The sequence below is a fragment of the Cupriavidus sp. 22TCCZM04-2 genome, assembly GCF_057798895.1.
The window spans coordinates 571,378-686,131 of record NZ_JBYOJS010000001.1 but is presented as its reverse complement, the minus strand read 5'-3'; the positions used below and the strand labels follow the sequence as shown (position 1 = coordinate 686,131).

At 64.6% G+C, this 114,754-nt stretch carries 102 protein-coding genes and 1 tRNA gene (1 of these 103 cut by a window edge); 63 read left to right on the top strand and 40 right to left on the bottom strand.

What is annotated here, in order from left to right:
* Both AC3FKG_RS03150 and lpxC read left to right on the top strand, forming a co-directional pair.
* A protein-coding gene (locus AC3FKG_RS03150) for a redoxin family protein (RefSeq protein ID WP_483709418.1) crosses the window boundary here: on the top strand, positions 1-85 show its final stretch. The gene continues 422 nt to the left of window position 1, outside the view; the window shows 85 of its 507 coding nt (coding positions 423-507); its start codon lies off the left edge, out of view; its stop codon occupies positions 83-85.
* Between the two features lie 153 nt (positions 86-238).
* Complete coding sequence (gene lpxC, locus AC3FKG_RS03145) at positions 239-1,156, top strand: UDP-3-O-acyl-N-acetylglucosamine deacetylase (protein WP_488672951.1); 918 nt, start codon at positions 239-241, stop codon at positions 1,154-1,156.
* A 31-nt stretch (positions 1,157-1,187) separates the two neighbouring features.
* Here the strand turns inward: lpxC and AC3FKG_RS03140 are convergent, their stop codons facing one another.
* Positions 1,188-1,721, bottom strand: a complete 534-nt coding sequence (locus tag AC3FKG_RS03140; RefSeq protein WP_483709414.1) for a DciA family protein — start codon at positions 1,719-1,721, stop codon at positions 1,188-1,190.
* 306 nt (positions 1,722-2,027) lie between these two features.
* Here AC3FKG_RS03140 and secA point away from each other — a divergent pair, with 306 nt between their 5' ends.
* The 4 genes from secA to AC3FKG_RS03120 all read left to right on the top strand — a co-directional run bounded on the left by secA (position 2,028) and on the right by AC3FKG_RS03120 (position 7,532).
* Positions 2,028-4,805 carry a preprotein translocase subunit SecA gene (secA, locus tag AC3FKG_RS03135; RefSeq protein WP_483709413.1) on the top strand — a complete coding sequence of 926 codons (2,778 nt, stop codon included), beginning with the start codon at positions 2,028-2,030 and terminating at the stop codon, positions 4,803-4,805.
* A gap of 145 nt (positions 4,806-4,950) precedes the next feature.
* Positions 4,951-6,177, top strand: a complete 1,227-nt coding sequence (argJ, locus tag AC3FKG_RS03130; protein WP_483709412.1) for a bifunctional glutamate N-acetyltransferase/amino-acid acetyltransferase ArgJ — start codon at positions 4,951-4,953, stop codon at positions 6,175-6,177.
* A gap of 33 nt (positions 6,178-6,210) precedes the next feature.
* Complete coding sequence (locus AC3FKG_RS03125; RefSeq protein ID WP_483709411.1) at positions 6,211-7,107, top strand: ATP-binding protein; 897 nt, start codon at positions 6,211-6,213, stop codon at positions 7,105-7,107.
* Entirely contained in the window at positions 7,104-7,532 is a 429-nt protein-coding gene (locus AC3FKG_RS03120) for an NUDIX domain-containing protein (protein ID WP_483709409.1), read from the top strand. Before AC3FKG_RS03125 ends, AC3FKG_RS03120 begins: the two co-directional genes overlap by 4 nt.
* A gap of 367 nt (positions 7,533-7,899) precedes the next feature.
* Here the strand turns inward: AC3FKG_RS03120 and AC3FKG_RS03115 are convergent, their stop codons facing one another.
* The 8 genes from AC3FKG_RS03115 to ispB all read right to left on the bottom strand — a co-directional run bounded on the left by AC3FKG_RS03115 (position 7,900) and on the right by ispB (position 15,034).
* The gene (locus AC3FKG_RS03115; protein ID WP_483709408.1) at positions 7,900-8,091 is read right to left on the bottom strand and encodes a DNA gyrase inhibitor YacG; all 192 of its coding nucleotides are present in this window, start codon (positions 8,089-8,091) and stop codon (positions 7,900-7,902) included.
* A gap of 4 nt (positions 8,092-8,095) precedes the next feature.
* Positions 8,096-8,854: a cell division protein ZapD gene (gene zapD, locus AC3FKG_RS03110; protein WP_483709406.1), complete on the bottom strand. Its 759-nt coding sequence runs from the start codon at positions 8,852-8,854 to the stop codon at positions 8,096-8,098.
* Between the two features lie 214 nt (positions 8,855-9,068).
* Positions 9,069-9,695, bottom strand: a complete 627-nt coding sequence (gene coaE / locus AC3FKG_RS03105) for a dephospho-CoA kinase (protein ID WP_483709405.1) — start codon at positions 9,693-9,695, stop codon at positions 9,069-9,071.
* A 60-nt stretch (positions 9,696-9,755) separates the two neighbouring features.
* Entirely contained in the window at positions 9,756-10,640 is an 885-nt protein-coding gene (locus AC3FKG_RS03100; RefSeq protein WP_488742388.1) for a prepilin peptidase, read from the bottom strand.
* Positions 10,641-11,906, bottom strand: coding sequence for a type II secretion system F family protein (locus AC3FKG_RS03095; protein ID WP_483709402.1), 1,266 nt, complete (start codon positions 11,904-11,906; stop codon positions 10,641-10,643).
* 30 nt (positions 11,907-11,936) lie between these two features.
* The gene (pilB, locus tag AC3FKG_RS03090; protein ID WP_488742387.1) at positions 11,937-13,661 is read right to left on the bottom strand and encodes a type IV-A pilus assembly ATPase PilB; all 1,725 of its coding nucleotides are present in this window, start codon (positions 13,659-13,661) and stop codon (positions 11,937-11,939) included.
* Between the two features lie 273 nt (positions 13,662-13,934).
* Positions 13,935-14,011 (bottom strand) — tRNA-Pro (locus AC3FKG_RS03085).
* A gap of 93 nt (positions 14,012-14,104) precedes the next feature.
* Positions 14,105-15,034 carry an octaprenyl diphosphate synthase gene (gene ispB, locus AC3FKG_RS03080; RefSeq protein WP_483711544.1) on the bottom strand — a complete coding sequence of 310 codons (930 nt, stop codon included), beginning with the start codon at positions 15,032-15,034 and terminating at the stop codon, positions 14,105-14,107.
* A 49-nt stretch (positions 15,035-15,083) separates the two neighbouring features.
* On the opposite strand from ispB, the gene AC3FKG_RS03075 reads away from it, so the two are divergent.
* From AC3FKG_RS03075 to proB, 5 genes are all read left to right on the top strand, one after another.
* Positions 15,084-15,290 carry a hypothetical protein gene (locus tag AC3FKG_RS03075; protein ID WP_483709399.1) on the top strand — a complete coding sequence of 69 codons (207 nt, stop codon included), beginning with the start codon at positions 15,084-15,086 and terminating at the stop codon, positions 15,288-15,290.
* Positions 15,291-15,526: 236 nt separating this feature from the next.
* Positions 15,527-15,838 carry a 50S ribosomal protein L21 gene (gene rplU / locus AC3FKG_RS03070; protein ID WP_011299103.1) on the top strand — a complete coding sequence of 104 codons (312 nt, stop codon included), beginning with the start codon at positions 15,527-15,529 and terminating at the stop codon, positions 15,836-15,838.
* 39 nt (positions 15,839-15,877) lie between these two features.
* Complete coding sequence (gene rpmA / locus AC3FKG_RS03065; RefSeq protein ID WP_092306246.1) at positions 15,878-16,138, top strand: 50S ribosomal protein L27; 261 nt, start codon at positions 15,878-15,880, stop codon at positions 16,136-16,138.
* Positions 16,139-16,251: 113 nt separating this feature from the next.
* Positions 16,252-17,349 (top strand): GTPase ObgE, encoded by a 1,098-nt coding sequence (obgE, locus tag AC3FKG_RS03060; RefSeq protein WP_483709397.1) that lies wholly within the window; start codon positions 16,252-16,254, stop codon positions 17,347-17,349.
* Positions 17,350-17,433: 84 nt separating this feature from the next.
* The gene (proB, locus tag AC3FKG_RS03055) at positions 17,434-18,552 is read left to right on the top strand and encodes a glutamate 5-kinase (protein WP_483709396.1); all 1,119 of its coding nucleotides are present in this window, start codon (positions 17,434-17,436) and stop codon (positions 18,550-18,552) included.
* A gap of 77 nt (positions 18,553-18,629) precedes the next feature.
* Here the strand turns inward: proB and AC3FKG_RS03050 are convergent, their stop codons facing one another.
* Both AC3FKG_RS03050 and AC3FKG_RS03045 read right to left on the bottom strand, forming a co-directional pair.
* A complete protein-coding gene (locus AC3FKG_RS03050; protein WP_483709395.1) occupies positions 18,630-19,208 on the bottom strand; it encodes a CNP1-like family protein in 579 nt (192 codons plus the stop codon).
* Positions 19,208-19,855: an RNA pyrophosphohydrolase gene (locus AC3FKG_RS03045; protein WP_483709394.1), complete on the bottom strand. Its 648-nt coding sequence runs from the start codon at positions 19,853-19,855 to the stop codon at positions 19,208-19,210. Before AC3FKG_RS03045 ends, AC3FKG_RS03050 begins: the two co-directional genes overlap by 1 nt.
* A gap of 193 nt (positions 19,856-20,048) precedes the next feature.
* On the opposite strand from AC3FKG_RS03045, the gene AC3FKG_RS03040 reads away from it, so the two are divergent.
* The 4 genes from AC3FKG_RS03040 to AC3FKG_RS03025 all read left to right on the top strand — a co-directional run bounded on the left by AC3FKG_RS03040 (position 20,049) and on the right by AC3FKG_RS03025 (position 24,100).
* Positions 20,049-21,770, top strand: coding sequence for a proline--tRNA ligase (locus AC3FKG_RS03040; RefSeq protein ID WP_488742386.1), 1,722 nt, complete (start codon positions 20,049-20,051; stop codon positions 21,768-21,770).
* Between the two features lie 4 nt (positions 21,771-21,774).
* The gene (locus AC3FKG_RS03035) at positions 21,775-22,500 is read left to right on the top strand and encodes a lytic transglycosylase domain-containing protein (protein ID WP_483709392.1); all 726 of its coding nucleotides are present in this window, start codon (positions 21,775-21,777) and stop codon (positions 22,498-22,500) included.
* Positions 22,497-23,351: a 2OG-Fe(II) oxygenase gene (locus tag AC3FKG_RS03030; protein ID WP_488742385.1), complete on the top strand. Its 855-nt coding sequence runs from the start codon at positions 22,497-22,499 to the stop codon at positions 23,349-23,351. The genes AC3FKG_RS03035 and AC3FKG_RS03030 overlap by 4 nt, the downstream gene beginning before the upstream one ends.
* 122 nt (positions 23,352-23,473) lie before the next feature.
* Positions 23,474-24,100, top strand: a complete 627-nt coding sequence (locus tag AC3FKG_RS03025) for a LysE family translocator (RefSeq protein ID WP_488742384.1) — start codon at positions 23,474-23,476, stop codon at positions 24,098-24,100.
* A 103-nt stretch (positions 24,101-24,203) separates the two neighbouring features.
* On the opposite strand, the gene AC3FKG_RS03020 is transcribed toward AC3FKG_RS03025, so the two are convergent.
* On the bottom strand, positions 24,204-24,746 hold the full coding sequence (locus AC3FKG_RS03020) for a hypoxanthine-guanine phosphoribosyltransferase (protein WP_483709387.1): 543 nt from the start codon (positions 24,744-24,746) through the stop codon (positions 24,204-24,206).
* Between the two features lie 53 nt (positions 24,747-24,799).
* A complete protein-coding gene (gene ffh, locus AC3FKG_RS03015) occupies positions 24,800-26,194 on the bottom strand; it encodes a signal recognition particle protein (RefSeq protein ID WP_483709386.1) in 1,395 nt (464 codons plus the stop codon).
* 93 nt (positions 26,195-26,287) lie between these two features.
* Between ffh and AC3FKG_RS03010 the strand changes: the two genes are divergently transcribed.
* The 10 genes from AC3FKG_RS03010 to AC3FKG_RS02965 all read left to right on the top strand — a co-directional run bounded on the left by AC3FKG_RS03010 (position 26,288) and on the right by AC3FKG_RS02965 (position 41,903).
* On the top strand, positions 26,288-27,223 hold the full coding sequence (locus tag AC3FKG_RS03010; RefSeq protein ID WP_483709385.1) for a cytochrome C assembly family protein: 936 nt from the start codon (positions 26,288-26,290) through the stop codon (positions 27,221-27,223).
* 7 nt (positions 27,224-27,230) lie between these two features.
* Positions 27,231-27,500, top strand: a complete 270-nt coding sequence (locus AC3FKG_RS03005; RefSeq protein ID WP_483709383.1) for a PP0621 family protein — start codon at positions 27,231-27,233, stop codon at positions 27,498-27,500.
* Positions 27,497-29,605 (top strand): histidine kinase dimerization/phospho-acceptor domain-containing protein, encoded by a 2,109-nt coding sequence (locus AC3FKG_RS03000; RefSeq protein WP_488742383.1) that lies wholly within the window; start codon positions 27,497-27,499, stop codon positions 29,603-29,605. Before AC3FKG_RS03005 ends, AC3FKG_RS03000 begins: the two co-directional genes overlap by 4 nt.
* 25 nt (positions 29,606-29,630) lie before the next feature.
* Positions 29,631-31,232 carry a sigma-54-dependent transcriptional regulator gene (locus tag AC3FKG_RS02995; protein ID WP_483709381.1) on the top strand — a complete coding sequence of 534 codons (1,602 nt, stop codon included), beginning with the start codon at positions 29,631-29,633 and terminating at the stop codon, positions 31,230-31,232.
* On the top strand, positions 31,229-31,840 hold the full coding sequence (gene ampD / locus AC3FKG_RS02990) for a 1,6-anhydro-N-acetylmuramyl-L-alanine amidase AmpD (protein WP_483709380.1): 612 nt from the start codon (positions 31,229-31,231) through the stop codon (positions 31,838-31,840). Before AC3FKG_RS02995 ends, ampD begins: the two co-directional genes overlap by 4 nt.
* A 509-nt stretch (positions 31,841-32,349) precedes the next feature.
* The gene (locus AC3FKG_RS02985) at positions 32,350-35,289 is read left to right on the top strand and encodes a ribonucleoside-diphosphate reductase subunit alpha (RefSeq protein ID WP_483709378.1); all 2,940 of its coding nucleotides are present in this window, start codon (positions 32,350-32,352) and stop codon (positions 35,287-35,289) included.
* A gap of 139 nt (positions 35,290-35,428) precedes the next feature.
* A complete protein-coding gene (locus tag AC3FKG_RS02980; RefSeq protein WP_116318196.1) occupies positions 35,429-36,616 on the top strand; it encodes a ribonucleotide-diphosphate reductase subunit beta in 1,188 nt (395 codons plus the stop codon).
* A gap of 183 nt (positions 36,617-36,799) precedes the next feature.
* Positions 36,800-38,566 carry an AIPR family protein gene (locus tag AC3FKG_RS02975; RefSeq protein WP_488742382.1) on the top strand — a complete coding sequence of 589 codons (1,767 nt, stop codon included), beginning with the start codon at positions 36,800-36,802 and terminating at the stop codon, positions 38,564-38,566.
* Between the two features lie 185 nt (positions 38,567-38,751).
* The gene (locus AC3FKG_RS02970; RefSeq protein ID WP_488742381.1) at positions 38,752-39,618 is read left to right on the top strand and encodes a hypothetical protein; all 867 of its coding nucleotides are present in this window, start codon (positions 38,752-38,754) and stop codon (positions 39,616-39,618) included.
* Positions 39,615-41,903 carry a UvrD-helicase domain-containing protein gene (locus AC3FKG_RS02965; protein ID WP_488742380.1) on the top strand — a complete coding sequence of 763 codons (2,289 nt, stop codon included), beginning with the start codon at positions 39,615-39,617 and terminating at the stop codon, positions 41,901-41,903. The genes AC3FKG_RS02970 and AC3FKG_RS02965 overlap by 4 nt, the downstream gene beginning before the upstream one ends.
* Positions 41,904-42,236: 333 nt before the next feature.
* On the opposite strand, the gene AC3FKG_RS02960 is transcribed toward AC3FKG_RS02965, so the two are convergent.
* Entirely contained in the window at positions 42,237-42,356 is a 120-nt protein-coding gene (locus AC3FKG_RS02960; RefSeq protein ID WP_488742415.1) for a SymE family type I addiction module toxin, read from the bottom strand.
* Between the two features lie 390 nt (positions 42,357-42,746).
* Positions 42,747-43,589, bottom strand: a complete 843-nt coding sequence (locus tag AC3FKG_RS02955) for a PGN_0703 family putative restriction endonuclease (RefSeq protein ID WP_488742379.1) — start codon at positions 43,587-43,589, stop codon at positions 42,747-42,749.
* Between the two features lie 631 nt (positions 43,590-44,220).
* Here AC3FKG_RS02955 and AC3FKG_RS02950 point away from each other — a divergent pair.
* Together AC3FKG_RS02950 and AC3FKG_RS02945 are read left to right on the top strand one after the other, a co-directional pair.
* Positions 44,221-46,587: an AAA family ATPase gene (locus AC3FKG_RS02950; protein WP_488742378.1), complete on the top strand. Its 2,367-nt coding sequence runs from the start codon at positions 44,221-44,223 to the stop codon at positions 46,585-46,587.
* Positions 46,584-47,873, top strand: coding sequence for an McrC family protein (locus AC3FKG_RS02945; protein ID WP_488742377.1), 1,290 nt, complete (start codon positions 46,584-46,586; stop codon positions 47,871-47,873). Before AC3FKG_RS02950 ends, AC3FKG_RS02945 begins: the two co-directional genes overlap by 4 nt.
* A 96-nt stretch (positions 47,874-47,969) precedes the next feature.
* On the opposite strand, the gene AC3FKG_RS02940 is transcribed toward AC3FKG_RS02945, so the two are convergent.
* The 3 genes from AC3FKG_RS02940 to dsdA are packed head-to-tail and all read right to left on the bottom strand — an operon-like array spanning position 47,970 to position 52,260.
* Positions 47,970-49,523: a M81 family metallopeptidase gene (locus AC3FKG_RS02940; protein ID WP_488742376.1), complete on the bottom strand. Its 1,554-nt coding sequence runs from the start codon at positions 49,521-49,523 to the stop codon at positions 47,970-47,972.
* A 34-nt stretch (positions 49,524-49,557) separates the two neighbouring features.
* Positions 49,558-50,877 carry an MFS transporter gene (locus AC3FKG_RS02935; protein WP_488742375.1) on the bottom strand — a complete coding sequence of 440 codons (1,320 nt, stop codon included), beginning with the start codon at positions 50,875-50,877 and terminating at the stop codon, positions 49,558-49,560.
* Between the two features lie 42 nt (positions 50,878-50,919).
* Positions 50,920-52,260, bottom strand: a complete 1,341-nt coding sequence (dsdA, locus tag AC3FKG_RS02930) for a D-serine ammonia-lyase (protein ID WP_488742374.1) — start codon at positions 52,258-52,260, stop codon at positions 50,920-50,922.
* A gap of 97 nt (positions 52,261-52,357) precedes the next feature.
* Here dsdA and AC3FKG_RS02925 point away from each other — a divergent pair, with 97 nt between their 5' ends.
* Positions 52,358-53,332 carry a LysR substrate-binding domain-containing protein gene (locus AC3FKG_RS02925; RefSeq protein WP_483711542.1) on the top strand — a complete coding sequence of 325 codons (975 nt, stop codon included), beginning with the start codon at positions 52,358-52,360 and terminating at the stop codon, positions 53,330-53,332.
* A 132-nt stretch (positions 53,333-53,464) separates the two neighbouring features.
* Here AC3FKG_RS02925 and AC3FKG_RS02920 read toward each other — a convergent pair whose 3' ends face one another.
* The 4 genes from AC3FKG_RS02920 to AC3FKG_RS02905 form a co-directional block, all read right to left on the bottom strand.
* Entirely contained in the window at positions 53,465-55,171 is a 1,707-nt protein-coding gene (locus tag AC3FKG_RS02920) for an ATP-binding cassette domain-containing protein (protein WP_488742373.1), read from the bottom strand.
* A gap of 723 nt (positions 55,172-55,894) precedes the next feature.
* Entirely contained in the window at positions 55,895-56,854 is a 960-nt protein-coding gene (locus AC3FKG_RS02915) for a tripartite tricarboxylate transporter substrate-binding protein (RefSeq protein ID WP_483711541.1), read from the bottom strand.
* 515 nt (positions 56,855-57,369) lie between these two features.
* Complete coding sequence (locus AC3FKG_RS02910) at positions 57,370-57,690, bottom strand: hydroxyquinol 1,2-dioxygenase (protein ID WP_483709369.1); 321 nt, start codon at positions 57,688-57,690, stop codon at positions 57,370-57,372.
* Between the two features lie 275 nt (positions 57,691-57,965).
* Positions 57,966-59,159, bottom strand: a complete 1,194-nt coding sequence (locus tag AC3FKG_RS02905; protein WP_488742414.1) for a patatin-like phospholipase family protein — start codon at positions 59,157-59,159, stop codon at positions 57,966-57,968.
* A gap of 504 nt (positions 59,160-59,663) precedes the next feature.
* On the opposite strand from AC3FKG_RS02905, the gene dapA reads away from it, so the two are divergent.
* On the top strand, positions 59,664-60,632 hold the full coding sequence (gene dapA, locus AC3FKG_RS02900) for a 4-hydroxy-tetrahydrodipicolinate synthase (protein WP_488742372.1): 969 nt from the start codon (positions 59,664-59,666) through the stop codon (positions 60,630-60,632).
* A 177-nt stretch (positions 60,633-60,809) separates the two neighbouring features.
* Positions 60,810-61,610, top strand: coding sequence for a helix-turn-helix transcriptional regulator (locus AC3FKG_RS02895; protein WP_488742371.1), 801 nt, complete (start codon positions 60,810-60,812; stop codon positions 61,608-61,610).
* Positions 61,611-61,639: 29 nt separating this feature from the next.
* On the opposite strand, the gene AC3FKG_RS02890 is transcribed toward AC3FKG_RS02895, so the two are convergent.
* From AC3FKG_RS02890 to AC3FKG_RS02875, 4 genes are all read right to left on the bottom strand, one after another.
* Complete coding sequence (locus AC3FKG_RS02890) at positions 61,640-62,875, bottom strand: acyl-CoA dehydrogenase family protein (RefSeq protein WP_488742370.1); 1,236 nt, start codon at positions 62,873-62,875, stop codon at positions 61,640-61,642.
* 18 nt (positions 62,876-62,893) lie between these two features.
* Entirely contained in the window at positions 62,894-63,967 is a 1,074-nt protein-coding gene (locus AC3FKG_RS02885; protein ID WP_488742369.1) for a phosphotransferase, read from the bottom strand.
* A 71-nt stretch (positions 63,968-64,038) separates the two neighbouring features.
* Entirely contained in the window at positions 64,039-64,950 is a 912-nt protein-coding gene (locus AC3FKG_RS02880; RefSeq protein ID WP_488742368.1) for an SMP-30/gluconolactonase/LRE family protein, read from the bottom strand.
* Between the two features lie 40 nt (positions 64,951-64,990).
* The gene (locus tag AC3FKG_RS02875; protein WP_488742367.1) at positions 64,991-66,586 is read right to left on the bottom strand and encodes a class I adenylate-forming enzyme family protein; all 1,596 of its coding nucleotides are present in this window, start codon (positions 66,584-66,586) and stop codon (positions 64,991-64,993) included.
* A gap of 537 nt (positions 66,587-67,123) precedes the next feature.
* Between AC3FKG_RS02875 and AC3FKG_RS02870 the strand changes: the two genes are divergently transcribed.
* From AC3FKG_RS02870 to AC3FKG_RS02835, 8 genes are all read left to right on the top strand, one after another.
* A complete protein-coding gene (locus AC3FKG_RS02870) occupies positions 67,124-68,302 on the top strand; it encodes an alkaline phosphatase family protein (RefSeq protein ID WP_488742366.1) in 1,179 nt (392 codons plus the stop codon).
* A 2-nt stretch (positions 68,303-68,304) separates the two neighbouring features.
* Positions 68,305-69,573: a cytochrome-c peroxidase gene (locus AC3FKG_RS02865; RefSeq protein ID WP_488742365.1), complete on the top strand. Its 1,269-nt coding sequence runs from the start codon at positions 68,305-68,307 to the stop codon at positions 69,571-69,573.
* 276 nt (positions 69,574-69,849) lie between these two features.
* Positions 69,850-70,965 (top strand): substrate-binding domain-containing protein, encoded by a 1,116-nt coding sequence (locus AC3FKG_RS02860; protein WP_483709365.1) that lies wholly within the window; start codon positions 69,850-69,852, stop codon positions 70,963-70,965.
* 44 nt (positions 70,966-71,009) lie between these two features.
* Positions 71,010-72,032, top strand: coding sequence for an ABC transporter substrate-binding protein (locus AC3FKG_RS02855; RefSeq protein WP_488742364.1), 1,023 nt, complete (start codon positions 71,010-71,012; stop codon positions 72,030-72,032).
* 73 nt (positions 72,033-72,105) lie between these two features.
* On the top strand, positions 72,106-72,924 hold the full coding sequence (locus tag AC3FKG_RS02850; RefSeq protein ID WP_483709363.1) for an ABC transporter permease: 819 nt from the start codon (positions 72,106-72,108) through the stop codon (positions 72,922-72,924).
* A 10-nt stretch (positions 72,925-72,934) separates the two neighbouring features.
* Positions 72,935-73,801, top strand: a complete 867-nt coding sequence (locus AC3FKG_RS02845) for an ABC transporter permease (RefSeq protein ID WP_488742363.1) — start codon at positions 72,935-72,937, stop codon at positions 73,799-73,801.
* Entirely contained in the window at positions 73,794-74,855 is a 1,062-nt protein-coding gene (locus AC3FKG_RS02840; protein WP_488742362.1) for an ABC transporter ATP-binding protein, read from the top strand. The genes AC3FKG_RS02845 and AC3FKG_RS02840 overlap by 8 nt, the downstream gene beginning before the upstream one ends.
* Positions 74,852-75,694 (top strand): phosphodiesterase, encoded by an 843-nt coding sequence (locus AC3FKG_RS02835; RefSeq protein ID WP_483709359.1) that lies wholly within the window; start codon positions 74,852-74,854, stop codon positions 75,692-75,694. The genes AC3FKG_RS02840 and AC3FKG_RS02835 overlap by 4 nt, the downstream gene beginning before the upstream one ends.
* A gap of 91 nt (positions 75,695-75,785) precedes the next feature.
* On the opposite strand, the gene AC3FKG_RS02830 is transcribed toward AC3FKG_RS02835, so the two are convergent.
* Together AC3FKG_RS02830 and AC3FKG_RS02825 are read right to left on the bottom strand one after the other, a co-directional pair.
* Entirely contained in the window at positions 75,786-77,780 is a 1,995-nt protein-coding gene (locus AC3FKG_RS02830; protein WP_488742361.1) for an AI-2E family transporter, read from the bottom strand.
* Between the two features lie 168 nt (positions 77,781-77,948).
* On the bottom strand, positions 77,949-78,869 hold the full coding sequence (locus AC3FKG_RS02825) for a hypothetical protein (protein WP_483709357.1): 921 nt from the start codon (positions 78,867-78,869) through the stop codon (positions 77,949-77,951).
* 437 nt (positions 78,870-79,306) lie between these two features.
* Here AC3FKG_RS02825 and AC3FKG_RS02820 point away from each other — a divergent pair, with 437 nt between their 5' ends.
* From AC3FKG_RS02820 to AC3FKG_RS02795, 6 genes are all read left to right on the top strand, one after another.
* Positions 79,307-79,690 (top strand): lysozyme inhibitor LprI family protein, encoded by a 384-nt coding sequence (locus tag AC3FKG_RS02820; protein WP_483709356.1) that lies wholly within the window; start codon positions 79,307-79,309, stop codon positions 79,688-79,690.
* A gap of 4 nt (positions 79,691-79,694) precedes the next feature.
* Positions 79,695-80,474 carry an N-acetylmuramoyl-L-alanine amidase family protein gene (locus tag AC3FKG_RS02815; RefSeq protein WP_488742360.1) on the top strand — a complete coding sequence of 260 codons (780 nt, stop codon included), beginning with the start codon at positions 79,695-79,697 and terminating at the stop codon, positions 80,472-80,474.
* Between the two features lie 159 nt (positions 80,475-80,633).
* Complete coding sequence (locus tag AC3FKG_RS02810; RefSeq protein WP_483709354.1) at positions 80,634-81,572, top strand: LysR family transcriptional regulator; 939 nt, start codon at positions 80,634-80,636, stop codon at positions 81,570-81,572.
* A 70-nt stretch (positions 81,573-81,642) separates the two neighbouring features.
* Complete coding sequence (locus AC3FKG_RS02805) at positions 81,643-82,611, top strand: Bug family tripartite tricarboxylate transporter substrate binding protein (protein WP_488742359.1); 969 nt, start codon at positions 81,643-81,645, stop codon at positions 82,609-82,611.
* Between the two features lie 59 nt (positions 82,612-82,670).
* Positions 82,671-83,906, top strand: a complete 1,236-nt coding sequence (locus tag AC3FKG_RS02800) for a CaiB/BaiF CoA transferase family protein (protein WP_483709352.1) — start codon at positions 82,671-82,673, stop codon at positions 83,904-83,906.
* Complete coding sequence (locus AC3FKG_RS02795) at positions 83,903-84,700, top strand: enoyl-CoA hydratase/isomerase family protein (RefSeq protein WP_488742358.1); 798 nt, start codon at positions 83,903-83,905, stop codon at positions 84,698-84,700. Before AC3FKG_RS02800 ends, AC3FKG_RS02795 begins: the two co-directional genes overlap by 4 nt.
* A gap of 34 nt (positions 84,701-84,734) precedes the next feature.
* Here AC3FKG_RS02795 and AC3FKG_RS02790 read toward each other — a convergent pair whose 3' ends face one another.
* The 3 genes from AC3FKG_RS02790 to AC3FKG_RS02780 are packed head-to-tail and all read right to left on the bottom strand — an operon-like array spanning position 84,735 to position 86,099.
* Positions 84,735-84,962, bottom strand: coding sequence for a DUF2798 domain-containing protein (locus tag AC3FKG_RS02790; protein WP_483709350.1), 228 nt, complete (start codon positions 84,960-84,962; stop codon positions 84,735-84,737).
* A 37-nt stretch (positions 84,963-84,999) separates the two neighbouring features.
* Positions 85,000-85,560 (bottom strand): flavodoxin family protein, encoded by a 561-nt coding sequence (locus AC3FKG_RS02785; protein WP_488742357.1) that lies wholly within the window; start codon positions 85,558-85,560, stop codon positions 85,000-85,002.
* Positions 85,561-85,604: 44 nt separating this feature from the next.
* Complete coding sequence (locus tag AC3FKG_RS02780) at positions 85,605-86,099, bottom strand: DUF2938 domain-containing protein (protein WP_488742356.1); 495 nt, start codon at positions 86,097-86,099, stop codon at positions 85,605-85,607.
* An 80-nt stretch (positions 86,100-86,179) separates the two neighbouring features.
* On the opposite strand from AC3FKG_RS02780, the gene AC3FKG_RS02775 reads away from it, so the two are divergent.
* A complete protein-coding gene (locus AC3FKG_RS02775) occupies positions 86,180-86,599 on the top strand; it encodes a helix-turn-helix domain-containing protein (protein WP_488742355.1) in 420 nt (139 codons plus the stop codon).
* 88 nt (positions 86,600-86,687) lie between these two features.
* Here AC3FKG_RS02775 and AC3FKG_RS02770 read toward each other — a convergent pair whose 3' ends face one another.
* On the bottom strand, positions 86,688-87,401 hold the full coding sequence (locus AC3FKG_RS02770; RefSeq protein ID WP_488742354.1) for a hypothetical protein: 714 nt from the start codon (positions 87,399-87,401) through the stop codon (positions 86,688-86,690).
* A gap of 403 nt (positions 87,402-87,804) precedes the next feature.
* Complete coding sequence (locus tag AC3FKG_RS02765; protein WP_483709343.1) at positions 87,805-88,713, bottom strand: LysR family transcriptional regulator; 909 nt, start codon at positions 88,711-88,713, stop codon at positions 87,805-87,807.
* Between the two features lie 264 nt (positions 88,714-88,977).
* Here AC3FKG_RS02765 and AC3FKG_RS02760 point away from each other — a divergent pair, with 264 nt between their 5' ends.
* Positions 88,978-89,184 (top strand): hypothetical protein, encoded by a 207-nt coding sequence (locus tag AC3FKG_RS02760; protein ID WP_483709341.1) that lies wholly within the window; start codon positions 88,978-88,980, stop codon positions 89,182-89,184.
* Between the two features lie 199 nt (positions 89,185-89,383).
* The gene (locus AC3FKG_RS02755; RefSeq protein WP_483709340.1) at positions 89,384-89,935 is read left to right on the top strand and encodes a ferritin-like domain-containing protein; all 552 of its coding nucleotides are present in this window, start codon (positions 89,384-89,386) and stop codon (positions 89,933-89,935) included.
* A gap of 25 nt (positions 89,936-89,960) precedes the next feature.
* Here AC3FKG_RS02755 and AC3FKG_RS02750 read toward each other — a convergent pair whose 3' ends face one another.
* Together AC3FKG_RS02750 and AC3FKG_RS02745 are read right to left on the bottom strand one after the other, a co-directional pair.
* Positions 89,961-91,100: an AI-2E family transporter gene (locus AC3FKG_RS02750; protein ID WP_488742353.1), complete on the bottom strand. Its 1,140-nt coding sequence runs from the start codon at positions 91,098-91,100 to the stop codon at positions 89,961-89,963.
* A 154-nt stretch (positions 91,101-91,254) separates the two neighbouring features.
* Entirely contained in the window at positions 91,255-91,584 is a 330-nt protein-coding gene (locus tag AC3FKG_RS02745; RefSeq protein WP_483709337.1) for a hypothetical protein, read from the bottom strand.
* Between the two features lie 181 nt (positions 91,585-91,765).
* Between AC3FKG_RS02745 and AC3FKG_RS02740 the strand changes: the two genes are divergently transcribed.
* Positions 91,766-92,107, top strand: a complete 342-nt coding sequence (locus AC3FKG_RS02740; protein ID WP_488742352.1) for a hypothetical protein — start codon at positions 91,766-91,768, stop codon at positions 92,105-92,107.
* On the opposite strand, the gene AC3FKG_RS02735 is transcribed toward AC3FKG_RS02740, so the two are convergent.
* On the bottom strand, positions 92,085-92,474 hold the full coding sequence (locus AC3FKG_RS02735) for a nuclear transport factor 2 family protein (RefSeq protein WP_483709333.1): 390 nt from the start codon (positions 92,472-92,474) through the stop codon (positions 92,085-92,087). The two genes, AC3FKG_RS02740 and AC3FKG_RS02735, sit on opposite strands and share 23 nt — an antisense overlap.
* A 72-nt stretch (positions 92,475-92,546) precedes the next feature.
* Entirely contained in the window at positions 92,547-93,806 is a 1,260-nt protein-coding gene (locus AC3FKG_RS02730) for a CaiB/BaiF CoA transferase family protein (RefSeq protein ID WP_488742351.1), read from the bottom strand.
* A gap of 149 nt (positions 93,807-93,955) precedes the next feature.
* On the opposite strand from AC3FKG_RS02730, the gene AC3FKG_RS02725 reads away from it, so the two are divergent.
* The 14 genes from AC3FKG_RS02725 (at position 93,956) to AC3FKG_RS02660 (ending at position 111,417) form a co-directional block, all read left to right on the top strand.
* Positions 93,956-94,762 carry an IclR family transcriptional regulator gene (locus tag AC3FKG_RS02725; RefSeq protein WP_483711539.1) on the top strand — a complete coding sequence of 269 codons (807 nt, stop codon included), beginning with the start codon at positions 93,956-93,958 and terminating at the stop codon, positions 94,760-94,762.
* Positions 94,763-94,850: 88 nt separating this feature from the next.
* On the top strand, positions 94,851-95,867 hold the full coding sequence (locus AC3FKG_RS02720; protein ID WP_483709330.1) for a Bug family tripartite tricarboxylate transporter substrate binding protein: 1,017 nt from the start codon (positions 94,851-94,853) through the stop codon (positions 95,865-95,867).
* A gap of 40 nt (positions 95,868-95,907) precedes the next feature.
* On the top strand, positions 95,908-97,083 hold the full coding sequence (locus AC3FKG_RS02715) for an acyl-CoA dehydrogenase family protein (protein WP_488742350.1): 1,176 nt from the start codon (positions 95,908-95,910) through the stop codon (positions 97,081-97,083).
* A gap of 367 nt (positions 97,084-97,450) precedes the next feature.
* Positions 97,451-98,650 (top strand): formylglycine-generating enzyme family protein, encoded by a 1,200-nt coding sequence (locus tag AC3FKG_RS02710; RefSeq protein ID WP_483709326.1) that lies wholly within the window; start codon positions 97,451-97,453, stop codon positions 98,648-98,650.
* Positions 98,651-98,695: 45 nt separating this feature from the next.
* The gene (locus tag AC3FKG_RS02705; RefSeq protein WP_488742349.1) at positions 98,696-99,787 is read left to right on the top strand and encodes an HAD family hydrolase; all 1,092 of its coding nucleotides are present in this window, start codon (positions 98,696-98,698) and stop codon (positions 99,785-99,787) included.
* Positions 99,788-99,840: 53 nt separating this feature from the next.
* On the top strand, positions 99,841-101,598 hold the full coding sequence (locus AC3FKG_RS02700) for an arylsulfatase (RefSeq protein WP_483709322.1): 1,758 nt from the start codon (positions 99,841-99,843) through the stop codon (positions 101,596-101,598).
* A 58-nt stretch (positions 101,599-101,656) separates the two neighbouring features.
* Positions 101,657-104,296: a fused MFS/spermidine synthase gene (locus tag AC3FKG_RS02695; protein WP_488742348.1), complete on the top strand. Its 2,640-nt coding sequence runs from the start codon at positions 101,657-101,659 to the stop codon at positions 104,294-104,296.
* Positions 104,293-105,270 carry an AAA family ATPase gene (locus tag AC3FKG_RS02690; RefSeq protein WP_483709319.1) on the top strand — a complete coding sequence of 326 codons (978 nt, stop codon included), beginning with the start codon at positions 104,293-104,295 and terminating at the stop codon, positions 105,268-105,270. Before AC3FKG_RS02695 ends, AC3FKG_RS02690 begins: the two co-directional genes overlap by 4 nt.
* Positions 105,271-105,286: 16 nt before the next feature.
* Positions 105,287-106,315 (top strand): DUF58 domain-containing protein, encoded by a 1,029-nt coding sequence (locus AC3FKG_RS02685; RefSeq protein ID WP_483709317.1) that lies wholly within the window; start codon positions 105,287-105,289, stop codon positions 106,313-106,315.
* A complete protein-coding gene (locus AC3FKG_RS02680; protein WP_483709315.1) occupies positions 106,312-106,857 on the top strand; it encodes a DUF4381 domain-containing protein in 546 nt (181 codons plus the stop codon). The genes AC3FKG_RS02685 and AC3FKG_RS02680 overlap by 4 nt, the downstream gene beginning before the upstream one ends.
* A complete protein-coding gene (locus tag AC3FKG_RS02675; protein ID WP_488742347.1) occupies positions 106,844-107,866 on the top strand; it encodes a vWA domain-containing protein in 1,023 nt (340 codons plus the stop codon). The genes AC3FKG_RS02680 and AC3FKG_RS02675 overlap by 14 nt, the downstream gene beginning before the upstream one ends.
* On the top strand, positions 107,866-109,500 hold the full coding sequence (locus tag AC3FKG_RS02670) for a vWA domain-containing protein (RefSeq protein WP_488742413.1): 1,635 nt from the start codon (positions 107,866-107,868) through the stop codon (positions 109,498-109,500). Before AC3FKG_RS02675 ends, AC3FKG_RS02670 begins: the two co-directional genes overlap by 1 nt.
* A complete protein-coding gene (locus tag AC3FKG_RS02665; RefSeq protein ID WP_488742346.1) occupies positions 109,497-110,852 on the top strand; it encodes a BatD family protein in 1,356 nt (451 codons plus the stop codon). Before AC3FKG_RS02670 ends, AC3FKG_RS02665 begins: the two co-directional genes overlap by 4 nt.
* A 121-nt stretch (positions 110,853-110,973) precedes the next feature.
* A complete protein-coding gene (locus AC3FKG_RS02660; protein ID WP_483709310.1) occupies positions 110,974-111,417 on the top strand; it encodes a thioesterase family protein in 444 nt (147 codons plus the stop codon).
* Positions 111,418-111,481: 64 nt separating this feature from the next.
* Here AC3FKG_RS02660 and AC3FKG_RS02655 read toward each other — a convergent pair whose 3' ends face one another.
* Entirely contained in the window at positions 111,482-112,381 is a 900-nt protein-coding gene (locus AC3FKG_RS02655) for a recombination-associated protein RdgC (protein ID WP_483709308.1), read from the bottom strand.
* Between the two features lie 90 nt (positions 112,382-112,471).
* Positions 112,472-113,050, bottom strand: coding sequence for a BPSL1445 family SYLF domain-containing lipoprotein (locus AC3FKG_RS02650; RefSeq protein WP_483709306.1), 579 nt, complete (start codon positions 113,048-113,050; stop codon positions 112,472-112,474).
* 169 nt (positions 113,051-113,219) lie between these two features.
* On the opposite strand from AC3FKG_RS02650, the gene AC3FKG_RS02645 reads away from it, so the two are divergent.
* A complete protein-coding gene (locus tag AC3FKG_RS02645; RefSeq protein ID WP_483709304.1) occupies positions 113,220-113,666 on the top strand; it encodes a hypothetical protein in 447 nt (148 codons plus the stop codon).
* Between the two features lie 32 nt (positions 113,667-113,698).
* Here the strand turns inward: AC3FKG_RS02645 and AC3FKG_RS02640 are convergent, their stop codons facing one another.
* Positions 113,699-114,532: an aldo/keto reductase gene (locus tag AC3FKG_RS02640; protein WP_488742345.1), complete on the bottom strand. Its 834-nt coding sequence runs from the start codon at positions 114,530-114,532 to the stop codon at positions 113,699-113,701.
* Between the last annotated feature and the right edge of the window lie 222 nt (positions 114,533-114,754).

Below are 114,754 nucleotides of genomic sequence, written 5' to 3'. Positions count from 1 at the left end.
CGTGGTGACCCACCTGCAAGTCGAAGCGCCAGGCGAATTCAAGGTCAGCAGCGCGGAATCCATGCTGGAGACGTTGCGCGCCTGACACAAATCCTCAACCCGGTGTGCGGTATCTGCAACTTCCTGTGCATGGATTAACACACCGAAACAAAGAGGCTTAGCGGGATTTCCCTAGCAGTGGTAAAATCACTTAATCGACTAAGAAAACCTGATAGGTTTTAATAATATTGAGGCCGCCATGCTCAAACAGCGCACTATCAAGTCCCTGGTGAAGACGGTCGGTATCGGTCTGCACTCGGGTCGCAAAGTGACGCTGACCCTGCGGCCGGCCCTGGCTGGCACCGGTATCGTATTCACCCGCGTGGACCTGCCCGAAGCCGTGGAGATTCCCGTGGCCGCAAGCGCGATCGGCGACACGCGCCTGGCGTCGGTGCTGCAGAAGGATGGCGCGCGCGTTTCCACGGTCGAGCATTTGATGTCCGCTTGCGCCGGCCTCGGCATAGACAACCTTTATGTCGACGTCGACGCCGAGGAAATTCCGATCATGGACGGCAGCGCGGCATCGTTCGTGTTCCTGCTGCAATCGGCCGGCATCGAAGAGCAGAACGCCGCCAAGCGTTTCATCAAGGTGAAGAAGGCCGTGGAAGTGCGCGAGGGCGACAAGCTGGCGCGCCTGGAACCGTTCTTCGGCTTCAAGCTGTCGTTCACGATCGACTTCCGCCATCCGGCGGTCGACAAGACCGGCCAGAACTTCGCGATCGACTTTGCCGATACCAGCTACGTGCGCGAGATCGCCCGTGCCCGCACCTTCGGCTTTGCGCATGAGGTCGAGGCGCTGCGCGAAATGGGCCTGGCCCGTGGCGGCAGCCTGGACAACGCGATCGTGCTGGACGAGCACCGCATGCTCAACAACGAAGAGCTGCGCTACGGCGACGAGTTCGTGCGCCACAAGATCCTGGACGCGATCGGTGACCTGTACGTTGTCGGCCATCCGCTGATCGCTTCCTATGTCGCGCACAAGTCGGGCCACGGCCTGAACAACCAGTTGCTGCGCGCGCTGCTGGCGGACCAGGAAGCCTATGAACTGGTCACGTTCGACCGTGTCGAGGACGCGCCCGCCGCGTTCCTGCCGCAGGTCCAGCCCGCGTTTGCCTGATCGCGGCACGCGTGGAAACAAAAAAACCGGCCTAGGCCGGTTTTTTGTTTCCGTGATCCTGCCGATGGTGCGACAGCAGGGTCTTCAACGCATCCTGCAGCGGCGACGGCGGCAAGCTGCGCGCCAGATCGTCCAGGCTGGCAAGCCCGACCGCCGACATCTGTCCATTGGTCCGCGGCCGCACCACGGGGCCGGTGTCCCAGTCGCTATGGCGCGTTGCCTCGGGTTGTACCCGTACCCGGATTGCCGTCACCTGCGAGCCCCGCTCCTGCAGGCGGGTCAGCAATGTCGGCACGACCTGGCGCACCCGCGCGGCGGCCGCGCCGTGCGCGGCGAGCAACAGCAGGACCTGTTCCTGTTGCGGTCCGCGGCCATCGCGCTTGACTCCGGCGACGGCAATGCCGTTGCGCATGGTCGGCGGCAGCAGCGACAGCACCTGCGCTTCCAGCGACGCGAGCTCCCGTGCGGTCTGCATCAGCGCGGAAACCGGGCCGGCCTTGGCCAGCCAGTCGTTCAGGGGCTTGGCCGCCGGTGTCTGCAGGGCGTGGTGGGTGAACAGGCGCATGCGTGCATTCTAGCAAGCCGGCCCCTGGCGCGCCCCGGATTGCCGGCCCATGTGGAGGGCCGGCCACGCCCACGGAAGCGCACTTCCGGGGGCGCCCGATTGAACCTTGCCGGTCCGTCCCGATCTGCAGATAAATCAACGTCCCGCCGGGACCAGCGCGGCTTTGGCAAGACGGCACTTCCCGTCCCGGCCGCGACCCCGGCACATGATAAACTCGGCGTTTCGCGCCAATCTATCCATGCCTGGCACGGCTGGGGCCGCCCGTACGCGGGTCGCCGGACCGGTCCGCGCAGGTGAAAGCACTCGATGATCACGGGCCTTCTCAAGAAAGTCTTCGGCAGCCGCAACGAGCGGCTGATCAAACAATACCGCCGCACGGTGGAGCAGATCAACGCGCTGGAGCCCAAGTTCGAGCAGCTCTCCGACGACGACCTGCGCGGCATGACGGAGACCTTCCGGCAGCGCCACGCCGGCGGCGAATCGCTCGAGGCGCTGCTGCCAGAGGCGTTTGCCGTGTGCCGCGAAGCCAGCAAGCGCGTCATGAAGATGCGCCACTTCGACGTGCAGATGATCGGCGGCATGGTCCTCAATGACAACAAGATCGCCGAAATGCGCACCGGCGAGGGCAAGACGCTGACCGCGACGCTGGCCGTGTACCTCAATGCCATCACCGGCAAGGGCGTGCACGTGGTGACCGTCAACGACTACCTGGCCCAGCGCGACGCCGAGTGGATGGGCCGCCTGTACAACTTCCTGGGCCTGTCGGTGGGCGTGAACCTGTCGCAGATGGCGCACGACCAGAAGCAGGCCGCGTACAACGCGGACATCACCTACGGCACCAACAACGAGTTCGGCTTCGACTACCTGCGCGACAACATGGTCTATGACCCGTCGCAGCGCGTGCAGCGTCCGCTCAACTACGCGATCGTCGACGAGGTGGACTCGATCCTGATCGACGAGGCCCGCACGCCGCTGATCATCTCGGGCCAGGCCGAGAACCAGACCGACCTCTACCAGCGCATGAACGGCATCCCCAGGCTGCTCGAGCGCCAGATCGGCGAGGAAAAGGCCGACGGCACGGGCGTGGAGAAGCCGGGCGACTACTTCGTGGACGAGAAGGGCCACCAGGTCTACCTGACCGAGGCCGGCCACGAGAAGGCGGAAGAGATCCTGGCGCAGCAGGGCCTGATCGGCGAGGGCGAATCGCTCTACGCACCGCAGAACATCACGCTGATGCACCACCTGTACGCCGCCCTGCGCGCGCACAGCCTGTTCCACCGCGACCAGCATTACGTGGTGCAGAACGACGAAGTCGTCATCGTCGACGAATTCACCGGCCGCCTGATGACCGGGCGCCGCTGGTCCGACGGCCTGCACCAGGCCGTGGAAGCCAAGGAAGGCGTGTCCGTCCAGCAGGAAAACCAGACGCTGGCGACCATCACCTTCCAGAACTACTTCCGCATGTACACCAAGCTGGCCGGCATGACCGGCACGGCGGATACGGAAGCTTACGAATTCCAGGAAATCTATGGCCTGGAAGTGGTGGTGATCCCGACCAACCGCCAGGCCCAGCGCAAGGACCTGCAGGACCAGATCTACAAGACCTCGACGGAGCGCTACGCCGCCGTCGTGCGCGATATCCGCGACTGCTTCGAGCGCGGCCAGCCGGTGCTGGTCGGCACGACCTCGATCGAGACCTCCGAATACCTGTCGGACCTGCTCAACAAGGAAAAGCTGCCGCACCAGGTGCTCAACGCCAAGCAGCACGAGCGCGAGGCCGAGATCGTGGCCCAGGCCGGCCGCCCGAAGATGATCACCATCGCCACCAACATGGCTGGCCGCGGTACCGACATCGTGCTGGGCGGCAATGTGGAAAAGCAGGCCGGGTTCATCGAGGTGGACGCGAACCTGTCCGACGCCGACAAGGCTGCACGCATCCAGCAGCTGAAAGACGAATGGCAGTCGCTGCACGAACAGGTCAAGTCCGCGGGCGGCCTGCATATCGTCGGCACCGAGCGCCATGAATCGCGCCGTATCGACAACCAGCTGCGCGGCCGTGCCGGCCGCCAGGGCGACCCGGGTTCGTCGCGCTTCTACCTGTCGCTGGACGACCAGTTGCTGCGCATCTTCGCGGGCGACCGCGTGCGCGCCATCATGGAACGCCTGAAGATGCCCGAGGGCGAGCCGATCGAAGCCGGCATCGTCACGCGCTCGATCGAATCGGCGCAGCGCAAGGTGGAAGGCCGCAACTTCGACATCCGCAAGCAGCTGCTGCAGTACGACGACGTCGCCAACGACCAGCGCAAGGAAATCTACAAGCTGCGCAACGACGTGCTGGAAGCCAATGACGTCGGCGAAATGGTCAAGAACCTGCGCGAAAGCGTGCTGATCGAGCTGTTCCGCGAGCACGTGCCGGCCGAGACCATGGAAGAACAGTGGGACATCGCCGGCCTGGAAGCGCGCCTGCGCGACGACTGGGGCCTGGAGCTGCCGCTGGCACAGACCATCGAAGGCGCCCAGAGCATCGAGGACGAACAACTCCTCGACATGATCCTGAAGGCCGCCGAAGAGCGCTACGAAGGCAAGGTCGCCATCGTGGGCCGCGAATCGTTTGCCGGTTTCGAGCGCTCGGTCATGCTGCAGAGCATCGACACGCACTGGCGCGAGCACCTGGCCGCGCTGGACCACCTGCGCCAGGGCATCCACCTGCGCGGCTATGCGCAGAAAGACCCGAAGCAGGAGTACAAGCGCGAGTCGTTCGAACTGTTCGCGCGCCTGCTCGACGTGATCAAGAACGAAGTCACGCGCGTGACCTTCAACGTGCAGATCCAGTCGCCGGAAGAGCTGGAACAGGCTTCGGAGCAGATCGAGGAAGGCCTGTCGCACCTGGAGAACGTGCAGTACAAGCACGACGAGTTCGCCGAGGGCCGCGAGCCCGTGGAAGACGCGCCGTCGCCGCGCACCGGCGCCGCCGTGGCTGCCGCCGAAATGGCGGCGGCGGGGATGGCCAAGGTGGGCCGCAACGATCCTTGCCCGTGCGGTTCGGGCAAGAAGTTCAAGCAGTGCCACGGCAAGCTGAGCTGAGCCTGGCGCCAGCCGGACCATGCACGACAGCCCTTGCCGCCACGGCGGAAGGGGCGAAGAGGTAACGACATGCCCGCGCCAAGCGGGCATGTTCGTCTGACGACTGAACAGACAGACCAAGCAGGACTACAGGACAGGAACCGATATGCCCGTGAATCTTCCGCTGCCGCAGGCAGAAAACCTGAAACCCGTTGCCGGCGTCGAACTCGGCTGGGCCGAGGCCGGCATCCGCAAGGCCAATCGCAAGGACGTGCTGGTGGTGCGCGTGGCGGAAGGCAGCACCGTGGCCGGCGTGTTCACGCGCAACCGCTTCTGTGCGGCACCCGTGCAGGTATGCCGCGAGCATCTGGCCGGCGGCAAGGGCATACGCGCACTGGTGATCAACACCGGCAATGCCAATGCCGGCACCGGCGAGACCGGCCTGGCCAACGCCCGCGCCACCTGCGACGCGCTGGCCGGCCAGCTTGGCATCGCCGCGCAGCAGGTGCTGCCGTTCTCGACCGGCGTGATTCTCGAGCAGTTGCCGATGGACCGCCTGCTGGCCGGCCTGGCGCCTGCCGTGGCCAACGCGAAGGCCGACAACTGGCTGGCCGCCGCCGAATCGATCATGACCACCGACACGCAGCCCAAGGCGGCATCGCGCACGGTGCAGATCGACGGCAAGACGGTCACGCTCTCCGGTATCAGCAAGGGCGCCGGCATGATCCGCCCGAATATGGCGACCATGCTCGGCTTTATCGCCACCGACGCGGGCGTGGCCCAGCCGGTGCTGCAGGCGCTGGTGTCGCATGCGGCCGACCACTCGTTCAACAGCATCACGATCGACGGCGACACCTCGACCAACGATTCCTTCGTGCTGATCGCCACGGGCAAGTCGGGCGCCGCCATCGAGCGCGCCGAAGGCGCGGCCTTCGAGGCGCTGCGCGACGCTGTCACCAGCCTGGCGCAGGAACTCGCGCAGATGATCGTTCGCGACGGCGAGGGCGCCACCAAGCTCATGACCATCCGCGTGGAAGGCGGCAAGGACGTGGCCGAGTGCCGCCAGATCGCCTATGCCGTGGCCCACTCGCCGCTGGTCAAGACGGCGTTCTTTGCGTCGGACCCCAACCTTGGCCGTATCCTGGCTGCCGTCGGTTATGCCGGCGTGGACGATCTCGATGTCGACCGCGTCAACCTGTGGCTCGACGACGTCTGGGTGGCCCGCGACGGCGGCCGCAACCCCGACTACCGCGAAGAGGATGGCCAGCGCGTGATGAAGCAGGCCGAGATCACCGTGCGCATCGCGCTGGGCCGCGGCAACGCCGAAGCCACGGTGTGGACCTGCGACCTCTCGCACGACTACGTGTCGATCAACGCCGACTATCGTTCCTGATCATCGCCCCCTGTTCAACGACGCTCCGCTGCCATGTCTGACCTCGCCTCCCGCCTCGACAACTTCCTCGCCCGACTCGAACAGTGGCTGCCGCCGCAACTGACGGAAGCGGACTGGCAAGAGGCGGTAGCGTTCCGCTGGCGCAAGCGGCAGAGCCTGTTCGGCAATATCGGCTACCTGCAGCCGGTGCGCCAGCTGCCGCCGATCCACCTCGATGACCTCAAGAACATCGAGCGCCAAAAGGACGCCATCGTCGCCAATACACGCCAGTTCGTGAACCGGCTGCCGGCCAACAACGTGCTGCTGACCGGCGCGCGCGGCACCGGCAAGTCGTCGCTGATCAAGGCCTGCCTCAATGCCTTTGTGAAGGACGGCCTGCGGCTGGTGGAAGTGGACAAGAGCGACCTGGGCGATCTTGGCGATATCGTCGAGCAGGTCGCCAAGCGCCCCGAGCGCTTCGTGATCTTCTGCGACGACCTGTCGTTCGAGGATGGCGAATCCGGCTACAAGGCGCTCAAATCGGCGCTGGACGGCTCGGTGGCTGCGCAGTCGGACAATGTGCTGGTGTATGCGACGTCCAACCGCCGCCACCTGCTGCCGGAGTACATGAAGGACAACGAGTCATACCGCCATACCGAAGATGGCGAGATCCATCCCGGCGAAGTCGTCGAGGAGAAGATCTCGCTGTCGGAACGCTTTGGCCTGTGGCTGTCGTTCTATCCGCCCAAGCAGGACGAGTACCTGTCCATCGTCGGCCATTGGCTCAAGCATTTCGGCTGCACGGACGACGACATTGCCGCGGCGCGCGGCGATGCGCTGGTGTGGGCGCTGGAACGCGGTTCGCGCTCGGGCCGCGTGGCCTGGCAGTTCGCGCGCGACTGGGGCGGCAAGCATGGCAAGCCGTTCATCGCCGACGTGGAGGGCGCATGACGCAGATGCAAGACACGGCCGCGCCGCGCAAGGTCACCGAGGTGGCAGTAGGCGTGCTGGTGCAGCCGGACGGCCGCTTCTTGCTGGCACAGCGTCCGGGCGGCAAGCCCTACGAGGGCTACTGGGAATTCCCGGGCGGCAAGCTGGAACCAGGCGAGACCGTGGAGGCCGCGCTCGCGCGCGAACTTCATGAAGAACTGGGCCTCGATATCACCGAATGCGTGCGCTGGCACGTGCTCGAGCACGACTACCCTCACGCCTATGTGCGGCTGCATTTCTGCAAGGTCACGGCCTGGCGCGGCGATCCCGTCGGACGCGAGGGCCAGGCCTTTTCGTGGCAGACGGTGCCCGTGACGGTCGAACCGCTGCTGCCGGCCACCATCCCGGTGGTCGAATGGTTGGGCGAAGAATCCCGGCCCGCCTGACAAGCCAAGCTGTTCCCGCGCCCCTGCGGCCGCGGCGCCCGTGATTGCGCCCACACAATAACAGCAAGAAGGGACCAGGCCATCCATGTAGCCGCAGGCCGCGGCCACAAGGAATCCGGACACGAAGGCAAACAGCACCGCGCCGGCCACCATCTGCCAGCGCGCCCCGGCATCCACGGGTGCCGGCATCATGAAATAGCCGAACGTGGCCGCCGGGACCAGCGCCAGGACTAGTGGGCGAGGGCTTTGCCGTGACGGCCGAATGGCTCGGCCTGGCGGTGTTTGTGCTGGTGTGCGTGGGGTTCTGCCGCCGCGTGCTGGCCGCGGCGCATTGAGCGGACGGGACGGCTCCAGAAGTCGTCGCGGGTCAGTCGTCTTCGTCTTCCGGCAGGTCCGGCGATGGGGTTTCGTCGGGTTTGCTGCCGATCACGTACTTCTCGGACGCCCATGCGCCCAGGTCGATCTGCCTGCAGCGCTCGGAGCAGAACGGGCGGAACTTGTTTTCGGGAATCCATTCCACCTTGGTGCCGCAGGTGGGGCATTTGACGACGGCAGGCATGACTTCAGAAATTGCAGAGCTTGAGCAGGAACGGGATGTCGGCGTCGACCGAGCGCGGGCGCAGGTCGCCGTCCTGCTGCGTAAAGCGGACCCACAGCATGTACTTGTTGGCGCTCATCTCGGGGATAAAGGCCAGCAGCGAGTCATCGAGGTGCACCTGCATCAGCTGGTAGCTGCGGCCCGATAGCATCTGCTGGTAGCTGCCGCCCGTGGCGATCACCTTGCCGCTCTGGCCCGATTCACGCAGCAGGCGCAATACCGTCGAAGTCCCGGCGCGCAGCGCCACCAGCGGCCTGGCCCATTTCAGGATATCGGCGCGGCGTTCCTCGGCGGGACGATGCTGCCAGGCATAGTAGGCCGGCAGGTCGAACTCGCAGGTGCCGCCCGGAATGATCGCGCGGCTGCGGATGCTGGTCAGCCACTCGTTGTCGGCCAGCAGCTGGCCCGCCTTGCCCACGGTCTGGTTGAGCATGGCAATGCCCTGCTCGATCTCGCCGATGACGGCGTCCAGCGCTTCCTGGTCGATCTGGGGATTGACGCGCAACGCGGTCAGCGCCTGGCGCTGGCGTTCCAGTTCCTTGATCAGGTCGGTCTTGAGGTCGGCGCGGCCGGCCACGTCGATGATCTCGAACAGCGTGGTCAGTGCGACATGGTGCTGCAGAGCGTGTTCCTGGCCGAGGAAGTAATCCAGCCGATCGAACAGGTCCTCCAGGCGCAGCAACATCCTGATGCGTTCGTTGAAAGGATATTCGTACAGGATCAAGTGCTATGTCCGTGCAGCGCTGAGGCGGCGCTCCCGTGGGAGCGTCCCGGTGCGGGCGTGGCCCGGGGAACGTCAGGAATGTGTGGCAGCCGCGGCCGTCCACGCATTTCGCGTTAGGTTCCAGCGCATTCTATGCGAGACGGGCTGCGAGGACAATGCAATGTGCATCATGCGCCGAGCCAGTGAGCACAGCGGTGCCTGCTTGTGCCCTGGATCAGGTGCGCGTGACGCCGGCGGCTGACAACGCGCGATAGGTTCGGTCCAGCAGGTCAACCTGTGCGGTGAGTGCCTCGACCGGCCCGTCGTTGTCGACCACATCGTTGGCCACGGCCAGCCGCTGCGCACGCGTCGCCTGTTTCGCCATGATGGCCAGTACCTGTTCGCGGCTGAAGCCATTGCGCGCCATGACGCGCGCGATCTGCGTTTCCTCGGTGCAATCCACCACCAGCACGCGCCCGACGCGCTCGACCCATGCGCCGGATTCGACCAGCAGCGGCACGACGTAGATCAGGTACGGATGCTCGCCGGCATCGGCAATGCTCTTGGCGCGGGCCGTGGTCAGTGCTCGGATCAGCGGATGGGTGATGCCTTCGAGCCGGGCCTTGGCGGCAGGGTCGGCAAAGACCAGCGCGCGCATGGCATCGCGGTTCATGGCACCGTCGGCGCGCAGGCACTGCGGGCCGAAGGCATCGACCAGCGCGGGAATGGCCTGCCCGCCCGGCGCGGTGATCTCGTGCGCAAGCAGGTCAGTGTCGATGATGGCGGCGCCGCGCGCGGCGAACATGTCGGCCACGCGGGTCTTGCCGCTGCCGATGCCGCCTGTCAGTCCGATCTCCAGCATGTCAGGTTCCGTGGGTGCAATGGCCGAACGATACCAGCTTGGCGCGGCGCGGGCCGTTCCTCACGGCGTCGGCAGCGGCAGCACGCCCGGCCCGAAGAACAGCACCAGCGCGCCGGCGCCGGCAATGAACGGGCCGAACGGGAAGGGCGTGTCGCGGTGCTGGCGGCGCAGCGCGATGCTGGCTACGCCAAACACCACGCCGACCACCGAAGACAGCAACACCAGCGTCGGCAGCGCCTGCCAGCCGAACCAGGCGCCCAGCGCCGCCATCAGCTTGAAGTCGCCATAGCCCATGCCTTCCTTGCCGCGCACCAGCTTGAACACCCAGTAGGCGGACCACAGCAGCAGGTAGCCGGCCACGGCACCGATCACCGCATCGGCCAGCGGCACGAACAGCCCGCCCAGGTTGAGCAGCAGCCCCAGCCACACCAGCGGCAGCGTGATCTGGTCGGGCAGCAGCTGCGTGTCGGCATCGATCATCGTCAGCGCCAGCAGCGACCACAGCAGCACCAGCGCCGCCACGCCTTGCCAGGTCGGCCCGAAGTGCCAGGCGGCCAGCGCACTGAGCACGCCGCAAGCCAGTTCCACCAGCGGATAGCGCACGCTGATCGGCGCCTTGCACGACGCGCAGCGCCCGCGCAGGAAGAGATAGCTGATGACGGGAATGTTCTCCCAGGCGGCGATGGCATGACCGCAGTGCGGGCACGCCGAGCGCGGCACCATCAGGTTGTAGCGTTCGGGGTAGGGCAGGGGATCGCCGCGCAACTCGGCGATGTAGTTGGCTTCGTCATACTCCATCATGCGCGGCATCCGGTGGATCACCACGTTCAGGAAGCTGCCCACCAGCAGGCCGAGGAGGGCCGTTGCCGCAAGCAGGAACGACGGCGGCAGCGCGGCCAGGGTCGGCAGCACGGCGCCGCCGGCGGGGAATACCGGATTCGTCAATTACACCACCTGTCCCAGCTTGAAGATCGGCAGGTACATCGCGACCACCATGCCGCCGATGAGCACGCCCAGCACCACGATGATCAGCGGCTCGATCAGGCTCGAAATGGCCGCCACGGCATCGTCGACCTCGCGTTCGTAGAATTCGGCCACCTTGAGCAGCATGTTGTCGAGCGCGCCCGACTCCTCGCCGATCTGGGTCATCTGCAGCACCATGTTGTCGAACACGTGCGTGGCCTGCATGGCGTTGGTCAGGCTGGTGCCGATGCGCACCGCCTGTTCGATCTCGCGCGTGGCGTCGTAGTAGACCCAGTTGCCGGCGGCGCCGGCCACGGATTCCATCGATTCCACCAGCGGCGTGCCGGCGGCGAACATGGTGGCGAGCGTACGCGTCCAGCGCGCGATCACGGCCTTGCGGAACAGGCTGCCGAAGATGGGCAGTTTCAGCATGATGCGGTCGGTGCTGCGCTGGACCTTCTCCGACTTCTTCAGGGCCCGTATATAGAGAGCAACGCCGCCCACCGGTATGCCGATGACGATGTACCAGTACGCAACAAAGAAGTCCGAGATCGCGATCACCACCAGCGTGGGCGCCGGCAGGTTGGCGCCGAAGCTCGAGAACACGCCCTTGAAGGCCGGGATCACGAACAGCATCAGGATCACCGTGACGGCAAAGGCCACGGTCAGCACCGCGATCGGGTAGATCATCGCGGACTTGATCTGGCTCTTCAGCGCGATGGTCTTTTCCATGTAGAGCGACAGGCGCTCCAGCAGGGAATCGAGGATACCGCCCTGTTCACCAGCGTCGATCAGGTTGCAGTACAGCGTGTCGAAATAGCGCGGGTGACGGCGGAAGGCCTGCGCCATGCTGCTGCCTGACTCGATGTCGAAACGGATGTCGGATAGCAGTTGCGTGAAGTTAGGGTTGGCGTGGCCGCGCGCGATGATGTCGATCGACTGCAGCAGCGGAATGCCCGCCTTGAGCATGGTGGAAAGCTGGCGTGTGAAATACGCGATGTCTTTCTGGGTGATGGTCTTGCCGCGCGCTGCCTTGCGCTTTTTCATCTTGACCACGGTGAGGCCCTGCTTGCGCAGGCTCGCCGTGACCTCGGCCTGGTTCTCGGCCCGCTGTTCCCCGGTGAACGTCTTGCCCTTGCGGTCCTTGCCTTCCCACTCGAAGATGTACTGCGTAGGTGCCTTGCGTCCTGCTTTCGCGCGTGACGGCGCTGCCGCCCGTGCGCCCGCTGCTGGTGCGCGCGTTGCCATGATTGACCCCCGACATGAACGTCTGTTGTTTTACGTATTCGTTGTGGCCAGCACTTCTTCGAGTGACGTGACCCCCTGCTTGACCTTCAGCAAGCCGGCTTCCCGCAAAGATAGCACGCCGTCGCGGCGCGCCTGTTCGGCAATCTGCAGCGCCGTGCCGTGCGACAGGATGATCTGCTGCATCGCCTCGGTGATCGGCATGACCTGGTAGATGCCGCAGCGTCCCTTGTAGCCGCTGCCATTGCAGCGCTCGCAACCGACCGGATGGTAAGGCTGCCAGCTGCCGTCGATCTGGCTTTCCTTGAAGCCGGCCTCGAGCAGCGCCTCGTTCGGGATCGAACCCGCGCGCTTGCACGTGCACAGCCGCCGCGCCAGCCGCTGCGCCGTGATCAGCAGCACGCTCGAGGCGATATTGAACGGCGCCACGCCCATGTTCATCAGGCGCGTCAGCGTGGTCGGCGCATCGTTGGTGTGCAGCGTGGACAGCACCAGGTGGCCGGTCTGCGCGGCCTTGATCGAGATGTCGGCGGTTTCCAGGTCGCGGATTTCGCCGACCATGATGATGTCCGGATCCTGCCGCAGGAACGAGCGCAACGCCGCGGCGAAGGTCAGGCCGGCCTTGTCGTTGACATTGACCTGGTTGATGCCGGGCAACTGGATTTCGGCCGGGTCTTCGGCCGTCGAGATATTGATGTCGCCCTGGTTCAGCAGGTTCAGGAACGTATAGAGCGAAACGGTCTTGCCGCTGCCGGTGGGGCCGGTGACCAGGATCATGCCGTAGGGGCGCTTGATGGTGTCCATCAGCAGCGCCTTCTGCTCGGGCTCGTAGCCGAGCTGGTCGATGTCCAGCTTGTCGCTCGATGACTCCAGGATACGCATCACGATCTTCTCGCCAAAGAGCGTGGGCAGCGTCGACACGCGGAAGTCCACCGCCTTCTCGACGATTTCCTTGGCGTCCTTGCCTTGTGGCAGCGGAATCAGCAGCTTCATGCGGCCGTCCTGCGGCACGCGCTTTTCGGAGATGTCCAGGCGCGACAGCACCTTGATGCGCGTGGCGATCTTGTCGCGGATATCGAGCGGCGGGCGTGCCACCTCTTGCAGCACCCCGTCCACGCGGAAGCGCACGCGGTAGAAGGTCTCGAACGGTTCGAAGTGAAGGTCCGACGCGCCACGGTGGAAGGCCTCGGTCAGCAGCTTCTGCAGGAAGCGCACGACCGGCGCGTCGTCGATGTCGCTGGTGGCGGTGCGGTTGCGCTGCGCGGCGGCGGCCACCGGGTCGTACTCGATCAGCTTGCGCTCGTTGGACGTCCCGGGCGCGATGTCCTTGAGCGTGCCCGCGGCTTCACCGGCGGAACGCACGTGCTTCATCAGCTTGTCGTGCTCCACCACCACGGTGTCGAGCGGCAGGTTGTACTTCTGCTTGATCGCGTCGAGCCCGGCCTGGTTGGACGGGTCGGAGATGCCCACCACCAGGCGGTTCTCGCGACGGCCGAGCGGCAGCAGCCGATGGGCGTGGAATTCGCGGTTGCCCGCCAGCGCCGGCGGAACCTTGTTCAGGTTGTACTGTGCCAGGTCGAGCAGCGGCAGCTGGTACTTGTCCGCCGCGAACAGCGCAACGTCATGCGCAGTCATCGTGCCGCTGCCAACGATCTCGTCGATCAGCTGCGTCTTCTTTTCGCGCGCCGACTGTTCCAACTGGGCGAGCAGCGCGGGCGCGATGCGACGGCTCTGTGCTAGGGCGAGACCAAGTGTCATGGCAGGAACCAGATGGTGCAGGCGCCCGCGAGCGCCCGTCGGGGCCATCGGCCCCCGGATCGGCGCAGTTTGCCGCTGGGGTCACTTTTTGTAAAGGCGACAAAGGGCCATGTCGGCATTTGTGCGACACGGACGCAACCCTACTGGCGCGGGGAGTATGGAGGAGAGGGAAAGGAAGACGGATCGGCGCCGCGAGATGCCGGCGCCGAAACAAAAAAGCCGCACATTGCTGTGCGGCTTTTTGCTGGCCCCAAACTGCGTGGCCGTGAATTCTGGTCGGGGTGAGAGGATTCGAACCTCCGGCCTCTACGTCCCGAACGTAGCGCTCTACCAGGCTAAGCTACACCCCGAATTTTGTCTTTGTCGCCCACCGTTGCCGGTCAGCAGCAAAGAACGTAAGTCTAGCAGCGTTTCTCTCGAATGGGAAGAGGGCTTCAGCGGTTTCAGGACTGGCGCTGCAGCGAGAACGCGCACAGCGCAATCAGCGTGTCCTTCAGTTCCGAGGGCGGAAACTGCTGGGCGGCCTTTTCTGCGGCCTCGGCCTCGCGGCGCGCGGCTTCGAAGGTGACATCGAGCGCGCCGCTCGCATGGATGGCCGAGAACACCGCGTCGAAATGCTCGGTGCCGCCCTGCACGATGGCTTCGCGCGCCAGGGCGCGTTGCTCCGGCGTGCCATGCTCCAGCAGATGCAGCAGCGGCAGCGTGGGCTTGCCTTCGCGCAGGTCGTCGCCGGCATTCTTGCCCATCTGCTCGGCGCTGGCGGTGTAGTCCAGCATGTCGTCGATGAGCTGGAACGCGGTACCGATGCGGCGACCGTACTCGGCTGCGGCTTCCTCCATGGTGGCGTCCGCACCCGCGAGCACGGCGCCGAGCTGTGCCGCGGCCTCGAACAGCTTGGCCGTCTTGTAGCGGATCACCTGCAGGTAGCGCTCCACCGTGACGTCGGGATCGTGCATGTTCAGCAGTTGCAGCACTTCGCCCTCGGCGATCACGTTGGTCGCGTTCGACAGGATTTCCATGATGCGCATGCTGCCGGCATCGACCATCATCTGGAACGCACGCGAATAGAGGAAGTCGCCCACCAGCACGCTGGCGGCGTTGCCGAACACCGCATTGGCTGTCTCGCGGCCACGGCGCAGCTCCGACTCGTCGACCACGTCGTCATGCAGCAGCGTGGCGGTGTGAATGAACTCCACGACGGCGGCCAGCTCATGGTGGCGGTGCCCGTCATAGCCGAAGGCGCGGGCCGACAGCAACAGGATTACCGGGCGCAGGCGCTTGCCGCCGGCGCTGATGATGTATTCACCGATCTGCTCGATCAGAGGAACTTCGGAAGACAGCCGTTGACGGATGACTGCATCGACCGCGCGCATGTCTGCAGCGACCGGGGCAAGCAAGGCAGTGGCGGAAGGCTGGGTCAAGATGATCACCGTTACGCAAAACCGGACGATTATATGCGATGCCAACGTGGTTCACGCCAGTGTCCAGTCCCCGTTCGGGGGAGGCGCGGCTGCCGGGGTCTATAATTCCGGCATGAACAAGTCCACGTCCCGCGGCAGTGCCCGCCGCACGGCCTGGTGGGTGGCATTTGCCGCACTGGCGGGCTTCCTGCTGGCCGATCTGACCTGATCCACGCCTGCGCAGAAGTGCGCAAGGCGTCGCCGGACAGGCTATGTGCCTGTTTTCTTTGCGTTTTTCTCCAGCCTGGTTTATAGTTCTCGGTTTCCTCCGGTGGTTTTGCCCGTCTTGCGGGTATCGACCGGCGGGAGATAACCGGGCCGCACAGGCGTTGGCGGGCTGCTTGGCAGCATGCAAGCGCGACGTGCCGGCATTCGGCGTTTTATTCACATCCGAGAGGTTCGACAATGTACGCGGTCGTAAAAACCGGCGGCAAGCAATACAAGGTTGCTGCTGGCGAAAAACTTAAAGTAGAACAGATACCGGCAGACATTGGCGCAGAAATCACGCTCGACCAGGTGCTCGCAGTGGGCGCCGGCGACCAAATCAAGTTTGGTACGCCGCTGGTGAGCGGGGCTTCCGTCAAAGCTACCGTTATCTCCCAAGGTCGTCACGACAAGGTGAAGATCTTCAAGATGCGCCGTCGCAAGCACTACCAGAAGCGTCAAGGCCATCGTCAGAACTACACCGAGCTGCGCATCGAAGCGATCAACGCCTGATCATTCGAACGTAACCCGGTAAAGCGACAGGAGTAAGACATGGCACAGAAAAAAGGCGGCGGTTCCACGCGGAACGGCCGTGATTCAGAATCGAAGCGTCTGGGCGTGAAGGTGTTTGGTGGCCAGGCCATCAACGCCGGCGGCATCATCGTCCGCCAGCGCGGCACCCGCGTGCACGCCGGTGACAACGTGGGCGTGGGCAAGGACCACACCCTGTTTGCACTGGTCGACGGTCACGTGCAATTCGCTGTCAAGGGCCCTGCCAAGAAGCAGCAAGTCAGCGTCGTTCCGGCGGCCTGATAACAGCCTTTGCAGCACGAAGGCCCCGCAATGCTTGCGGGGCTTTTTCATTTTTGGCGACAATGCAAGTTGCCAATGCCGGTCGGTAGCCCGGTCCACCACGGAAACTCACTATGAAGTTCATCGACGAAGCCCGAATCGAAGCCATCGCCGGCAACGGCGGCAATGGCAGCGCCTCGTTCCGGCGCGAGAAGTTTGTGCCCTTCGGTGGTCCGGATGGGGGCGACGGCGGCCGGGGCGGCAGCGTGTTCGCCGTAGCGGACCGCAACATCAATACCCTGATCGACTTCCGCTACGCCAAGAAGCACGTGGCCAGGAACGGCGAAAACGGCCGTGGCTCCGATTGCTACGGCGCCGCTGGCGAGGACATCACGTTGCGCATGCCGGTCGGCACGCTGATCACCGACATGGACACCGGCGAGTTGATCGCCGACCTGACCGAGCACGGCCAGAAGGTCTGCCTGGCTGAAGGCGGCATGGGCGGCTGGGGCAACCTGCATTTCAAGTCCAGTACCAACCGCGCGCCGCGCCAGCAGGTGGATGGCAAGCCCGGCGAGCGCCGCATGCTCAAGCTGGAGCTGAAGGTGCTGGCGGACGTCGGCCTGCTGGGCATGCCCAACGCGGGCAAGTCGACATTTATTTCGCATATCTCCAACGCGCGCCCGAAGGTGGCGGACTATCCGTTTACCACGCTGCACCCGAACCTGGGCGTGGTGCGCGTCGACCACGAGCAGTCGTTCGTGGTAGCGGACATTCCGGGCCTGATCGAAGGCGCGGCCGAAGGTGCCGGCCTGGGTCACCAGTTCCTGCGCCATCTGCAGCGTACCGGACTGCTGCTGCATATCGTCGACCTGGCGCCGTTCGATGAAGCGGTGGATCCGGTGGCGGAAGCCAAGGCCATCGTCAACGAGCTGAAGAAGTACGACGAAACGCTCTACGACAAGCCGCGCTGGCTGGTGCTGAACAAGCTCGACGTGGTGCCGGAAGACGAGCGCGCCACGCGCGCCAAGGACTTCATCAAGCGCTACAAGTGGAAGGGCCCGGTGTTCCAGATCTCCGCGCTCACCGGCGAAGGCTGCCGCGAGCTGATCTACGCGATCAAGGACCACCTGGCCGCGATCAAGGCCGAAGAAGCTGCCGCACTGGCCGAGCCCGACATCCGGCTCGACGATCGCCGGCACAACGTCGACCAGGAAGGTCACGAGCAGTAAGCCAGCTTTTTTCCCTCGCCCATGCGGGGCGAGGAACCACCATTGGGGACGCAAAAAATGCCCCCGGAGACAGGATTTCTCGCCATGCAATCGGTCATTGCCCAGGCAAAACGTATCGTCGTGAAGGTTGGCTCCAGCCTGGTCACCAACGACGGCAAGGGGTTGGACTACGACGCCATTGCGCGCTGGGCGGCGCAGATCGCCAAGCTGCGCTCGATCGGCAAGGAAGTGGTGCTGGTCAGCTCCGGCGCCATTGCCGAGGGTATGCAGCGCCTGGGCTGGGTACGCCGTCCGCGTGAAATCCACGAACTGCAGGCTGCCGCCGCCGTGGGCCAGATGGGCCTGGCGCAAGTCTATGAAAGCCAGTTCGGCCGCTATGGCATCCGCACCGCGCAGGTGCTGCTTACCCACGCCGACCTGGCCGACCGCGAGCGCTACCTGAACGCGCGCTCCACGCTGCTGACGCTGCTCTCGCTGGGCGTGGTCCCCATCATCAACGAGAACGACACCGTGGTTACCGATGAAATCAAGTTCGGCGACAACGACACGCTGGGCGCGCTGGTGACCAACCTGATCGAAGGCGATGCGCTGGTCATCCTGACCGACCAGCGCGGGCTCTACACCGCCGATCCGCGCAAGGACCCGAACGCCGAGTTCGTCGACGAGGCGCTGGCCGGCACGCCCGAGCTCGAAGCGATGGCCGGCGGCGCCGGCACCTCGATCGGCCGCGGCGGCATGCTGACCAAGATCCTGGCCGCCAAGCGCGCGGCCAAGTCCGGCGCGCATACCACCATTGCTTCTGGCCGCGAGGCCAATGTGCTCGAACGCCTGGCGGCGGGCGAGGCCATCGGCACCCAACTACTGGCCCCGACCGGACGCCTGACCGCCCGCAAGCAGTGGATGGCGGATCACTTGCAACTGCGCGGCCGTGTCGTGATCGATGCCGGCGCCGTGGAAAAGCTCACCAGCGGCGGCAAGTCGCTGCTTCCGATCGGTGTGGTCGAAGTGCAGGGCGAGTTCGCGCGCGGCGAGGTGGTGGCCTGTGTCGGCGCGGATGGGCGCGAAGTGGCGCGCGGCATTACCAACTATTCGAGCGCCGAAGCGCGGCTGATCGCGCGCAAGCCGTCGTCGGAGATCGAATCGGTGCTCGGCCACCTGAACGAGCCCGAGCTGATCCACCGGGACAACCTCGTGCTGGTCTGAGTCCGCGATACGGTAACGGTGCAAATGAAAAGGGCGATGCCGTGGCATCGCCCTTTTTTCCTTCTGCCTGCAGAGGCTCAGCGCCGCGGGGCGTGGTCCTTCAGGTCGCGGACCATGGCATCCGGCGTGCCGGCCACGGTGCGGCCCTCGCAGAAGAAATCGGTCGCCAGCGTCGCCGCGTAGGCGTTGCGCGCACTGGTTTGCATGCGGATCCAATCTTCGCGTGTATCGCCGCGGTTGAGTACCCATTCCTTGGCGCCGACCGGCAGCGTCGCGTAGATCTTGCGCTCGAACGCGTCGCAGCGCAGGCCTTCGAAGTTCACGTTGCGTGCGCCGCTGGCGCTGCTGATCACCACCGTAAAGCGCACCACCTTGTCCGCGCCGACCGACACCGACTTGCTGTCCACCGCGAACGTGAGATTGCCGGTGCCATTGACCGAGAACGGGATCAGGTTCGCATCCTGCGGCGGTGCCGGCAGGATCGCCTCTTCCTCCTTGAAGGTCTTCGGCTCGAACGGGTTGATCCACTTGGATTCTTCTTCGGGCATTTGCTTGCCGGTGGTCTTGCAGCCCGCCAGCGCCAGGCAGGCGGCGGCAAGCAACAGGCCAGCAGCGGTCAGGCCGCCGCGGCGGCCCTGGCCGGTAACACGATTCATCAGGACTCCGTGTGGTTGGAAGCCGGCGCGGCCGGCAAAACTGCGGCATCTTCCGCTGCGCCCGCTTCGGCCGGCACCTCGGGCATGCCCGGCGTGACGGCTTGCGGCGGCCGGCGCTGCCCGCCGCCATGGCGGCCATGATGGACGCCATACGGGCTGAGCGGCACGCGCGAGTTTCGGTTCAGGAAGCGCGACAGCTCACCCAGCGCAAGCTGGTAGACGTCGCGCTTGAACTCGATCACCGCGTCGAGCGGCACCCAGTAGTCGCTCCACCGCCAGGCGTCGAACTCCGGATGGTCGGTGGCACGCAGGTGGATATCGCAGTCCCTGCCCGCCATGCGCAGCAGGAACCAGATCTGTTTCTGGCCTCTGTAGTGGCCGCGGATCTCGCGGCGGATGAACTTGTCCGGCACCTCATAGCGCAACCAGTCGCGCGTGCGACCGACGATCCTGACGTGCTCCGGTAGCAGGCCGATCTCCTCATGCAGTTCGCGGTACATGGCCTGTTCCGGCGTTTCGCCGTACTTGATGCCGCCTTGCGGAAACTGCCAGGAATGCTCGCCGATTCGCTTGCCCCAGAAAACCTCGTTTCGTGCGTTGATGAGGATGATGCCGACGTTCGGGCGAAAGCCTTCACGATCGAGCATGACTGCACCTCGAATCCTTTAGAATTACGTCGATTATAAAGGATGCGCGCGGCCCGGCTCAGGCGGGGCCCTGCTGGTTTTCCCCGAGCGGGAAGGGCAGTTTCAGGCAGTTGCCGGCGCGTTCCAGTCGCTTATGCGCGGCATGGCTGCCGCCAATTCACCGGGATTCCCGGTTTCCAGAGAAGACATTCGGATGAAAGCCTCGCAATTTTTCATTTCCACCCTGAAAGAAGCCCCCGCCGACGCGGAAATCGTGTCGCACAAGCTGATGATGCGCGCGGGCATGATCAAGAAGCTCGGCGCCGGTATTTACAACTACATGCCGGTGGGCCTGCGTACGATCCGCAAGGTGGAAAATATCGTTCGCGAGGAAATGAACCGCGCCGGCGCCGTGGAACTGTCCATGCCCGTGATCCAGCCGGCCGAGCTGTGGCAGGAAACCGGCCGCTGGGACAAGATGGGCCCCGAGCTGCTGCGCCTGAAGGACCGCCACGAGCGCGATTTCGCCGTGCAGCCGACGTCCGAGGAAGTCGTAACGGACATCGCCCGCTCGGAAATCCGCAGCTACAAGCAGCTGCCGGTCAATTTCTACCAGATCCAGACCAAGTTCCGCGACGAGCGCCGTCCGCGCTTCGGCATCATGCGCGGCCGCGAGTTCACGATGAAGGACGCGTACTCGTTCGACCGTGACACGGAAGGCCTGAAAAAGTCGTACCAGAACATGTACGACGCCTATGTGCGCATCTTCCAGCGCTTCGGCCTGGAGTTCCGTGCCGTGGCGGCCGACAACGGCGCCATCGGCGGTTCGGGCTCGCACGAGTTCCATGTGATCGCCGACACCGGCGAAGACGCCATCGTCTATTGCCCGACGTCCGACTACGCCGCCAACATGGAGGCCGCCGAGGCCTTGCCGCTGGTCGCGCAGCGCGCGGCGCCCACCGAAGAGCTGGTCAAGACCTTCACCCCCGAGAAGGTCAAGTGCGAGCAGGTGGCCGAATTCCTGAACGTCCCGCTCGAGCGCAACGTCAAGTCGATCGTGCTGGCCACGGACAGCGACGCCGGCGCCCAGATCTGGCTGCTGCTGATCCGCGCCGACCACGAACTGAACGAGGTCAAGGCCTCCAAGGTGCCGGGCCTGGCCGAATTCCGCTTCGCCACCGAAAACGAGATCGTCGACGCCTTCGGCTCGCCCCCGGGCTACCTGGGCCCGATCGACATGAAGAAGCCCGTCAACGTCGTGGCCGACCGCACCGTCGCCAACATGAGCGACTTCATCTGCGGCGCCAACTACCGGGACTACCACTTCACCGGCGTCAACTGGGGCCGCGACCTGCCCGAGCCCGTCGTCGCCGACCTGCGCAACGTGGTTGCCGGCGATGCCTCGCCGGACGGCAAGGGCACGCTGGAAATCTGCCGCGGCATCGAAGTCGGCCACGTGTTCATGCTCGGCACGCGCTATTCCGAGTCGATGAACGCCACCTTCCTCGACGAAAACGGCAAGACCCGGCCGATGCAGATGGGCTGCTACGGCATCGGCGTTACCCGTATCCTGGGCGCGGCGATCGAGCAGAACTTCGACGAGCGCGGCATCATCTGGCCCGCCGCCATCGCCCCGTTCGAAGTGGTGGTGTGCCCGGTCGGCTATGACCGCTCCGAGGCCGTCAAGGCCGAGGCCGACCGCATCCACGCCGAGCTGCTGGCCGCCGGTGTGGACGTCATCCTCGACGACCGCGGCGAGCGCCCGGGCGTGATGTTCGCCGACTGGGAACTGATCGGCGTGCCGCACCGCGTGGTGGTCGGCGATCGTGGCCTGAAGGAAGGCAAGGTCGAGTACCAGGGCCGCCGCGACGCCCAGGCGACCCAGGTGGCCGTGGCTGACGTGGTCGGCCATGTACGCGGCCAGGTCGGCAAGTAAGCCCATGCGCGCGGCCCGTCTGGTTCGCACGGCCGGCAGCCTGCTGCTGGCCCTGGCCGCCGCGGCCGCGCAGGCCGGCGCGCAGAAGGAAGAGGACTTGGCCGACTCGGTGCGCGGCGCACTGGCGGCAGCCATTGCGGATTCGCGCCCGATACGCCCGGTTTTTGCCTCAGGCGGCGAGCGCCTGGCCTATCTCAAGTGGCTTGGCGAGATGTCGCACCGGCTCGAAGGGCGCATCCCCGAGCCGCAGATGCGCGTGGAGCTGATCGAAACCGCGTATTACGAAGCCAAGCGTGCCGGACTGGAGCCCGCGCTGGTGCTGGGCCTGGTGCAAGTGGAGAGCAATTTCCGCAAGTACGCCATGAGTTCGGTCGGGGCGCGCGGGCTGATGCAGGTGATGCCGTTCTGGACTCGCACCATTGGCGACAACGATCCGCGCAAGCTGTTCCACCTGCAGAGCAACCTGCGCTACGGCTGCACCATCCTGCGCCATTACCTGGACCGCGAGCAGGGCGATCTGTTCCTGGCGTTGGGGCGCTATAACGGCAGCCGCGGCCGGCCTGAATATCCCAATGCGGTGTTGGCTGCGTGGAAGCGCTGGCAATACTCCGAGGCCACGGTCACCGTCGCGGGCGATCCGGAAGTCATCCCGACCCGGCCGCGCAAGCTGCTGCCCGAGGCGCCGGCGCGCAACCCGTTCTCGCCGCAGCGGGTGGCCAATCCGTCATGAGCACCGACACGCGTCCGGCCGTGGGGTCGCCGGGCTACGCCACCTCGTCGCCGGAGCTGGAACGCTGGCTGGCCAGGCATATCGCCGAGGGATTTGGCGCCGAGTCGCTGGTCCTGTCCATGCTGCGCTCCGGCTATGACACCGCCTTTGCCCGCGCCGCGGTGGCCACGGCCATGGGGCACCGGCCTGCTGCGCCGGCCATTCCTACCCCCAGTCCTGCACAGCGCCAGGGAGAGCGCGAGATTCCCGTGCTGTTCTCGCTGCAAGCACCCGCTATCCGCCTGTATCAGCAATTGCTCAGCGATGCCGAATGCGATGCGCTGGTCGATCTCGCACGCGGACGGCTGGAGCGATCGCCGGTCATCAACCCAGACACCGGCGACGAGAACCTGATCGAGGCGCGGACCAGCATGGGCGCCATGTTCCAGGTCGGCGAGCATGCGCTGCTCGACCGCATCGAGACCCGCATCGCCCGAGTGACCGGCGTGCCCGCCGATCACGGCGAGGGTTTCCAGATCCTCAACTACAAGCCCGGCGGCGAATACCAGCCGCATTTCGATTTCTTCAATCCGAAGCGTCCCGGCGAGGCGCGCCAACTCCGCGTGGGCGGCCAGCGCATCGCCACGCTGGTGATCTACCTGAACACGCCGCAGGCGGGCGGCGCCACGGCGTTCCCGCGCATCGGCCTGGAGGTGGCGCCGGTCAAGGGCAACGCTGTGTACTTCAGCTACCTGCTGCCCGAAGGCCGACTGGACGAGCGCACCCTGCACGCCGGCCTGCCGGTGGAAACCGGCGAGAAATGGATCGCCACCAAATGGCTGCGCGAGGGTCCCTACCGCGCCACTGCGTAGAAACTGTCCCGCCAAACCGCGGCATTCCGTCACGGCAGAATTCCCGCAAACTGTACCGGTACTGTACTGTTCGCTGTGACTAGACTGGCAGCATTCCCGCTGCTTCTTCTGGTGCGACTGCCATGGCTTTTTCCGACCTTGCCGCCGGTTCCGGCGTCTTTCTTGCGTTTGCGGCGTTCGCGCTCGTGTCCTCCATCACGCCCGGCCCCAACAACACCATGGTGCTGGCGTCGGGGGTGAATTTCGGCTTTGCGCGGACCATTCCGCACCTGCTCGGTATCAGCGGCGGGTTTGCGCTGATGGTGGCGCTGGTCGGGCTGGGGCTTGGGTCGATGTTCTCGCACTGGCCGTGGACCTGGCAGGTGTTGCGCGTAGTGGCCGGGGTCTACCTGGTCTGGCTGGCGTGGAAGCTTGCCACTTCAGGTGGCATGCAGGACCGCCAGGTCGCGCGCCCGATGGGTTTCCTGAAGGCGGCGGCGTTCCAGTGGGTCAACCCCAAGGCGTGGGTGATGGCGGTGGGCGCATGCAGCACCTATGTGCTGCACGGCAATGTGTGGCTGAACGTGCTGATGCTGGCCGGCATCTTCGCCGTCATCAACCTGCCGAGCGTGGCGATGTGGGCCGTATTCGGCTCGGCCCTGCGCCGCTGGCTGGCGCAGCCGCGGGTGCTGCGCGTATTCAATGTGGGGATGGCGTTGCTGCTGCTGGCGTCGTTGTGGCCGATTTTGGGGGCGCACCACGCCGGGTAGGTCGGACGCTGCAGCCCCTTGCTTGCCGACTGTTTTCTGCTCTCTCCCGCGTGCGGGAGAGAGGCGCAAGGCCCGCAGTTCGTGCCGGCCCTTCGGGTAACGCTTACATCAGCGCCCGGATCGTTCCCAAGTTCCGCCAATATCCCTTGGCATCCATCCCGCAACCGAACACATACCGGTCCGGCACCTGGAACCCGCAGAAGTCCGGGTGCATCGGCTTGAGCTTGGTCAGTGTCTTCTCGCACAGCACGGCGGCGTGGAATTCCTTCGCGCCCATGTCCATGATGCGCTGGCGGATCGCCGCCATGGTTTCGCCTTCATCCAGGATGTCGTCCAGGACCAGCACCACGCGGTCCTTGACGGATTCACGCGGCGCCACGCGCCATTGCATCTCGCCGCCCACGGTCTTGTTGTTGTAGCGGGACAGGTGGATGTAGTCGAATTCCAGCGGGAACTGCAGCTTGGGCAGCAGCATGCCGGTGAACACCACCGCGCCGCCCATTACGGACAGCACCAGCGGGAAGGCATCGCCCATCTTTTCGGTGATGTCCTTCGCCATGCGGTCCAGCGACAGCTGGACTTCCTCGGCACTGACGATTTCCTCGGATTGGGACCACAGTTCGCGGGCCTGTTCAGCGGTCATCATGGTGTCTTTCCTGTTCTTGTCTCTTGCGGGGGTAGGAGGGCGCCTGGCGCGGATCAGCGGTTGAAGAGGCCCTTCATGCCGCCTTTCATCGCGCCCATCTGGCGCATCATCTTCATCATGCCGCCGCCCTTGAGCTTCTTCATCATGCCTTGCATCTGGTCGAACTGGTTCAGCAGGCGGTTCACTTCCTGCACCGGCACGCCCGCGCCCGCGGCGATGCGGCGCTTGCGGCTGGCCTTGATCAGCTCGGGCTTGGCGCGCTCGGCGGCGGTCATGCTGTTGATGATGCCTTCCATGCGGGCCACCTGCTTTTCCGCCTGATCCATATTGGCGCCTTGCGCCTGCTGCGCGAACTGCGCCGGCAGCTTGTCGACCAGGCTGCCCAGGCCGCCCATCTTCTTCATCTGGCCGATCTGGGCCTTGAAGTCTTCGAGGTCGAAGCCGCCGGTCTTCTTGATCTTCTTGGCCAGCTTCTCGGCGGCGTCCATGTCCACGCCGCGCTGGGCTTCCTCGACCAGCGCGAGGATGTCGCCCATGCCCAGGATACGCTGGGCCATGCGGTCGGGGTAGAACGGCTCCAGGCCGTCGAGCTTTTCGCCGACGCCGACGAACTTGATCGGCCGGCCGGTGACGTGACGCACGGACAGCGCGGCACCGCCGCGCGCATCGCCGTCGAGCTTGGTCAGCACCACGCCGGTCAGCGGCAGCGTGTCATTGAACGCCTTGGCGGTGTTGACCGCGTCCTGGCCGAGCATGGCGTCGACCACGAACAACGTTTCGGCCGGCTTCAGCTCGGCGTGCAGCGCGGCGATTTCCTGCATCATCGCCTCGTCGATACCCAGGCGGCCTGCCGTATCGACGATCAGCACATCGTGGTAATGCTTGCGCGCCCAATCCACGGCCGCGCGGGCGATGTCGACCGGCTTCTGGTCCGGCTGGGACGGGAAGAACTCGGCGCCCACCTGTTCGGACACCGTCTTCAGCTGGGCGATAGCGGCCGGGCGGTACACGTCGCACGAGACCGTCAGCACTTTCTTCTTTTTGTTCTCTTTGAGCCACTTCGCCAGCTTGCCGACGGTGGTGGTCTTGCCGGCGCCCTGCAGGCCGGCCATCAGGATGATCGCGGGCGGCTGCACGGCCAGGTTCAGCTCGGCGCTCTTGGCGGCGCCGGCGACGGCTTCCTCGCCGCCGATCACCGCGGTCAGCTCGCGCTGGACCACGCCGACCAGCGCCTGGCCCGGGGTCAGGCTGGCAACGACATCCTCGCCCAATGCCTTTTCCTTGACGCGGGCGATGAACTCGCGCACGACCGGCAAGGCCACGTCGGCCTCGAGCATGGCCAGGCGCACTTCGCGCAGCATTTCGGCGGTATTGGCCTCGGTCAGGCGGGCCTCGCCGCGCATGGTCTTGACGACCCGCGCCAGGCGTTGAGTGAGATTGTCCAGCATGGCAGGAATGGGGGAAGAAAGGGCTGTGTTGCGGCCTCTGTTACCGGATCAGCCGCCCGCCACCGGCAGGGGGCACTAAGGTAAACTGCGCAAATGGTCATTGTACTGTATGCCCTGACGGCACTTCTCTATTGCGGCCTGGCTTTGCACGGCTGGGCCACGCGCAATCCACGGCTGGCCGCGGCCGGCAGCCAGGCTAACGGCGCGGCCTCGGCCGTGCTGACCGCCAACGGCGGGCCAGCGGGCGGCAGCGACGCCCAGCCGGGCTGGTGGCACCTGCTGATGGCGGCCGTGCTGGCCAGCCACGGCCTGCTGCTGCACGAAACCATCTTCCCGGCCGACCATATGATGTTCGGCTTCGCCTTTGCGCTGTCGGCCATGCTGTGGCTGGGCGTGGGCATCTACTGGATCGAGAGCTTCTTCTTCTCGCTGGCCGGGCTGGGGCTGATCGTGATTCCGGTGGCGCTCCTCGCCAGCCTGATGCCGCTGGCGTTCCCGGGCTCGCAGATCCTGGGCTATGCCGCGCGGCCGCTGTTCAAGTTGCACTTCATCATTGCCAACGTGGCCTATGGCCTGTTCACGCTGGCCGCCTTCCACGCCTTCCTGATGCTGCTGGCCGAGCGCCGCCTGCACGGCTTCAAGCATGCGCCGGCGCGTGCCGGCAACGTCAAGCCCAAGGGCCCGGCCGAGCAGTGGCTGGGCCGCTGGCTGGACCTGCTGCCGCCGCTGCTGACGCTGGAAAAGCTGCTGTTCCGCCTGATCGGCGCCGGCTTCGTGCTGCTGACGCTGACCATCGCCTCGGGCCTGCTATTTTCCGAGGAGCTGTTCGGCCGCGCCTTCCGGCTCGACCACAAGACCGTGTTCGCCTTTATTTCATGGGCGATGTTCGGCGGCATCCTGGCCGGGCGTCATTTCCGCGGCTGGCGCGGCCGCGTGGCGCTGCGCTGGGTGATTGCCTCGTTCGGCATCCTGCTGCTGGCCTATGTCGGCAGCCGCTTCGTGATCGAAGTGATCCTGCATCGTCTCTGAGACCGCCATGGCAAGAATCTTCATCCTGCTGGCCGTGGTGCTGGGGGTCTTCTGGTGGCTGCGGTCCCGCGCCGAAGCGCGCCATGACGAAGCCCTCCGCGCATCCCACCCATCCCATCCGGCCGACGCCTCCGGCAACGGCAAGAGCCACCCCGAGGCCATGGTCCAGTGCGCCCACTGCGGCGTGCACCTGCCGGGCAGCGAGGCCATTGCCTGGCGCGGCCTGCACTATTGCCGGCGCAGCCACCTGCCGGACGACAGCGGCGACCGCGCATGATCACTGCGCGGCCGACGCATACCGCCCGGCTCGCCGCATGGCCCGGCTTCGCGCAACTGTGGCGCGCGCCCGAGCCGCCTGATTTCCACTGGCGCCTGCTGCGCTATTTCTGCTGGACCCGCATCGCCGTCGGCCTGCTGCTGCTGGCGTTCACCATCATGCAGCGCGGCGCGGAGCCGCACGGCACGTCGCTCGTGCTGCCGTTCCAGCTTGCCTTGCCCGCATACAAGACGGCGGCCATGCAGCTTGCCTTGCCCTACCTCGGCATCGCTCTGGCCATGCTGGCCGGCACGCTGTGGCGGCGGCGCTTCCAGCTGCGCGTGCGGCTGCAGGTGCTGGCCGACCTGGCCATGCTCGGCCTGATCTACGAGGCGCTCGGCCGCAACGGCCATGCCGACGGGCTGGCGATGATCTTCCTGCTGCCGGCGCTCGAGGCCGGCGCGCTCACCAGCCTGCTGTTCGCGCTGTTTGCCGCCTCGGTCTCGGCCCTGGTGGTCATGGCGCACCCGTTCGCCCTGACCATCCTGCAGCGCCAGGCGGATGGCGGTCTGCTCGGCTCCGGCCTGTACGGGCTGGTGTTCATGATCGCGGCGCTGCTGATGTACATGCTGGCGTACCGCCAAGTGGCGCAGGAAAAGCTGGCGCTCGCGCGCGAGCAGGAGTTGCGGCTGCAGCAGCTCGTCAACCGATTGATGGTCAACGACATGCAGGACGGCGTGATGCTGGTGCGCGCCAACGGCATGGTGGTGGCGGCCAACCCCGCCGCCGTGGTGCTGCTGGGCGTGCAGCCGCATGAACGCGTGTATTCGCGCACCACGCGCAACAGCGTGGGCGTGGGCGTGGGCGTAGAGGGCGGCCAGACGGTGCTGTTCGACCTGCGCCGCATCCCGCGCCTGCAGCCACTCATGGAAATGCTACGCGACTGGGTGCGCAGCAAGGATGACGTGCCGCGCATCCTGCAACTGCTGCCCATCGTTTCGCGCTCCGCGCCGCCGGGCGGCGGCAACCTGCACACGCGGCTGCGCCTGCGCTTTGTGCTGCCGGGCCTGGCCGGGCTGCGCAATACCATCGCCAGCACGTCGACCCTGCCATCCAGCCTCGACACCGCCGCGTGGAACGAGCTGACGCCCGAGGTCGCGGCGCGCCTGCGCCTGGCCATCGCCCAGCAGGAAGCCATGGCCTGGTCGCCCGACGACGAGGCCCTGCTGCGCAGCGAGATGCGCGACACCGTGCTGGTCCATATCGAAAGCTGGGAGCGCATTGCCGAGCAGGTCCAGCAGGAAAAGCTCGCCGCCATGGGGCGGCTCGTGGCCAGCGTCGCGCACCAGATCCGCAACCCGCTGGCGGCCATCAGCCAGGCCAGCGAGCTGCTTGGCGACGGCGCGCGCGTGGGCGGCGATGGCGACGGCGGCGGCGTGGAATCGGATGTCGATGCGCGCCTGCTGCGCATCATCCATGACAACGTGCGGCGGCTGGACCAGGTCGTGTCCGACGTGCTGCAGCTGTCGCGCCGCCCGCGCACGGGCCGCAGCACCGCGCAGCTGGCGCAGGCGCTGCCGGAGATCGTCGAGCGCTGGCGGCTGGAAATGCGCTCGCGCGGGCCGCGTGCCGGCGACACGCGCCAGCCGGGCCGTGGCGAGATCAACCCGAACGCGGTCCGCCTCACGGTCGACGTGGCGCAGCCGGTGGTCTTCGACACCTCACAGCTCCAGCAGGTGCTCGGCAACCTGCTCGACAACGCGTGGCGCTACTGCAGCCGCCTGCCGGGCGCCATCCGCCTGCTTGCGCACGCGCTGGACCAACACCATGCCGAGCTGATCGTCTGGAACGACGGCACCGAGATCCCGCGCGAACACCAGCGCAGCCTGTTCGAGCCGTTCTTTACCAGCAACGCGCAGGGTACCGGCCTGGGCCTGTTCATGGCGCGGGAGCTGTGCGGCGCCAACGACGCGCAGGTCCGCTACGGCACCATCGCGCTGGATGACCTGCTCGCCCGCACCGGCCTTCTGGCTGCCCCGCGCGATACACTGCCCGCCAAGGCCTTCGTGCTGACGCTGCGCATCGACACCGGCGATGCGATGCAGGCAGACACGCAGATCCACTGAACTTCCGCACCTGACACGCCGCTCCATGCCACCCAGAACGCCCGGCCCTGACCCGATCCTCGTCATCGATGACGAGGCAGACCTGCGCGAGCTGCTCGATATTTCCATCCGCCGCATGGGGCATGACGTGGTGCTGGCCGGCTCGCTGGCCGAAGCGCGCGAGAAGCTCGCGCAGCGCCGCTACAGCCTGGTGCTGACCGACATGCGGTTGGGCGATGGCCTGGGCATCGAGATCGTGCGGCAGCTTTCGGCGGCGCCGGAACGCGTGCCCGTGGCTGTCATCACCGCCTACGGCAGCGCCGACAACGCCGTCGAAGCACTCAAGGCCGGCGCGTTCGACTACATCGCCAAGCCGGTGTCTTTGGACCAGTTGCGCAGCCTGGTGATGAATGCACTGGGCCGGCATCAGCAGCGCGAAGACCAGGAGCAAGCCGCCGCCGACGCAAGCCTGGCGGCCGACCGCGCCGCCGCGCTGCTGCCCGGCCACTCGCCGGCCATGCAGGAGGTGCGCCGCTCGCTCTCGCGGCTGGCGCGCAGCATGGCGCCGGTGGTGATCAGCGGCGAATCGGGCAGCGGCAAGGAGCGCGCCGCGCACGCCATCCACGCCACCAGTGCGCGTGCCGCGCATCCGTTCGTGGCGGTGAACTGCGGTGCCATCCCCGAAAACCTGATGGAGTCCGAGTTCTTCGGCTACGTCAAGGGCGCGTTCACTGGCGCCGACGCCGAGCGCGGCGGCTTCTTTCAGTCCGCCAACGGCGGCACCCTGCTGCTCGACGAGGTGGCCGACCTGCCGCTGGCCATGCAGGTCAAGCTGCTGCGCGCGCTGCAGGAGCGCCGCGTGCGCAAGATCGGCGCGAGCCGCGAAGATGCCGTCGATGTGCGCGTGATGTGCGCGAGCCACAAGGACCTGGCCGCCATGGTCTCCGCGGGCCTGTTCCGCCAGGACTTGTACTACCGGCTCAATGTGCTGGAGCTGCGCATGCCGACGCTGCGCGAGCGTGCAGAGGATATCCCCGTGCTCGCCCGCGCCATCCTCGAGCACCTGGCCGTGCGCTACGGCGACCCGCGTCCGCGCCGCCTGTCGCAGGCCGCGCTGGAGCGGCTGGTGGCCTATCCGTTCCCGGGCAATGTGCGCGAGCTGGAGAACCTGCTCGAACGCGCCTACGCGTTTGCCGAGACCGAGGACATCCAGGTGGCCGACCTGGGCCCGCTCGACGCCAATCTGGAACGCGCGGCGCTGCGCGCGGCGCCGTCGCCGCTGACGCCGTACACGCCATGGGCCGGCGGCTGGGTGCCGACGGGGATCATGCCCGCCGAGCCCGCTCCGGTCCCCATGTCCGCGCGGACCGCAGCCGAGCCGGAGCCGGAAGCCGTTGCCGTGGCTGCGGACCTGCCCGATGCCGCCGAGCGCGCCTGCCGTGGCGTGGAGTTTCCGATCGACCTGCAGGCCAGGCTCGAAAACGTGGAGCGCGAGATCATCCTGCAGGCGCTGTCGCAGACCGGCTTCAACCGTACCGCCGCGGCGCCGCTGCTGGGCCTGAACCTGCGCCAGCTGCGCTACCGCATCCAGCAGCTCGATATCCGCGAAGGCCGCGACGAGCGCGAGGAAGGGGAGGGCACGGCATGAAGGCTCCGGCTTCCGCCTCTGTCCCCGCCGGCTTCCTGCCGGACACCGAGGGCTGGGTGCCGGCCGCGCGCCGCGTGCCATCGCCCAATTTCGACGAACGGCCCGCTGGCATGCCGGTCGACCTGGTGGTGCTGCACAACATCAGCCTGCCGCCGGGCCAGTTCGGCAGCGGCGACATCGAGGCCTTCTTCCAGAACCGGCTCGACCCCGGCCGCCACCCGTTTTTCGCCACCATCCACCAGGTTCAGGTATCCGCCCACTTCCTGGTACGGCGCGATGGCGAGCTTGTGCAGTTCGTCCCGTGCGGCAAGCGCGCATGGCATGCGGGCCTGTCCGACTTCTTCGGCCGTGGCCGATGCAACGACTTCTCGGTCGGCATCGAGATCGAAGGCACCGACGACTTGCCGTTCACGGCCGCCCAGTACGCAACTACCGCGGCGCTGGTCAAGGCCCTGCGCGCCACGTTGCCGGTGCAGGCGATTGCCGGCCACAGCGACATCGCCCCGGGCCGCAAGACCGATCCCGGACCGCACTTCGACTGGGACCGCTTCGCTCGTCTGGCAGGGGTCCCGCAAAACCTGTTACCCTACCGCCCCTCGCACCACTAAGGCGCTCGCGGGTAGGTGCCGCGGCCCCATGTCGGTGCGATGTCACATGCCAATTCCCGAGGGTGGCGTGGGGCTATCGGGCGTGCCACACGGATAAAAAAAATTTCCAAAAAATGTGCGCCTGCGAACGACTTGGCGCGATCCCTTGTCGTAGCGCGGTTCCCGGCAATGTGGCGCTGCCGCACTTGTCATCCGGGTGTCGCAACCACGCTTGTCAAGACTGGTCATCCGGATTTCTTTCACTATACTTAGCCCAGATTTCCGCAGTGACCACTATATCTAGTAGTTCAACCGGGGAGCTGGCCAAGCGTTGAGGGGCGCTGTCGCAGACGTGGCGATAGTGGTTGAAACCCTGATGTGGGGCCGGCGCATCACAAGAGTCCCTGGCGAAATGTTTAGCAAAAGGCAGTCAGTCCAGCCGCCGCCAACGCACGGCAGGACACTTTCGCAGCCCATTTCGCCAGGGACTCTTTTGTCTCTTAAAACAGGCTAAAAAGACAGGAGTTCTTATGCAGACGGCCCAGAACGAAATCACCACGGGCGCAGCGGGCGCCGCCGGTATTGCAGGTACCGAGCAACAAGCCTCCGCCACCCAAGCCGGCACGACGAACTACCAGGATTACAAGATCATCCGCCGCAACGGCGCCGTGGTGGCGTTCGAGCCGTCCAAGATCAACGTCGCCATGACCAAGGCCTTCCTCGCCGTGAACGGCGGGCAGGGCGCGGCTTCCGCACGCGTGCGCGAGATCGTCGAGCAACTGACGCACGCCGTCGTGCGCGCGCTGGTGCGCAGCCGCCCGAGCGGTGGCGCGATCCATATCGAAGACGTGCAGGACCACGTCGAACTGGCCCTGATGCGCTCGGGCGAGCATGAAGTGGCCCGTTCCTACGTGCTGTACCGCGAAAAGCGCGCCCAGGAGCGCGCCAGCGCCAGCGCGCAGGCCGTGGCCCGCGTGCAGGAATCCGGCATCCAGTTCAACGTGACCGACGGCGGCGTGAGCAAGCCGCTGGACATCGTTGCCCTGCACGCGCTGCTCGACAACGCCTGCGCCGGCCTGGGCAAGGCCGTCAGCGCCGAGCCGATCCTCAAGGAAACGCTGAAGAACCTGTACGAAGGCGTGCCGATGACGCAGGTGTACGACTCCGCCATCCTGGCCGCGCGTACCCTGATCGAAAAGGACCCGGACTACAGCCAGGTCACCGCCCGTATCCTGCTGCACACCATCCGCAAGGAAATCCTGGGTGCCGAAGTGACGCAGGCCGAGATGACCACGCGTTATGCCGAGTACTTCCCCAAGTTCATCGCGCGCGGTATCGCCGCCGAGCTGCTGGACGAGAAGCTGGCCACCTTCGACCTGGCCCGCCTGGGCGCCGCGCTGGACGCCGGCCGCGACTTCCAGTTCAACTACCTGGGCCTGCAGACGCTGTATGACCGCTACTTCCTGCACATCGACGAGACTCGCATCGAGATGCCGCAGGCATTCTTCATGCGTGTCGCCATGGGCCTGGCCCTCAACGAAGCCGACCGCGAAGCGCGCGCCATCGAGTTCTACCAGCTGCTGTCGTCGTTCGACTTCATGTCGTCCACGCCGACCCTGTTCAACTCGGGCACCCAGCGCTCGCAGCTGTCGTCGTGCTACCTGACCACGGTCTCGGACGACCTGGAAGGCATCTACGAAGCCCTGAAGGAAAACGCGCTGCTGTCCAAGTTCGCCGGCGGCCTGGGCAATGACTGGACCAACGTGCGCGCCCTGGGCTCGCACATCAAGGGCACCAACGGCAAGTCGCAAGGCGTGGTCCCGTTCCTGAAGGTGGTGAACGACACCGCCGTGGCCGTGAACCAGGGTGGCAAGCGCAAGGGCGCCGTCTGCGCCTACCTGGAGACGTGGCACCTGGACATCGAAGAATTCCTGGAGCTGCGCAAGAACACCGGCGACGACCGCCGCCGCACCCACGACATGAACACGGCCAACTGGATCCCGGACCTGTTCATGAAGCGCGTGATGGAAAACGCCGAATGGACGCTGTTTTCGCCGTCCACCTGCCCGGACCTGCACGACAAGGTCGGCAAGGCATTCGAGCAGGCCTACCTCGGCTACGAAGCCAAGGCTGCCAACGGCGAACTGAAGCTGTTCAAGAAGGTTCCGGCCATGCAGCTCTGGCGCAAGATGCTGGGCATGCTGTTCGAAACCGGCCACCCGTGGATCACCTTCAAGGATCCTTGCAACATCCGCAGCCCGCAGCAGCACGTCGGCGTCGTCCACAGCTCCAACCTGTGCACGGAAATCACGCTGAATACGAACGACAGCGAAATCGCCGTGTGCAACCTGGGTTCGGTGAACCTGGTGGCCCACCTGGCCAAGCAGGCTGACGGCTCGTACGTGCTCGACCACGCCAAGCTGCAGAAGACCATCCGCACCGCCATGCGGATGCTCGACAACGTCATCGACATCAACTACTACGCTGTCGAGAAGGCCCGCAACTCCAACCTGCGCCACCGTCCGGTCGGCATGGGCATCATGGGCTTCCAGGACTGCCTGCACGTGCTGCGTACGCCGTACGCCAGCGACGCCGCGGTGAAGTTCGCCGACACCTCGATGGAAGCCGTGTGCTACTACGCCTACCAGGCCTCCACCGAGCTGGCCGAAGAGCGTGGCCGCTACGAGACCTACACCGGCTCGCTGTGGGACCGCGGCATCCTGCCGCAGGACTCGCTCAAGCTGCTGGCCGAAGAGCGCGGCGGCTACCTGGACGTGGACCTGTCCAGCAGCATGGACTGGGACAGCCTGCGCGCGCGCATCAAGCAGCACGGCATGCGCAACTCGAACTGCATCGCGATCGCGCCGACCGCCACGATCTCGAACATCATCGGCGTGTCCGCCTGCATCGAGCCGACGTTCCAGAACCTGTACGTCAAGTCCAACCTGTCGGGCGAGTTCACCGTGGTCAATGACTACCTGGTGCGCGACCTGAAGGAGCGCGGCCTGTGGGACGAAGTGATGGTTGCCGACCTGAAGTACTTCGACGGCTCGCTGTCGCGCATCGACCGCATTCCGCAAGACCTGCGCGACATCTACGCCACCGCGTTCGAAGTCGAGCCGACCTGGCTGGTGGAAGCCGCCAGCCGCCGCCAGAAGTGGATCGACCAGGCCCAGTCCCTGAACATCTACATGGCCGGCGCCTCGGGCAAGAAGCTGGACGACACCTACAAGCTGGCCTGGCTGCGCGGCCTGAAGACCACGTACTACCTGCGCACCATGGCGGCCACGCACGTGGAGAAGTCCACCGTGTCGCGCGGCTCGCTGAACGCGGTGTCGTCGGGCAGCGACAGCGGCTCCGGCCTGGACGCGGCGGCCGCATCGGCCCCGGCCATGCCGGAAGCCGAAGGCGCGGTCTGCACGATGCGCCCGGGTGATCCTGGGTTTGAAGAGTGCGAAGCCTGCCAGTAAGCCTTACCTAACCCCCCGGTTTGCTCCCCTCTCCCGCTCGCGGGAGAGGGGCCGGGGGAGAGGGCCGGCGCCACCACGAAGTGAAAAGTCAAAACACTGACCACCGCCGCCCCCAAACCGAATCACGGAGAACAACATCATGCTGAGCTGGGACGACGACGTTCAAGCCACCCCGCAGGCCGCACCGCAGCCTGCCCTGCAACCCGCTGCATCGGCTGCCACCGCTGACCAGCAAGGCGTGCTGCCGTCGAGCGCCACGCAAGCCGGCATCCTGGGCAACAACCCCAACGCCGCCGCCGCGCAAAGCAACCGCCGCGTCAACGCCGCCGACAAGCGCGTCATCAACGGCTCGACCGACGTCAACCAGCTTGTTCCGTTCAAGTACAAGTGGGCATGGGAAAAGTACCTGGCCGGCTGCGCCAACCACTGGATGCCGCAGGAAATCAACATGTCCCGCGACATCGCCACGTGGAAAGACCCCAACGGCCTGACCGAAGACGAGCGCCGCATCATCAAGCGCAACCTCGGCTTCTTCGTCACCGCCGACTCGCTGGCCGCCAACAACATCGTGCTGGGCACCTACCGCCAGATCACCGCGCCGGAATGCCGCCAGTACCTGCTGCGCCAGGCCTTTGAAGAGGCCATCCACACGCACGCCTACCAGTACATCGTTGAATCGCTGGGCCTAAACGAAGCCGAAATCTTCAACGCGTACCACGAAGTGCAGTCGATCCGCGACAAGGACGAGTTCCTGATCCCGTTCATCGATACGCTGACCGACCCGTCGTTCAAGACCGGCACGCCGGAAAACGACCAGAAGCTGCTCAAGTCGCTGATCGTGTTCGCCTGCATCATGGAAGGGCTGTTCTTCTATGTGGGCTTCACGCAGATCCTGGCGATGGGGCGGCAGAACAAGATGACTGGGGCTGCGGAGCAGTATCAGTACATCCTGCGGGATGAGTCGCTGCACTGCAATTTTGGGATTGATTTGATTAATCAGATCAAGCTGGAGAATCCGCATCTTTGGACGGCGGAGTTTAAGGCTGAGATTACTGAGCTGTTCAAGAAGGCGGTGGATCTGGAGTATCGCTACGCTGAGGACACGATGCCGCGTGGCGTGCTGGGGCTGAATGCGCCGATGTTCAAGTCGTATTTGCGCTTCATCTGCAATCGTCGGTGCCAGCAGATTGGTCTTGATCAGCTGTTCCCGAACGAGGAGAACCCGTTCCCGTGGATGAGCGAGATGATCGATCTGAAGAAGGAGAGGAACTTCTTCGAGACGCGCGTCATTGAGTATCAGACGGGTGGGGCGTTGAGCTGGGATTGATGTATGTGATTAAGCTATAGGAAATGGGGGCCATTGGCTCCCATTTTTTTTGCTAGCATTGCGTCTTGCTTGTGCTGCTCGCATCCAGCGAGATATCTGTCCCACTGCAGGGCGTTTCTGCCGCGCGAAACATTTGTGGATCAATGCAGGGCCTGTGAAGGCTAATTTTATTGTCGAGTTTCCATGGATCGTATAACGAAATCACTTCTGGACGAGTTTTGCGCTGAGCAAAATCTTTCCAGACTCGCTGAAGATAAGCAATTCGAGCACTTTGCTACGTTCTTGACTGTGGGTCGATCGCTTTCGGACGGATTTGATACGCTCGATCTGATAACGGGGTCTGGTGGTGACACGGGTATAGATGCGATAGCAATCATCGTCAACGGTGCGCTCGTCGATGATCCTGCTGCCGTACAAGAGTATGTCGATCGGAATGGCTATCTTGATGTCACGTTTGTTTTCGTGCAGGCAGAAAGATCGTCTGCCTTTGAAACTGCGAAGATCGGTCAGTTCGCCTTCGGGGTTTCCGATTTTTTTAAGGACGTTCCAGCGTTACCGAGGGGTAAGGAAATCGCCAAGTTGGCGAAAGTGATGGCGGAAATTTACCGGCACAGTAGCAAATTTAGCCGAGGGCGGCCATTGTGTAAGCTGTACTACGTCACTACGGGAGCATGGGTAGGTGACACGGCACTCGAGGCGCGAAGAAAAGCCGCGATCGAAGATTTAAATTCTCTGAGAATATTTAGGGCTGTTGAGTTTATTCCGGTCGATGCGGATGGGATTCAGCGTCTAAACCGCGAGAGTAGAAATTCGGTTTCTCGCGAATTTGAGTTCGCGCAGAAGACAGTGATACCGGAGATTGACGGCGTTACCGAGGCGTATATTGGACTTCTTCCTGCTACGCAGTTTCTTAGCCTTATCAAGGATGAAGATGGTGAAATGCTTCGAGGCATCTTCTATGATAATGTGCGAGATTGGCAGGACTTTAATCCCGTCAATACGGAGATCAAGGAAACTCTGTCTGCTGATTCGATGCGCTCTCGCTTTGCGCTAATGAATAACGGCGTGACTGTTATTGCGAAAACATTGCGCTCGACTGCAAATCGGTTTTATATAGAGGACTATCAGATAGTAAATGGTTGTCAGACGAGCCACGTCCTATACGATCAGCGAGGCGCTATTGATGACAGTGTAATGGTGCCGCTAAGGCTTATCGCTACCCGCAACGAAGATGTAATTGCGGCGATTATCAAGGCCACGAATCGCCAGACCGAGGTGAGGGAGGAGCAGTTGCTCGCTTTGTCTGACTTTCAGAAAAAACTAGAGGCCTATTTTAGTGCATTTGATGATGCGCATCGGCTTTATTATGAGCGTCGCTCGCGTCAATACAATAATGTTGCGGGAATTGAAAAAACGCGAGTTGTTACGCCTGGTGCGCTTATTAGAGCCTTTGCTTCTATGTTTCTCGAAGAGCCGCATCGTGCTACTCGCAGCTATCGTCGGATCTTGGATCGCGTGGGTGAAGAGATATTCGCTAATGGTGACAAGCTCGAGCCGTATTTCTTTTCCGCGTTGGCGGCGTATCGTTTGGAGTACTTATTCCGAAATGGGATTTTGGATAGTAAATTTCGCGTGGCGCGTTACGAAATAATGTTCGCAATGCGGCTAAGCGAAATACCGTCCCCCTTGCCTAAAGTAAACTCTAATGCGATGGAGAGAGTTTGTAGGCCGGTCATTGCGAAGCTCTGGGATCCAACTGAGTCGGAGTTAATGTTCAGGGCAGCCTCCGAATCGGTCTTGCGGGCTGCCAATGGGGATTTGGAGAATGCAACGTTAAGAACGGAACCGTTCACCATGGCGCTAAAGGCACTCGCCACTTCGTCTACCACTCAATCTCCCCGCACCTCGCCGACGGCGAAGCGTGTGAGCAGACGAGGTAATGCGTCTTAGCAGTACAGCGTGGTGGCTGCCTAGCAGGTTGTCGAAATGGCACCTCCAACTGAGGCCTTGCAAGCACCGAGAAAAAAGGGGCAGATCTAGATCAGAGATAGATCTGTCCATTTTTCGCTCACCATACACGTACGTGTAGGATTGAGATTGAGTCGCCAAAGAATTCACAATGAGGTCTGATTAAGATGGACGGAAATGCGGCTTGGGCGGAGTGGTTCATCCCGGAGGTCTCCCTGGAGGTTAGGCAGGGCGACTTCTTGCTGACTCGCCCAGACTTCGAGGGGAAACAGGAGGTCTGCTTAGTTATTACTGCGGATTGTGATATCAGCAAAGGAAAATTCGGTAAGCAGTTGGCTTGTCTGCGTGTCGTGCCACTACAGGAGTATCTGTGCACCATTTGGGCCGATAAGAAGCTAAGTCGACTGAGTAAGGCTGAAATCGAGAAGATTCGATCGCAAGTTGCGAAATGGCACACTGCGAAGATTGGCCAAGCCAGCAAGCTGACCGCAGAGGCCGTTGTCGCCTGGATCAAGAGAGAGACACCTGAAGTATTGGCCGCGCAACTCGATATTCCAACCAATGATTGCAAGAAATTCGTAAAGGCAATGAACACGTTCAAGGAGGCATTTGCCTGCCTTGAAGACGAGGAAGTTTCAGACTCATTGCTACGCTATATTAAGTACAGGGCGATCGCGCAAAATAAGGATGCCGATATTTGCCGCACGGAAGTCCTTGCAGATGCACAGAAAGACATTGAAAACCTTCCGGAGGATGTATTTTTTCTGACGTCCATCCCAAAAATTTCCAGTGATGGTGCGGTGGTGTTGCTTCGGCAGCTAGTAGCGGTGCCTCACGAAACAGTTTGCTATCGCGTGACCGATCACAACTATAAAGACGCGATGCTTCGAGTCGGTAGGCTCCATCCAACATTCAAATATGCTATCTCGCAGGCCTTCGGATCCTTGTACTCAAAGATCGGTCTTCCTGCAGAGTATGAGTTTGGCCGAAAAACGATCGCGACTGAATTTAGTATCCAAGAGTGGGTGAAATGATGAAAACAATCACATTTGATGAGAAGTCGCTAACGGCCGCCGCTTCTGGTCAAATCGAGCTAGACGAGATTGTCGACAACCTAAAGTTGCCGTCGTCAGATGCGATCATGTTTTGTGTCATGGTGAACGATCACGGGTACGTTCTTTCGAGGAAGTATCAGGCGGGCAGTGATGGACTGCTCACTATCAGTTTGGAAGATTCCGGCCCACTCAATGGGCTTGCCAATGCGTCACGCGAGGAGGCCCTGCTGCGCATTATGCGCTGCGCCACCTCGATGATGCCCGGTCGCAACAGATCGATCCCTCAGTCATGGAAATCGTTTCACACCAAGAATCGTCTGTCCTTTCAGGCTGATCGCTTTGCTCGAAGTGCCAACGGGGGGCGGACGCACTCTGGGCGTATTTTCCTGGAGATAACTCAACGTGAAGGCATACATCATGTTTTCGCCTTTCATCTAGACCGTAGCGGACTTCGCGACCTTTTCGCAGCTGATGCTCCGGCGGCGCTGCTTGAGGAAGCAATTAATGGGCTCGGCGCGGCATTGACAGCATCCCTTACCGAACTGGGCCGGACCGACTTGCAGGAAGGAATCGCAAACAAGGTCGACTTGGATGGACTGACGAGCAAGATGTTTGGACCACTCTCTGTCGAAGAATGGTATGCCACGCGCCTCACTCCGGCCCAGCGCCGATTTGTCGATCATCCCCTCTCCAGTAGCGTTCGCTTGGTTGGCCCTGCAGGCACGGGGAAGACTATCGCAATGGCTGTCAAATGTCTGCGCGATCTGAAAACTGCAGTTGGAACTGGAGGCGATAAGCGCTTCCTGTTCCTGACGCATGCAGCGTCTACCGCAGATGGAATTGAGCGCTTGATGTTGGGCATGGAACCCGACGCCGCGCTTGAGTTCCTGGCAGCGTCTCATCCGAAGCTTGTGATTTCCACGCTTTATGCGTTGGCAAATCGACAAATGCGCTACAACCTCGACGAATTGACGCCAGTTTCACTGGATGGGCAGGCCGGTCGTCTCGCCCAAGCGGAGTATTTGAATGAGGTGATTGAGAGTTATCGACAGGGGGACTGGATCACCTACAGAGCATGCTGTTCGGCGCCGTTTGTTGCCTATATGGAGGCCAATCCCGATTCACTAGAGCGCCGGTTTTTCCTGTGGGAAGTTCTGAATGAGTTTGCGTGCGTGCTCGATGCTGAGGGTATTCGCGCAAGCTCTGCACGGCGGGACCAGTATCTGGGCGAGCGGCGGAAAGGCTGGATGATGGTTCTTCAGTCCCGAGAAGAGCGCGAGGTTATCTTGGCGCTGTATGAAAGATTTAGACAGCTGCTGAGAGAAAAAAAGGCAATTGGTGGCGATCAGATGGTGACCGATTTCCTTAATCATTTGGACAGTTTTCGATGGGAGGCGACACGAGAATCGGAGGGATACGATGCAATTTTTGTTGATGAGTTACATCTCTTCAATCGCCAGGAGCGATTGGTGCTTAGGCATTTGATTCGATCGCCTGAAGGGGATCCGTCGGTATTTTTGGCGTACGATGCAAAACAGTCACCTCGCGATACGTTCCTAAATTTACCGAGCGCCGAGGCGAAACGCTTGGACTATTGGCGGGACGCTCGCTTGGGTAAGGTCGAGAAGATTGAGCTTGTCGATGTATTTAGGTATACGCCCCAAATCGCAAAGACATTGGCATTCATTGATGAGTCTTTTCCAGGGCAAGACCTTGATGAGGAGTGGCCAAAATATAGCGGTATTTCTAGGATCGATGACGGCCCAATACCAACTGTCTGTGAAACAAAGTCGTTGGTCGCCACCTACACGCTGGTATTTCAACGTGCGCGTGCCCTGCAGCGTGAACTTGGTAGAAAGGGTCGAATTGCGGTGCTCTGCGCAAGCAATGATCTCTTTGTGCGCTATTTGAACTTTGAGGAGCTTCAAGATACATTCGTATCAATCACTTCTCGTGAGGAAGCGAGTAGCGTAAGTTTCAGCCAACGGAAGTTCATCTTCAGCATGCCAGAGTTCGTGGCCGGTCTCCAGTTTGATACGGTCCTTCTTATTGACGTGAACCAAGGCGCAGTACCAGATGGCCCATATTCGGCCGCAGCACTGAGAAAGTTTGTTTCCCAAGTTTATCTTGGCGCCAGTCGGGCTGAAAGACACCTTGAGTTCTACGCGTCTAGAGATCAAGGTGGAATTTCGTCTATTCTGTCTCGGGCGATCGTTGCGAAAGCAATCAGTCGAATGGACGAGGGCGTCCTTATTCGCAGCTAGTAACTCCCACTCTGGCTAGCGCGTTTGATAATAGTGGCCTGTCTGAGTGCCAGCGCTATGGTGGTTTTGGCAGACTAGGGGGCGGACAATTTTCAAGATTCATAAATATATCTGTCCGCCTTTTGCCGTACGTCAGCAGAATTGCTCACGCCATCTCAAGAGGCTGAAAACAACTCGATAGAGCCGCAGCTGCCTGAGGTACCGCCTCCGTTTGTTCATGCGCACCAGTACTGGGCGATTAGCACTTCGTAGATTTCCTTGGCGCTCTTTGTTGTCACTGGCAGGCATTGGGGGATCCGCAGCAAAGCACCTACGAATCCCTTCCCGCTGCGGCTATTCCGAGGAAATTACGACGACCTTATTCCGTACTTCCACTTTGAGCACTTGCCCAATCTTGAAGCCTGCCTGTTCCAACCATACTCCCCCCATCCGAATCCATGGAACGCATCGCATCCCGCTATAGCGGTTCCCTTCAGTTGCCTTGACGCGAAAATTCCTGTAACTGGTCGTAAATGTGCGCATGTGCGCAGTGGAAGATGCCTTCCGCATAGCGAACTCCTAATTTGAAACTTGGATTCGCCCGTGCAAGCTGGGCGGCCGGGCACTTGAACACCGCCCGCAGATCGGCCCGCATGTTTCCCCTTTCGGGTCTTATATCGATGCGCGCTGCCCGGCCTTAGCAGAAAGCTATGGAAGACACGCCACGACTGTCGGACGTGGCAACGCTGCGGGGGTGTGTTCAGCACCGACAGCTAGGCTAAGGATTGCGGATACTGCCGCCAATGAGACAACTCTGCATTGCGGTACCACAACCCACGTGCCGCGCTGATCTATCCGGATCACCTAGCCCATCGGCTGGCGAAAGTATCTCTCCCCCAGATACGCCAGATAGGGCTGATACTCTGGTCGACTAGCTGAACAAAGCTCCCCAAAGATCGCTTGATAACTGATGGCTTGGAACCTCAGTTCGTCACCCACCAGTTCCTGGAAACGCCGGATCTCGTCCCGATGACTTTCCCCATTTGGTCCCGGCCAATCGAAGTACACATAGCGCAGCACCCACCGGTCTTCGTATTGACGGGCAAGCGCAACGGCATGCTTTAGTAGTTGCGGCGCTCCAATGTGCCGGAACGCCTCCCGCCCCGCTTGCAAGGCTTCCGCGAGCGCCTGAGCCCGCTGCAACCCGACGTGTTCCCAGCGGCCGCGCCCCTGGGCAAGGTATGGCGGCCTAAACGCTTCCCCCGCTCGCGTCGCTTTGCCGCGCAGCCACTCCGTGAACTTGCTCTCCACGCCGGCCATGATGCCGTCCTCCAGTGGCAGGCACACATCGAGGTTGGCGTGACTGTCGACTCCGGTGGGGAGTTTGGATTCGAACAGCGCCGCGGTCGGGCGGGAGGGCAGAGCCAGCGCTTTCATCAATGGCGTGGCATCGGCGCAATCGGTCCAGAAATCGAAGATGTTCGCGGCCAGCGCAGAGGACGAATGCAGGGCTCGCATCTTTGCTGGCTTGTCTCCACGCTCCAGCAGTTCGCCACCGTCGCCATTTGCAAACGCTGCGAATGTTGCTGGCGAGAGGGGGCGCATCAGATTCAGGTCCAAATCGGGAACATAACCGCGCGCGTCAAAGGCGATGCCCCGGTTCGCCGCCCATTCCTGCTGTGCTCTGCAAATTGCTGCTACAGACATGAATCGCCTCCGTCGAGCGCGTTCCCCAGCCGACCGGCGGTCCTGCAAGGGATCGTGGTTACATCTGACGATTGTTTGCCAGCGGGTCAGGGCAGGGAATCCGCCAAATGGCGGAGGGGAAATGTGTTTCTGCCGACGCCGAGCAGATCAAATCTCCGACACCACTCGTCCAATGCAGCCAAGGCATGTCCTTCTCAGTGAGCGCTTGCGCAACTGAAAGCGTTAGATGCGCGGCATTCGCCTCGCTTGATTCTCATGTCAGCCAAGCCTTCCCAGCAGGCCTGTAGAAGGATTCCCAAAGCTCATCCAGATACGCTCACGTGTCCCCCCCAAACATGCACATCCAACGTGGCGGGGGGACTGGCGATGCTTCTCAGTGAGCGGGCCGACACGGTTATGCAATGCGAGATGTAAGGCCTCCGGAGGCAAGTCATTCTCAGGCTACGAGGAATTCGTTGCGTGGCTCGTAATCGCATCGCAATTTCTTCGTGATCGGAAGCATAACGGCTCCGTTGCATGGTGCTTAAACCCCTTCTGCCGAGGGGAGCGGAACGAAGGTTAAAACGCGGTCTGAGACGTTAGAATGTCCGCTTGCCCTCGCAAGGTATAACTTGGCCGACTATTCCCTGGTATGAATCCGAAGACCAATGACAACTTCCAGCGCCTGTTGAAAGAACTAGAGGCAATGGGACCGGCGGCGAACTACGCGCCAACAAGCGCCGCCGAATATCAGACATTCATCGAACGTTTTCCTGCCGATCGGCTGCAGGATATGAATGTGGGCGAGTACTGTATTGGAAAGGGTGACAGCAACTCGTTTTGCTGGTGGCTAGAGCAAGGACTTCGGCCGGTGCTCGGCCGCTATTTGCCAGGAACATCGCGTGGGCATCTGCTTTACTTTCTTGAGGACGGCAGCGTCTACAAGCACCGCCGCCTGAAGGATATGTCCGACGAAGCCGCGCTGGCGTACACCCTTCGCGTGCAAGCGTGTATCGCCAAGGCAGACGTGACGCAAGACCTGTCGTGGATTGATGACGATACGCAGATATACCAGCGTGCAATGGTGCCCCCTCGTTGTACCGTGGGCGACGGTCGTAAGCTTCGTCTGCTGGCGGCTTATCATCCGAACGAGATGTTGCCCATCTGCTCGTCAGAGCATGTCGGACATTTTTTAGTCGAGCTTGGTTACCCGGCAACGGAAATCCCGGCGGCACGGCGACCCGTCGCACGAGCCATGCTCCTGTTGGAGTATTTGCGGCTTGTACGCCAGACATATCCTGACGTGACTCCCGTGGGATTCATGCGGGCCTTATACAGCAAGGGGCTGGGCATTGCTCCAGTAAAGGAGAAGGAGGCGCCCGACGACGCTGACCCGGAAGACCCAGTGGAAGAGAGTCCGACGGCGTTTCAACTTGCCCAGCTCCCGGTGCCGCTTAACCAGATCCTCTATGGTCCTCCTGGGACCGGCAAAACGTTCGCCACTATCAATGCTGCAATGGAGATCCTAGATCCCGGATTCTTGCAGGCACACGGCGAAGATGATCAACGTGAAGCATTGACGGCGCGTTTCCGCGAGTTGCAGGAACTGCAGCGCGTGCAATTTGTGACATTCCACCAAAGCTTCAGTTATGAGGATTTCGTGGAAGGCCTGCGTGCCTTCACTGACGACGCAACAGGCCAGGTTCGCTACGAAATCCGCGACGGCGTTTTCAAGCGGTTGTGTGACGCCGCCAAGGCCAAGGTCGTAACCAGACGCGGCGACGACGATACACTGAGCATCGCGGGGCGCAAGATTTGGAAGATGTCATTGGGAAATACCCTGGGAGAAGACGCGGGGATTTTCGACGAGTGCATCAAGGATGGCGTGGCCTTGCTAGGATACGGTGGCGCCGTCGACTTTAGCGGATGCCGGAGCCGAAAGGATGTCGTGGCGCGGTTTAAGGACGCCGGCGAGTCAATCACAAATTCGAGCACCGATTACGCGGTTACCAGTGTATCGGCATTCGTGACGCGCATGAAAGTCGGCGACCTGTTGATCATCAGCGATGGCAACTTCAAGTTCCGTGCCATCGGTGAAATTACCGGCGACTACCAGTTCCGCCAGCATGACGTTTATGAGGATGCCTACTGTCAAGCTCGCACGGTACGGTGGCTGCGACAGTACGAACCTTCATTGCCACATACCGAGCTGATGAAGTCTCAATTCAGCCAGATGACGCTGTACGAGCTGCGTGGGCATTCGATCGATCTTGGGAAGCTCCAGACACTGCTGAACACTGCCGAGGCACGTGCTCGAGGTGAAGCCGCACCCGCGGAAGGCGAACCACGTGTATTGGTAATCGATGAGATTAACCGTGGCAATATCTCACGCATATTCGGCGAGTTGATCACGCTGATCGAACCGAGCAAGCGCGCGGGGGCATCCGAGGCGACGGAGGCGGTGTTGCCCTATTCGAAGGATCCCTTTAGTGTCCCGGACAACGTTTACTTGATTGGTACCATGAATACGGCCGACCGGTCACTGACGGGTCTGGATATCGCGCTTCGGCGGCGTTTTGTGTTCCGCGAGATGCCGCCGACGCCGGCACGCTTGAAGGGGGTCAATATCGAGGGCATTGACGTTGCATTGCTTCTCGCCACATTGAACCAGCGTATCGAAGTATTGTTGGACCGTGATCATTGCCTCGGACATGCCTACTTTATGCCCCTGAAGGCTGACACGTCACTGGGAAAACTGGCTGAGATATTCCAAAATCAGGTGCTGCCGCTGTTGCAGGAGTACTTCTTCGAGGATTGGCAGCGTATCCAGTGGGTACTAAACGATCATCGCAAGCCGGCCGAGCATCAGTTCATCTCGAAACGCCCGATCGATACGGCTGAGCTGTTTGGGACTGAGGTCAACGTGTCGCAACGTACCAATATCTGGAGCGTCAACAAATCAGCCTTCCTGTCAGCCAAGAGCTATCTTGGTGTGATCGACCACGACGCCATCGCGTGAATACCGTCATTATTGTCCGGGAGCACGCGTGGCTATGCACCGAGCCCGTGTCTGCCTCCTTGGACTGCGCGCAAGTCAGCGAGAGTGCATTCGACTACCTTTGCCAGTTGAGTGAGTCGTTTGTTCGCAACGGTGCGCCAATGCTGCAGGTTGCGGGTAGGCGACGTTTGAAGCTGGACAGCTACGTGGGCGTATTGCACACCCCTTGTGGCACCACGATCGAGATTCTGCCCAAACTTCATGAAGCGGGTGACAGCCCGGCAACCTGCCGGACTTTGCTTCGCAAGATGGTGCAGGCTCTGCTTGACATACCAGCGCGCGAGGGAGAGGCGGCTCCGATTGAGCTGTTCGACGCACCGCTGACAGAATGGGTCATGAAGCGCTTTCTTGACGAACTGGACCACTTGTTGCAGCGTGGGTTGCGATTCGATTATCAGCGCATCGCGGAGGAGTCGCCTTTCCTTCGTGGCCAACTGGACTTGCGTCGTCAACTGCAACAGCCGCCAGGCAAGGCACACCTTTTTCAGATACAGCACGACATCTACCTGCCGGACCGGGCCGAAAATCGGCTACTTCGTCTTGCTCTGGACCGAGTGCGCGTCGCCACGCAATCCCCTGAGAACTGGCGATTAGCCCAAGAACTGAGCGTGCGCATGGCGGAGGTGCCCGCCAGTCGACACGTGGATCGCGATTTTGAAGCGTGGGGCACTGGTCGGCTACTTGCTCACTACCAGTTCGTTAGACCATGGTGCGAACTAATCTTGAAACAAGAGATGCCGCTGGCCTTGCTGGGTAACCACTGGGGGCTAAGCCTACTGTTTCCCATGGAGAAGCTGTTTGAGCGCTATCTGGCGGCTTGGCTGCGTCGGCATTTGCGGCGCGGTATCGATCTACGTACGCCGGCGAAGTTTGAATCACTGTGCCGCCACGAGGATCAAGCCATGTTTCGCCTGGAACCCGATATCTATATTGGCTCTGCTGGCCAGCGTTGGGTGCTGGATGCCAAGTGGAAGCGACTGAATGCGGCCGACCGCGAACACAAATACGGCATCAACCAGGGCGACCTGTATCAGCTTTTCGCGTATGGCCACAAATACTTGAATGGCAGGGGGGAAATGGCGTTGATCTACCCACGCTCCGCGTCTTTCGGAGCACCGTTACCTCCTTTTGAGTTTGAGCCCGGCTTGCAGCTACAGGTACTTCCCTTTGATCTAGACGCAGACCGTTTGCTAGGTGTCGAAATTCTTGGGTTACCGATGAATACGCCCGTGCAATCACTATCGTAGAAGGAGTCGAGGCTTCACGATGGCAACGATGGCGGGGCTGGCAACGCCTTCATATTTCGGTTGGCGACTGGTTGTCGGCGCTCAGGAGCGGGTCGCTTAGCTAGTTGATGACCTGGTTGTGTTGCTGTCATCAGATATGGCTCCGCCATCAAACTGAACCTCGTCCGACAAAGGCCAAAACTTCCCAACAAGCCTTTCACGCGGAAACGACGCAATCGCAGCCGTACTCAAGCCTTCACTGTCGACGGAGATAATCTGCTTAGCCACCGTCCGATATCCCGCGCGGAAGTGATTGGCCCCCTTGATCGCAACGACCTTGTACCCAGTGACGTCCACCCCATGCATCGCAAACGGCTCGACATCAAAGATCTGCTCCGCACGCGAAGCCACGATGACATCGACGCCGTCGATGATGAGGCGACACATCACCCCCAGGTCAAAGCGAACCCCTTCAAACATCGAACCAGGGCGATTCACGAAACGCCCATCCGTGATGCATTTCACATAGGCATCGGCCTCGATCGGCGCGCCCTGGAAGCGGCCTTGCTTACCGCCCAGTGAGACCCTGATCGTGGCACCGAGACCCGCGCGCTGTGCTTGTGCAACCACGCTGGCATCGTTAATGGACGCGAAGCAGCACGTGCCGGCGGGCGGATTGGCGTCCAGTAACGCGCGAAGCAGATGCGTGCCGTCTCCGGGTGTGCCGCCGCCCGGGTTGTCTGCGTACTCGTTGACAACGACAGGCCCCTCTGCCGCCGACAGGGCAAGGGCGACGCCCTGTGCGGGGGTCGGAAACGTCGGACGGAACGCCTCGCGATGCGACCAGATCCATTGCGCGACTTCGTCGACGCAACGCTGCGCAAGCGCGGCGTCTCCGGTTGTGGTGCACACGACCGCCGGGCAGGGGGCCGCGATATCCGCGTAGGGGAAACCGTGGAACCACGAGCAGTCGATGACGCCGGGCTGTGCGGCCAGCTTCCGGCAAACGTCGTTGACTTCCGCCGGGATGAACCCGTCTTGTGTCGTCACGATGTACGGCAGCATCGGCAGGCGTCGCATTGCGGTGACCGGTGTGAGCCCGCCCCGAATCATCTCAAGCAGCAGCGCGACGGCTTCGACGCCCCGGTCATGGAAGTCGGTATGCGGATACAGCTTGCACGGCAACGTCAGGTCGCAAGCGTCGCGCATCGCGTCCGTCATGTTGCCGTGCAAATCGTAGACCGCGGCAATCGGGACACCCGGCCCGACCAGCGCACGAACGGCAAGCGCCAGATCGCCTTCGACGTCTTCAGTGCCGTCGGCGACACCGGCGCCATGCAGGGCCAGCAGCACGCCGTCAACCGGCAGCGCAGCGCGAATGCCTTCGAGGATGTCTTGCTTCATGGCGGCATACGCGCCGGCTTCGATCGTGCCCGAGGGCGTCGCCTGCCCGACATAGGTGGGAATGAGCGTGGCGCCGGTCCTGCACGCGCCTTCGATAAAGCCGCCCACCTGATGATTCGATTTGTCGAACGCCACCAGGATCTCGTCGCCCCGATACTGCTCGAACGCGCGCAGCGGCGTCATGCCCGCGAATTCGGCGGCGTACGTGTTGGTCTCGTGGATGAGTCCGGCAACGGCCAGGCGGACGGGCAATTGGTCTGAAGTCACGGGAATGTCTCCGGAAGGTATGTTTTGCGCGCGATCAGCGATTGACCTTCTTTGGATCAAAGCTTAGGGCGATCAGGGCGCCGGCGACAAGCGCCCCGGCGATGATAAAGATGGCCGGCGCGGTGCTGTGGTACGTGTCGCGGATCCAGCCGATCAGGTACGGGCTGACGAAGCCGCCAAGGTTCGCCAGGCTGTTGATCGCACCGATGCACGCCGCTGCCGTGGCCCCGCCGAGGAATGCCGTCGGCAATGTCCACATGATCGGCGAGAAGCTGATGATCCCAGCCGCCGCGATCGACAGCGAGATCACGGCGAGTACGAGATTCTGCCCCGCGAAAACGCTCGCCACGAGCCCGAAGGCGCCCACCAGCATGATGCCGGCAAGGTGCCAGCGACGCTCTCCATGCCGATCCGAACTCCGCCCCACCAGCACCATGGCCACTACGGCCACGCAATACGGAATTGCGCTGAGCAGGCCGATCTGCACGCCACTGACCGCCCCTGCGTCCTTGATCAGCGTGGGCAGGTAGAAGCCGAGTGTGTACAACGCCATCATCGCCGGAAACGTCATCAGGATGATCTTGCAGATGCGCATGTCGCGCAGGATGCCGGTCAGTGGCATGTGTTCCCGGCCATGATCATCCTGCGCGATATCGTTCTCGATCAACTGGCGTTGCGCGGGTGTCAGCCATTTGGCGTCCTTGACGCGATCCGTCAGGATCCACAGCACGCCGATGGCCAGCGGGATCGTCGGCAGGGCTTCGAGCACAAACACCCATTGCCAGCCGGCGTGACCCCCGACCTGGTGAAAGCGCTCCAGGATCCAGCCCGACAAAGGGCTGCCGAGCAAGCCGGCGATTGGAATGCCCGCCTGGAATATGGCCGTGACCTTGGCGCGGCGGCGATTCGGAAACCAGTACGTCAGATAGAGGATCACGCCGGGGTAGAAGCCGGCTTCCGCGACGCCGAGCAGGAAGCGAACCATGTAGAACTGCCACGGTGTCGCGACAAATGCCATGAGTCCGGAGAGCAGGCCCCAGGAGATCATGATGCGGGCAATCCAGAGTCGGGCCCCGACACGATGCATGATGAGGTTGCTCGGCACCTCGAACAGCATGTAGCCGATAAAGAACAGCCCCGCGCCGAGCCCATAGGCCGCCTCGCTGAATTGCAGGTCGGCCAGCATGTTGAGCTTGGCGATGCCGATATTCACGCGATCGAGATACGCGACGACGTAGCACAGCATCAGGAACGGGATGAAGCGCAGAGCGACCTTGCGGTAGGTGGCGTCTTCGAACGCGTAAGTCTCAGTCTGCCCCCGAACGTCGGGCGAAAGCGTGGCGTGCTGCTCCATGAAAGTGTCTCCTTTTATTGTTAGGGGGCGACGACAAGAGGGTCAGGCTGCCTGTTGCATCGGGCCAGAAGCATGGCCGCCCAGCATTGCAGCGTAATCCTGGAACCGCCGAAGCTCCTCGGGCGGGACGAGCGAGCCGCCGGTGGCCCAGATCACGTGCGTGGCGTCGCGCATGTCCAGTCCGTGGTCCCGCACATACGCCTGGCCTTCGGGTGAGCTACTCAGCCAGCCCGGGCCTCCGATGCCGGCGGCCGCTGACGGTTCGACTTCCACGCCCATCGACGTGTTGAGCGCGAGCAACTGAACGTAGAGTTGATCGTCGGGGACGGTGAACACGCCGGCGAGTTGGGAGGCCATCAACGGGCTGACCAGATGGGATGCCTGGCCGACCGCGAGGCCATCGGCATCGGTCCGGTTATCCAGGCCGATGTCGTAGACGGATACGGGAGCTTGCGCACCTGAGGCCAACTGCACCAGTACGCACGGCGAGGCCACGGGCTCGGCGAAGAAGCAGTGCACATGTTCGCCGAACAGTGCCTTGAGCCCGTAAGTGATACCACCGGGTGCGCCGCCGACTCCGCAGGGCAGATAGACGAAGAGCGGATGCGCGGCATCCACGACGCGGCCGGCTTCGGCCAGTTGGCGCGCCAGTTGGCGTGCCGCGGCAGCGTATCCGAAGAAGAGCAGGGCGGAGCGCTCGTCATCCACAAAATGGCAGCGCGGCGCTGCCAGCGCCTGTTCCCGGCCCGCTGCCACGGCTTCTGCGTAGTCGCCTTCATGTTCCACGACGCGTACACCGCGTTTGCGCAGGCGGTCCTTCTTCCACGCCTTGGCGTCCGCGGACATATGCACAACCGCATCGAACCCGAGAGCGGCCGCCATCACGCCGATGCTCAGGCCAAGGTTGCCCGTGCTGCCGACCCTCACCGAGTATTGCGAGAACAGCGCGCGCGCTGCCGGCGTCGCCAGCACGCGGCGGTCACCGTCCGAGTCGAGGATGCCGTGTTCGATCGCGATGGATTCGGCAATCGCCAGCACTTCATGAAAGCCGCCGCGAGCCTTGATGGAACCGGCAATCGGTAGTTCGTCGTCACGCTTGATGAACCAAGCGCCCTCGGCGCCGACGTTGCCGACGATCGCATGCTGTAGTCGGGTGGCGGGCATCAGTTGCGATTCGACTTGCCCATGGCTTGAGGCCAGTTCCGGAAACAGCGTCGCCATGAGGGGTTCACACCGCGCAAGACGCGCCTCGGCCGATGCGATCTCTTCCGTCGACGGGGCGGACGCCGGCAGGGGTTGCCCCAGTCTCGGATTAAGCCAAAGCAGCGGCTGTCGCGATTGAAGTCTTGCTAATAGGTCGCCAGAGAGCGGCAGAGTGGCCATTACGTCCTTCCAAAGGAATTCCTTATGAGGTGTGATCGTAGGCCCTGCGCTCGTGCAAAAATAGCGATCGTTTCTAACGCAAGCATTAGCCAGGCTAATACGAATGCAGCTCGATTCCTCTGTTCTCGGGGCGCTGCGGTGTTTCGAAGCCGCGGGGCGCCTGCTGAGCTTCACCAAGGCCGCCGAATCGCTGAGCCTCACCCAAAGCGCGGTGAGCCAGCAGATTCGGCATCTGGAAGACCGTCTCGGCTACGTGCTCTTCGTGCGCCAGCCGCGCAACTTGAAGCTGACGCCAAAGGGCGAGGCGCTGTTCGAGACGACGACGCGCGCGCTGCATGACATCCAGCAGACGATTCAGCGACTCGGCCTGCCAAACGCGCCTTTGCAGGTCAATTGCCTGCCATCGTTTGCGCTGCAATGGCTGATGCCGCGTCTGACCGAGTTCCACCGGGAGCAGCCGGATGTGTCCGTGCGCCTGAAAGCCGAGTTCCAGCCGCTGGACAGGCAATCGATGGACGCGGAGGATATTGACGTGGCAGTGCGTTACGACCCGGTCCGCTACAGCCAGTTGCACGCTGACGTCTTGCTGGATGAATACCTGATTCCTGTGGCCACGCCCGAGTACCTCGCCCGGCATCCCGGGTTAGCTGATGGAGCGTCGCTCGACGGTGTCATGTTGCTGCATGACGCATCGCCATGGGTCGGCGCAGCCGAGTTCGTGGAATGGCGCACATGGCTTGAGGCGTTTCACCCGGCATGGATTGCGCATCTGGAGGGGCCGCAGTTCAATCTGTCGAGTCTTGCCATCAGCGCGGCGTTGAACCACCAGGGGGTGGCGATGGGGCGTACGGCCTTGGTCTATGACGAGATCAGGAGCGGACGGCTGGTGAACGTCTTCGGCAAGCACGTACGCGCGCCGGCGCGCTACATGCTGCTTTCTCGGAACGCTGAGGATCGGCGCGTGACTATTTTCTCTACGTGGCTCAAGGCAGAGTGCGCGCGATTCGATGCTGCGCGAATGGAGTTGCTTTCGCTGGACGGGGTGCCGGCAAAAGCCGGGCAGGGGCGTTGATTCGATAGCCCATCGATCCGACGCCGCAACTGAAGCGTGGGTGGCATGGTCGAGCCGCCAAAACGCTGTGCCGTCAGGTCGCATACCAGTAGAAGGGGCAACTGCCTGGCATGGCACGCTGCAGATCGCTGGTCACCCCGCGGCGTTCGCAACGCACGGGGAATGCTCTTGGACGCTGCCGTTCGCGACACGATATACGCGATCTGCTTCCTGGACCAGCGCATGGCGATGCGTAATCACGATTAGCGTTGGTACCCGTTGCCGGACACGGGCAAAAACTCGCGCCTCGCGTTCCGGGTCGAGCGATGACGTGGGCTCATCCAGAATGATGACCGCTGGGCGGCGCGCGAGCGCACGGCCCAGCGCAACACGCTGGCGTTCTCCCCCTGATAGGGCCCTGCCTTGAATGCCCAGTGGGCGATCCAGGATATCGCCGATTCCTTCTGCGGCGATCTCATGCAGTTCGAGCAAGGCAATGAGTTGATGCAGTGCGTGGTCTGACGGCGGATTGTCGCAGCCGTAGGTCAGATTCGCCCTGAGCGAGCCGGTGAGGATCATCGGCGCTTGAGGTGCGACAGCGACTTCGCGCGCGATATCGCTGATGGACAGCTTGCTGACGTCCGCGCCAAAGAGGTAGACCGTGCCAGCCGCGGGTCGGGCGAGTCCGAGCATCAAGTGGACCAGGCTCGATTTGCCTGCGCCCGATGGCCCAGTGAGCGCGACAAACTCTCCCCGCCTGATGGTGATGTTCACGCCCTGCAAAAGCTGCTTGTCCCCTTGTGCGATAACTGCGTGCTCGATGCGACAGACCTCGTTCGCAGTTCGGTCGATCTGCGCGTTGGATTCGCTGCGCTCGATTGGCAGCTCCAGAAGTCCGAAACTCTCGCGCAGCGCGAGATGGTTGCGGCGCAGATCGGACAACGACCCCGCAAGGTTAGTGAAAGGCATTGCTAGCGTCACGATGTAGCTAACAATCATGACGAAATCGCCTGCGCGGAATTCCGAATGGGTAACACCATACGCGGTCGTCACCGTGAAGAGGGTGAGCAACAGGCCGGTGCAGATGGATTGGGCCGCGAGCAGAAGCGCGAGGTGGGTGTTTCCGCTGGTCACTTTACCGATATAGACATCGAGCATGCGGTGCAACGCGGCGTCTTCTCTCAGGTACGCGTTGTTGACTTTGATGTCCAGCATGAATCCGAGCTTTTCAACGAGATGGCTCGACAGCATGTCGGCACCGCTGAAAATCTCTTCGTGGGCGCTCTTGCTTTTGTCCGCCAGGAACCATGTCGCGGCAAAGAGAAGCAACATGGATATGGCAAATCCAAGAGCGAACGCGCCGCCGGTCAGCTGCCACAGAACGAGGCTGGACATTATCAACTGGAGAGCAGTCGGGGCTATCGCCCAGAACACCGCAAACGTGATTGCACTGAAAGCCGCGCGACTTCGAGCGATGACTGAAACCAGCTTGCCCGGATCTTCTGCCGCCAGGCGTTGGTAATCAACCCTGATGAGTCTGGCAAAGATGGCGTTATGGAATGCGGCATCACATCTTGCAAGAATGGCCGCGGAAAGTATGGCTTTCAGCCAATCGAATGCGCGACCAGCAGTCCAGGCGAGTCCGTAGGCGGCTGCCAGAAGCACCGGCGAGCCTGTAGCGCTATGTGTGGCGTCTACAGATAGAGCATTGGTTGCCTCACGCAAGAGGTAGGGAACTAGCGTAGACAATGCCGCAGCCAGCGTTACGAATAAAGTTGCTCCGCAGAAGTGGACTGGCAAGGCTGGATATCTTCTGACCGTGATTCGGTAGGCGAGGATCCAATCCTTTAACAAGTCCATAAGTAACCTCATCGTCATGGCCTCCAGGCCACTACCGTACCCCCTCTGCGGTAACTCGATCCACCAGTGTCTGTAGCCTGCGCAGACAATCCGGCGCCACGATTGAAACGGCCCTCGCCAGTGCCCCGGCCGACCTCGGCGCCTGAGAGTGCGTTACGTGAGCTTGACGCAGCGCAAGAGGCTACAGGATTTGCTTTGGGAAGAATCTCGCTTCCGATTGAGGCCACTTTTGGCTCCGATATGCATGGCAAGTCGCCATCGGAGACATGGAACTAGACGTTGGGTACGGAATCAACCGGGTGAATTCGAAATTGGTCGCGGAAATTTCTGCTGGGCGCTCGGTTCAGTAATACGCCCGAACCGGCGGAAGCGGCGGTAATGGAATTGCAGCGGCGGTGTGCCCATGCAAGGGCTCGCCAACTGCATGACGATCCACGGCGATGGTTTTTGTGTTAGCTCTATTGCGAAATGCTTCCTGAGGGCCGCGGCAAATCGGAAAGGGGCGGAAATGAGCTGGAGATCGGATGTGGGTATGTGCGACGGGGGCCGAATGGCGGGAGGAATCTGGATCTGGCGCAACATCTCCAGTTCGGTTCGCACTAACGTGCAGTCCGGATCGTAAAGCTTAAAGGCCGTCACCTTCTTCTTATGAATCTGTTATGACGTCACCGAAGAGACCAGCCATCGCATCGAGACTGGTCGCCAGTTTGCACGCGTGCGGAATCAGTCGGCCTCAACTTTCAGGTTGCGCAACAGCGGTTGCCATTTGTCGCTCTCGGCCTTCAGCCAGTGCTGCAGCCCCTGCGGGGTCTGTTTGTCCAACGGGACGATCTGCGCACCCAATTCGGTGAGCTTGGCTACGACTGCCGGGTCCCGCAGTCCCTTCTGTAGCGCCTCCGTGATGCGCTTCGTGATGCTCGGCGACGTGCCTTTCGGCGCATAGATGCCGTGCCAGACCTTGACCTCGAAGCCTTTGAGACCGCCTTCCTGAAGCGTTGGGGCCTGGGGTAGCGCGGCAATCCGTTGCGCCGTGGTGACGCCGAAGAGCTTCACGCGACCGGCCTTGATCTGCGGAAGCGTGGCAGTCGTCTGATCACATAGCAGGTCGACTTGTCCGCCCAGCAATGCAGTAAGCGCGGGCCCGGCACCGGGATAGGGAACCGCCGTCATCTTGGTTTGCACCGACTCTTCGAACAGCAGGCCACACAATTGCGATACCGCGCCCAGGCCTGCGTTTGCCAGCGAGACCTTGTCCCGGTTCTGGCGAACATAGTGGATCAGCTCTGGTAGCGTCGAGGCCGGGAGGTCTTTGCGGCCCATCAGCGTCATGGGCACATCGGCGACTTGCCCGATGTACTCGAAGTCCTTGAGCGGATCGTAGGAGAGCTTTTTGTAAAGCGCGGGCGCTGTGGCCATCCCGTTGTGGTGAATCAGGATGGTGTAGCCGTCGGGCTGGGCGCGGGCAACGTACGCTGCCGCGACCGTACCGCCGGCGCCGACCCGGTTCTCCACGATGACACTTTGACCGAGCTCACGCGTCATGGCAGCGGCGAGCGAGCGAGAGACCACATCAGTGGGGCCGCCGGCGGAGTAAGGAACAACCAGGGTAATCGGCCTGGACGGGTACGCGTCCGTGGCGTGGGCAGTCGATGTCACCATCGCTGTGGTAAGCAGGCCAGACATGAACACACTGGCAATCCTGAGTCCAAGCATCATTGTCTCCATCTTGATTTGCCGGCACGCGAGAAACCGCCAGCGAAAGGTGCGTTGCCCGTACGATGGGAGACGCCGCCTAAAGCGGCAATTCATATTTCCGGAAGTGGACTTTTGTGATGGGTGAATGCTGCGCTGAACAACGGCGACGATGTGCCGGCGGGGAAGCAGCGCAAGAGGCCCATCGTCGGCAGCAGACCGAGGATGTGTCGGAAGTTGAAGCGAGACGTCGAGGATGTTGCACGGGGCGCCTGGCGTCGGTCGGCGCGTGGGGGCGCTTAAGGCAGGTGGCGTAGAGGGGCAGACACGTGGCAGAACCTTCGATAACGAGGGCGATGCCCCCAGTCGGTTTATCGGATGAGATGTCGGAGCGGGGTCGTATGGCAACCGTTTCCTTGAGAACACCGTTATCGCATTGGGCGGTGGCTGGCCGCAGGCATGCGGCCAGCCTCCCCGCTCGGTGCGCTTCTGAACGGAGCAGGGCGTTACGCCAGCGCGCCGTCAAGATAGGGATCGACATTGCGAGCGGGCGCGTCAGAAGGCCACTTCTGATCCAGGCCCGCCACAAAGTGGGCGCCGTCGTAATACGGATCCACATTGCGCGCACCGTCGACATATGGGCTGCGCGGTTCCTGCACCGAGCGGGCGCCTTCGGTGTACGGGTCACGTGCATCGCTGACCGAACGGGCACCATCGGTGAACGGGTCGCGTGCGCCAACGTGCGACAGGCCTGCAGCCTGTGCACCTGCGGCAGCGGCAACCAGGGCGATAGCGAGGACAAGGCGCTTGGTGATGTTGGTAGTCATGATCGATTTCCTTTAGCAATGAGTAGTGTTGAGGTCCGGCGGAGACCGCATCGTTGCAACTCGCCGCCTGGCCTTGGAAAGCATTAAAGGAAACCGATGTATCTCGCCTGTAAAGCGTGCGAGCGCCGTTTGTCGGCGCGAGTGTCATCGCCGCGGCGCGATACAGAGCGGTACAAATCCCCACCACGGACCACGCGGCAAACGCGCCGGATATCCCGTCAGAGTGACGAGAGAGTGCGGCTTCGATCGCATCAGGGCGCTTTTGGCTTCAGGCGCTAAGCCCTCCGCGAAGGCGCTTCAACCGCGCCATCCGGCATCTCCGTGCTGACCCGATGCACGGCAATCCCCTCTATCGGGTCCAGCGGCTCGCGCCACGGGGCACGCTCCAGTGCGCGTTGCGTGTCGTCGTACCCGGCCCTCCAGCGGCGCTCGATCCCGCACGTGGAGAAGTCGATATCGCGGTGCATGTCATTGCCATCGAGTTGCGGCGCGTCGAGCTCGACCACATGCATGGTCGTCCCACACCCCCAGCCGAGCAGTTCCTGCACGTCGGCCTGCACGCGTTCGCTTTCGGGGATGTGCTTGCCCAGTTCGCGGATCACATGCCGCAGGCGGTGGATCTGCCGCTGCCGTTCCAGATGGGATTCTGCCCGGCTGGAGTACTGGATATCCCGCAGCCGGCTCATCACCTGCCAGATGGAATCGGGCTCCGGGCCGCTGGCGGGCCAAAGCTGCACGGCAAAGATCAGCGAGCTGCGGCGCGGGCGGTCATCGAGAATCGCTTCCAGCGGCGTGTTCGAATAGATGCCGCCGTCCCAGTAGGGCTCGCCGTCGACCTGCACGGAAGGGAAGCCAGGAGGGAACGCCGCCGAAGCCATCACGTGATCGACGTTCAGTGGCGCGTCGCGGTTGGTGAAGTAGCGCATGCGGCCGCTGCGGACACTGACCGTGCCGACCGTCAGCCTTGTCTGCCTGGCGTTGAGGTAGTCGAAGTCGACCAGCCTCGCCAGAGTCGCGCGTAGCGGCGAAGTGGAGTAGAACGCCGCCCTGGCCAGGCCGACAGTGGCGCGTACGCCCAGCCACCACGCATCGAGGGTTGGGGTGAAGAACGAGGGAATGCCCCGGGTTGTCACCGACAGTACCCGCAGCCAGTCCTCCATCTGCCGAAGGCCGCCGCTCCCTTCGGCAGCGCCGCGATAGGCAACGCCGTCCCAGAATTGCTTGAGCCGCGAGAGCCGCTGCTCTGGTGGATTGCCGGCGATGATGGCCCCGTTGATCGCCCCGATCGAGGTGCCGATCACCCACTCCGGCTCGAGACCCGCCTCATGCAGGGACTGGTAGACGCCCACCTGATAGGCGCCGAGTGCGCCACCGCCTTGCAGTACCAGCACGACCTGGCCCGGTAGCTCCGCGAACGGCGCTCCGGCATGCGCGGGGCTGGTGCCTGGTGTTTTTGCGTTCTCGCCCATTTGCTCCCCCAGTCTGTCGTGGCACAGGGACGCCAACTGTTCGCCAGTATCGCCCTGCATTTCGAGGCCGGCAATCGCCACCACGAGGTGGCGCGGCGTCGACACTCGATCGCTTGTTTGGCGCTGGCGTCTGGACTTCAATCCGTGGCTTGGACCAGACCATGGCTCAATATCGTCTTGCTCGACTATTGTGTATTGGATGATGAAACGCCTTCCAGGCTGCGCTTGACGAGATTGCAGAGAAGCAGATAGATTGGCGCAACCATGAGCCGCCGCCTTGCCTCCCTCTCTCTTGATCTCACTGCGAACCAACCGCAGTGGGGCGCGCGCGCCAAATCCAAAAAACAGTCGCTCACCTGACCGGAGCGTGCTGTTCCGTCAGTTGAGCGACGGAACAGCATCAGTGTAGAAGACGGTCTGCCAATTTCCCCCTTACTGTCTTGAGCGCCTCTTGCTCTGTCGCTTGCCTGTGCGGTTTCCGCATCGGTCGATCCGGAGCATGCAATGCAAGAAGTGGAATATCTCTATCGTGGTATCTGGCTACCCCTGGTCACCCCTTTTCGCAACGATGAGGTGGATTACGTCGCACTGCGGCGGCTAGTGGCTTATTACCGCTGCAGCGGCCTGGCGGGACTGGTGGTGTGCGGCAGCACCGGCGAAGCCGCCGCACTCGATGAGGCGGAACAGTTGGCTGTTCTGGATACCGTGCTGGCCGAGGCCGGGGAGTTGCCGGTCATGATGGGCCTGGCTGGCAATAATCTCCGGCATGTGCTGGGCCGCCTGGACAGGATTGGCGAGCGTCCGCTGGCGGGGGTTCTGGCGCCTGCACCGTACTACATAAGACCGTCGCAGGAAGGATTGAAGGCATACTTTCGCGAGCTGGCCGATAGATCCCGGGCACCACTGTTGCTGTATGACATCCCTTACCGCACTGGGGTGACACTGAGCGCCGAAACGCTGCTCTCGCTGGCGAACCACGGCAATATCCGAGGCATCAAGGACTGCGGTGGCAACGCTGAAACCACGCAGGCGTTGATCGCCGATGGCCGCCTGGCTGTCCTTGCGGGAGAGGACCACCAACTGCTTGCCACGCTGTGCATGGGCGGGCAGGGCGCCATCGTTGCGTCAGCGCATATTCGGCCTGATCTCTTCTCGGCGTTGTGGCGCGCGGTGGCTGACCAGCGCCTGAGCGTTGCCCGCCATCTTTTCCATGCCCTGATGCCGCTGATTCGGCTTCTGTTTGCAGAACCTAACCCAGGCCCGGTCAAGACATTGCTGGCCAGGCATGGCTTGCTGTCTGATGAACTGCGTTTGCCGATGACGTCGGCTTCGACCGCGCTCGCCGAGCAATTGGCCATTGCGTGTGAAGCCTTGGATTCGGTAGACGCAAATGCGGTGTCATTGAGCGGACTGGAGGCAGCGTACTCCATACCCCTCCCGCGCACGCAATCGGCATCAATTTCGAATGACTGAGGCGAAGTAAGATCCCTGCAATCCGAAGGAGCGCTTGCCGCTGCCCATGGGAGCGACAAGTGGCACCTTTGGCCCCCGATTCCCTCGCCCCGGCGCAGGCACCCGGAGCAAGAAGATCCAGGAGAAGACAATGAAAGCAATAGCGGGATGGCCTCTTGCCGAGACCATTGTCTGCCCATGACATTGCCTGCCAACATCAGCAACCCACAGCCCGGGCACGCCGAAATGGTCAGCCGGATTATCGAGGCATCGGTCCAGTCCCGCGCGACTCGCTCACTGGATGTCGCGCTGGATGGCCTGCTCGAGGTTGGCCGGGTCATCGGCATGCCCAACCCGACCTTCATCGACAATATCGCCGCCGAGCGCCATCACGAGGAACTCCAGGCTTGCCTCGGCGTGCCCGGCGAGATGCTGCGCTGGTGGCGGGCCGAAGCGATCACGGCCAAGCAGTGCGATGTGCAGCGGACCCGCTACGAGCGAATGCCCTTCGTCAGCAGCCTGCTCGATGGCGCGGAGGCCGAACTCGGTACGGTGGACCGGTCGCTGCGGAAGGTTCACCAGCACTTCGGTATGGCGTCGAACATCATCGTGCCGGTCCATCTGCCGAGCGGCGTCACCTCGCTCGTCGGCTGGACCAGCGCCGAGCCGGGAGCCGCCGCGCGGGTGGCAGACGGGGCCTATGGCGCCTTGCTGGCCGTGGCATACACGTTTATCGACACGCTTGAGCTGCATAAGGGAAGTCCTTGCGCGAGCCGAGCCAGTGGCCGGCTGAGCAAGCGCGAGCGGGAGTGCCTGCGCCTCATTGCCGCGGGCCGCACCATGAAGGAAGTGGCGAAGACGCTGACGCTCTCGCCATTCACCGTGCGCGAATACCTTGGCAACGCCATGCGCCGCCTTGGCGCAAGGAACCTGCCGCAACTAGTCTCGCTGGCCTGGCAGCGCGGCGAGATCGACGGCGATCCCGCCACGCGCGGGTAGGGCCATACCGCTCGATCGCCTCGCCGGACTCAGCGTTGCCGGTACTTGCCGAATTCGAGCCGGGCGATGGTGCGGTTGTGCACTTCGTCCGGGCCGTCGGCAATTCGGATCGTACGGGTGACCGCGTACAGGTGCGCCAACTCGGTGTCCTGGCAGACGCCGGCGCCGCCGAAGGCCTGGATCGCATCGTCGATGATCCGGCAGGCCATGCGCGGCGCGGCGACCTTGATCATCGCAATTTCCGAGCGGGCCGCCTGGTTGCCGTCGCGGTCCATCATGTCGGCGGCTTTCAGGCACAGCAGCCGGGTCATCTCGATGTCGATGCGTGCCTCGGCGATGCGCTGCTCCCAGACGGACTGATCCGACAACCGGCGGCCGAACGCCACGCGGCTCATCAGCCTTTTGCTCATGAGTTCGAGCGCCCGTTCCGCGACGCCCACCACGCGCATGCAGTGATGGATCCGGCCCGGGCCGAGACGCCCCTGTGCGATCTCGAAGCCCCGCCCCTCGCCTAGCAGCAGGTTGCCGGCAGGCACGCGCACGTCCTTCAGGATCACCTCGCCGTGGCCGTGCGGGGCATGGTCATAACCGAAGACCTTGAGCATTCGCGTGACTTCCACGCCGGGCGCGTCCATCGGCACGAGAATCATGGATTGCTGCCGGTGTACGGGGGCAGTGGCGTCGGTCTTGCCCATGACGATGGCGATCTCGCAGCGCGGGTCGCCGACGCCGCTCGACCACCACTTGCGGCCGTTGATGACGTAGTGATCGCCGTCGCGGACGATGCTCGTCTCGACGTTGGTGGCATCCGAGCAGGCCACGTCTGGTTCGGTCATCAGGAACGCCGAGCGAATTTCGCCGTCCATCAGCGGTGCCAGCCAGCGATTCTGCTGGAACACGTCGCCGTAGCGCAGCAGGACTTCCATGTTGCCGCTGTCCGGCGCCGAACAGTTGAACACTTCTGGCGACCACGGCACTTTGCCCATGGTTTCGGCGACCAGCGCATACTCGAGGTTGCTCAGTCCCGGGCCGTCGAACCTGTAGTCGTTCACAACGGGGCCGTGGGACGGTGGCATGAACAGGTTCCACAGGCCGGCCTCGCGCGCGCGCCGCTTCAGTTCTTCGATGACGGGCACGGCCTTCCAGCGGTCGCCGCGGTCCACTTCGGCTTCGTAGCGCTGTTCGGCAGGGTAGACATAGGCCTGCATGAAGGCGTCGACGCGGTCGCGCCAGTGCGTTTGCCTGTCGGAGAGGGAGAAATCCATCGGTGCGATACCTGAGGGTTAATGGGCCATGGCCCGTTCGGCCTGCTGCCAGGCGAGATCGGCCAGCGGCTGTAGGCGCTTGATGACTTCACTGGAGTGTGCGGAACTCGCGTTTCCGCGCAGAGCACGGCCCTTGATGCCGTGGATGATCGCGGCGAGCCGGAACAGGTTGAACGCTACGTAGAAATCGTAGTGACGAATCTCCGGTCGCCCGGTGTGCTCGCAGTAGAGGTCCAGGTACTCGTCCTCGGTCGGGATGCCAGCGGCTTCCAGATCGATGCCGGCCAGACCGGTAGACGTCCGGTACATCATGGTGTGATAGGCGAGGTCGGCCAGGGGATGGCCGAGCGTCGAGAGTTCCCAGTCGAGCACCGCGATCACCCGTGGTTCGCCTCGGTGAAAGATCATGTTGTCGGCGCGGAAATCGCCATGGACGAGGGCGGTTTCCTCTCCCGGCGGAATATTCGCCGGCAGCCATTCGATGAGACGGTCGAGCGCCGGCACTCGGCCCGCCTGTTCGTCGCCAAGGTATTGCTGCGCGAAGCGCGCGATTTGCCGCTGAATGTAGTTGCCCGGCTGCCCGAAATCGCCCAGCCCCAGGGCCTGGGGATTGAGCGTATGTAGGCGGGCCAGGGTGCGGTTCATCGCCATGAAGCAGGTCCTGCGCTCCTCGCGGGACGTGGTCGGCAAGGTCGCGTTCCAGAAGATCCGGCCCTCGACGCATTCCATGATGTAGAACCAGCTGCCAATCACGGATTCGTCCGTGCACATGCCGAAGGCGCGGGCTACCGGTACGCCGCTGTCGTGCAGCGCGGAGATGACGCGGTACTCGCGGTCGATCGCGTGCGCGGAGCGGGCGAGCACGCCTGACGGCCGGCGGCGCATGACGTAAACGCCCCCGGGTGTGGTCAGCCGGTAGGTAGGGTTCGACTGGCCGCCTTTGTACTGATCGATCGTCACGGGACCGACGAATCCCGGGATATGGGCGGCCATCCATTCGGACAACCGTTTTTCATCGAAGCGATGTGCTTCCCGTATGGGCATGACGCCCGCGTTCTGTTCGGTCCAGGTACTGGTGGCTTGTTCGGTCATGATTTTATTGCGGCCTTGGCGTGGGCGGCGGCTTGCCGCCCGGCTGGCTGTGAAGATTGGAACTGGCCTGTTCAGGCGTAGTGGGCGAGACGCAGTCCCGGGCGCTCCCAGCGGGTCCTGATCAGCTTGCCGGTGGCGGACAGCGTGATCCACGCATCGCGCATGTCCGCGCCGCCAAAACAGATGTTGGTCGTGATGACATCTGGCAGGGGGAAATGGGTGACCGCACCCGTGCCCGGGTCCACCGAAGCGATGCCATGGTTCTCGACCAGTGCCGCCACGCAGACATGCCCGTCGGCGGTGACGGCCAGGGAGTCCAGCCATTGGCGGCCGGGGAAGGAGGTCACCACACGTCCGGAGCTGGGCCAGGACGGCGCTGCCTCGCCCGCGCCGGTGAGGTCCAGGGCGAGCAGCAGGCGCTCGCTCGTCAGCGCGACATACAGCGTCTTGCCGTCGGGGGCGAGGCCGCAGCCATTCGGCCGCAGGAGCCCGCGCGCCACCGCCCGGATCGAGGAGCCGTCGGCCTTTGCGTAGAACACGCCGCCGACATCTACCTCGTGTTCCCGGCTCTTGCCGCAGTCGGTGAAATAGAAGCCGCCCTGGTTGTCGAAGACGAGATCGTTCGGCCCCTTCAGCGGGATGCCGTCGCAACTGTCGTACAGGCGCTCTACGCGGCCGCTGTCGAGGTCGACCACTTCGATGCGGCCGCCCGAGTAATCCGCCGGCTGGCGTCCCGGGAAGAGCAGTCCGTCGTGCTCGGTCCAGGCAAAGCCGCCGTTGTTGCACACGTAGACGCGGCCGTCGGGGCCGATCGCCGCACCGTTGGGCCCGCCACCCAGGTCCGCGATGGTTTCCCGGGTGCCGTCCGGGCCGATCCGGGTGAGCCGTCCGGCGGCGATCTCGACCACGATCACCGAGCCGTCTTTCATCCAGATGGGGCCTTCGGGAAAGCGAAGGCCTTCTGCAACGATCTGGTAGTCCATGCAGTGTTCTCCGTTGGGGTAAGGGTTGTGGCGACGCCGCTCAGTTGTCCCGCAGTTCCCGTCGCAGGATTTTCCCGGACGGAGTCTTGGGCAGTTCGTCGACGACTCGCATCTCGCGCGGGCACTTGTAGGCGGCCAGGCGCGTGCGGCAATGGGTAAGAAGCTCGTCCGGCGTCGCCCGAGCGCCGGGTCGCAGGCTGACGACCGCGCGAACCTGTTCGCCGCGATAGGCGTCGGGGATGCCGACCACGGCCGCCTCGCGGACCGCCGGATGGGTGTAGAGCACGTCTTCGACTTCGCGAGGCCACACCTTGAAGCCGCTCGCGCTGATCATGTCCTTCTTGCGATCGACGATGTAGTACCAGCCGTTTTCGTCGCGGAAGCCGATGTCGCCGGTCCGGAAGCCTTCCGGCCGAAGGGCCTCGGCGCTTTCCGCGGGCTTGCGCCAGTAGCCGGCGCACAGCGTCGGTCCGGACACCACGATTTCGCCGATTTCGCCGGCGGCCGCCGGTTGACCGTCGCTGTTCTCGATCCACGCGCTCATGCCCGGCATGACTGGCCCGATGGACAACGCACCGCTTGCCGCGTCGACCGGAATGGGCTCGCCCTGAGGTGTCCTGTGCGTGGCGATAAGCGTTTCCGTGAGGCCGTAGCCGATCTGGATCGGCGTGCCCAGGAAGGACTCGACCACGCGGATCAGGGCAGGTGGCGTCGGTGCGCCACCCGAGCCTGCCACGCGGATGCTGGCCATGTCCCAGGGGCCGGCGCCCGGCACGTTCATCATGGCGATGTACGCGGTCGCCGCGCCGGAGACATGTGTGGCGCCATGCTCGCGCACCGCTTCCACCATCACCGCGGGATCGAAGCGATAGGTCAGGATCAGGCAACCCGATACGCAGAGGCACAGGTTCACCTGCATCGTCAGCCCGGTGACGTGGAACAGTGGCGCCATGCCGAGGAAGCGCGCGCCGCTCGGGGTGTCGCTGGACCGGCGGATCATTCCCACGCCTGCGACAATGTTCTGGTGCAGGATCTGGGCGCCCTTGGGTGTGCCGGTAGTGCCCGAGGTGTAGACGATATAGGCTAGGTCGCTACCAGCGAGGTCGATCGCCGGGGGACTTGCGCCCTCATGCCGGGCAATTTCCGTCGACATGTCCGGCAGGCCTTTCGCCGTGCGCGGCAGGGTGTCCGGCAGGACGCGCGCATCGTTGCGCGTCTGGAAGTCGAAAGGCGATGCGCCGAGCACCAGGCGGGGCCGGTGCACGCTCGTGGCCAGCATTGCGTAGACGTCGCGGTACCGATCCGGAAGCATCACCACGGTATGCGGCTCGACATTGTCGAGGAGCAGAGACAGCTCGCGCTCGCGATTCATGATGTTGATCGGTACGGCGATACCGCCCGCCTTCCAGGCGCCGAGCATGGCGATGTGGAAGTGCGGCATGTTCTGCAGGTAGATCATGACCCGGTCGCCGCGGACGAACCGGTGCTCGAGCAGCAGCGCGGCGAAGGCGTCGCTCAGTCGATCGAGTTCGGCATAGGTCAGCGCCGCGTCGAAGTATTGAATCGCTGCGGCGTCTGGCGTGCGCCGGACTGCTGCGCGAAACATCTCCAGGGCATTGCCAAGGTCCCGGTCCATCCCTGTCTCGTGCGGGGCGGGGTGGGAATGGTGCGTGTTCATGAGGCTCCTTTCTCGACGGCTGCCAGAGTGGCTGGCGACGCGGGAAGAGTCTATGAACCGCCTTGGGGAGGGGGCAATCCCTACAAAATCAGGGACGAGGTAGGCCTTCCTTCTCTGACATCGGACGCAAATTGGCTCGGCGGCGATGGGCACGCCAGTTCTGTAGTTCGCATTGTTTCGAGTTCGTTCATGAAAGGCATCGCGAGGGGCGCCCGGACAGCGTCCCGGTGCAACCCGTTTCATTGGTTTGTCATCGAATATCCAGACAATCCCCACTCCCGAGGTGACTAGTCAACAGTCGAGCCTTGGGCATGACAAAACCATGGCAAGGGCGCCCCCACAAGAGCCCGGCCGATCCGGGAGTTATCAATGCTGTTCAAGAGCCGATATTCGTTCGGCGGGTTGGGCCGAGCCGCCTGCGCGCTGATTTCTTGTGTCACGGTTGCTGGTGCCCTAAGCGCCTGCAACAGCGCTGGCGACAGTGCGCCGCCGGCCATGCAGTCAATCAAGCACGTCTTCGTGCTGACCATGGAAAACAAGAACTACAACGACACCTTCGGCTCCAGCACGCAGGACCCCGACCTGCAAACCATGGCGAAGCAGGGTGCGCTGCTGACCCAGTACTACGGTACTGGGCACGTCAGCCTGGACAACTACATCGCCATGATGAGTGGCCAGCCCTCCACCAAGGAAACGCAGAGCGATTGCTTCCAGGGCTTCAACGACGCGATCGCCGACGGCTGGGACGCCGGCAATCCGAAAGTGCTGAAGACGAAGAACGGCATGGGCTGCGTGTATCCCAAGGAAGTGAAGACCTTCGCCAACCAGCTGGATAACCTGGGCATGACCTGGAAAGGCTACATGGGGGACATGGGCAACGACCCGGCCCGTGAGTCGGCGACCTGCGGCCATCCGAAGATCGGCGCCATCGACAATACCCAGTCCCCTCAGGCACCGACGGCCGACGTTCCGAAGGGCGACCAGTACGCGACCCGCCATAATCCGTTTGTCTATTTCCATTCGATCATCGACAACCAGAGCTATTGCGATAGCCACGTCGTGAACCTGGAGGCGAACCTGGTAAATGACCTGAAGTCGATTGACACCACCCCCAATTTCGTGTTCATCACGCCGAACCTCTGCGATGACGGCCACGACGGCGATGGCACCGGCGCCAAGCCCTGTGTCAACGGTGACAAGGGCGGCCTGTTTTCGATCAACGCCTTCCTGAAAAAGTGGATCGCGATCATTCAGGCGTCGCCCGCGTACCAGAAGGACGGCCTCATCATCATCAACTTCGATGAATCGGCCGACATCGTTCCGGCCGGCTCGACGACCGCCAACGGCGTGACGACGGTGACGCTGAATCTGCCCGGCGATGCGTGCTGCGGCCAGCAGGCTGGCCCCAACGTCACGCGACCGGACGATGCGATCCTGGCGGTTTCGCCGAGCTTGCAATATAAGCTGCACTATCAGGGCGTGGGGGGCGACCGTGTCGGTGCTGTCATGCTCTCGAAGTACATCAAGCCTGGTACGGTGAGCAACACGCCGTACAACCATTATTCGCTGCTCAAGAGCCTGGAGAACATCTTCCAGACCAATGAGTACCTGGGCTACGCCGACGACAAGAACCTGGCGGCTTTCGGTACCGACATCTTCACCAACCTGCAGTGAACATGAACTGGCGCAAGGCGGGAGCCGCCCTTATCGCGGCGGCCGCTTTTTGCCTGAGCGCATGTGGCCGCGAGTCGAAGCCTGCCGCCGCGCCCTCCGGCAAGGCGGTGGCCGAACTCGGCCGGCTGGCATTCTCTGACGCTTCGCTGTCGGCGTCGGGTCGTATGTCGTGTTCGAGCTGCCATAGTCCCGACCACGCTTACGGTCCGCCCAATGCACTGGCCGTGCAACTGGGCGGGCCGGACCTGCAGGCCCACGGCACCCGGGCAGTGCCGTCGCTGCGCTATCTGCGGCGCACGCCAGCCTGGTTCAAGACTTACCAGTCGAACCTGCGCGAGCGCCTGACCGATACCGACAATGTCCCTGTTGGCGGTTTTACCTGGGATGGCCGCTTCAACACCATGGCCGAGCAAGCGGCGGCGCCGTTGCTGGCCGCGAACGAAATGGCCAATCCGGATATTGAGGCCGTGGTGGAGCGCCTTGCCAGGAGTGCCTACGCGCAGCGATTCCGCGAAGTCTTCGGCCCTGACATCTTCTTCCGGCCCGAGGCAGCCTTCAAGGCTCTGGGCCAGGCATTGCAGCGCTTCCAGCTTGACGACCCGAGCTTCCAGCCCTACGACAGCAAGTTCGATCTTTACCTGGACGGCAAGGTGGAACTCAGCGCGCAGGAGCTGCGCGGCCTCAAGCTGTTCAAGGATCGGGATGGCGGCAATTGCGCCGCCTGCCACATCGTTGAGCCTGGCGCCAACGGCGCGCACCCCCTGCTGACCGATTTCAGCTTCGCGGCGATCGGCGTGCCGCGCAATCCGGAAATTCCGGCCAACGCCGATCGTGACTACTACGACATGGGGCTGTGCGGCCCTGCACGGACCGACCAGAAGCAGGAGCAGGCCTATTGCGGCATGTTCAAGACACCCACGCTTCGCAACGTCGCCACGCGTGGGGCGTTCTTCCATAACGGGCGCTTCCACACGCTGGAAGACGCGCTGCGGTTCTATGTGGAGCGCGATACCGATCCACAAAAGTGGTATCCGCATCCCGGCAGCAAGCGCCAGTTCGACGACCTGCCGGAAGCGATGCAGGAAAATGTCGATCGCATCAACGCACCCTTCACGCTTCATCGGGGCGAACAGCCGGTCTGGTCCGAAGCCGATATCCGCGACGTGATCGCTTTCCTCGGAACACTGAACGACGGCTATGCGCCACAGAGCGCCAGTGTCGACTCGTATGCTGCCGAGCGCCTGCCTCATCAGGCGGGTATGACGCGCTGAACGATGGCGCTAGCCACCGCCTGCCTGAGGCTGGCGGCGCCAAAATTCCATAGTGCCGATGCCGGGCCATGCGATACGACTCGCGCCGCTGTCATCGCCCTGTCATGCCGGCCTCCGACAATGCGCAGCAAAGCAGGGGGCCGAGCCTTCCCGGCTGCCCGCGTGACGCGGCGCAGCGACGGAATGTCTTGACTCCCGATTTTTTCCGCCTTCAATGAAAACGTTTTCATCCGGCCGCGCTGCTGTGGTTGCCGGCAATTCTCGAAACACTCAGCCGTGACGCGAAGACACCTCATCGATGGCAAGCCGGAAGCCAGGCCCGACAGCGGCGGCGCGACGCTGCTGGACGTGGCTCAGGCCGCGCGCGTGTCGCTGGCGACTGCGTCGCGCGTCTTCAGTACGCCCGCCTTGGTGCGCGACAGCACCGCACAGCGTGTGCTCGACGCGGCGCATAAGCTGAGCTTTCGCCCGAACCTGCTCGGCAGCAAGCTGCGCGCCCAGCAGTCCCGGATGATCGGCGTGATGCTGCCGACGATGGACAACGCGGTGTTCGCCGAATGCTGGCGCGGGATCGAGGAGGCGGCGCTCGCCGCCGGCTACTCGCTGATGCTGGTGACGAGCGGCTACGACCCGGCACGCGAGCGCGAGCGCGTGGAGTACCTGCTGCGCCATCGCGTCGACGGCATGGTGCTGACGGTTGCCGATGCCGCCCGCAGCGCGGTGCTGGACCAGCTCGACGCCGAGGGCGTGCCCTATGTGCTTGCGTACAACCAGGCCAGCGTGCGCGGCCGGCGGCATTCCGTTTCCGTGGACAACCGCGGCAGCGCGTGCGCGGGCGTGGAGACGCTGATCGCCGCCGGGCACCGGCGCATCGTCGTGGTCTCGGGCGCGTTCGTCGCCTCGGACCGCGCGCGCCAGCGCTTTGCCGGCTACCAGGACGCGATGCGCGAACACGGCCTCGAACCGGTTCCGGCACTCTGCCTGCCGTCGCACACCGCCAGCAATGCGGCGCAGATCCGCGCGCTGATGGACGCTGACGACGCCCCCACGGCCTTCTTCTGCACCAACGACCTGCTTGCGATCGGCGTGATCGCCGACCTCGGCCGGCTCGGCCTGCGCGTGCCGGCCGACGTGTCCGTGCTCGGCTACGACGGCATCGCGCTCGGCAGCGTGGTCGAGCCGACGCTCGCGACCGTGGTGCAGCCCAACACCGACATCGGCGCCCGGGCCGTGCGCCATCTGCTGGCGCGGCTGCGCGCCGCGCCCGACGACGCGCCGGCGCCCGCGCGCGTGACGCTGCTGCCGCACGCTTTGCGCGTGACCGGCACCATCGCGGCGCCGCCGGAGCGTGCCAATCCGAGTACTCGCGCGCGTGTCCCGCGTATCCCATAACCCAGCGTCTTCACCACCGACAGTTGCCAACCAAGGAGCCTCTCATGCAACCGTTCTCCGCCTGGCGCCGCCCGCTGCGCCGGATCGCCCTGATGTTCGCCGCCGCGGCATTCAGCCACGGAGCCTTCGCGCAGACCGCCATCTGCTACAACTGCCCGCCCGAATGGGCCGACTGGGCCGCGCAGATCCGCGCCATCAAGGAAAAGACCGGCGTTACCGTGCCGCTGGACAACAAGAACTCCGGCCAGTCGCTGGCGCAGCTGGTGACGGAGAAGGCGAGCCCGGTGGCCGACGTGGTCTACTACGGCGTGACCTTCGGCATCCAGGCCAAGAAGGACGGTGTGACCGCACCGTACAAGCCGGCGCACTGGAACGACATCCCCGACGGCCTGAAGGACCCGCAGGGCAACTGGTTCGCGATCCACTCGGGCACGCTCGGCTTCATGGTCAACGTCGACGCGCTGCGCGGCAAGCCGGTGCCGCAGTCGTGGGCCGACCTGCAGAAGCCCGAGTACAAGGGCCTGATCGGCTATCTCGACCCGGCCAGCGCGTTCGTCGGCTACGTCGGCGCGGTCGCCGTCAACCAGGCGCTGGGCGGCACCTTCGACAACTTCGGTCCCGCGTTCAAGTACTTCAAGGATCTGCAGAAGAATCAGCCGATCGTGCCGAAGCAGACCGCCTACGCGCGCGTGCTCTCGGGCGAGATCCCCATCCTGCTCGACTATGACTTCAACGCGTACCGCGCCCGCTACAAGGACCACGCCAACGTGGCCTTCGTGATCCCGAAGGAAGGCACGGTCGTGGTGCCCTATGTGATGAGCCTGGTCAACAAGGCCCCGCATGAGGCCGAGGGCCGCAAGGTGCTGGACTTCGTGCTGTCGGATGCCGGCCAGGCGCTGTGGGCCAATGCCTACCTGCGCCCGGTGCGCAGCAGCGCGGTCTCGAAGGAAGTCCAGGCGCGCTTCCTGCCGGCCTCCGAGTATGCGCGTGCCAAGCCGGTCGACTTCGGCCGCATGGCCGACGTGCAGAAGGCCTTCAGCGAGCAGTACCTGAAGGAAGTGCGCTGAGCACGCGCTGGTAATGGTCGGTCGTCCCCGCGCGCAGCGCGAGCGGGGACGACGCCACGGCAAGGCCCCTCCCATGACAAAGCGAAATCTTCTCCTGTTCGGCTTCGCGCTGCCGGCACTGGTCGTATTCCTTGCGTTCTTCTGCCTGCCGATGGCGCGCCTGGTCGCGGTCAGCGTCGACGGCCCGCAAGGCGCGGGCGTGTACTGGACCGTGCTGACGAGCCCGCGCTATCTGCACAGCCTGATGGTGACCGTGCTGCTGTCCGGCGCCGTCACGCTGGCGACGCTGGTCATTGCCGGCATCGCCGGCACGTTCCTGCAGCGCAACCCCGTGCCGGGCAAGGCAGCGCTGGTCGCGGTGCTGACGTTCCCGCTGGCGTTCCCCGGCGTGGTGATCGGCTTCATGGTCATCATGCTCGGCGGGCGCAACGGCCTCTCGGCGATGGTCGGCGACTGGCTCGCGGGCGAGCGCTGGGCCTTTGCCTACGGGCTTGCCGGCCTCTTCGTCGGCTACCTGTACTTCTCGATTCCGCGCGTGATCCTGACCGTGATGGCGGCGGTGGAGAAGCTCGACACCTCGCTCGAGGAAGCCGCGCGCTCGCTCGGCGCGAGCCCGTGGCGCGTGGTGCGCGACGTGATGCTGCCCGCGCTGATGCCGGCGATGCTCTCCAGCGGCGCGATCTGTTTCGCGACCAGCATGGGCGCGTTCGGCACCGCTTTCACGCTGGCCACGCAGCTCGATGTGCTGCCGCTGACGATCTACAACGAATTCACCAACTACGCCAACTTCGGCATGGCCGCCGCGCTGTCCATCCTGCTGGGCAGCGTGACCTGGGCCCTGCTCGCGGTGGCGCGCTGGTTCTCCGGCGATGCCGTCGCCGCCACCGCGTAGGAGCCTGATCATGTCTAACGTTCGCCCCGGCCTTCGCTACTGGCTGCAGCTCGCGCTGACGCTCGCGGTCTGCCTGTTCATGATCGTGCCGGTCGTGCTCTCCGTGCTGGCCGGCCTCACCAACAATATTTTCGTCGGCATTGCCAGCGGCCTGACCACGCGCTGGCTGGAAGAGGTCTGGTCGCTGTACCGCTATACGATCTTCCTGTCGCTTGGCATCGCGTTCGCCTGCCTGGCCTGCACGCTGGTGCTCGGCGTGCCCGCCGCGTACTACATGGCGCTGCGCCGCAACCGCGTCACGCGCCTGATCGAGGAGCTGCTGATGCTGCCCGTGGCGATCCCGGGCCTGGCCACCGCGCTCGGATTGATCCTGCTCTACGGCCAGTGGCAGGCGCTGCGCACGAGCTGGGTGTTCATCCTGATCGGCCACGTGCTGTTCACGCTGCCGTTCATGGTGCGCGCCGTGCTGGCGATCCTGTCGGCCATCGACATCCGCACGCTCGAGGACGCCGCCGCCAGCCTTGGTGCGAGCCGCATGCAGCGCTTCTTCACGGTGATCCTGCCGAATTGCCGCCAGGGCATCCTGGCCGGCGCGCTGATGGTGGTCACGCTGTCGGTTGGCGAATTCAACCTGACCTGGATGCTGCATACGCCGACCACGCAGACGCTACCCGTGGGACTGGCCGACAGCTATGCGTCGATGCGGCTCGAGATCGGCTCCGCCTACACCATCGTGTTCTTCGTGATGATCATTCCGCTGCTGGTGCTGATGCAGGCGCTGGCCGCCATGGGCGCGCGCGCCCGCAGGCACATCCGCGCCGAGGTGCCGGCCGTGACCGCCGCGCCCGCCACCCCCACCGAGACCCGCCATGCATGAATCCACGACCATTCGCCTGCGCCGCTGCGGCAAGACCTTCGCCGACGGCGCACTGGCGCTGCAGCCGCTGGACCTGGACATCGGCGCCGCCGAGACGCTGGTGCTGCTCGGCCCCTCGGGCTGCGGCAAGACCACTACGCTGCGCATCATCGCGGGACTGGAGTCGCCGGACGCCGGCGGCGAGGTCTGGTTCGGCGACGCCAACGTGACGGCGCTGCCGATCGAGCAGCGCGGCGTCGGCATGGTGTTCCAGAACTATGCGCTGTTTCCCAACATGACGGTCGCCGAGAACATCGGCTACGGCCTGCGCGTGCGCCGCGTGGACGCGGCCACCCAACGCCGGCGCATCGACGACATGCTCGGCATGATGCATCTCGGGCCGTTCGCCGACCGCCGCGTCGACCAGCTTTCGGGCGGCCAGCGCCAGCGCGTGGCGCTGGCACGCGCCATTGCCGTGCAGCCGCGCGTGCTGCTGCTGGACGAGCCGCTGACCGCGCTCGACGCGAAGCTGCGCGATGCGCTGCGCGCCGACATCAACCAGCTGTTGCGCAGCCTTCGCATCACGGCCGTCTACGTGACGCATGACCAGGCCGAGGCGATGGCGCTTGGCGACCGCATCGTCGTCATGGACCGGGGCCGCATCGCGCAGGCCGGCACGCCGCAGGAGATCTACCGCGCGCCGGCCAACGCGTTTGTCGCTGACTTCATCGGCACGATGAACCGCCTTTCCGCCACGGCTGAGCACGGCGGCGCGTGGCGCGTGCCGGGCGGCGTGGTGCCGCGCGACGGCGCGACGGTGGCCAGCCCCCGCGCCGAACTCATGTTCCGGCCCGAGGACGTGGCGCTTGCACCCGCCGGCAATGCGCACTTGCAGGGTGCCGTCGTCACCGCGCTGTTCCTCGGCAACTGCACGCGGCTGCTGGTGGACGTCGGCGCCGGCGCGCCGCTGATCGTCGACACCACGCGGCGCGACGGCTGGCAGGCCGGCGAGCGCATCGGGCTGCGCATCGACACCGCGCACATGATCACACTGGCGGAGGCCGAGGCAGCATGAACACGCCCTATCTTGTCGCGCATGTCACCGATCTGCACATCAAGGCCGGCGGCAAGCTCTCCTACCGGATGGTCGATACCGCCGGCGCGCTGCACCGCTGGATCGACACACTGCTGGCCCTGCCGCAACGCCCGGACCTGGTCATCATCACCGGTGACCTGGTCGACTTCGGCGCCGAGGCCGAGTACCGTTTCCTGCGCGATATCCTGCAGCGCCTGCCGATGCCGTACCGGCTGCTGCCCGGCAATCACGACAGCCGTAGCCAGCTGCGCGCCGTCTTTGCCGATCACGACTACCTGTTCGCCAACGGCGCCGGTGAGGCGCCGGTCCACTATGCCGTCGACGCGGGGCCGCTGCGTCTCGTTGGGTTCGACTGCACGGTGCCCGGAAAGCCGGGTGGACGCGTCGATCCCGCCGCACTCCCATGGCTCCATGCCACGCTCGCCGCGGCGCCGGCCACGCCGACGCTGCTGCTGCTGCACCATCCGCCGTTCCACACGGGCATCGGGCATATGGACGAACAGGGGCTGGACAATGCGGCGGCGCTGGAGGCCGTCGTGCGACAGCACCCGCAGGTCGAGCGCGTACTGTGTGGCCACCTGCATCGCCACATCACACGGCGCTTCGCCGGCACCATCGCGATCACCGCGCCCGGTCCCGCGCATCAGGTGGCGCTGGACCTGGACCCGCAGGCACCGTCGCGCTTCCGGATGGAGCCGCCCGGCTACCTGCTGCACTGGTGGCATCCTCGGCACGGCCTGGTTACACACGCCGCCGCGATCGGCGAATATGGCGCCGCGCATCCGTTCTTCGATGCGCAGGGCAAGCTGATCGATTGAGCGTAGAACGCCTTGCGAGGGACATGTCTTGCGCATCAACTGCGCGCCGCGCGCGCATTGGTGGCATAGCGGCAACGCAATGGAAAAGGCGTTAGCTGGATTGCGGCGCCGTTATCAGTCCTTGCGTCACGGCAGAGTGGGGCAAGTCGGCGCCAGCCGCACTCCCGGCTTCCCCGGCGGCTTCCGCCGCGCGCTCCGAACGGACCAGGGCTATTACCTGGCTGAAGGACGACGCGGCAAAGGCTGTCGTGCCGCGATGCTCCTGGGTGTCCCGCGACATCTCCGACACGAAGCCAAGAATCAGCCTCGCGGCAGGCGCTCGCCGCTGAAGCCGTCGCAGCAGAATACGGAGATAGACGTTCGACTGTCCTGCATCGAGCGACGTGATGCAGATGGTCCCCATTGCCGGCAGATTCTCCGGGGAAAATCCCGTGCGGGAGAACTGTTCATAACTGGCGGCCTCTGCCTGAATACCTGCCCTGGACAGAAGTTGTACGGTGGCCGCCGCGACCAGTTCATCGAGCCCCCCGCGACCGGCAATGCAGAGCACGGGGCCGGCAACCGGCGCGCCCGAAGCGGCCGCCTCGGCGGCGATTCCGGTTGCTTCGCGGGCTGGCGGCAGGCTCGGGACCGGTCCGTCATCATCGCCGGAAATTGGCGTGTCGCTGACCGGCTCATCGATATCTTCGAGCCCATCGATGATATCGAGCAGCGCTTCTCGGATGCGGGCAAGCTGGTCGGGCAGGATAACGCCCCGCATCATGTCGTTGTGTGCGAGCTTCAATCCCTCCAGCATGACAGTGTCGTAGTACTCGGCAAGGGTCATGTCCTTCAACAGGGTTTCGGCCTGTCGCAACGCCTCGTCCGGATCATCCGCAAGGATGCGCTGGTAGAAGTTGGTCGGCGGCGATAGAGGCGGTCGATCCCCCAGCAAGACTTCAAGAAACTCCAGCTTGTCGACATGCCGTCCAAGGATGACCAGGCACAGCGTGAGCGGCGTCGAAAGGATCAGCCCCACCGGTCCCCAGATCCAGCTCCAGAAGATGGCGGCAACCACCACCGCGACGGGAGAAAGCCCCGTGCTGCGGCCGTATAGCAGAGGCTCGATGAGCTGTGCGGTGAGGAGATCCGTAGCGCCGAAAAGGCCAATCGTCCAGAGCAGCATGGTCCAGTCAGGGCCCGTGGCCGCCAGCACGAGTGCGAGCAGAGCCCCGATCCACGTGCCGACATACGGAACGAACCGAAGCAGCGCCGTGATCACGCCGACCAAGATGGCACCCGGCACCCCGATGGTTGCCAGGCCAGCCGAGATGACGATGCCCACGCCGACGTTCACCCCGAGCTGCGTCAGGAAGTAGCGGCTCAAGCGGTGAGCGGCCTCGTTCATGGCCGTCGTGGCACGATGCAGGTCACGAGACCCGAACAGTCGGATCAGCCGGTCGCGCAAGTCTTCGCGCTGCAGGAGAATGAAGATCGCCACCACCAGCACGATGCCTGTGGTCTGGAGCGGGCCGACGATGGGCGAAAGATATTCCCTCATCAGGGCGAGCGGTGATGCCGGGGGCTCCTGGACAGCGACGGGCATCGGTGCCCGCTCTTCCTGTTTGCGGCCTGAGACGGTCGCACTTGGGACGCCCGCGCCGCCGGCTGCATGCGGAGCGTGAACCGGCCGTTTGATGAGGTTTGATGCACTCGCCAGAAGATCATCAAGCCGCCCGACCGTGGCCTGCTGGACGAACTGGACTCTTTTCTCGATCGTAGCCTGGTAACGCGGCAGGTCGGCGGCGAGCTGCGCGACCTGCGCGCCGATCAGTGTCCCGATTCCGCCCATGACTGCCAGCGCCAGCAACACCGCAATGACAACCGAAGGGACTTGTCCAAATCTGAGCCGCGCCAGAATGTCCACCAGCGGCGCGACAAGAAAACTGAGCAGCACCGCGAGCGTAACGGGCATCAACACATCACGGCCAAGATCCAGGGCGCAGATGACCACAACCGCGGTGATGAGCGAGGTCAGCTCCCGCAGGGTAGGAGCGTCCGCGGGCGCCACCTTCGTTGTGGGCCATTCAGGTCGGTTCTTGCCCATCGCGGATACCCTTGCCCGACGCAAGGGATCCTCATTCGAAGGGTTCAAGGCGCCTTGGACTTCTGGCTAATGTGAGAACAGCGCGATCAGGATGATGAGAGGAATCGGTACGCCAAGCAGGAAGAGGAGGATGGAACGCATGATTGTCTCCCGTTGGTTAGATGGAATTCAGAGGTCGCGTTGCCGGCCGCCGATTGTGGCCAAAAGGCTTGCCGCGAACGCGCCCATCAGCAGCGAAACGAAAAGCCAGAGTGATGCGTAGATACCGGCTTTTCTCGCCTTGTCGGCTGCAGCCTTTGCGGCGGCTTTGGCGTCCGCCATTCTTTGCTGAAGCTGCGAATAGGTGGTCGTGACACGGGTCTGCGCGGCGTCCGGCGAGGACCCTGTTCGCCTGGCAACCAGCCGCGCGGCATAGCGAGTGTCCGTGGACGACAACTGGCCGCCCGATGCCAGACTGTTCAGGAATATGCGTACGACTTCTTCCCGGTCTGCAGCCCTTCCTTCGGCGCTGACATTGGGGGTGGCCGCCGCAGCGTCTGGCTCGCGAAACAGGCCATCGACGAGATAGCCCATCGGCCATGTATCGACCGCGGCGGACGCATTCCCACGGTCCTTCATGGTGCCCAGTGCGCTACCCGCTGCACCGGCCGACGCCGCTTGCGCCGTGGTGTGAAAGAGCCCCGACGCGGCAGACGCGATCAGGATCGCCGTGACGAGCGTTGCCGCTGCCCAACTGAGAAAGCCGTGCGCGGTATCCCGGAAAAAGGTCTCGTCCGCATGGATCGTGACCCAGCGCTTTCTCAACCGACCGGCCAGGTAGCCACCAAGTCCGGAAGCCAGGATCTGCGTCACGCAAATCCAGACAACAGCCGCGATGCCGAATCGTGCGGCGCTTTCCCCCCGGGGTGCCCAGGGCGAGATTGCCGACAGGCCAAGCCCGGATCCGAGCATGAGGAGGATGAGGGAAAACGCCGCAGCAGCGACCGCGCCCGCGAGAATCGCCCCCCACGATACTGCGCTGCCAAGTGACGACGCCGAAGGGGGGTCTTCCAGGATAGCGTGGCGCCGCGTGTCTCCGAATTCTTCCATGTGGATCTCCTGTCTACGGGGAAGCGCCGGACGCTTCCGCCGCGGGCATGCTGCCCTCCGTCAGCGACGATGGAAGCACTACTTGTGCCTGGTTTGTCTGCGCAGGCTCTCTATGGTTTCTACAGCCGGCATTTGGGACTTTGCGCCCTCAGCACGGCTGGAATCATTGTGATGGTCAAGTAATTTCGAGAATCAGATGAGGTCTGGCGGGTAAATCTTGCACCTGCGCCCCCGCGCCTTGCTGCACATGCGCCTCAATCGCGCGCCCACAGGAACCGCTGCCAGATGGGCAGGCGGCAGATCCGGTGGCATCTGTTTCGATGCGCACGCTCCCGACAGATGCGGTTGCAAGGTCGGGCGGATACACTGGCGGACGTTGTCCACCCCGCCTGGTGGCCCGTCTGCCGCCAGGCTGTTCCTAACTCGATACCGAGCCCATGAAAGCCATCCTTTCCGCCCTGACCCTTGCCCTGCTGGCCCCCATTGCCGCCCACGCCGCCAACGAATGCGACAAGTACCGCACCAGCTACGACAAGACGTATTGCTTCGCCAAACTGTTCCTCGAATCCGACAAGGAACTGAATACGAGCTACAACGACCTGCGCGGCCTGGTCGGCGATAGCGTGAAGCAGCAGCTGAAGGATACCCAGCTGGAATGGATCAAGTACCGCAACGCTTCCTGCGAAGCGAGCGGCGCCATCGACGTCGATTGCAACTACCGCGTGAACCGCGACCGCGCCGAGTACCTGCGCGACCGCGTGCGCGAATGCAAGGCGGGCACGTGCCGCAACGACATGATCAGCAAGAAGTCCTGGAACTGATCCGATGACGCGGGCGATCTCTCGTGGCCGCCGCGCGATGGTGGCGGGGCTGGTGGCCGGTCTTTCTGCAGTCGCCTGCGCGTCGCAGTCGCCGGCCGGCCCGCGCCCGGTCCGCATCGTCATTGATCCCGGCCACACGCCGTCGCTGGGCGGCGCGCTGGGCGTACGCGGTGTCCATGAGGTGCAATACAACGACCGGCTGGCAGCGCGGCTGGTACAGGCGCTTTCGCTGGCGGGCTTCGATGTGGCCTTGACCCGTGGCCCGACCGAGAACGTGTCGCTGGAAGGGCGGGCGCAGTACGCGAAGGCGCGGCAGGCGGACCTGTTCCTGGCAATCCACCATGACTCGGCGCAGTTGCAGTACCTCGAAAAGGTCAAGGCGGGCGATCTCGACGCGTATCGGACTACGCGGCCCATCGCCGGTTATTCGATCTTCGTGTCGCAACGCAATCCACGCTTCGCGCAAAGCTATGCGTTTGCGCAGATGCTTGGCGAGGAAATGCGCAAGCTGGGGCGCGCGCCAACGCTGCATCATGCGGAGCCCATCGCCGGCGAATCGCGGGAACTGCTGGCGCCGGATCTCGGCATTTACCGCTTCGATGACCTGGTTGTGCTGCGGCAAACCGTGATGCCCGCGGTGCTGCTGGAGGCGGGCGTGATCGTGGATCCGGCTGACGAAGGCTATGTCAGTGATCCGGGAAACCAGGCTCGCATGGTCAATGCGGTGGTTGCCGCGGTGCGGCGGTATGTGGAAGCCGCGAGAGCCGACTACTCGAAGCGGTAGGGGGCGCCGACTGTCGCGGGGCGGGGAAACCCGCAATTGCCGGGCCAGGTCGCGCAGCCGACAATCGGCGGGCACACGAATCTTCCGGGATCCACTGGGGACTCACCGACCCTCATCCGTAGACCGCCCCGTAACGGCGCCACCAGCGCGCAGACCACCGTGACGTCCTCCGCCCCCTCGCGCAATCCCCGCCTTCATTTCGACCTCACCACCATCCAGCTGTTCATCGCCGTGGCCGACCAGGGCAGCATCACGCGCGGCGCGGAGCGCCTGCATCTGGCGGCAGCTGCCGCATCCCGCCGCATCCTCGAACTGGAATCCCAGCTCGGCGTCTCCCTGTTCGAACGCCTGCCGCACGGCATGGCCCTGACCGAAGCCGGCCGCGCGCTGCTGGCCCACGCCCGCGGCATCACCCACACCGTCCAGCGCATGCAGGACGATGCGTCGTCGTTCGTCGGCGGCGATCTCGGCGTGGTGAGGGTGGCGGCGCCGAAGTCGGCCGTGATCCAGTTCCTGCCGTTCGATATCCAGCGCTGCGCCGCCGCCTGCCCCGGTGTCCGCATCGACCTGCAGGAGATGAACAGCCAGGAGGTCCAGCAATGCCTGCGCCGTGGCACGGTGGATATCGGCATCTACGAAAGCAGCCTCGGCGTGATCGACATGCCGACCGAGCCGTACCGCTCCGACCGGCTCGTGCTGGTGGTGGCGCGCGGCCATGCGCTGGCGCGGCGCAAGCAAGTCACGACGGACGATGTGCTGGACTGCGACCTGATCGTGCTCGGCGAGAGTTCGGCGATCTCGATCGGGCTGGAGCGGCTGGCGGAGGAGGCCGGCCGCGTGCTGCGGATGCGCATGCGCGTAGGGGGCTTCGATAGCATCGCCGCGCTGGTCGCCCAGAACCTCGGCGGTGGCGTGATGCCGGAAGCGATCGCGGCCGAGGTGGCTGCCGGCAGCAGGTTCGTGCGGCAGCCCATCGCGGGGCCTTGGGCGGCGCGACAGTTCGTGCTGTGCCACCGGCCCGAAGGCGCGCTCTCGTCGGCCGCGCGGGGCGTGCTGGCGGTGCTTGCGCAAAACGCGAAACCTGAATCGTCCAAATAGCGATAGCCCGCGGCGGCCGCATTGCGCATCATGGGCTCCATAACTACCAGACACAGGACGGAGACACGCAATGCAGCGCAGGCAATTCATTCTCGCGGCTGCGGCCGGATTGGCGGTGCCCGGCCTTGCTCGGGCCGCGGTCGAGGTGCATGGTCCGGTGCGGATCGTGGTCGGCTTTGCACCGGGCGGCGGCACGGACGTGCTGGCGCGCGTGATCGGGCAGAAGCTCGGGGTCATGTGGAACACCAGTGTGCTGGTCGAGAACAAGCCGGGCGCCACCGGCGCGATTGCCGCCGCCTATGTGGCCAAGCAGCCGCCTGACGGCACCACGCTGCTGATGGCCCACGTCAACAGCCATGCCATTGCCCCGGCGCTGCTCGACGTCAAGTACGACCCGCGCACCGATTTCTCGCCGATTTCGATGGTCGGCGTCACGCCCAATATGCTGACCTGCCGTCCCGAGCAGAAGGTGCGCACGGTGGCGGACATCGTGGCGCTGTGCCGCAAGAACCCGGGCAAGATTTCATTCGGCTCCTCGGGCATCGGCTCGGCGCAGCATCTGGCGCTGGAGATGTTCCGGATGCAGGCGAAGCTCGATGTGGTGCACGTGCCGTACAAGGGCTCGGGACCGCTGGTGGCGGACCTGCACGGCGGCCAGATCGACTATGCCTTCGACACCATGACCGCTGCCACGCCGTTTATCCAGCAGGGCAAGGTGATCGCCATTGCGCAGACCCGCCTGAAGCGCGCGGCCAGCCACCCCAATGTGCCGACGCTGGCGGAGTCCGGCTTTCCCGGGCTGGATGCAGCCTCATGGTACGGCCTGGTGGGCCCGAAGGGCATGGCGCCGGCGCTGGTGCAGCGCATGAACGAGGACGTCAACCGCGCACTGGCCATGCCCGATGTGCTTGAACGCCTCAAGAGCTTTGGCGCCGAGGATTCCGGCGGAACCAGCCAGCAATTCGCCGCTTTCATCGCGTCCGAGTCCGCCAAGTGGGCCAGGGTCGTGAAGGACGCCGGCGTCAAGGCAGAGGCCTGATGGCCGCGCGGCGCCGCAACCTCGCACGCCGCTCCAACTATCTCTCCAGGAAGTACCCGATGACAGATTTCAGCGAACCCTGCGGCCAGGCATCCGCACGCCCATTGCCGCTGGCCGGCGTGCGCGTGCTCGACGTCAGCCAGGTCATGGCCGGGCCCTATGCCTGCATGCTGCTGGCCGACCTCGGCGCCGACGTGATCAAGATCGAACCGCCCGAGGGTGGCGACCAGACGCGCGGATCGATGGGGTTCAAGATGAAGGGCCCGGACAGCATGGGCTTCCTCAATATGAACCGCAACAAGCGCAGCGTCACGCTCGATCTCAAGACCGAGTCCGGCCGCGAGGTGCTGTATCGCCTGGCGCAGACGGCCGATATCCTGGTCGAGAACTATCGCCCGGGCGTGATGAAGCGCCTCGGCATCGACTACGAGACGCTCAGCCAGATCAATCCGAAGCTGGTCTACTGCAGTATCTCCGGCTTTGGCCAGAGCGGCCCGTGGGCCGGCCGGCCGGGCTTCGACCTGATGGCGCAGGCCATGTCGGGCGTGATGAGCGTGACCGGCTATCCGGGCGGCGCGCCGGTCAAGGCGGGCGTGCCGGTGGCCGACATCGGCTGCGCGCTGTTCGCGACCTACGGCATGCTGTCCGCGTATATCGGGGCCAAGGCAACGGGCAAGGGGCAGTATGTCGATGCGTCGCTGTTCGATTCCGCACTGGCGTTCTCGATCTGGGACACCTGCGAATACTGGGGCACCGGCCGCGAGCCCGAGCCGCTTGGCACGGCCAACCGCATGAGCGCGCCGTACCAGGCAATGAAGGCCGCCGACGGCTACTTCGTCATGGGCGCGACCAACCAGAAGCTTTGGCAGCTGCTGTGCAAGACCATCGACCGTCCGGATTTGCTCGCCGATGAACGCTTTGCCACCGTGGCGCTGCGGCTTAACAATCGCAAGGCACTGATCGCGGCGCTGGAAGAGAGCTTCGCCGCGCAGGGTAGCGACTACTGGATCGAGCATCTGCTTGAGGTCGGCATCCCGGCGGGGCCGATCCTGACCTATCCGCAGGCCTTCGACAGCGAGCACGGCCGGCACCGCCAGATGCGCATCGAGATCGATCATCCGATCGAGGGCAAGGTGCCGAATATCGGCTTCGCCGTGAAGATGGGCGGCACGCCGCAACAGGTACGGCGCCCGCCGCCGTTGCTGGGCCAGCATACGGCGGAAATCCTGGCCGAGCTTGGCATTTCGCGCGATCAACAGCAGTCGCTGGCGGCGGCCGGCGCGTTCGGCGCATGAGTACCGCACAGTCCGATGAAGGGCAGGTCACGCTCGCGACAAAAGGGCAGGTCGCGACGCTGACCTTCGACCGTCCCGCTGCACGCAACGCGATGACGTGGGCCATGTACGAGCAACTTGCCGCGCACTGCCGCACGCTGTCCGCCGAGGGCAACGCTGGCGCGCGCGTGGTGGTCATGCGCGGCGCGGGCGGCGAAGCCTTTGTCGCGGGCACGGATATCGCCCAGTTCCGGCAGTTCTCCGGCGGTGACGATGGGGTGGGCTACGAAGCGCGCATCGACGCGGGCATCGGGCTGGTGGAGCGATTGCCGATGCCCACCGTGGCAGTCATCGAAGGCTGGGCAGTCGGCGGCGGTCTTGCTATCGCGACCGCATGCGACTTCCGTATCGCTTCACCGAAAGCGCGCTTCGGCGTGCCGATTGCGAAGACGCTCGGCAATACGTTGTCCGCGCAAAATCTCGCCAAGCTGCGTGCGGCATGGGGGCTGCAGCCCGTGCGCCGCATGCTGCTGCTCGCGCAGATACTCGATGCCGATGCGGCGCTGGCGTGCGGCTTTCTGGAAGGCGTATATGCGCCTGAAGCGCTGGACGGCGCGGCCAGGGACCTGTGCGACCGGCTCGCAGCACTGGCGCCGGTCACGCAGCGGGTTGTGAAGGAATCATTGCGGCGCCAGACTGTGGAGGCGCTCGCGGATACCGATGACCTGGTGCGGGAGTGCTATGGCAGCGAAGACTTCCGCGAAGGGGTGGAAGCCTTCGTGGGCAAGCGGCCGCCGCAGTGGAAAGGCAAGTGAACGGTGGGCACGGCTGGTAACAGCCGTTGCATTGCTACTCCTTCACGACGAGGGCTTGCACAGCCCTGCGAGCCACCGGCGTGACCAGCAAAACGGCCGGAAACGCAACGAGCCATGCCGTCAGCCATGCGCTGGCCCACATGCCGGCAAAGTCCGGCACCAGGCCGACGGCGCGATACGTCGAGATGCCGGCAACGATCAGGGACATCAGCCCGGACAGCACCAGGCTGAATAGCGGCGGGCCGTATTTTCTTGGGATCATCGGAGTTCCTCCGTTCATTTGCGCGGCATGCGCCGCTTCAGCGCATGCGGTGCAGCGTCTCGGCGAAGTTCCTGCCGAACATTCTGGCGGTCTTTACATCGCCAGGAGCGAACGCATCCGGCGCGGCCGAGTGCGCGGACTGGGCCATCAGTCCCGACCACGATCCCAGCCGGTTGGCGGCTTCGTCATAGGGAACGCCGGCGTGCTGCTCGGGCAGGATAGGGTTGCCGACCCACAACATCCCGTGCTGCATGGAGAACACGAACATCGACATCAGCGTCGACTGCTTGTCGCCGGCAGGCAGCGACGACACGGTGAAGCCGGCGGCGAGCTTGCCCTTGAGCTGCTGCGTTCGCCACAGGCCCCCGGTGGCATCCATGAAGGTCTTGAAGGGACCGGAGACACCGCCGAGGTAGGTTGGCGTGCCGAGGATATAGGCGTCATACCCGAGCAGTTCCTCCGGAGCTTCGGTGAGGTCCCTGGCCGGGAGCAGCCGAGCCTCGGTATGGGCCACGCCTGCTGCGCCTTCCTGCACACAAGTGGCAATGTGTTTGGTGTGCCCGTTGGCGCTGTGATAGATGATGGCGAGTTTCTTCATGGATCGCTCCAGTTGGCGTTGTGCGGGCTTCGGCAGGCTTGCGCTCATTGCGCGAGACAGGCGACGGCGAGTGCGGCAAGGTACAGGCCGAAGCCAAAGATGGTGTGGTTGGCGAAGCTGCGCAGGCAGTTCCTGAGCGGCGTCGGCGTTCGCGATGCTGCAAAGCCCGATCCCATCGCCGGCTGCATCACGAACAGCGGCGCCGCGACGGTGGCCATGCCCACAAGCACTGCCGGCAGCACCGTAGGGCTTTGCGCCCAGTCCATCCCAAGAATCGCTATGAGCAATCCCGCGAACGCGATGCCGATCGCATAGTGCGTGAACCAGCCCAACGCGCGTTCGCCGAGAATTGGCCGCGCTTGCCCGATGGATGCATGCGCGAAAGTGCCGTGCAACAGGTGCCCGACCCACCGGCCAATGAATGCGAAATTGAGTGTCGGCACGCCTATGCGCTTGAGGAGCGTCAGCCAGACGTCCATGAAAGCGGTGGCGCCGATCCCGATGGCAATGATCGTTGCGATTTCTGGCAGGCGTGTCATGAGAGCCCCTTGCGGTTGACTTGCGGAAACGATGTGGCCACTATAGAAGTTGAAGTCAACTTCAAGTCAAGGGCCGTCTCATGGATATCTCCGAAGTCGCAAAGCTCACCGGTGTGCCGGCGTCGACACTGCGCTACTACGAGAAGAAGGGGCTCATCGTGTCGCTGGGGCCGCAAGGTGCGCGGCGCAGGTTTGCCGACGGCGTGGTGGATCAGCTGGCCTTGATTTCTCTTGGGCAGACGGCGGGGCTCTCGCTGGACGAGATCCGCTCCATGTTCTCGCCCGATGGCCAGCCGCACATCGACCGGCAGTTGCTGCGGGACAAGGCCGACGAGATCGACGCGCTGATCAGGCGGCTGCGGGCAATGAGCCACGGGCTGCGGCACGCGGCGGAGTGCCCGGCACCGAGCCATGCGGAGTGTCCGACGTTCCGCAAGCTGGTCAAGGCTGCGGGGTCGGGTGCGATCGAAAGAAGCCTGAAAAAGGCGGGGCCGAAGTAGCGGGGCACGTATCGCCTGGATGGCCTCACGTCGGCGCAATGCCCTGAAGAGGAACGAAAAGAGGCGATCTTCCGTTCCTCCTGCGGCGTTACCGCTTGCCCATCTGCGTCATGAAATAGCCGCCGTTGCCAGCACTGGCGACCATGGCGAGGTTTCGGCTGTACAGCGTGCTCGAAGTGACAACGCGACTTCCATCAGACGGCACGAAGCGGATTGCGGCATAGCCCAGGTGCGGGATGCCGACCGACATGTCGCAGCCGGTGCTGGCGGGCTGCGTCGGCACGGTCGCGGTCATGTTGAGACGGTAAAGGTTCTTCCTGGAACCGGCTTCGGCAAGTACCGCGGTCCCGGTCAGCGCACAGATCCGGGTGCCGTTCGTGTAGGTGCCGCTGACATTGCCTTGTTCGTCGACCGACATCTCGAAGCCGTCCCGCTTCCAGCTTCCCTGGATGCTCGCCTGATCCACCGCCAGCGCGTTTGCCGGGTCGTAGACGGCGCCGATCTTCGTCGGCGTGCCCGAGCCGTCCTTCAGATAGCTGCCGTCCAGCCTGCTGCCCAGCGTGATCGTGCCTGATCCGGTCACACTCTTTGGGACCAGGTACTCGAAGATGGTATCCGGCGAGAAAGTCCAGTCCGACCCTGAGAACTGGAAGCCTCCGCTTACTACGCCGATCAGTTCAGCCCTGGCAAAGCGTCCTGTACTGTCGACGAATGTCGCGATCCCGTACTCCGACCAGATACCCTCGCTGCCATTGCCGACCTTGGCCGTAGAGCCGGGCTGCGGATTGGAAAGGTCGGGCAAGGCTTCGCCTGTTCGCGGCGGAGTCGTCGAAGGATCGGGCGATGGCGCGGGTGAGGGGGATGGCGCCGGGGACGGAGAAGGCGAGGGCGCAGGCAAAGGTGCCGGGGTTGGCGCCGTGCCCCCGCTACCCCCGCTCCCCCCGCTATCGCCGCCGTCTCCGCCTCCGCACGCGCTCAGCAACGCGCACGCCGCAAGCGCGGCAATGGCGATCTGTGATGGAATGGCTCGCATCGAATTCTCCTGGTTGGGTGGTCTTGGTAAAGCCGACCGATCCTAGGGAGAGGGCTGCAAGCAAACTTGATTTCAGATCAACGGACTAGTGGTTTAGGAGAATTCCGATGGTTTAGGACGCGCCGGTATCGCTCGCGCACAACAGGCTTGCGATGGCGCGAGGGAAAGGGAATCAGTCCGTACCCGTGCCGCCTCCCGGCTCCAGCAGATGCCGCACCAGCAACTGCGCGGCCACGGGTAGTGCCTCCATGCTGCGCACGGCCAGCAGGAACTCGCGCATGGCCAGCGCATCGGCGATCGGCACGATGCAAAGCGGCATGGTCGCACGGTTACGTTCGGCGATCGCCTCCGGCAGGATGCCGATGCCAAGCCCGGCGCTGACCATCACGCACAAGGCGTCGAAGCTTGTCACGCGGATGCGCAGTTTCAGGGGGCAGTGCAGGTCCTGTGCGGCGCGCAACAGGGCGACATCGATGGCGCTGCCGGTGTGCATGCTGACCAGCTCATGCTTGAGCAGGTCGCGCAGCGTGACATGCGGTCGATCGCACAGGGCATGTCCTCCCGGCGTAATCACGACGAGGCGGTCCCGGCGGAAAGGAAAGGTCTCCAGTCCCGGCACGGGCAGGATCGGCACATAGATGCCGATATCTGCCGCATTCTCCGCAATGGCTTTTGGCACTTGCGAACTGGTCCTCTCTTCAAGCTCTAGCTGGACGGTAGGGTATTGCGAGGAGAACGATTGCAGCGGCTGCGCCAGGAACTGCAGGATCGCCGACAGGCTCGAGCAGATACGGACCACGCCCCGCACGCCGGCCGCAAAGCTCTGCATCTGCGCCCACACCTGATCGAGCTCATGCAATGCACTGCGCGCCAGCGTCAGTAGTGCATGGCCGGCGGGCGTCGCTTCCACGCCCTTGTTGGTGCGCACGAGCAACTGGGTCCGCAACTGGCTTTCCAGCTCGCTGAGGCGCTTGCTGACGGCAGCGGCCGAGATGTGTTCGCGCTCGGCCGCCGCGGCAATCGTTCCCTTTTCCACCACATGGATGAAGAGTTGCAGGGAAAGCGGGTCAAGTTGGCTCATGTCGTCCGCGGCACTCGTCCGTGGCGCCTGGTCTTGCCTTGAATTTTCGTTATGGCGGCATCGCCAATCATTGCTTTGCGCAGGCGCCTTCCCTTACCAGAATAGCAACCTGTCCGGACGGCGCTGTCTGGGCGACACGGCCCGAGGCGTGTCGATGCGCCGCCGCGGTTGCCGGTGCGCGAAAGCGGCCGACGCAGCGAGAAGATCGAGGCTCAGGCCGCACACCCCCAGTGGTGCAGGCCAGGATGCAGAATCGGAGACAAGATGCTCACTCACCACGAAGTTTCGGCGTTGATTCTTGTGCGGAACGCGCCATACCAAGCGACCAGCACGCTGGAACTCGAAGAGCTCGCGAGCAAGGGCATGATCCAGTGGGAAGAGCGCGGCATCAGGCGGCCGCGGCCGTGCCTCACGGCGCTGGGCGAGAAGTTCTACACCAACGTAGTCGAGCGGATGCGCGTGGCGGCATAAGGCACGCGCGACGGTTTGCAATTTCTCGTCACCCCTTCCCGTCGCGTACCGTGCATTTTTTGCACGCAGCAATGCCGTGTTGCCGCTACGACGTTGATGAACCAGCGGCGCCCGCTTGGCATGTTTTTCGCGTCACACTCCCATTCATCCCACCCCGGACTGCGCGTCCCCCTGCGCGCCATCCGTACAGGAGCCCGTGATGACGACAACAACACCCTTCCTCACAGACGTCAAGACCCTGCGCGAGCGAGCGCGCAAGCATATCGACGATGGCGCGGTGACGGCCGGCTATGCGGCGGATCGCGACACTGTGCTGAAGCTGCTCAATGACGCGCTGGCCACCGAGCTGGTCTGCGTGCTGCGCTATCGGCGCCACTACTTCATGGCCAAGGGTCCGAACTCGAAGAGTGTCGCCGATGAATTCCTCGCGCACTCGAATGAAGAGCAGGGCCATGCCGACCAGATTGCCGAGCGCATCGTGCAGCTCGGCGGCGAGCCCGATTTCGCGCCCAACGGGCTGACCAGCCGTTCCCACGCCGAGTATGTCGAAGGCAAGACGCTGACCGACATGATCCGCGAAGACCTGGTGGCCGAGCGCATTGCGATCGACAGCTATCGCGAGATCGTCAAGTTCCTCGGCGATCGCGATCCGACCTCGCGCCGCATGATGGAAGAGATCCTTGCCGTGGAGGAAGAGCACGCCGACGACATGGCGGACCTGCTGGCACGCCAGGGCGGGGAACAACGCTGATGCGGCCGCCGGGCGGCGGCCGGCTTCAGCTCACGCGCGGAGGCGCTGGCGACAGCGTCTCGGCCGGCTGGGGCTGCACGCCTTCGACCGGCGCCGCGGCAGGCTCGTCGACCCACAGCCAGAACAGGCGGTAGCCGACCGACAGCATCACCGGCCCGATGAACAGCCCGATGATGCCGCCGCTGATCATGCCGCCGAGCGCGCCGATCAGCACCACCGGCATCGGCACGTCGACGCCGCGCCCCAGCAGTAGCGGCTTGAGCACGTTGTCGGCAAGACCGGCCACGAACACATAGACGGCGAAGACGATCGTCGTGACGCTGGCGCCTTCCGTGACGAAGACGTAGACAATGACCGGTATCGTGATCAGCGTCGCGGGCAGCTGCATGATGCCCAGCAGCAGCACGGCCAGCGCCAGCAGGCCGGCGCCGGGAATGCCCTTCATGATGAACGCGACGCCGATCAGCAGCATCTGGATGAAGGCGATGCCCACCACGCCCTGCGCCACGGCGCGAATGGTCGCGGTGCACAGCTCCACGATGCGCAGGCCACGGTCCGGCCCGACAATGCGCGACGCAATCCGCTGCGCGCTGCGCGTGCCCATTTCGCCATACGCCATGATGATGCCGGCGATGATCAACGCAAACACGAAGACAAGCAGCCCCGTGCCGACGCCCGCGAGCTTGCCCAGCATCAGGACGCTGAACTCCTTCAGTTGGGGCGCGACTTTCATCAGCAGGCCACTCAGGTCGTTGGCGGCCTGTTGCCAGAATTCGTAAAGCTGCTGGCCTATCAGCGGCCACTGGGATACCGCGTCGGACGGCGGTGGGATGCGCAGGTTTCCGCCCTTGACGATCTCGATCGCGCGCTCCACGGACTCGAACACGGCGAGACCCAGCAGGTACGCCGGCACCAGGATGATCAGGATCGACAGCACGATGATCAGCGTGGCGATGTGCCCCTCGCTGAGACCCATGCGCCCGCGCAGCCGCACCTGCAGCGGATAGATCGTGACGGCCAGGATCAGCGCCCAGACCACCAGGTCGAAGAACGGGTGGAAGATCTCGAAGCAGAAGATCACCAGCGTGGCGATCAGCCCCGCGCGAATCAGGACGTCCAGCAACCCGCGGGACAGCGCCCGCTCGGAAATGGATGTTTGCAGCATCGCTTGTCTCCTGGCAGGGCGCGGCCGGACGCCAGTCCTATGACGGAACGCTGGCTGTGCGACGGCCGCGGAAGGTGCACGGCGCAGAACGCCGGAGTTCAGTCTAGGTCAGCCCGAGTGCCGGATCAAGCTCAAAGACCCGGTGGCGGGACGGCTATTTGTCCGACGCCGCGTCCACCAGCGCGTCCGGCTGCGGCGGCGGCAGCATCAGCGCCAGCGCGGGATTGAGCGCCAGCCAGGGCTGCCATGTCGCGCGCACCATGTCGGCCCACCACTGCATGACATCTTCGAAGGGCAGCGGCGGGGACTGCGCCAGCCAGTGCTCCATGGCGGCGAACGAGGGCGTAGCGCGGATCAGTACGGAAATGACATCGGTATTCTCTTCGGGCAGCCTGTGCCGCATGAGTTCGATATCCATCGTCGGAAGATGTGCGGTGATGCTGGCTTCGGGCATGGTCGGCAACTCCAGTTGGAAGAGAGGCATTGCCCCATTCTTGACGAGGAATGTGTCAACAGCAAGCGGGCGTCGTCAGGCCATTGCAAATCATCGCGCAGCGGTTATGCACGACATCGACAGCGCGTGGCCGAGGCCACTCAGTAAATTGACGGGCCAGGAGAACAGGAGCACCCTGTTGGTATCGTCCTACCATGCAGCGGAGGCCGCCATGCCCACCGACGAATTCAAACCGTTCAAGGCAAACCTGGCAATGCTGCTGCGCGACATGCCAGCGGGAACCACCGCGGACTTCTCCGACGTGGCCGTCGCCTATTGGAACGGCACCAGCGTGGCGGGCTTCTACTTGCGCGACGGCGGGCGGCTCGACGAGGAATTCGAGTTCGACGAAAACGCCTGGGAGAACTGGCGCGATGAACTCGGCGCGTGGCTGGCCGCGCCACATTTCAGCGAACGCGCCGAACTCAAGGCCCGTCTGGCGCGGCCCGAGGCGCGCGCCACCGGCACGCGCCTGGCGACAGTCGCGTGGCTTACGCCGGCGTCGCCGCGCTGAACGTCTTGTTGGCGATACCCCATACGCCATCGATCTCCAGCAGCGTGAAATAGTCGGTGAAGGTCACGCCCGGATACTGCAGCACCACCTTGGCCGTGCCGGCGTTGCCGGTTACATCGAACTGCGTGATGAAGCGCTTGCGCTGCGCCTCGTCCGCGGCGGGCTCGCCCTGGAATCTGGCGGCGATAAACTCCTCGACGCTCAGGCTGTAATACACACCGTCACGGAACGACTGGATGCGCGCATCGGCGTGGAACGCCTTGCGGATGTACTCGCCCTTGCCGGTCGCATGGCCTTTCAGGTAGTTCTCAACTGGCTCCAGTGCGGCAACGTGCTGGGTGGTCGGGCTGGTTTGGTGCGATGTCATGGTCTCTTCCTGTCCGGGCATGGTTCAAGAAGAGATATTGTATTCCATAATTGTATGCAATATGGGTGGCGATCAGATAATCCCCGCCTGGTGCAACGCGTCCAGTTCTTCCGAGCCAAGACCCAGCTCGCCGTAGATTGACGCGTTGTGTTCCCCCACGGACGGACCGGTGCGGGGCGCGGGCGGGACGTGTCCGGAGAACCTCGGCACGACGCACGGGGCGGGGAGCGAGCCGAAATCCGGGTCGGGCAACCGCGTTACCACGTTCCTGGCGCGCAAGTGTGGATCCGCCAGGATGTCTGCCATGCCGAAAACCTTGCTGAACGGCACGCCGTGCCGCTCCAGCGCCACGCTGGCCGCGGCATGGTCGTGTTGCGCGAACCATCCGGCGACGATGGCATCGAGCCTGTCGATGTTGCGCACCCTTTCGACGTTGCCGGCGTAGTCGGCGCTGGTGGCCAGTTCTGGCTGATCCATGGCTTGCGCCAGGCGCGCGAAGGTGGCGTCGGAAGACGCCACCACCGTGACCCACACATCGTCCGCGGTGCGATACATATTCGATGGCGCGGCATAGGTCGTGCGATTGCCCGCGCGCTGCCGGGCCTGGCCCAGCTGTTCGTATTCGACCGCGAGCGGGTCGAGCAGGCGGAACACGGCCTCGGTGGCGGCCAGGTCGATCTCGCGCGCCGCGGTGTCGCGTCCGCTGCGCTGCTCGGCCACGGCGGTGGCGATGGAGAAGGCGCCGAACAGGCCGGCGATCATGTCGCCAACCGGATAGTTCATGTGCAGCGGGCCGCTTTCCGGCGTGCCGGCCAGATTGGTAAAGCCGCTCATGGCTTCGAAGATGCGCGCAAAACCGGGTCGCGTGGCGGCGGGGCCGGTCTGCCCGAAGCCGGTCAGCCGCAGCACGGTCAGCCGCGGATTCGCCGCGCGCAGCGTACCGATGTCCAGGCCCCACCGGTCCAGCGTACCGGTGCGGAAGTTCTCGACCAGCACATCGAACTGCGGCAGCAGGCGCAGGAAGATATCGCGGCCGCGGGCCGTGCGCACATCAAGCGAAATGCCGCGCTTGCCGCGATTGGTGACCTTCCAGTAGAGCGGGCTGCCGTCCTTGACCGGCGCCAGCGTGCGCAGCGGATCGCTGCCGTCGGGCAGTTCCAGCTTGACCACTTCGGCCCCCATGTCGGCGCACAAGGTCGCGGCAAACGGGCCAGCCACCACCGTGGCCATGTCGAGGATGCGCACACCGGCCAGCGGGCCTTGCGTCGAAGCGGAACAGTCTGCGGAAGAGGGGGTGGAACGGGGCGTTGATGCTGCCGGAGATGCCTGCATGGGAATGACCTGTGGTTGGGCTTCCAGGCAAGGTGGCAGCCCGCGCCGCTGTGCGCAAGCACGGTTCCGCACAGCGAAACCGTCGTGATACAACGTTGACTTCCCCCCTTGCGGACACGAGCATGGAAAGCACGCAACGCCAACCGGAAATGGAACGTCACCCGCTGCCAGGCCTCGCGAGTTCCGATGAACTCTCCGTGGATCGCCAGTTCGCCACCAACCTGGCGCGCGGCCTGGATGTGCTCAGGGCGTTCTCGCCGGACCGTCCCGTGCTGGGCAACCAGGACATCGTGGAACGGACCGGCCTGCCCAAGGCGACGGTGTCCCGGCTGACGTACACGCTGTGCATGCTTGGGTTCCTGAGCCGCGTGGCGTCGAACCAGAAGTACCGGCTGGGCGCGGGCGTGCTGGCGCTGGCGTACCCGATGCTGGCGGGGCTGGCCATCCGGCAGGTGGCCAGGCCGCACATGGAAGCGCTGGCGCGCGAGACCGGCTGCACCGTCAACCTCGGCATGCGCGAGCGCTTGTCGGTGGTGTACGTGGATAGCTGCCGGCTGGACCCGGCCAACTTCTACCAGCCCGACATCGGCAGCACGCGCCCGCTGCTGAGCAGTTCGATCGGCCGCGCGTTGCTGCTGGCTTGCGAGCGCGAAGAGCGCACCGCCGTGCTGAACCGGCTGCGGGTCGAAGACCCGGAGCGCTTCGCCGCGGAGAAGCCGATGTGGGTTGCCGAGCAGAAGCATTTCGCGGAACACGGCTTCTGCGTGAGCCGCGGCGAATGGCGGCGCGAGATCCATGCGATTGCCGCCCCGATCCGGCAGTCGCTCCAGCAGGACGCGTTCGCGCTGAACTGCACGGTGTCGGCCATGCGCGATGCCGGCGACCTGCTGGTTCGCGAGGTGGCGCCAAAGCTGACCGAGGCCATTCGGCAGATCGAACTGGCCTGCGCACGATAGCAGTCGCGGAACCACGTCCCCCGGGGCGCCGCGACGGCAACCTGACCTGTCGTTCACGAAGACGGCGGGCACCCGACAAGGAGACGTGATGCACAGCAGCAAGGCTTGGAGCCGGCACCGTTTTGCCGGCGCAATCGCACGCATGGCGGCGGGTTTGTGCCTGGGCGCCGCCGGAATGGCCGCCGCGCAGGAGCCGGCCGCCGCACGCTTTCCGGAGCACGCGGTCCGCATCATCGTGCCGTTCTCAGCCGGCGGCGTGGTGGATTCGGTGTCCCGCATCGTCGCCGGACGCGTGGCGCAGATCCTGCAGCAGCCGGTCATCGTCGAGAACAAGACCGGCGCGGGCGGCGCCATCGGCACCGACTTCGTCGCCAAGTCCGCGCCGGACGGCTACACGCTGCTCGCCGTCAGTCCGAGCCACGTGGTGGGGCCGCTGCTGAACAGCGCCATCACGTGGAATGCGGAACGGGATTTCCGTTCCATCGCCGGCTTAGGGTTCATCCCCAACGTGATCGTGGTGCCGGCCGCGTCGCCGGCGAAGAGCCTTGACGCCTTGCTGAGTGCCGCGCGCAACCAGCCTGGCGCGGTCACTTATGCGAGCGCGGGTGTTGGTACCTCGAACCATCTTTCCGGCGAACTGCTGGCGCAGATGACCCACGTCAGCCTGACGCACGTGCCCTACAAGGGGCAGCCCGAAGCGCTGTCGGACCTGCTCGGCGCGCGTGTGTCGATGATGGCGCTGACCATCGCCATTGCCGGGCAGCAGGTGCAAAGCGGCAAGCTGCGGGCGCTCGCCGTCACGTCGGCGCGCCGTTCGCCGGCGCTGCCGGACGTCCCCACGGTCGCGGAGGCGGCCCACATTCCCGGCTACGAGGTCGGCGCATGGTTCGGGCTGGTGGCGCCGCGCAAGACCCCGGATGCCGTGGTGAAGAAGCTTGCCGATGCCGTCGCGCAGGCCGTCGCCAATCCGGACATCGCACGGCGCCTGGCAGGCCTGGGCATGGACGTCGCGCCGCAATCGGCACCGGCTTTCGAGCGCTACATCGCAAGCGAATCCCGCAAGTGGACCGGAGTGCTGAAAACGGCCGGCATTGCCTCGCAGTAAGCACGCTGTCCCCAATCTTCCGACCCGTCCTGTTACCACCATGATCCAGAATCCCGCCCGCCTGCAGGCACTGCTTGCCACCCTGCGCCAGTTTGTCCTTGAAACCTGCATTCCACAGGAAGCACAGATCGATCACGACGACTGCATTCCCGAACCGCTGGTCGACGCCATGCGCCAGCTCGGCCTGTTCGGGCACAGCATCCCCGAAGCCTATGGCGGCGCGGGGCTGACATCGGAAGAACTTACGCTGGTCAACATCGAGGTGTCGCAGGCCGCCACGGTGTTCCGCGCCCGCTTCGGCGGCAACACCGGCATTGCCTCGGAGTCGCTCGTCGTCGATGGCACGGCCGCGCAGAAGGCGCGCTACCTGCCGCGCCTGGCCTCCGGCGAGATCACGGGGTGCTTTGCGCTGACCGAGCCCGAGGCCGGCTCGGACGCCACGTCGCTGCGCACTAGCGCGACGCGCGATGGCGACCACTATGTGCTCAACGGGACCAAATGCTTCATCACCAATGCACCGCTGGCGGACCTGTTCACGGTTTTTGCGCGAAGCGAGCCGGATACGCCTGGCGCGCACGGCATCAGCGCATTCCTCGTCGAGCGCGGCACCCCGGGCCTCGACACCAGCGAGCCCGAGCGCAAGATGGGGCAGCACGGCTCGCCCGTCGGTGACGTCATCCTCAGGGATTGCAGGGTCCCCGCCAGCGCCATTGTCGGCGGCGAGCCGGGGCGCGGCTTCACCACGGCCATGAAGGCGCTCAACAAGCAACGCATCAACCTGGCCGGCCTGTGCATCGGCCCGGCGATCCGGCTGGTCGACGAGATGGTGCGCTATGCCCGCGAGCGCGAACAGTTCGGGCGCCCGATCTCGGAGTACCAGCTGGTGCAGCAGATGATTGCCGACAGCAACACCGAACTGCACGCCGCGCGTGCGCTGGTGCTCGAAACCGCGCGCCGTCGCGACGCCGGCGAGGACGTGACCATGGAAGCATCGATGTGCAAGATGTTTGCTTCCGAAATGACCGGGCGCGTGGCGGACCGGGCAGTCCAGGTATTCGGCGGCAGCGGCTACATGGCGCGCACGGTTGCCGAGCGCTTTTACCGCGACGTGCGCGTGTTCCGGCTTTACGAAGGCACCACCCAGATCCACCAGCTCAATATCGCCAAGCGCACCATGACCGCGCGCGCCGGCGCGCTGGGCGCCACCACCAACTGAAACTGGCAAGGCCAATGCAGGCTTCGGGGCGCGGGCACTGTCTGTCGCGCCCTTTCCACTTTGTCCTGTCGACGTCCCGTTGATGGGGCAAATGCTCTGGTCCCATAACTGGCGTTTGTGTGCAGATCGGAGCATAGCAAGCGACGTGCATGCGCAGGCACGCAAGAATTCGGGCCGCCTCGCCGAATTGCTGCACACAGCGTTGAATTCGGTGGCGCGTCGGGCCTTTCAGAGACTTGCGTGCGCGTCGATGCGAAATATCTAAAATCACGTGCCAAGAAAACTGAATTCCGTTTCGCTTTTCCTTCTGCAACGATAGCTTCGCGGTGCGCATTACGCACCACTTGTGCTTTGCGGAGGAAGAGCCATGGGCAAGAAGCGCGGGATTTCCGCTGCAACAGCGGTCGCCGCCGCGCCGCGCCGCTGGCGTGGGGCCATGGTCGCGATGCTCGTGTGCGCCGGTGTCGGGGCGGGCTTTGGTGCGACCTGGTGGACGATGCATGGCCGCCACGGCGGCCAGTCGCAGGACATCGTGGTCGGTGATGGCGTGCGCGGCCCGGCCGGCATGGTCCACATCCCCGGCGGCGAATTCCTCATGGGCAGCGACAGCAAGATGGCGCAGGCCAACGAGAAGCCTGCGCACCAGGTGCGCATCCACGGTTTCTGGATGGACCAGCGCCACGTCACCAACGCCGAGTTCCGCAAGTTCGTCGAGGCCACCGGCTACGTCACCACCGCGGAAAAGGCGCCCGACTGGGAAACCCTGAAAGTCCAGCTGCCGCCCGGCACGCCGCGCCCGCCCGACAGTGCGATGGTCGCGGGCGGCATGGTGTTCGTGGGCACCGCGCGCCCCGTGCCGCTGCAGGACTATTCGCGCTGGTGGCGCTACGTGCCCGGTGCCGATTGGCGCCATCCGGGCGGGCCGGGCACGTCGATCGAGGGCAAGGACAACCACCCGGTCGTCCAGGTCTCGTATGAAGACGCGCAGGCCTATGCCAAGTGGGCCGGCAAGCGCCTGCCCACGGAGGCCGAGTGGGAGTTCGCCGCGCGTGGCGGCCTGGAGCAGGCCACCTACGCCTGGGGCGAGAAATTCGCGCCGGACGGCAAGCAGATGGCCAATGTCTGGCAAGGCCAGCAGGGCCAGCCGTTTCCGGTGGTCAGCGCGAAGGCGGGCGGCGCGCTCGGTACCAGCCCGGTCGGCACGTTCCCGGCCAACGGCTACGGCCTCTATGACATGACCGGCAACGCGTGGCAGTGGGTCGCGGACTGGTACCGCGCGGACCAGTTCCGGCGCGAGGCCGCGCTGGGCAAGCTGATCGCCGACCCGGCGGGCCCCGTGGCGTCGTGGGATCCGAGCGAGCCCGGCGTGCCCGTCACCGCGCCCAAGCGCGTCACGCGCGGCGGCTCCTTCCTCTGCAACGAAGACTATTGCCTGAGCTACCGGCCCAGCGCCCGGCGCGGCACCGACCCGTACAACAGCATGTCGCATCTCGGCTTCCGGCTGGTGATGGACGACAGCCGCTGGGCCGAACAGCGCAAGCAGCAGCCGCTGGCCATGGCGCGATAGCCGCGCCGTCCGCCTGCGCCCTTTCCCGATGACCGGAGCACGCTGATGGAACCCTCCACCTTCAAGCCGCCCGCGCGCAATGCGTTGCGTCCCGCGCTGGCCGCGCTGTGCCTGGCGGCGCTGGCGTTCACGGGGGCCGGCGTGGGCGGATGCGCGGCACCGGCCGAGGGCGGTGCCGCGGCGGGCACGCAGCCGGCGCAGGCGCCCGAGGTCGCCGCGCAAGCGCTGCCTTCCTGGCGCGATGGCGCGGCCAGGCAGGCGCTGATCAAGTTCGTGGCCGATACCACGCGTCCGGGCTCGCCCACCTTCGTGGCGCCCGACGATCGCGTCGCCGTGTTCGACAACGACGGCACGTTGTGGAGCGAGCAGCCGCTTTATTTCCAGTTCTTCTTCCTGCTCGACCAGGTCAGGGCCGCCGCGCCGCAGCATCCGGAATGGAAGAACAATCCCGCCTTCAAGGCGCTGATGGCCAACGACATGCAGGCCCTGATGCGCAACGAGAAGGCGCTGCTGTCGCTGATCGCCGTGGCCAACAGCGGCATGACGGTGGGGGAATACGACCGCACCATCCGTGCATGGCTGGCGCAAGCAAAGTATCCCAAGCTGCAGCGCCCGTTCACGGAGCTGGTCTACCAGCCGCAGCTGGAACTGCTGTCCTACCTGCGCGCGAATGGCTTCAAGACCTACATCGTCTCTGGCGGCACCATCGAATTCATGCGGCCGTGGGTGCAGAAGATCTACGGCATTCCGCCCGAGCAGGTGATCGGTTCCTCGCAGGCGGTCAAGTACATGGTGCGCGACGGCAAGCCGGTGCTGGTGCGTGACGCCAAGCTCGAATTCATCGATGACGGACCGGGCAAGCCGGTTGGCATCTACCGCCATATCGGCCGTCGTCCGATCCTTGCCGTGGGCAACTCCGACGGCGACATGCAGATGCTGGAGTACACCACCGGCGGGGATGGACCGCGCATGGCCGTGCTGGTCCACCACGACGACGCCGAACGCGAGTTCGCCTACGACCGGCAGTCCAAGGTCGGCAAGCTCGACAAGGCGCTCGACGCGGCCCAGGCCAGAGGTTGGACGGTGATCAGCATGAAGCAGGACTGGCTGCAGGTCTATCCGGCCGGCAAGCCATGAGCACGATGAGCGCAGCAAACCGACCGTAATGGGTCAATGAACGGAGGCGGGACATGCACCGAGTTGAAGAAGGCAAAGCAAAAGGAGGGGGCACCAGGCTGGTGATGCTGGCCATGGCCGCCGCCGTCTTTACCGTCGCGGGCTGCGGCAAGAAAGAGACGCCGCCCAAGGAGCAGCAGCCAGCGGCACAGGCGTCAGCTGCGGTGCCGGAAACCGCGGCCGCGCCAGTGCCGGCGAAGGAGAACCCGCCAGTTGCCGCCAGTGCGCCAGTCGACGTGGCTTCGGCACCCGCGGTGGCCGCCACCGCGCCGTCCGGCAAGAAGCCGAACATCCTGGTCATCTTTGGCGATGACATCGGGCAGACCAACATCAGCGCCTACAGCCATGGCGTGGTGGGCTATCGCACGCCGAACATCGACCGCATCGCCAACGAAGGCATGATGCTCACCGACTACTACGGCGAGAACAGCTGCACGGCGGGACGATCCACCTTCATCACGGGTGAAGTCGGCCTGCGCACGGGCCTGCTGAAGGTCGGCATTCCGGGCGCACCGGTCGGGCTGCAAGCGCAGAACGTGACCATGGCCCAGGCGCTCAAGCCGCTCGGCTATGCGACCGGCCAGTTCGGCAAGAACCACCTGGGCGACCGCAACGAATACCTGCCGACCGCGCATGGCTTCGACGAATTCTTTGGCAACCTCTATCACCTGAATGCGGAAGAGGAGCCCGAGCGCCCGTACTACCCGAAGAACGATGCAGCCTGGGTCAAGGCGAATGCGCCGCGCGGCGTGCTCCATTCCTTTGCTGACGGCAAGGTGGAAGATACCGGCCCCCTGAACCGCAAGCGCATGGAAACCATCGACGACGAAACCACGGCGGCGGCGATCGGCTTCATGGAGAAGCAGGTCAAGGCCGACAAGCCGTTCTTCGTGTGGATGAACACGACGCGCATGCACGCCTTTACGCATATCCGACCTTCCATGCAGGGACAGAGCGGCATGCCGGGCAATGAGTACGCGGACGGCATGCTGGAGCACGACGGAGATGTCGGCAAGCTGCTCAAGTCGCTCGACGACCTGAAGGTTACCGACAATACCATCGTCATCTACACCACCGACAACGGCCCCAACCAGTGGTCATGGCCCGATGCGGCAACCACGCCGTTCCGCAGCGAGAAGGACACCAACTGGGAAGGTGCATTCCGTGTGCCGGCACTGGTGCGCTGGCCTGGCCGGATCAAGCCTGGCACGGTGTCCACGACCATGATGTCGGGCCTCGACTGGTTCCCTACGCTGCTCGCCGCGGCCGGCGATGCCGACATCAAGGACCGCCTGCTCAAGGGCACCAGCATTGGCGGAAAGTCGTTCAAGGTGCATCTGGACGGCTATAACTTCCTGCCATACCTGACCGGACAGACCAACACCGGGCCTCGCCAGGACTTTTTCTACTTCAACGACGACGGCGTGCTGGTGGCGATGCGGCACAACGATTGGAAGTTCGTCTTCTGCGAGCAGAGGCATCCGGGCGGCTTCGAGGTGTGGACCAACCCGTTCACCTGCCTGCGCGTGCCGAAGGCGTTCAACCTGCGCATGGATCCGTATGAGCGGGCCGATGTCGTCTCGGACCAGTACTATGACTGGACCGCGAAGAATGCCTACATGATCAGCTATGCGTCGTCGCGGGTGGCACCGTTCCTCCAGACGTTCAAGGACTATCCGCCCAGCCAGCGCGGCGCGAGCTTCACTATCGACCAGATGACCGAGGCGGTGATGAAGTCGATCGACAAGGGGTCTGCGGGGGCCGGGAAGTAATTCCAGCGGCAATGGTTGGCCGGGCCATCCCGGCCAACCTCATCACCAGGATCGCACCATGAAAGAAGCGCATGCCGGCGCCAACGCCGGCAAGCAGCAAGCGCGGCACAGATCTGGCAAACCGCGGCGCGAACAAGGCGCCGCCGTGCAGGCAGGGCAGGGTCAACTGGCGCACGACGGCGCCGTGCTGGCACCTGACCTGTTGCTTTTCGCGTCCGGCGCGGCCGGACTGATCTACCAGGTTCTCTGGATCAAGCAGCTCGCGCTGGTGGTTGGCGTCGATGTACATGCCGTCACCACGGCCGTGAGCGCATTCTTTGCCGGCCTCGCGGTGGGCGGCTGGCTGCTGGGACGCGTGGCGGACCGCCATGCGCAGCCGCTGCGGCTGTACGCGTGGCTCGAGATCGCCGTGCTGGTGCTGGCCATCGGCGCCACGCTGGCGCTCGCACGCGCCGCCGCACCGTTCGCATGGCTGGAGAGCCGCGCCGGGCTGCTGGCGTGGGCGTTGCCGTTCGTGCTGGTGATCCTGCCGGCGGCGGCCATGGGCGGCACGCTGCCGGTGCTGATGCGCGTGCTGGCGTCGCGCGCGGGGCAGGTCGGCACGCATGGCGGACGCTTGTATGCCGCCAACACCGCCGGCGCGATTGCGGGCACCCTGCTGGCGGGCTTCGTACTGATTCCGTGGCTCGGCATTACGGGCAGCGCGCTGGCCGCGGCCACGCTCAACGGGCTTGCCGCGGCTGCCGCGCTGCTGATGGCATCGCGCCCGGTGCCGGCGGACGAGTCTGCCGCCACTGCCGTTACGCCAGCCGCTGCGCAGCCGGGGCGCGACGCCGGCGCTGGCCGGCTGGCACTCGTGCTCTATGCGGCTGCGGGCGGCATCGCGCTGGGTTACGAGGTGGTGTGGTCGCAAGCCATCGTGCAGTTCATCAGCACGCGCACCTTTGCTTTTACGATCGTGCTCGCGACTTACCTTGCGGGCCTGGCGATGGGCAGTGCACTGGCTGCAAAACGCGCCGACCGCGCGCGCGACCCGTGGGGCGCGTTCGCCATGCTGATCGCTGCGGCAGGGCTGGTTGCGTTGCTGGAGATCGTCGTGCTCGGCGAATGGCTGCTGCAGGCGCAGGCGGCGGTATCGGCCTGGGCGCAGGCGGCAACCTCGAACGGCCTGGCAGCCGCCTGCGCGAGTTTCGCGGTGGCGGCGCTGTGCGTGGTGTTCGTGCCGACGCTGCTGCTGGGCGCGGCGTTCCCGTTCGTGCTGCGCGTGGGCGTGGACAATCACCGGCTCGGTGCCGGCGTGGGCGCGGTGGTGGCGCTCAATACGCTTGGCGGTATCGCCGGCACGGCCGTGGCGGGGTTTGTGCTCGTGCCGCACATCGGGCTCGTGCATACGTTGTCGTTGCTGGCGGTGGGCGCAGGCATTGTCGGCGTCATTGCCGCGGCGCTCGGCTCGGGCGTGACGAAACTGGCGCGCTGGGCGGTGCCGATGGTGGCGCTGCTTGCGGTGATCGCCGCGGCGCTTGCGCCCCCGGATCGTCTTGCCACGCTGCTGGCGCGCGCGCGCGGCGGCGAGATGGTGTTCTACGAGGAAGGCCGCGGTGCCACCGTGGCGGTGGTGAAACAGTCATCGGCGACCCACAGCTTCAACCGGCTCTATATCCAGGGCGTGTCCAATTCCGGCGACACCATGACGTCGCTGCGCTACATGCGCTTGCAGGCGCTGCTGCCGCTGATCGTGCACGGCGGCACGCCGCGCTCGGCACTGGTGATTGGCCTTGGCACGGGCATCACCGCTGGCGCCACGCTGCCGTTTGCAGGCCTGGAACACCGCGTGGTGGCAGAGCTGCTGCCGCGAGTGCTGCGTGCCGTGCCGCAGTTCCAGGGCAACTTCGGCGTGGCCAGCGACAAGCGCGTCGATATACGGCTTCGGGACGGCCGGCGCGAGCTGCTTCAGAGCGAGCAGCGATACGACCTGATCACGCTGGAGCCGCCGCCGCCTTCGGCCGCGGGCGTGGTGAATCTGTACTCGACCGATTTCTATCGCCTCGCCGCGGCCCGGCTGCAAGCGGGCGGACTGGTGGCGCAATGGCTGCCGCTGCCTACGCAGAACGATGAAGACACGCGTTCGCTGGTGCGCAGTTTCCTCGACGTGTTCCCGCACGCGACGCTGTGGACCACGGAGCTGCACGAGATGATGCTGGTGGGCTCGATGTCGCCGGTCACGCTCGATGCCGCGCGCATCCGCGAGCGCTTTGCGCAGCCGGAAGTCGCGGCAGCACTGCACGCGGTGGGCGTGGCATCACCGGCTGCGCTGCTGGCAACGTGGGTCACGGACCGCGCGGGACTGGAGCGCTATGCCAGTGACGCGCCCGCCGTGACCGACGACCATCCCCGCATCGAATACGCGACGTGGGTGCGGCGCGCCGAGTTCCCGCAAGTCCTGCAGCGCCTGCTGACGCTGCAGACCGAGCCGCCGTTGATCGGAGCGGATGCGGCCCTGATGGCCGATATCGGGCTCGAACGTGAAACGCTGCACACCTTCTACACGGCCGGTCTGGATGCTTACTACGGCGACCGCGATGCCTGGGCGCTGCATATGCAACAGGTCATGCGCACCGATCCCGACAACCCTTACTACGTCTGGTTCGGGGGCGGCCGCCGGGCGCCCGGCTCCGCACCATCGAGGAATGTCCCATGAGCACCCGTGACGACGTGCTGGCATTGCAGCAGCGAATGGGCGAATCCATCGTCGGCCAGCAGCACATGATCGAGCGGCTGTTGCTCGGTCTGCTGGCCGATGGCCACTTGCTGGTGGAAGGACTGCCGGGCCTGGCCAAGACGCGCGCGATCAAGGTGCTGGCGCGCAACCTCGAGGCGAAGCTGTCGCGCATCCAGTTCACGCCCGACCTGCTGCCGGCCGATATCACGGGCTCCGAGGTCTACTACACCGAGGGCGGAAAGGGCGAATTCCGCTTCCAGGCAGGCCCGATCTTCGCCAACCTGATCCTTGCCGACGAGGTCAACCGCTCGCCGGCCAAGGTGCAGGCCGCGCTGCTCGAAGCGATGGAAGAGCGCCAGGTCACTGTCGGCGGCACGACCCATAAGCTCGATCCGCTGTTCCTGGTCATGGCCACGCAAAACCCGATCGAACAGGAAGGCACCTATCCGCTGCCCGAAGCGCAGATGGACCGCTTCCTGATGCATGTGAACGTGACCTATCCCGACGCCGATGCCGAAGCGCAGATCGTGGCGCTGGCGCGTGCCGAAGAGTCGGGCGCCGAGGCCGGCGCACAGGCCGCTGCCATACAGCGGCTCGCGCCGGAGGTGGTCTTCGCCGCGCGTGCCGAGATCCACCGCATTCACGTGAGCGAAGCGGTCTCGCGCTACATGGTCGCGCTGGTGCAGGCGACGCGCGAGCCCAAGACCGTCGATGACGAGCTGGATCGATGGATCCAGGTCGGCGTGAGCCCGCGCGGCTCCATCGGCCTCGACAAGGTGGCGCGCGCGCACGCCTGGCTGCACGGGCATGACTTTGTCTCGCCCGAGAATGTGCAGGCCGTGGTGCACGAAGTGTTCCGCCACCGCCTGATCCTGTCGTACGAGGCGCACGCCGCCGGTGTCAGCGCCGATGCCGTGATCGACCGCCTGGTGCAGCAGGTCGCCGTGGCCTGACGCGGCGGCCGGCGCCATGCGTTCCCATCTTGCCTCGCTTGGCCGTTCGCCGCTGCCTGCCGGCAAAGGGCCCGCCTCGCGCGTGCAGCCGGGCGTCAGCGTGGACGCCGCGGCGCTGGCGGCGCTTGAACTCGCCGCGCGCGATTTCCATTTCCTGCCGCGCCAGCCGGTGCACAGCGTGCTGGCGGGCCGGCATGCGTCCCGCGTACGCGGGCGCGGGCTGACTTTCGAGGAAGTGCGCGGCTACCTGCCCGGCGACGATATCCGCAGCATGGACTGGCGCGTCACGGCGCGCACCGGCAAGCCGCATGTCCGCGTGTACAGCGAGGAGAAAGACCGTCCGGTGCTGCTGCTGGTGGACCAGCGCATCAACATGTTCTTCGGCAGCCGCCGCGCGATGAAGTCCGTGGCCGCGGCCGAGACCGCGGCGCTGGCCGCGTGGCGCGTGCTGTCGGAAGGCGACCGTGTCGGCGGGCTGGTGTTCGGCGACAGCGCATGCACCGAGCTTGCGCCGCGCCGCAGCCGCCAGGCCGTGGAGCACCTGCTTGGCGAGATCGCGCGCCAGAACCAGTCTCTGCGCGCCGATGCGCCCGCGCGGCGTGGCGCGGGTCAGCTCAATGCCGCGCTGGAGCGGGCCTCGCGGCTCGCACGGCATGACCACCTCGTCATTGTCATCAGCGACTTCGACGGGCACGATGCGGCCACGCGCGACCTGATGCTGTCGATGTGCGCGCGCAACGACCTGCTCACGATGCTGGTCTACGACCCGTTCCTGCTCGAACTGCCTGACTCCGGCCAGCTTGTCGTCAGCGACGGCGAGCTCCAGGTCGAGCTGGGCTTTGGCCACGCTGCGACGCGCAAGGGCATCGCCGAGTTCGTCGATGCGCAGAGCCGCGATCTGCTGGCCTGGCATCGCGCCATTGGCGTGCCACTGCTGCCGCTGTCAGCCGCGGAGGAAACGCCGCGGCAGTTGCGTCGCCTGCTCGGGCAAGCGCTGCCGCAAGGCCATGGCACGCTGCGCGCACGGCAGGGAGCGCGGCCATGAGCGACCTGGTACACAGCACGGCCGCACCCGACAGCGCGACGATTGCCGGCGATCTCCTGCATCTGGCCGAAGTGGTCGTGCCGCCGCCGCCATCGTGGCGGCCGCAGACCATCGGCTGGCCGGTGGCGGGCGCGATCGTGCTGGCGCTGGTGGCTTTGGCGGCATGGCGCTGGTGGCGCCGCTATCGCGCCAACCGCTACCGTCGCGAGGCCCTGGCCGAACTGGAGCAATTGCGTGCCGGCATGACCGCGTCACCGCAGGCGCGTGCGCACGCACTGGCCGCCATGGCGGAACTGCTCAAGCGCACCGCGCTGGCGGCGTGGCCGCGCGCCCAGGTGGCCAGCATGGCCGGCGCGGAGTGGGCGAAGTTCCTGCAGGCCAATGCGGGCAAGGCCGGCGCCGCGGTGCCGGTGCTCTCGACGCTGGTCAACGACGCGCAGTACCGCGATGCCGGGGCGCTCGCGCAATGGCCAGACAGCCAGGTAGCGGCCACTGCCGCAGCCTGCCAGCAATGGATTGCGGGCCACCATGTACCAGTTTGAATATCCGTGGCTCTTCGTGCTGCTGCCGCTGCCCTTGCTGCTGTGGTGGCTTCTGCCGGCGTATCGCGAGGAAAGCCCGTCGGTGCGCCTGCCATTCTTTGGCGAGGTGGCCAGCGCGGCAGGGTTGAAGCCGGCGCCCGGCGCGGTCGTGCCGCGCAGCAACTGGCTGCAGCGCCTCCTGGCGCCGCTCGCGTGGGCGCTGCTGGTGATGGCGCTGGCGCGGCCGCAGTTCCTGGAGGCGCCGATCGAGAAGGTGCTGCCCGCGCGCGACCTGTTGCTGGCGCTGGACCTGTCGCAGTCGATGGACACGCGCGACTTCCGCGACCCGGCCGGCGCGCTGATCCCGCGCGTGCAAGCGGTGCGCGAGGTGGTCAGCCGCTTCGTGGCGCGCCGCCCCGGCGACCGCATCGGCCTGCTCGTGTTCGGCGATGCACCGTACCCGCTGGCGCCGTTCACGCTGGACCACACGCTGGTGCAGACCATGATCAAGGACCTGCTGCCGGGCATGGCGGGCCCCAGTACGGCGCTCGGCGATGGCATCGGCCTGGGCATCAAGATGTTCGACCAGAGCCAGACACCCGAGAAGGTGCTGATCGTGCTGACCGACGGCAACGACACCGCCAGCAAGATGCCGCCCGAACGCGCCGCGGAAATTGCGAAGCAGCGGCATGTGATCGTGCATACGATCGGCATCGGCGATCCTTCGGCCGCGGGCGAGCAGCGCGTCGATCTGGGCGTGCTGCAGCGCATCGCCGCATCGACCGGCGGACGCTACTTCTTCGGTGCCGACCAGGCGGGACTGGAGAGCATCTATGCGACGCTGGACCGCATCACGCCGCACAACCACAAAACGCTGTCGTGGCGGCCGCGCCGCGAGTTGTTCATGTGGCCGCTCGGGGCCGCGGTGGGCGTAGTGCTGGTGTACCAGCTCATCATGGCGCTCTGGTCGGCGTGGCTGTCGCGTCCGCGCCGGGGTGGCGTGCGGCAGCCAGCGGCGGAGGAAGCGTGATGCACGCGCTGGCGGACTTCCACTTCCTGCGCCCTTGGTGGCTGCTGGTGCTGATCCCCGCGGTGCTGCTGGTCTGGGCCGTGCGCCGACGCGGCGATGTACGGCGCCGCTGGCGCGACGCCATCGCCCCGCACCTGCTCGACGCCTTGATGGTGGGCGAGCGCCGCCGGCTGGCCATCCGCCCCGTGCACCTGACCGCGCTGCTGCTTGCGCTCGGCGCCATCGCGCTGGCCGGGCCCAGCTGGGAGCGCGAACGTCCGCCGTTCCTCGACGACAAGGCGCCGCTGGCGATTGCCGTCGACCTGTCGCCGACCATGGATGCCATCGACGTGAGTCCGACGCGGCTCGAACGCGCGAAGCTCAAGGTCAAGGCGCTGCTGGCGCGCCGCGACGGCGGGCGTACTGCGATCTGGGCCTATGCCGGCTCCACGCACCTGGTGCTGCCGCTGACCGACGACGCCACGCTGCTGCAGACCTTCGTCGATGCGCTGCAGACCCGCATCATGCCCGCGCCCGGCAGGGACACCGCGCTCGCGCTGCGCACCATCGATGCCGCGCTCAAGCATGAAGATGTGCCCGGCACCATCCTGTTCCTGACCGATGGCGTGGAGAACGCCGCCGTGCGCGCGTTCAAGGCCCAGGTCAGCAGCGGGCGCAGCCAGCCAGTGGTACTGGCGATCGGCACCGAACGCGGCGGCCCGCTGCGCAGCGGCACCGAAGGCTTTGTCGAGAAGGACGGCGTGCGCGTGTTTGCGCGCATGGACATGGCCGCGCTCAAGCGCTTTGGCGACGACACCGGCGTGCCGGTCGCCACGTTCACGCCCGATAGCGACGACGACGTCGCCTGGGTGCAGCGCCACGTGCAATCGCACCTGGCGCAAAAGCAGTCGGCCGACAACACGCGCTGGAAGGATGAAGGCTGGTGGCTGACGATCCCGATCGCACTGCTTGGCGTGTTGTGGTTCCGCAAGGGCTGGGCCGTGCGCTGGATCACCGGCGTTCTGCTTGCCGCGATGCTGGCCGCGCCGCCGCAGGAATCTTGCGCGCAGGCATCGGCACCCGATGCCGACGCGCCGCGCGCACGGCGCTTTGTCGACCTGTGGCTTACGCACGACCAGCAGGGCCGCCGCGCGTTCGAGCGTGGCGATTTTGCCGCCGCCGCAGCGCTGTTCGATGACCCGATGTGGCGCGGCGTGGCGCAGTACCGCGCGGGGCAATACGCGCAGGCGGTGCAGAGCTTCGCGCTGATCGACTCGCCCGAGAGCGACTTCAACCAGGGCGATGCGCTGGCGCGGATGGGCAAGTACAAGGACGCGGCGGCGCGCTACCGGCAGGCCCTGAAGCACCGCCCGCAATGGCCCGCGGCCACGGCCAACCTGGCGCTCATGGAAAAGCTGGCGGCCAGGGCGGACAAGCCAAATGAGGGCGAGGAGCCGCCCGACATCAAGCCCGACGAAGTCAGGTACGACAGCGATTCCAAGCCGCCCGAGGGGGAGGGCAAGAAGCGCGAGCCGGGCGCGGTGGAAAGCGCCGACACGTGGATGCGCGCAATCCAGACCACGCCGACGGAACTGCTGCAACGCAAGTTCGCGCTGCAGAGCCAGGCACAGCCCGGCGCCGGAGCCAAGCCATGACGCGCGCGGTTCGGGGTCTCGGCATCTGGTTCATGGGCCTGATGATGTGGCTGTCGAGCGCGCTCGCGCTGGCGGCCGATCCTCTCGTGCGGGTTAGCGTCGCGGCGAAGCAACCAATACTGCCGGGCCAGCAGATCAGCCTCGACGTAACCATTCTGGCTCCCAATTTTTTCCTGTCGGCGCCCGTCTTTCCGACACTGCAGGTGCCCGGCGCAATCGTCACCATGCCGGACGACCGCGGCCAGAACACGGTGGAGACCATCAACGGCGCGAGCTACGCCGGCATCCGCAAGACCTACCTGTTTGCCGCGGAGCAGGGTGGCGAGTTCCAGTTGCCGCAGGTCTCCATCGCCTTCACCTATTCCGGTGATGACGGCAAGCCGCGCCAGGGCAGCGTGACGCTGCCGCCCACCACGATCCGCGCCACGGGCGCTGCCGGCGCGCCGGCCGGTGCCGCGCTGCCGGTGGCGCGCCTGAACGTCACGCAGCGCTTCGACCGCCCGGTCAGCGGTCCGCGGGCGCAGTTCCGTTCCGGCGACGCGCTGGTGCGCACCATCACCACGTTCGCGCCGCAGACGCAGGCCATGATGATCCGGCCGCCGAAGATCGAGGCGCCGTCCGGCGTACGCGTGTTCGCGGGTGATCCGCAACTCAGCGATGCCGCGCACGACAGCGCCGGCAATACGGGCGGCAGCCGCACGGACCGCATCACCTACGTGTTCGAGCAATCGGGCACCTATACGCTGCCGGCGATCAAGGTGGAATGGTTCGATCCGGTCACGCGCAAGCCCGGCGAATCGGAAGCGCCCGAGGTGAAGGTGGAGGTGGCCTCCGCGCCGGCTTTGACAGGACTCTCGCCGACCGGTCCTCACGCTGCGCCGTTGCCCGGAAAGGGCGGCACCGCGTGGCGCCTGTGGCTGTGGGCAGCTGGCGGCGCACTGGTACTGCTGCTGGCGTGGGCACTGCTGCATTGGATGCGGCCGCACGTGGCGCGGCTGCGCCGGATGCTTGCGGCACGGCGCAGTGCCAGGGCTGCCGGAAGCGAGGCGCGGCTTGCGGCGCTGCTGCAGGCCTGCCGCGCGAACGAAGCGCCGGCGGCCTATCGCGCGCTGGGCGTGTGGTCGCGCACCGCATGGGACAAGGCGCCGGCTGACTGGGTGGCCGGCACTGGCGATGCGGCGTTGGCCGCCGCCATCGATGCGCTCGAACGGCGACTGTTCGGCGCCGTTGCCAGCGCCGGGCCGTGGAGCGGCAATGAACTGGCGGCGCTGTTGTCGAAATACGCCGCCCGACATCGGTCTGTCCCGCTGCACCGTGCTTCGCCGGCAGCGCTGCCGCCGCTCAACCCCTGAGACCTGCTGGCCGAACCGCCGGGATCGACTATGATGGGCGCCTCGCCGTCAGCCTGCCTGGGATCGACGACCCTCTGGTGCGTCTGGCGGCGGTTTTCCGTCCACTCTGCCCGATGCCGCCATGGCCCGTCTTCAACTCGACCTTCCCGACGACCAGTTCTGCTATTCGACGCACATGACCGTGCGCGTCACCGAGATCAATTCGGCCAACCACCTGGCCAACGATGCGATGATCTCTATGATCTCCGAGGCGCGCGCCCGCTTTCTCTATGAGTTCGGCAGCGAGGGCGACAGGGTGGAGGGTCTGGGCATCATCGTCACGGACCTGGCCACGATGTACCGCAATGAGGCGCATGCGCGTGACCAGTTGCTGTTCGAAGTCGGCGTGATGGATTTCAACAAGTATGGCGGCGACATCATCTTCCGCATCACGCGCCCGCAGGACGGCGCGCTGATCGCCATGGCCAAGTCCGGTTTTGTGTTCTTCGACTATCAGCAGAAAAAGGTGATGCCGATGCCGGCCGGTTTCGCCGGCCGCTTCCCCAAGGTCAACTGGGTCGGCTGAGGCGGCATAAAAAACGGCCGCGCAAGGCGGCCGTGGCAGCTTTTCAGGTCGTGCGGCGCTGGCCTCAGACCTTGCGCTCGCCGCCGAGCGCCTCGGTCAGGTCGCCCAGCATGCCGGCCAGTTCTCCGGCCATCATCGTGAAGTCGGCGTCGAAACGCTCGTCTTCGTCGTTGCCGGTGTTGTCGGCCTGTTCCTTGATGACGTCCAGCGGCGCCACGCGCTTGATCGCGAGCGAGTCGGTCAGCACGAACGACACGCGGTCGTTCCAGGTCATGGCCAGGCGCGTGCAGCGCTTGCCGCCGGAGATATGGCGGCGCAGGTCTTCGGCATCGAGCGGATGGCGCACGTAGCGCACCGTAGCCTTGCTTTCGGCGCCGGACTGGAGTTCGATCTCCTGGTCCACCGTGAAGCCGGCGGGGGCGACATCGGTGGCCAGCCAGTCGGTCATGGCCGCCACCGGCGACTGGTTCACGTGCAGGTTCGCGAGCGGCAGCGGGTCCAGTGCCTTGAACAGCATGCCGCGCACCTCGTCGGCCTTGGCCGCGCTGGCAGCGTCGATGGCCAGCCAGCCGTTGGCCGGGTCGATCCACACGCGCGTGTCGCGGCGGATGCTGAAGGCGCGCGGCAGCAGTTCTTCGGTGACCTGCTCCTTCAGTTCCTTCATTTGCTTGCGGCCGGGCTTGTAGCCCTGCTGCTCTTCGATCTCGGCGGCGCGCGCCTTGGTGACCTGGTTGACCACGGTGGTGGGCAGCAGCTTTTTCTCGGTGCGCAGCGTCAGCAGCATCTGGCCGCCCACGGTGTGGACCAGCTGGCCGTTGTCGCGCGGCGAGGCCCAGCCCTGGGTCTGCATTTCAAGGCTGGTGCCGGGGAAAAAAGCGTGTTTGGCCAGGCTGGCTTCGACTTCGTCGGCGCGGGGCGACCATGGAGCGGAAAAACGGTGGAGCTGGAGGTTCTTGAACCACATGGGATGAATTCGGCCGGATGAAAGGGACGAATTCTAGCCGGTCGCCGCGATGCCGCCTGAAAAAGAGCGGCGGCATCGCGCGGTGGTGCGCTACAGATCGAGCCTGGTGATCTTGCTGCCTTCCAGGCTCAGCCCGGCCATCAGGCCGGCATTGGTCATGACGAAGCCGACGATCGGGGATTGCGCGGTGTTGGTGTCCAGCACGCCGTTGGCGCCGATCGTGGCCAGTGCCACGGTGGCATCCACGCCGGCGGTCCAGCCATTGCTGCGCACGAACTTGTCGTAGGCCTCGGGCGTCAGGAACATCAGCACGATCGACTTGGACTGCGCGCCGATCTGCCAGCCGACCGAGCCCGCGACCAGGCGATAGTAGCCGTGCGTGGCGCCGCCCGAGCGTAGCGCGCCGTCGCCATACTCGCCGCCGACGACGAAGCCCGCCGACAGCGTCTTCGGGAACACCAGGATGCCGCGCGCCTTGTTGGCAAGCTCGCGCGAGCCCTTGACGCTGCCGTACAACTTGCCGAGCGTGGCGTCCACGCCCGAATCCAGTTCACGCCGCCGCGCGGCCTTGTCACTGGGCGCATCGGGACCCGTGGTGGTGCAAGCCGCCAGTGACAGGCTGCCCAGCACGAGGCCGGCACTGGTTTGGAGGAATGAGCGGCGCTTCATAGGATCTCCTTCTGCTTGTTTGTGTTCTTTGAAGCATAGTGCCCGGCTGCTTACGGACCAATGGTCGACCGCCTGCAACCCGTTGAAGTCGTTTCCATTTGTTAATGCTGTGGCGTATGGTCGACTTTGACCCTGCAAGGGTGCAGATGCTGCGGTACAGTCCCGACGCATGAAGACGATCTTCCATGCCCCCAAACTATCCATCCTGATGCTTGCCGCGCTGCTCGGCGCCTGCGGCTCGCATCCGCCCGCGCCCGATGCGGGCGAGGCCGCCAGCGCCGCCAGCTCCGCCAGCGCGAGCACGGAAGCCAGCAACGGCTGGCAGGCGCTGCGCGCCCGCTACATGGATTGCGTGCAGCACCAGGCCGACGCAGGTGTGTCCGGCAAAGCGCAGACGAAGGACGTGGTGTCCTCTGCGCTGACGGCGTGCAACGGCGAACTGAAGGCCATGCACGATGCCTTCGGCACCTATCTCGGCAGCCAGATGTCGTCCTCGCACGGCAAGTCAGGTGCGCGCCAGGCGGCCGACCGCGTCACCACCGACACGCGCGAGAAGGCGCGCGCCTACCTGACGAAATACGTCGAGCGCGAGCGCTATATCGCGCGCACGCAGTAATCCGCGATCGCACCTCGGACGGCCGGCTGCCGCTATAGCATTTCAAGCGGCGCGGGCCCGCTCGGCGGCGGGAACAGGCGGTCGAGTTCCAGCAATTGTTCGGGCGTGAGCGGGTGCTGCAAGGCGCCGAAATTCTCGGTCAGGCGGTCGCGGTGTCCGGTCTTGGGAATCGCAATGATGTCGTCGCGCGCCAGCAGCCACGCCAGCGCGACCTGTGCCGGCGTCATGCTGTTGGCCTGCGCGAAACGCACCAGCTTCGGATGCCGCGCGAGCCGTGCCTGCTCGATCGGCGAATAGGCCATCGCCGGCACGCCGCGCGCATGCATCCAGGGCAGCAGGTCCCATTCGATGCCGCGGCGGGTCAGGTTGTAGAGCAGCTGGTTGACCGCAACCTGGTCGCCGCCGGGAACCGCCCACAATTCCTCCATGTCGGACAGGTCGAGGTTGCTCACGCCATAGTGGCGGATCTTGCCGTCGCGCTGCAGGTTCTGCAGCGCCTCAACGGTTTCCTCCAACGCGATGCCGCCGCGCCAGTGCAGCAGGTAGAGGTCGAGGCGGTCCGTGCCAAGCCGCCGCAGGCTGCGCTCGCACGCGGCCACGGTGCCGCGCCGGCTGGCGTTGTGCGGGTAGACCTTGCTGACCAGGAAGACCTCGTCGCGCCGGCCGGCGATGGCTTCGCCGATCATCTCCTCGGACTCGCCCTCGCCGTACATCTCCGCGGTATCGATCAGGCTCAGGCCCAGGTCCAGGCCCAGCCGCAGCGTGGCAATTTCCTCGGCACGCGCGGCGGGATGTTCGCCCATATTCCACGTTCCCATGCCAAGCGCGGGCACGCGCTCGCCATCGGGCAGGGTGACATGTTTCATGGTGGCTATTCCTTAAGGCGGGCGGTGCGGGGGGCGGCACACGCTTGCGCTGGTTAACAAGCCATCAATCTACAAGAACATGAGCGGGGGATTAAGGGGGGAATAGTCGGGTCAGCCTGTACGTGGCGAGGGCGATGCACGGGCCCTGGGGTGGGGGGGGCCGCCCCCCCCCCGGGGGCGCGGGGGGCCCCCCCCCCCCCCCCCCCCCCCCCCCCGCGGGCA

Coding starts and splice junctions, on each gene's coding strand:
- AC3FKG_RS03005 (WP_483709383.1), top strand. CDS start 27,231: ATGGCAAGAATCTTCATCCTGCTGGCCGTGGTGCTGGGGGTCTTCTGG.
- obgE (WP_483709397.1), top strand. CDS start 16,252: ATGAAGTTCATCGACGAAGCCCGAATCGAAGCCATCGCCGGCAACGGC.
- AC3FKG_RS03045 (WP_483709394.1), bottom strand. CDS start 19,855: ATGCTCGATCGTGAAGGCTTTCGCCCGAACGTCGGCATCATCCTCATC.
- AC3FKG_RS02725 (WP_483711539.1), top strand. CDS start 93,956: ATGGAACGTCACCCGCTGCCAGGCCTCGCGAGTTCCGATGAACTCTCC.
- AC3FKG_RS02950 (WP_488742378.1), top strand. CDS start 44,221: ATGAATCCGAAGACCAATGACAACTTCCAGCGCCTGTTGAAAGAACTA.
- coaE (WP_483709405.1), bottom strand. CDS start 9,695: ATGCTGGAGATCGGACTGACAGGCGGCATCGGCAGCGGCAAGACCCGC.
- AC3FKG_RS02780 (WP_488742356.1), bottom strand. CDS start 86,099: ATGACACGCCTGCCAGAAATCGCAACGATCATTGCCATCGGGATCGGC.
- AC3FKG_RS02840 (WP_488742362.1), top strand. CDS start 73,794: ATGCATGAATCCACGACCATTCGCCTGCGCCGCTGCGGCAAGACCTTC.
- AC3FKG_RS02815 (WP_488742360.1), top strand. CDS start 79,695: ATGACGCGGGCGATCTCTCGTGGCCGCCGCGCGATGGTGGCGGGGCTG.
- AC3FKG_RS02825 (WP_483709357.1), bottom strand. CDS start 78,869: ATGGAAGAATTCGGAGACACGCGGCGCCACGCTATCCTGGAAGACCCC.
- ampD (WP_483709380.1), top strand. CDS start 31,229: ATGAAGGCTCCGGCTTCCGCCTCTGTCCCCGCCGGCTTCCTGCCGGAC.
- AC3FKG_RS02755 (WP_483709340.1), top strand. CDS start 89,384: ATGACGACAACAACACCCTTCCTCACAGACGTCAAGACCCTGCGCGAG.
- AC3FKG_RS02835 (WP_483709359.1), top strand. CDS start 74,852: ATGAACACGCCCTATCTTGTCGCGCATGTCACCGATCTGCACATCAAG.
- AC3FKG_RS02665 (WP_488742346.1), top strand. CDS start 109,497: ATGACGCGCGCGGTTCGGGGTCTCGGCATCTGGTTCATGGGCCTGATG.
- AC3FKG_RS02695 (WP_488742348.1), top strand. CDS start 101,657: ATGAAAGAAGCGCATGCCGGCGCCAACGCCGGCAAGCAGCAAGCGCGG.
- AC3FKG_RS03020 (WP_483709387.1), bottom strand. CDS start 24,746: ATGATGACCGCTGAACAGGCCCGCGAACTGTGGTCCCAATCCGAGGAA.
- AC3FKG_RS03010 (WP_483709385.1), top strand. CDS start 26,288: ATGGTCATTGTACTGTATGCCCTGACGGCACTTCTCTATTGCGGCCTG.
- AC3FKG_RS03140 (WP_483709414.1), bottom strand. CDS start 1,721: ATGCGCCTGTTCACCCACCACGCCCTGCAGACACCGGCGGCCAAGCCC.
- AC3FKG_RS02870 (WP_488742366.1), top strand. CDS start 67,124: ATGCAGTCAATCAAGCACGTCTTCGTGCTGACCATGGAAAACAAGAAC.
- AC3FKG_RS02765 (WP_483709343.1), bottom strand. CDS start 88,713: ATGAGCCAACTTGACCCGCTTTCCCTGCAACTCTTCATCCATGTGGTG.
- AC3FKG_RS02805 (WP_488742359.1), top strand. CDS start 81,643: ATGCAGCGCAGGCAATTCATTCTCGCGGCTGCGGCCGGATTGGCGGTG.
- AC3FKG_RS02730 (WP_488742351.1), bottom strand. CDS start 93,806: ATGCAGGCATCTCCGGCAGCATCAACGCCCCGTTCCACCCCCTCTTCC.
- dapA (WP_488742372.1), top strand. CDS start 59,664: ATGCAAGAAGTGGAATATCTCTATCGTGGTATCTGGCTACCCCTGGTC.
- rplU (WP_011299103.1), top strand. CDS start 15,527: ATGTACGCGGTCGTAAAAACCGGCGGCAAGCAATACAAGGTTGCTGCT.
- AC3FKG_RS02995 (WP_483709381.1), top strand. CDS start 29,631: ATGCCACCCAGAACGCCCGGCCCTGACCCGATCCTCGTCATCGATGAC.
- AC3FKG_RS02685 (WP_483709317.1), top strand. CDS start 105,287: ATGCGTTCCCATCTTGCCTCGCTTGGCCGTTCGCCGCTGCCTGCCGGC.
- AC3FKG_RS03125 (WP_483709411.1), top strand. CDS start 6,211: ATGTCTGACCTCGCCTCCCGCCTCGACAACTTCCTCGCCCGACTCGAA.
- AC3FKG_RS02790 (WP_483709350.1), bottom strand. CDS start 84,962: ATGATCCCAAGAAAATACGGCCCGCCGCTATTCAGCCTGGTGCTGTCC.
- AC3FKG_RS02645 (WP_483709304.1), top strand. CDS start 113,220: ATGAAGACGATCTTCCATGCCCCCAAACTATCCATCCTGATGCTTGCC.
- AC3FKG_RS02875 (WP_488742367.1), bottom strand. CDS start 66,586: ATGGACCGGGACCTTGGCAATGCCCTGGAGATGTTTCGCGCAGCAGTC.
- AC3FKG_RS03040 (WP_488742386.1), top strand. CDS start 20,049: ATGAAAGCCTCGCAATTTTTCATTTCCACCCTGAAAGAAGCCCCCGCC.
- AC3FKG_RS02970 (WP_488742381.1), top strand. CDS start 38,752: ATGGACGGAAATGCGGCTTGGGCGGAGTGGTTCATCCCGGAGGTCTCC.
- AC3FKG_RS03030 (WP_488742385.1), top strand. CDS start 22,497: ATGAGCACCGACACGCGTCCGGCCGTGGGGTCGCCGGGCTACGCCACC.
- AC3FKG_RS02785 (WP_488742357.1), bottom strand. CDS start 85,560: ATGAAGAAACTCGCCATCATCTATCACAGCGCCAACGGGCACACCAAA.
- AC3FKG_RS02715 (WP_488742350.1), top strand. CDS start 95,908: ATGATCCAGAATCCCGCCCGCCTGCAGGCACTGCTTGCCACCCTGCGC.
- AC3FKG_RS02640 (WP_488742345.1), bottom strand. CDS start 114,532: ATGAAACATGTCACCCTGCCCGATGGCGAGCGCGTGCCCGCGCTTGGC.
- AC3FKG_RS02975 (WP_488742382.1), top strand. CDS start 36,800: ATGGATCGTATAACGAAATCACTTCTGGACGAGTTTTGCGCTGAGCAA.
- AC3FKG_RS03120 (WP_483709409.1), top strand. CDS start 7,104: ATGACGCAGATGCAAGACACGGCCGCGCCGCGCAAGGTCACCGAGGTG.
- rpmA (WP_092306246.1), top strand. CDS start 15,878: ATGGCACAGAAAAAAGGCGGCGGTTCCACGCGGAACGGCCGTGATTCA.
- AC3FKG_RS02750 (WP_488742353.1), bottom strand. CDS start 91,100: ATGCTGCAAACATCCATTTCCGAGCGGGCGCTGTCCCGCGGGTTGCTG.
- AC3FKG_RS02935 (WP_488742375.1), bottom strand. CDS start 50,877: ATGGAGCAGCACGCCACGCTTTCGCCCGACGTTCGGGGGCAGACTGAG.
- ispB (WP_483711544.1), bottom strand. CDS start 15,034: ATGCGCGCGGTCGATGCAGTCATCCGTCAACGGCTGTCTTCCGAAGTT.
- AC3FKG_RS02955 (WP_488742379.1), bottom strand. CDS start 43,589: ATGTCTGTAGCAGCAATTTGCAGAGCACAGCAGGAATGGGCGGCGAAC.
- AC3FKG_RS03035 (WP_483709392.1), top strand. CDS start 21,775: ATGCGCGCGGCCCGTCTGGTTCGCACGGCCGGCAGCCTGCTGCTGGCC.
- AC3FKG_RS02650 (WP_483709306.1), bottom strand. CDS start 113,050: ATGAAGCGCCGCTCATTCCTCCAAACCAGTGCCGGCCTCGTGCTGGGC.
- secA (WP_483709413.1), top strand. CDS start 2,028: ATGATCACGGGCCTTCTCAAGAAAGTCTTCGGCAGCCGCAACGAGCGG.
- AC3FKG_RS02850 (WP_483709363.1), top strand. CDS start 72,106: ATGACAAAGCGAAATCTTCTCCTGTTCGGCTTCGCGCTGCCGGCACTG.
- AC3FKG_RS02910 (WP_483709369.1), bottom strand. CDS start 57,690: ATGACTACCAACATCACCAAGCGCCTTGTCCTCGCTATCGCCCTGGTT.
- AC3FKG_RS02705 (WP_488742349.1), top strand. CDS start 98,696: ATGGAACCCTCCACCTTCAAGCCGCCCGCGCGCAATGCGTTGCGTCCC.
- AC3FKG_RS03115 (WP_483709408.1), bottom strand. CDS start 8,091: ATGCCTGCCGTCGTCAAATGCCCCACCTGCGGCACCAAGGTGGAATGG.
- AC3FKG_RS02700 (WP_483709322.1), top strand. CDS start 99,841: ATGCACCGAGTTGAAGAAGGCAAAGCAAAAGGAGGGGGCACCAGGCTG.
- AC3FKG_RS02855 (WP_488742364.1), top strand. CDS start 71,010: ATGCAACCGTTCTCCGCCTGGCGCCGCCCGCTGCGCCGGATCGCCCTG.
- AC3FKG_RS02800 (WP_483709352.1), top strand. CDS start 82,671: ATGACAGATTTCAGCGAACCCTGCGGCCAGGCATCCGCACGCCCATTG.
- AC3FKG_RS02985 (WP_483709378.1), top strand. CDS start 32,350: ATGCAGACGGCCCAGAACGAAATCACCACGGGCGCAGCGGGCGCCGCC.
- AC3FKG_RS02735 (WP_483709333.1), bottom strand. CDS start 92,474: ATGACATCGCACCAAACCAGCCCGACCACCCAGCACGTTGCCGCACTG.
- ffh (WP_483709386.1), bottom strand. CDS start 26,194: ATGCTGGACAATCTCACTCAACGCCTGGCGCGGGTCGTCAAGACCATG.
- AC3FKG_RS03075 (WP_483709399.1), top strand. CDS start 15,084: ATGATCACCGTTACGCAAAACCGGACGATTATATGCGATGCCAACGTG.
- AC3FKG_RS02980 (WP_116318196.1), top strand. CDS start 35,429: ATGCTGAGCTGGGACGACGACGTTCAAGCCACCCCGCAGGCCGCACCG.
- AC3FKG_RS03025 (WP_488742384.1), top strand. CDS start 23,474: ATGGCTTTTTCCGACCTTGCCGCCGGTTCCGGCGTCTTTCTTGCGTTT.
- AC3FKG_RS02660 (WP_483709310.1), top strand. CDS start 110,974: ATGGCCCGTCTTCAACTCGACCTTCCCGACGACCAGTTCTGCTATTCG.
- AC3FKG_RS02745 (WP_483709337.1), bottom strand. CDS start 91,584: ATGCCTCTCTTCCAACTGGAGTTGCCGACCATGCCCGAAGCCAGCATC.
- AC3FKG_RS02740 (WP_488742352.1), top strand. CDS start 91,766: ATGCCCACCGACGAATTCAAACCGTTCAAGGCAAACCTGGCAATGCTG.
- AC3FKG_RS03000 (WP_488742383.1), top strand. CDS start 27,497: ATGATCACTGCGCGGCCGACGCATACCGCCCGGCTCGCCGCATGGCCC.
- AC3FKG_RS02890 (WP_488742370.1), bottom strand. CDS start 62,875: ATGGATTTCTCCCTCTCCGACAGGCAAACGCACTGGCGCGACCGCGTC.
- AC3FKG_RS02845 (WP_488742363.1), top strand. CDS start 72,935: ATGTCTAACGTTCGCCCCGGCCTTCGCTACTGGCTGCAGCTCGCGCTG.
- AC3FKG_RS03095 (WP_483709402.1), bottom strand. CDS start 11,906: ATGGCAACGCGCGCACCAGCAGCGGGCGCACGGGCGGCAGCGCCGTCA.
- AC3FKG_RS02895 (WP_488742371.1), top strand. CDS start 60,810: ATGACATTGCCTGCCAACATCAGCAACCCACAGCCCGGGCACGCCGAA.
- AC3FKG_RS03050 (WP_483709395.1), bottom strand. CDS start 19,208: ATGAATCGTGTTACCGGCCAGGGCCGCCGCGGCGGCCTGACCGCTGCT.
- AC3FKG_RS02820 (WP_483709356.1), top strand. CDS start 79,307: ATGAAAGCCATCCTTTCCGCCCTGACCCTTGCCCTGCTGGCCCCCATT.
- AC3FKG_RS02675 (WP_488742347.1), top strand. CDS start 106,844: ATGTACCAGTTTGAATATCCGTGGCTCTTCGTGCTGCTGCCGCTGCCC.
- AC3FKG_RS02655 (WP_483709308.1), bottom strand. CDS start 112,381: ATGTGGTTCAAGAACCTCCAGCTCCACCGTTTTTCCGCTCCATGGTCG.
- AC3FKG_RS02775 (WP_488742355.1), top strand. CDS start 86,180: ATGGATATCTCCGAAGTCGCAAAGCTCACCGGTGTGCCGGCGTCGACA.
- AC3FKG_RS02795 (WP_488742358.1), top strand. CDS start 83,903: ATGAGTACCGCACAGTCCGATGAAGGGCAGGTCACGCTCGCGACAAAA.
- AC3FKG_RS02915 (WP_483711541.1), bottom strand. CDS start 56,854: ATGTCTGGCCTGCTTACCACAGCGATGGTGACATCGACTGCCCACGCC.
- AC3FKG_RS02880 (WP_488742368.1), bottom strand. CDS start 64,950: ATGGACTACCAGATCGTTGCAGAAGGCCTTCGCTTTCCCGAAGGCCCC.
- pilB (WP_488742387.1), bottom strand. CDS start 13,661: ATGACACTTGGTCTCGCCCTAGCACAGAGCCGTCGCATCGCGCCCGCG.
- dsdA (WP_488742374.1), bottom strand. CDS start 52,260: ATGGCCACTCTGCCGCTCTCTGGCGACCTATTAGCAAGACTTCAATCG.
- AC3FKG_RS02965 (WP_488742380.1), top strand. CDS start 39,615: ATGATGAAAACAATCACATTTGATGAGAAGTCGCTAACGGCCGCCGCT.
- AC3FKG_RS02680 (WP_483709315.1), top strand. CDS start 106,312: ATGAGCGACCTGGTACACAGCACGGCCGCACCCGACAGCGCGACGATT.
- AC3FKG_RS02960 (WP_488742415.1), bottom strand. CDS start 42,356: ATGCGATGCGTTCCATGGATTCGGATGGGGGGAGTATGGTTGGAACAG.
- AC3FKG_RS02720 (WP_483709330.1), top strand. CDS start 94,851: ATGCACAGCAGCAAGGCTTGGAGCCGGCACCGTTTTGCCGGCGCAATC.
- AC3FKG_RS02670 (WP_488742413.1), top strand. CDS start 107,866: ATGCACGCGCTGGCGGACTTCCACTTCCTGCGCCCTTGGTGGCTGCTG.
- proB (WP_483709396.1), top strand. CDS start 17,434: ATGCAATCGGTCATTGCCCAGGCAAAACGTATCGTCGTGAAGGTTGGC.
- AC3FKG_RS02905 (WP_488742414.1), bottom strand. CDS start 59,159: ATGGGCGAGAACGCAAAAACACCAGGCACCAGCCCCGCGCATGCCGGA.
- AC3FKG_RS02865 (WP_488742365.1), top strand. CDS start 68,305: ATGAACTGGCGCAAGGCGGGAGCCGCCCTTATCGCGGCGGCCGCTTTT.
- AC3FKG_RS02760 (WP_483709341.1), top strand. CDS start 88,978: ATGCTCACTCACCACGAAGTTTCGGCGTTGATTCTTGTGCGGAACGCG.
- AC3FKG_RS02885 (WP_488742369.1), bottom strand. CDS start 63,967: ATGACCGAACAAGCCACCAGTACCTGGACCGAACAGAACGCGGGCGTC.
- AC3FKG_RS02920 (WP_488742373.1), bottom strand. CDS start 55,171: ATGGACTTGTTAAAGGATTGGATCCTCGCCTACCGAATCACGGTCAGA.
- argJ (WP_483709412.1), top strand. CDS start 4,951: ATGCCCGTGAATCTTCCGCTGCCGCAGGCAGAAAACCTGAAACCCGTT.
- lpxC (WP_488672951.1), top strand. CDS start 239: ATGCTCAAACAGCGCACTATCAAGTCCCTGGTGAAGACGGTCGGTATC.
- AC3FKG_RS02690 (WP_483709319.1), top strand. CDS start 104,293: ATGAGCACCCGTGACGACGTGCTGGCATTGCAGCAGCGAATGGGCGAA.
- AC3FKG_RS02830 (WP_488742361.1), bottom strand. CDS start 77,780: ATGGGCAAGAACCGACCTGAATGGCCCACAACGAAGGTGGCGCCCGCG.
- AC3FKG_RS02710 (WP_483709326.1), top strand. CDS start 97,451: ATGGGCAAGAAGCGCGGGATTTCCGCTGCAACAGCGGTCGCCGCCGCG.